Source organism: Micromonospora sp. C28ISP2-4, from assembly GCF_030519385.1.
Classification (GTDB): Bacteria; Actinomycetota; Actinomycetes; order Mycobacteriales; family Micromonosporaceae; genus Micromonospora; species Micromonospora tulbaghiae.
Genome location: NZ_JAUMKG010000008.1, coordinates 1 through 113875 on the forward strand (window position 1 = coordinate 1; position 113875 = coordinate 113875).

The 113875-nt window shown below is 72.0% G+C and carries 102 protein-coding genes, 3 tRNA genes, 1 other RNA gene and 1 pseudogene (1 of these 107 cut by a window edge); 48 read left to right on the forward strand and 59 right to left on the reverse strand.

The features are described from left to right. Positions 1-150 precede the first annotated feature (150 nt). Positions 151-777: an NADPH-dependent F420 reductase gene (locus Q3W68_RS25985; protein WP_302907948.1), complete on the forward strand. Its 627-nt coding sequence runs from the start codon at positions 151-153 to the stop codon at positions 775-777. Between the two features lie 58 nt (positions 778-835). Here Q3W68_RS25985 and Q3W68_RS25990 read toward each other — a convergent pair whose 3' ends face one another. Then, complete coding sequence (locus tag Q3W68_RS25990) at positions 836-2650, reverse strand: VanW family protein (protein ID WP_302908068.1); 1815 nt, start codon at positions 2648-2650, stop codon at positions 836-838. Positions 2651-2836: 186 nt separating this feature from the next. Between Q3W68_RS25990 and nudC the strand changes: the two are divergent. After that, positions 2837-3748, forward strand: a pseudogene (nudC, locus tag Q3W68_RS25995) (NAD(+) diphosphatase); the annotation flags it as partial. On the opposite strand, the gene Q3W68_RS26000 reads toward nudC, so the two are convergent. Continuing rightward, positions 3651-4940, reverse strand: coding sequence for a lipopolysaccharide biosynthesis protein (locus Q3W68_RS26000; RefSeq protein WP_302907949.1), 1290 nt, complete (start codon positions 4938-4940; stop codon positions 3651-3653). The pseudogene nudC and the gene Q3W68_RS26000 overlap by 98 nt on opposite strands. Further along, positions 4937-9580 (reverse strand): alpha-(1->3)-arabinofuranosyltransferase family protein, encoded by a 4644-nt coding sequence (locus Q3W68_RS26005; protein WP_302907950.1) that lies wholly within the window; start codon positions 9578-9580, stop codon positions 4937-4939. Before Q3W68_RS26005 ends, Q3W68_RS26000 begins: the two co-directional genes overlap by 4 nt. A gap of 162 nt (positions 9581-9742) precedes the next feature. On the opposite strand from Q3W68_RS26005, the gene Q3W68_RS26010 reads away from it, so the two are divergent. Genes Q3W68_RS26010 through Q3W68_RS26020 form a run of 3 tightly spaced genes read left to right on the forward strand, consistent with a single transcriptional unit; the run spans position 9743 to position 13565 of the window. Beyond that, the gene (locus tag Q3W68_RS26010; protein WP_302907951.1) at positions 9743-11626 is read left to right on the forward strand and encodes a hypothetical protein; all 1884 of its coding nucleotides are present in this window, start codon (positions 9743-9745) and stop codon (positions 11624-11626) included. Continuing rightward, positions 11626-13335 carry a hypothetical protein gene (locus Q3W68_RS26015; protein WP_302907952.1) on the forward strand — a complete coding sequence of 570 codons (1710 nt, stop codon included), beginning with the start codon at positions 11626-11628 and terminating at the stop codon, positions 13333-13335. Before Q3W68_RS26010 ends, Q3W68_RS26015 begins: the two co-directional genes overlap by 1 nt. Positions 13336-13370: 35 nt before the next feature. Beyond that, positions 13371-13565 carry a hypothetical protein gene (locus Q3W68_RS26020; RefSeq protein ID WP_302907953.1) on the forward strand — a complete coding sequence of 65 codons (195 nt, stop codon included), beginning with the start codon at positions 13371-13373 and terminating at the stop codon, positions 13563-13565. Here Q3W68_RS26020 and Q3W68_RS26025 read toward each other — a convergent pair. Further along, positions 13550-14728 (reverse strand): glycosyltransferase family 4 protein, encoded by a 1179-nt coding sequence (locus tag Q3W68_RS26025; RefSeq protein WP_302908069.1) that lies wholly within the window; start codon positions 14726-14728, stop codon positions 13550-13552. The two genes, Q3W68_RS26020 and Q3W68_RS26025, sit on opposite strands and share 16 nt — an antisense overlap. A 152-nt stretch (positions 14729-14880) precedes the next feature. Next, positions 14881-16110: an acyltransferase gene (locus tag Q3W68_RS26030; protein WP_302907954.1), complete on the reverse strand. Its 1230-nt coding sequence runs from the start codon at positions 16108-16110 to the stop codon at positions 14881-14883. 113 nt (positions 16111-16223) lie between these two features. On the opposite strand from Q3W68_RS26030, the gene Q3W68_RS26035 reads away from it, so the two are divergent. The 3 genes from Q3W68_RS26035 to Q3W68_RS26045 all read left to right on the forward strand — a co-directional run bounded on the left by Q3W68_RS26035 (position 16224) and on the right by Q3W68_RS26045 (position 20078). Continuing rightward, entirely contained in the window at positions 16224-17381 is a 1158-nt protein-coding gene (locus tag Q3W68_RS26035; protein WP_302907955.1) for a DUF3068 domain-containing protein, read from the forward strand. Positions 17382-17775: 394 nt separating this feature from the next. Beyond that, positions 17776-18399, forward strand: a complete 624-nt coding sequence (locus Q3W68_RS26040) for a DUF6230 family protein (protein ID WP_302907956.1) — start codon at positions 17776-17778, stop codon at positions 18397-18399. 77 nt (positions 18400-18476) lie between these two features. Beyond that, the gene (locus tag Q3W68_RS26045) at positions 18477-20078 is read left to right on the forward strand and encodes a DUF6114 domain-containing protein (RefSeq protein WP_302907957.1); all 1602 of its coding nucleotides are present in this window, start codon (positions 18477-18479) and stop codon (positions 20076-20078) included. A gap of 45 nt (positions 20079-20123) precedes the next feature. Here the strand turns inward: Q3W68_RS26045 and Q3W68_RS26050 are convergent, their stop codons facing one another. Next, on the reverse strand, positions 20124-21794 hold the full coding sequence (locus Q3W68_RS26050; protein ID WP_302907958.1) for a DUF885 domain-containing protein: 1671 nt from the start codon (positions 21792-21794) through the stop codon (positions 20124-20126). Positions 21795-21867: 73 nt separating this feature from the next. Between Q3W68_RS26050 and Q3W68_RS26055 the strand changes: the two genes are divergently transcribed. Continuing rightward, the gene (locus Q3W68_RS26055; RefSeq protein ID WP_302907959.1) at positions 21868-22842 is read left to right on the forward strand and encodes a DMT family transporter; all 975 of its coding nucleotides are present in this window, start codon (positions 21868-21870) and stop codon (positions 22840-22842) included. Positions 22843-22846: 4 nt separating this feature from the next. Here the strand turns inward: Q3W68_RS26055 and Q3W68_RS26060 are convergent, their stop codons facing one another. Together Q3W68_RS26060 and Q3W68_RS26065 are read right to left on the reverse strand one after the other, a co-directional pair. Continuing rightward, on the reverse strand, positions 22847-23917 hold the full coding sequence (locus Q3W68_RS26060) for a PHP domain-containing protein (protein ID WP_302907960.1): 1071 nt from the start codon (positions 23915-23917) through the stop codon (positions 22847-22849). Between the two features lie 56 nt (positions 23918-23973). Beyond that, positions 23974-24714: a M23 family metallopeptidase gene (locus Q3W68_RS26065; RefSeq protein WP_302907961.1), complete on the reverse strand. Its 741-nt coding sequence runs from the start codon at positions 24712-24714 to the stop codon at positions 23974-23976. Positions 24715-24888: 174 nt separating this feature from the next. Here Q3W68_RS26065 and Q3W68_RS26070 point away from each other — a divergent pair, with 174 nt between their 5' ends. The 4 genes from Q3W68_RS26070 (at position 24889) to Q3W68_RS26085 (ending at position 26694) form a co-directional block, all read left to right on the forward strand. Continuing rightward, positions 24889-25185 (forward strand): hypothetical protein, encoded by a 297-nt coding sequence (locus Q3W68_RS26070; RefSeq protein WP_120572665.1) that lies wholly within the window; start codon positions 24889-24891, stop codon positions 25183-25185. A 72-nt stretch (positions 25186-25257) separates the two neighbouring features. Further along, positions 25258-25428 (forward strand): hypothetical protein, encoded by a 171-nt coding sequence (locus tag Q3W68_RS26075; RefSeq protein ID WP_302907962.1) that lies wholly within the window; start codon positions 25258-25260, stop codon positions 25426-25428. 122 nt (positions 25429-25550) lie between these two features. Further along, entirely contained in the window at positions 25551-26072 is a 522-nt protein-coding gene (locus Q3W68_RS26080) for a tRNA adenosine deaminase-associated protein (protein ID WP_302907963.1), read from the forward strand. Between the two features lie 148 nt (positions 26073-26220). Then, positions 26221-26694: a nucleoside deaminase gene (locus Q3W68_RS26085; protein WP_368045771.1), complete on the forward strand. Its 474-nt coding sequence runs from the start codon at positions 26221-26223 to the stop codon at positions 26692-26694. A 29-nt stretch (positions 26695-26723) separates the two neighbouring features. Here Q3W68_RS26085 and Q3W68_RS26090 read toward each other — a convergent pair whose 3' ends face one another. The 3 genes from Q3W68_RS26090 to deoD all read right to left on the reverse strand — a co-directional run bounded on the left by Q3W68_RS26090 (position 26724) and on the right by deoD (position 28645). After that, positions 26724-27191, reverse strand: coding sequence for a thioesterase family protein (locus Q3W68_RS26090; RefSeq protein ID WP_302907965.1), 468 nt, complete (start codon positions 27189-27191; stop codon positions 26724-26726). Beyond that, the gene (locus tag Q3W68_RS26095) at positions 27188-27826 is read right to left on the reverse strand and encodes a TetR/AcrR family transcriptional regulator (protein WP_302907966.1); all 639 of its coding nucleotides are present in this window, start codon (positions 27824-27826) and stop codon (positions 27188-27190) included. Before Q3W68_RS26095 ends, Q3W68_RS26090 begins: the two co-directional genes overlap by 4 nt. 111 nt (positions 27827-27937) lie before the next feature. After that, entirely contained in the window at positions 27938-28645 is a 708-nt protein-coding gene (deoD, locus tag Q3W68_RS26100) for a purine-nucleoside phosphorylase (RefSeq protein WP_047891806.1), read from the reverse strand. A 75-nt stretch (positions 28646-28720) separates the two neighbouring features. Here deoD and Q3W68_RS26105 point away from each other — a divergent pair. Continuing rightward, positions 28721-28807: transfer RNA gene (locus Q3W68_RS26105), tRNA-Ser, on the forward strand. 86 nt (positions 28808-28893) lie between these two features. Here the strand turns inward: Q3W68_RS26105 and Q3W68_RS26110 are convergent. The 14 genes from Q3W68_RS26110 to Q3W68_RS26175 form a co-directional block, all read right to left on the reverse strand. Next, positions 28894-30123 carry a tyrosine-type recombinase/integrase gene (locus Q3W68_RS26110; protein ID WP_302907967.1) on the reverse strand — a complete coding sequence of 410 codons (1230 nt, stop codon included), beginning with the start codon at positions 30121-30123 and terminating at the stop codon, positions 28894-28896. Positions 30124-30139: 16 nt separating this feature from the next. Beyond that, a complete protein-coding gene (locus tag Q3W68_RS26115; protein ID WP_302907968.1) occupies positions 30140-30349 on the reverse strand; it encodes a helix-turn-helix domain-containing protein in 210 nt (69 codons plus the stop codon). A 480-nt stretch (positions 30350-30829) separates the two neighbouring features. Continuing rightward, on the reverse strand, positions 30830-32398 hold the full coding sequence (locus Q3W68_RS26120) for a hypothetical protein (RefSeq protein WP_302907969.1): 1569 nt from the start codon (positions 32396-32398) through the stop codon (positions 30830-30832). A gap of 4 nt (positions 32399-32402) precedes the next feature. Then, positions 32403-33143, reverse strand: coding sequence for a DNA cytosine methyltransferase (locus Q3W68_RS26125; protein WP_302907970.1), 741 nt, complete (start codon positions 33141-33143; stop codon positions 32403-32405). Next, positions 33140-34132: a bifunctional DNA primase/polymerase gene (locus Q3W68_RS26130; protein ID WP_302907971.1), complete on the reverse strand. Its 993-nt coding sequence runs from the start codon at positions 34130-34132 to the stop codon at positions 33140-33142. The genes Q3W68_RS26125 and Q3W68_RS26130 overlap by 4 nt, the downstream gene beginning before the upstream one ends. A 38-nt stretch (positions 34133-34170) precedes the next feature. After that, positions 34171-34473, reverse strand: coding sequence for a hypothetical protein (locus Q3W68_RS26135; RefSeq protein ID WP_302907972.1), 303 nt, complete (start codon positions 34471-34473; stop codon positions 34171-34173). Beyond that, positions 34470-34766 (reverse strand): hypothetical protein, encoded by a 297-nt coding sequence (locus tag Q3W68_RS26140; RefSeq protein WP_302907973.1) that lies wholly within the window; start codon positions 34764-34766, stop codon positions 34470-34472. The genes Q3W68_RS26135 and Q3W68_RS26140 overlap by 4 nt, the downstream gene beginning before the upstream one ends. Further along, the gene (locus tag Q3W68_RS26145; protein ID WP_302907974.1) at positions 34763-35005 is read right to left on the reverse strand and encodes a hypothetical protein; all 243 of its coding nucleotides are present in this window, start codon (positions 35003-35005) and stop codon (positions 34763-34765) included. The genes Q3W68_RS26140 and Q3W68_RS26145 overlap by 4 nt, the downstream gene beginning before the upstream one ends. Positions 35006-35106: 101 nt before the next feature. Beyond that, on the reverse strand, positions 35107-37353 hold the full coding sequence (locus Q3W68_RS26150; RefSeq protein ID WP_302907975.1) for a cell division protein FtsK: 2247 nt from the start codon (positions 37351-37353) through the stop codon (positions 35107-35109). Next, positions 37346-37531, reverse strand: a complete 186-nt coding sequence (locus tag Q3W68_RS26155) for a hypothetical protein (RefSeq protein WP_302907976.1) — start codon at positions 37529-37531, stop codon at positions 37346-37348. The genes Q3W68_RS26150 and Q3W68_RS26155 overlap by 8 nt, the downstream gene beginning before the upstream one ends. Further along, the gene (locus tag Q3W68_RS26160; protein ID WP_302907977.1) at positions 37528-37857 is read right to left on the reverse strand and encodes a hypothetical protein; all 330 of its coding nucleotides are present in this window, start codon (positions 37855-37857) and stop codon (positions 37528-37530) included. Before Q3W68_RS26160 ends, Q3W68_RS26155 begins: the two co-directional genes overlap by 4 nt. A 91-nt stretch (positions 37858-37948) precedes the next feature. After that, complete coding sequence (locus tag Q3W68_RS26165) at positions 37949-38740, reverse strand: ABC transporter permease (protein WP_302907978.1); 792 nt, start codon at positions 38738-38740, stop codon at positions 37949-37951. Further along, positions 38737-39111, reverse strand: a complete 375-nt coding sequence (locus tag Q3W68_RS26170; protein WP_302907979.1) for an RRQRL motif-containing zinc-binding protein — start codon at positions 39109-39111, stop codon at positions 38737-38739. Before Q3W68_RS26170 ends, Q3W68_RS26165 begins: the two co-directional genes overlap by 4 nt. Then, the gene (locus Q3W68_RS26175; RefSeq protein ID WP_302907980.1) at positions 39111-39356 is read right to left on the reverse strand and encodes a DUF6284 family protein; all 246 of its coding nucleotides are present in this window, start codon (positions 39354-39356) and stop codon (positions 39111-39113) included. Before Q3W68_RS26175 ends, Q3W68_RS26170 begins: the two co-directional genes overlap by 1 nt. Before the next feature lie 399 nt (positions 39357-39755). On the opposite strand from Q3W68_RS26175, the gene Q3W68_RS26180 reads away from it, so the two are divergent. The 3 genes from Q3W68_RS26180 to Q3W68_RS26190 all read left to right on the forward strand — a co-directional run bounded on the left by Q3W68_RS26180 (position 39756) and on the right by Q3W68_RS26190 (position 42720). Then, the gene (locus Q3W68_RS26180; RefSeq protein WP_302907981.1) at positions 39756-40622 is read left to right on the forward strand and encodes a GntR family transcriptional regulator; all 867 of its coding nucleotides are present in this window, start codon (positions 39756-39758) and stop codon (positions 40620-40622) included. Beyond that, the gene (locus tag Q3W68_RS26185) at positions 40619-41320 is read left to right on the forward strand and encodes an HAD family hydrolase (protein WP_302907982.1); all 702 of its coding nucleotides are present in this window, start codon (positions 40619-40621) and stop codon (positions 41318-41320) included. Before Q3W68_RS26180 ends, Q3W68_RS26185 begins: the two co-directional genes overlap by 4 nt. 146 nt (positions 41321-41466) lie before the next feature. Further along, the gene (locus Q3W68_RS26190; RefSeq protein ID WP_302907983.1) at positions 41467-42720 is read left to right on the forward strand and encodes a DNA cytosine methyltransferase; all 1254 of its coding nucleotides are present in this window, start codon (positions 41467-41469) and stop codon (positions 42718-42720) included. Here Q3W68_RS26190 and Q3W68_RS28370 read toward each other — a convergent pair. Beyond that, on the reverse strand, positions 42631-43221 hold the full coding sequence (locus Q3W68_RS28370; RefSeq protein ID WP_368045770.1) for a hypothetical protein: 591 nt from the start codon (positions 43219-43221) through the stop codon (positions 42631-42633). The two genes, Q3W68_RS26190 and Q3W68_RS28370, sit on opposite strands and share 90 nt — an antisense overlap. 584 nt (positions 43222-43805) lie before the next feature. On the opposite strand from Q3W68_RS28370, the gene Q3W68_RS26200 reads away from it, so the two are divergent. Continuing rightward, complete coding sequence (locus Q3W68_RS26200; RefSeq protein WP_302907985.1) at positions 43806-45509, forward strand: AIPR family protein; 1704 nt, start codon at positions 43806-43808, stop codon at positions 45507-45509. 62 nt (positions 45510-45571) lie between these two features. On the opposite strand, the gene Q3W68_RS26205 is transcribed toward Q3W68_RS26200, so the two are convergent. Then, the gene (locus Q3W68_RS26205) at positions 45572-46594 is read right to left on the reverse strand and encodes a DUF3883 domain-containing protein (protein ID WP_302907986.1); all 1023 of its coding nucleotides are present in this window, start codon (positions 46592-46594) and stop codon (positions 45572-45574) included. Positions 46595-46708: 114 nt separating this feature from the next. Between Q3W68_RS26205 and Q3W68_RS26210 the strand changes: the two genes are divergently transcribed. Then, positions 46709-47191, forward strand: a complete 483-nt coding sequence (locus Q3W68_RS26210; protein ID WP_302907987.1) for a hypothetical protein — start codon at positions 46709-46711, stop codon at positions 47189-47191. A 471-nt stretch (positions 47192-47662) separates the two neighbouring features. Then, positions 47663-48589: a hypothetical protein gene (locus tag Q3W68_RS26215; protein ID WP_302907988.1), complete on the forward strand. Its 927-nt coding sequence runs from the start codon at positions 47663-47665 to the stop codon at positions 48587-48589. Positions 48590-48636: 47 nt separating this feature from the next. Here Q3W68_RS26215 and Q3W68_RS26220 read toward each other — a convergent pair whose 3' ends face one another. Further along, positions 48637-49158, reverse strand: a complete 522-nt coding sequence (locus tag Q3W68_RS26220; protein WP_302907989.1) for a hypothetical protein — start codon at positions 49156-49158, stop codon at positions 48637-48639. After that, positions 49155-49769 carry a hypothetical protein gene (locus Q3W68_RS26225; RefSeq protein WP_302907990.1) on the reverse strand — a complete coding sequence of 205 codons (615 nt, stop codon included), beginning with the start codon at positions 49767-49769 and terminating at the stop codon, positions 49155-49157. The genes Q3W68_RS26220 and Q3W68_RS26225 overlap by 4 nt, the downstream gene beginning before the upstream one ends. 318 nt (positions 49770-50087) lie before the next feature. Between Q3W68_RS26225 and Q3W68_RS26230 the strand changes: the two genes are divergently transcribed. After that, entirely contained in the window at positions 50088-51308 is a 1221-nt protein-coding gene (locus Q3W68_RS26230) for an RNA polymerase sigma factor (RefSeq protein ID WP_302907991.1), read from the forward strand. A 63-nt stretch (positions 51309-51371) separates the two neighbouring features. Here the strand turns inward: Q3W68_RS26230 and Q3W68_RS26235 are convergent. Further along, positions 51372-51456, reverse strand: a tRNA-Ser gene (locus Q3W68_RS26235). Positions 51457-51537: 81 nt separating this feature from the next. Here Q3W68_RS26235 and ffs point away from each other — a divergent pair. The 9 genes from ffs to Q3W68_RS26280 all read left to right on the forward strand — a co-directional run bounded on the left by ffs (position 51538) and on the right by Q3W68_RS26280 (position 61938). Next, positions 51538-51627, forward strand: an RNA gene (gene ffs, locus Q3W68_RS26240) — signal recognition particle sRNA small type. A gap of 107 nt (positions 51628-51734) precedes the next feature. Continuing rightward, positions 51735-54659: a DNA polymerase III subunit gamma and tau gene (locus Q3W68_RS26245; RefSeq protein ID WP_302907992.1), complete on the forward strand. Its 2925-nt coding sequence runs from the start codon at positions 51735-51737 to the stop codon at positions 54657-54659. A gap of 108 nt (positions 54660-54767) precedes the next feature. Continuing rightward, complete coding sequence (locus tag Q3W68_RS26250; protein WP_064446817.1) at positions 54768-55076, forward strand: YbaB/EbfC family nucleoid-associated protein; 309 nt, start codon at positions 54768-54770, stop codon at positions 55074-55076. Positions 55077-55084: 8 nt separating this feature from the next. Further along, on the forward strand, positions 55085-55678 hold the full coding sequence (gene recR, locus Q3W68_RS26255; RefSeq protein WP_013289050.1) for a recombination mediator RecR: 594 nt from the start codon (positions 55085-55087) through the stop codon (positions 55676-55678). Between the two features lie 323 nt (positions 55679-56001). Beyond that, positions 56002-57663 carry an ABC transporter substrate-binding protein gene (locus Q3W68_RS26260; RefSeq protein ID WP_302907993.1) on the forward strand — a complete coding sequence of 554 codons (1662 nt, stop codon included), beginning with the start codon at positions 56002-56004 and terminating at the stop codon, positions 57661-57663. A gap of 78 nt (positions 57664-57741) precedes the next feature. Then, a complete protein-coding gene (locus Q3W68_RS26265; RefSeq protein WP_302907994.1) occupies positions 57742-58746 on the forward strand; it encodes an ABC transporter permease in 1005 nt (334 codons plus the stop codon). Further along, positions 58743-59711, forward strand: a complete 969-nt coding sequence (locus Q3W68_RS26270; protein ID WP_135242407.1) for an ABC transporter permease — start codon at positions 58743-58745, stop codon at positions 59709-59711. The genes Q3W68_RS26265 and Q3W68_RS26270 overlap by 4 nt, the downstream gene beginning before the upstream one ends. Before the next feature lie 11 nt (positions 59712-59722). Further along, the gene (locus Q3W68_RS26275; protein ID WP_302907995.1) at positions 59723-60838 is read left to right on the forward strand and encodes an ABC transporter ATP-binding protein; all 1116 of its coding nucleotides are present in this window, start codon (positions 59723-59725) and stop codon (positions 60836-60838) included. Next, positions 60835-61938, forward strand: a complete 1104-nt coding sequence (locus tag Q3W68_RS26280; RefSeq protein ID WP_302907996.1) for an ABC transporter ATP-binding protein — start codon at positions 60835-60837, stop codon at positions 61936-61938. Before Q3W68_RS26275 ends, Q3W68_RS26280 begins: the two co-directional genes overlap by 4 nt. 54 nt (positions 61939-61992) lie before the next feature. Here the strand turns inward: Q3W68_RS26280 and Q3W68_RS26285 are convergent, their stop codons facing one another. Then, entirely contained in the window at positions 61993-62445 is a 453-nt protein-coding gene (locus Q3W68_RS26285) for a hypothetical protein (RefSeq protein ID WP_302907997.1), read from the reverse strand. After that, a complete protein-coding gene (locus Q3W68_RS26290; protein WP_302907998.1) occupies positions 62427-63086 on the reverse strand; it encodes an HNH endonuclease family protein in 660 nt (219 codons plus the stop codon). The genes Q3W68_RS26285 and Q3W68_RS26290 overlap by 19 nt, the downstream gene beginning before the upstream one ends. Positions 63087-63194: 108 nt before the next feature. Between Q3W68_RS26290 and Q3W68_RS26295 the strand changes: the two genes are divergently transcribed. Continuing rightward, a complete protein-coding gene (locus tag Q3W68_RS26295) occupies positions 63195-64634 on the forward strand; it encodes an MFS transporter (protein WP_302907999.1) in 1440 nt (479 codons plus the stop codon). Between the two features lie 112 nt (positions 64635-64746). Here the strand turns inward: Q3W68_RS26295 and leuA are convergent, their stop codons facing one another. Both leuA and Q3W68_RS26305 read right to left on the reverse strand, forming a co-directional pair. Continuing rightward, positions 64747-66492 carry a 2-isopropylmalate synthase gene (gene leuA / locus Q3W68_RS26300; protein ID WP_302908000.1) on the reverse strand — a complete coding sequence of 582 codons (1746 nt, stop codon included), beginning with the start codon at positions 66490-66492 and terminating at the stop codon, positions 64747-64749. A 238-nt stretch (positions 66493-66730) separates the two neighbouring features. Continuing rightward, on the reverse strand, positions 66731-68005 hold the full coding sequence (locus Q3W68_RS26305; RefSeq protein ID WP_302908001.1) for an MFS transporter: 1275 nt from the start codon (positions 68003-68005) through the stop codon (positions 66731-66733). A 73-nt stretch (positions 68006-68078) separates the two neighbouring features. On the opposite strand from Q3W68_RS26305, the gene Q3W68_RS26310 reads away from it, so the two are divergent. Beyond that, positions 68079-69065, forward strand: a complete 987-nt coding sequence (locus tag Q3W68_RS26310) for a MarR family transcriptional regulator (protein WP_302908002.1) — start codon at positions 68079-68081, stop codon at positions 69063-69065. Between the two features lie 24 nt (positions 69066-69089). On the opposite strand, the gene Q3W68_RS26315 is transcribed toward Q3W68_RS26310, so the two are convergent. Next, entirely contained in the window at positions 69090-69851 is a 762-nt protein-coding gene (locus Q3W68_RS26315) for a hypothetical protein (protein ID WP_302908003.1), read from the reverse strand. A gap of 238 nt (positions 69852-70089) precedes the next feature. Between Q3W68_RS26315 and Q3W68_RS26320 the strand changes: the two genes are divergently transcribed. Continuing rightward, entirely contained in the window at positions 70090-71355 is a 1266-nt protein-coding gene (locus tag Q3W68_RS26320) for an aspartate kinase (RefSeq protein ID WP_302908004.1), read from the forward strand. 6 nt (positions 71356-71361) lie between these two features. Then, positions 71362-72423, forward strand: a complete 1062-nt coding sequence (locus Q3W68_RS26325) for an aspartate-semialdehyde dehydrogenase (RefSeq protein WP_302908005.1) — start codon at positions 71362-71364, stop codon at positions 72421-72423. 134 nt (positions 72424-72557) lie between these two features. Here the strand turns inward: Q3W68_RS26325 and Q3W68_RS26330 are convergent, their stop codons facing one another. Then, positions 72558-74015 carry a diguanylate cyclase gene (locus Q3W68_RS26330; RefSeq protein WP_302908006.1) on the reverse strand — a complete coding sequence of 486 codons (1458 nt, stop codon included), beginning with the start codon at positions 74013-74015 and terminating at the stop codon, positions 72558-72560. Between the two features lie 178 nt (positions 74016-74193). Between Q3W68_RS26330 and Q3W68_RS26335 the strand changes: the two genes are divergently transcribed. The 3 genes from Q3W68_RS26335 (at position 74194) to Q3W68_RS26345 (ending at position 77822) form a co-directional block, all read left to right on the forward strand. Further along, positions 74194-74973, forward strand: coding sequence for a phosphodiesterase (locus Q3W68_RS26335; RefSeq protein WP_302908007.1), 780 nt, complete (start codon positions 74194-74196; stop codon positions 74971-74973). 12 nt (positions 74974-74985) lie between these two features. Beyond that, positions 74986-75678 carry a histone deacetylase gene (locus Q3W68_RS26340; protein ID WP_302908008.1) on the forward strand — a complete coding sequence of 231 codons (693 nt, stop codon included), beginning with the start codon at positions 74986-74988 and terminating at the stop codon, positions 75676-75678. A gap of 401 nt (positions 75679-76079) precedes the next feature. After that, entirely contained in the window at positions 76080-77822 is a 1743-nt protein-coding gene (locus tag Q3W68_RS26345) for a bifunctional UDP-sugar hydrolase/5'-nucleotidase (protein WP_302908009.1), read from the forward strand. Positions 77823-77911: 89 nt separating this feature from the next. Here Q3W68_RS26345 and Q3W68_RS26350 read toward each other — a convergent pair whose 3' ends face one another. Beyond that, the gene (locus Q3W68_RS26350; protein WP_302908010.1) at positions 77912-79201 is read right to left on the reverse strand and encodes an MFS transporter; all 1290 of its coding nucleotides are present in this window, start codon (positions 79199-79201) and stop codon (positions 77912-77914) included. A gap of 109 nt (positions 79202-79310) precedes the next feature. Between Q3W68_RS26350 and Q3W68_RS26355 the strand changes: the two genes are divergently transcribed. Then, positions 79311-79784: a hypothetical protein gene (locus tag Q3W68_RS26355; protein ID WP_302908011.1), complete on the forward strand. Its 474-nt coding sequence runs from the start codon at positions 79311-79313 to the stop codon at positions 79782-79784. A gap of 87 nt (positions 79785-79871) precedes the next feature. Here Q3W68_RS26355 and Q3W68_RS26360 read toward each other — a convergent pair whose 3' ends face one another. The 4 genes from Q3W68_RS26360 to Q3W68_RS26375 all read right to left on the reverse strand — a co-directional run bounded on the left by Q3W68_RS26360 (position 79872) and on the right by Q3W68_RS26375 (position 82914). After that, positions 79872-80975: a calcium:proton antiporter gene (locus Q3W68_RS26360; protein WP_302908012.1), complete on the reverse strand. Its 1104-nt coding sequence runs from the start codon at positions 80973-80975 to the stop codon at positions 79872-79874. Between the two features lie 76 nt (positions 80976-81051). Next, positions 81052-81726, reverse strand: a complete 675-nt coding sequence (locus tag Q3W68_RS26365) for an HAD family hydrolase (protein WP_302908013.1) — start codon at positions 81724-81726, stop codon at positions 81052-81054. Positions 81727-81806: 80 nt separating this feature from the next. Further along, positions 81807-81883: transfer RNA gene (locus Q3W68_RS26370), tRNA-Pro, on the reverse strand. A 137-nt stretch (positions 81884-82020) separates the two neighbouring features. Further along, positions 82021-82914, reverse strand: coding sequence for a metallophosphoesterase (locus Q3W68_RS26375; RefSeq protein WP_302908014.1), 894 nt, complete (start codon positions 82912-82914; stop codon positions 82021-82023). Between the two features lie 25 nt (positions 82915-82939). Between Q3W68_RS26375 and Q3W68_RS26380 the strand changes: the two genes are divergently transcribed. Beyond that, positions 82940-83395: a GatB/YqeY domain-containing protein gene (locus tag Q3W68_RS26380; protein ID WP_091330623.1), complete on the forward strand. Its 456-nt coding sequence runs from the start codon at positions 82940-82942 to the stop codon at positions 83393-83395. 70 nt (positions 83396-83465) lie between these two features. On the opposite strand, the gene Q3W68_RS26385 is transcribed toward Q3W68_RS26380, so the two are convergent. Continuing rightward, entirely contained in the window at positions 83466-85913 is a 2448-nt protein-coding gene (locus Q3W68_RS26385; RefSeq protein ID WP_302908015.1) for a transglycosylase domain-containing protein, read from the reverse strand. A gap of 403 nt (positions 85914-86316) precedes the next feature. Between Q3W68_RS26385 and Q3W68_RS26390 the strand changes: the two genes are divergently transcribed. Beyond that, entirely contained in the window at positions 86317-86637 is a 321-nt protein-coding gene (locus Q3W68_RS26390) for a WhiB family transcriptional regulator (protein ID WP_282311758.1), read from the forward strand. A gap of 9 nt (positions 86638-86646) precedes the next feature. Here Q3W68_RS26390 and Q3W68_RS26395 read toward each other — a convergent pair whose 3' ends face one another. From Q3W68_RS26395 to Q3W68_RS26405, 3 genes are read right to left on the reverse strand one after another with little or no spacing between them, the layout of a single operon-like run. After that, positions 86647-87795: an ArsA-related P-loop ATPase gene (locus Q3W68_RS26395; protein ID WP_302908016.1), complete on the reverse strand. Its 1149-nt coding sequence runs from the start codon at positions 87793-87795 to the stop codon at positions 86647-86649. 54 nt (positions 87796-87849) lie between these two features. Next, complete coding sequence (locus Q3W68_RS26400; protein WP_302908017.1) at positions 87850-88824, reverse strand: ArsA-related P-loop ATPase; 975 nt, start codon at positions 88822-88824, stop codon at positions 87850-87852. A 26-nt stretch (positions 88825-88850) separates the two neighbouring features. Further along, positions 88851-89441, reverse strand: coding sequence for a hypothetical protein (locus Q3W68_RS26405; protein WP_302908018.1), 591 nt, complete (start codon positions 89439-89441; stop codon positions 88851-88853). A 336-nt stretch (positions 89442-89777) separates the two neighbouring features. Here Q3W68_RS26405 and Q3W68_RS26410 point away from each other — a divergent pair, with 336 nt between their 5' ends. The 7 genes from Q3W68_RS26410 to Q3W68_RS26440 all read left to right on the forward strand — a co-directional run bounded on the left by Q3W68_RS26410 (position 89778) and on the right by Q3W68_RS26440 (position 97504). Beyond that, positions 89778-90218, forward strand: coding sequence for a hypothetical protein (locus Q3W68_RS26410; RefSeq protein WP_302908019.1), 441 nt, complete (start codon positions 89778-89780; stop codon positions 90216-90218). Positions 90219-90280: 62 nt separating this feature from the next. Beyond that, the gene (locus Q3W68_RS26415; RefSeq protein WP_013289021.1) at positions 90281-90436 is read left to right on the forward strand and encodes a DUF4177 domain-containing protein; all 156 of its coding nucleotides are present in this window, start codon (positions 90281-90283) and stop codon (positions 90434-90436) included. A 5-nt stretch (positions 90437-90441) separates the two neighbouring features. Further along, a complete protein-coding gene (locus Q3W68_RS26420; protein WP_302908020.1) occupies positions 90442-90903 on the forward strand; it encodes a RidA family protein in 462 nt (153 codons plus the stop codon). A gap of 141 nt (positions 90904-91044) precedes the next feature. After that, a complete protein-coding gene (locus Q3W68_RS26425; protein ID WP_302908070.1) occupies positions 91045-91827 on the forward strand; it encodes an MBL fold metallo-hydrolase in 783 nt (260 codons plus the stop codon). Further along, positions 91824-95405 (forward strand): adenylate/guanylate cyclase domain-containing protein, encoded by a 3582-nt coding sequence (locus tag Q3W68_RS26430; protein WP_302908021.1) that lies wholly within the window; start codon positions 91824-91826, stop codon positions 95403-95405. Before Q3W68_RS26425 ends, Q3W68_RS26430 begins: the two co-directional genes overlap by 4 nt. A 134-nt stretch (positions 95406-95539) precedes the next feature. Further along, positions 95540-95998: a hypothetical protein gene (locus Q3W68_RS26435; protein WP_302908022.1), complete on the forward strand. Its 459-nt coding sequence runs from the start codon at positions 95540-95542 to the stop codon at positions 95996-95998. A gap of 30 nt (positions 95999-96028) precedes the next feature. After that, complete coding sequence (locus Q3W68_RS26440; protein ID WP_302908023.1) at positions 96029-97504, forward strand: serine/threonine-protein kinase; 1476 nt, start codon at positions 96029-96031, stop codon at positions 97502-97504. Here the strand turns inward: Q3W68_RS26440 and Q3W68_RS26445 are convergent. From Q3W68_RS26445 to Q3W68_RS26480, 8 genes are all read right to left on the reverse strand, one after another. Beyond that, positions 97491-97955 (reverse strand): hypothetical protein, encoded by a 465-nt coding sequence (locus Q3W68_RS26445; protein WP_302908024.1) that lies wholly within the window; start codon positions 97953-97955, stop codon positions 97491-97493. The genes Q3W68_RS26440 and Q3W68_RS26445 overlap by 14 nt on opposite strands. A gap of 492 nt (positions 97956-98447) precedes the next feature. Beyond that, positions 98448-99611 (reverse strand): acyl-CoA dehydrogenase family protein, encoded by a 1164-nt coding sequence (locus Q3W68_RS26450; RefSeq protein WP_302908025.1) that lies wholly within the window; start codon positions 99609-99611, stop codon positions 98448-98450. Then, entirely contained in the window at positions 99608-101623 is a 2016-nt protein-coding gene (locus Q3W68_RS26455) for a biotin carboxylase N-terminal domain-containing protein (protein WP_302908026.1), read from the reverse strand. The genes Q3W68_RS26450 and Q3W68_RS26455 overlap by 4 nt, the downstream gene beginning before the upstream one ends. 14 nt (positions 101624-101637) lie before the next feature. Beyond that, on the reverse strand, positions 101638-103245 hold the full coding sequence (locus Q3W68_RS26460) for an acyl-CoA carboxylase subunit beta (protein ID WP_302908028.1): 1608 nt from the start codon (positions 103243-103245) through the stop codon (positions 101638-101640). Next, positions 103242-104381, reverse strand: coding sequence for an acyl-CoA dehydrogenase family protein (locus Q3W68_RS26465; protein ID WP_302908029.1), 1140 nt, complete (start codon positions 104379-104381; stop codon positions 103242-103244). The genes Q3W68_RS26460 and Q3W68_RS26465 overlap by 4 nt, the downstream gene beginning before the upstream one ends. Next, positions 104378-106054, reverse strand: a complete 1677-nt coding sequence (locus Q3W68_RS26470) for an acyclic terpene utilization AtuA family protein (protein WP_302908071.1) — start codon at positions 106052-106054, stop codon at positions 104378-104380. Before Q3W68_RS26470 ends, Q3W68_RS26465 begins: the two co-directional genes overlap by 4 nt. Before the next feature lie 53 nt (positions 106055-106107). Beyond that, positions 106108-106902, reverse strand: coding sequence for a TIGR03084 family metal-binding protein (locus Q3W68_RS26475; protein WP_302908030.1), 795 nt, complete (start codon positions 106900-106902; stop codon positions 106108-106110). Positions 106903-106933: 31 nt separating this feature from the next. After that, positions 106934-107545, reverse strand: a complete 612-nt coding sequence (locus tag Q3W68_RS26480) for a TetR/AcrR family transcriptional regulator (RefSeq protein ID WP_302908031.1) — start codon at positions 107543-107545, stop codon at positions 106934-106936. Between the two features lie 138 nt (positions 107546-107683). On the opposite strand from Q3W68_RS26480, the gene Q3W68_RS26485 reads away from it, so the two are divergent. Next, positions 107684-109723, forward strand: a complete 2040-nt coding sequence (locus tag Q3W68_RS26485) for an aminotransferase class I/II-fold pyridoxal phosphate-dependent enzyme (RefSeq protein WP_302908032.1) — start codon at positions 107684-107686, stop codon at positions 109721-109723. A 14-nt stretch (positions 109724-109737) separates the two neighbouring features. Here Q3W68_RS26485 and Q3W68_RS26490 read toward each other — a convergent pair whose 3' ends face one another. From Q3W68_RS26490 to Q3W68_RS26515, 6 genes are all read right to left on the reverse strand, one after another. Further along, positions 109738-110505 (reverse strand): bifunctional 2-polyprenyl-6-hydroxyphenol methylase/3-demethylubiquinol 3-O-methyltransferase UbiG, encoded by a 768-nt coding sequence (locus Q3W68_RS26490; RefSeq protein ID WP_302908033.1) that lies wholly within the window; start codon positions 110503-110505, stop codon positions 109738-109740. 4 nt (positions 110506-110509) lie between these two features. Then, positions 110510-111583, reverse strand: a complete 1074-nt coding sequence (locus Q3W68_RS26495) for a radical SAM protein (protein WP_302908034.1) — start codon at positions 111581-111583, stop codon at positions 110510-110512. Beyond that, the gene (locus Q3W68_RS26500) at positions 111580-112368 is read right to left on the reverse strand and encodes a bifunctional 2-polyprenyl-6-hydroxyphenol methylase/3-demethylubiquinol 3-O-methyltransferase UbiG (protein WP_302908035.1); all 789 of its coding nucleotides are present in this window, start codon (positions 112366-112368) and stop codon (positions 111580-111582) included. Before Q3W68_RS26500 ends, Q3W68_RS26495 begins: the two co-directional genes overlap by 4 nt. Further along, on the reverse strand, positions 112365-112859 hold the full coding sequence (locus Q3W68_RS26505) for a hypothetical protein (protein ID WP_302908036.1): 495 nt from the start codon (positions 112857-112859) through the stop codon (positions 112365-112367). Before Q3W68_RS26505 ends, Q3W68_RS26500 begins: the two co-directional genes overlap by 4 nt. 2 nt (positions 112860-112861) lie before the next feature. Next, entirely contained in the window at positions 112862-113326 is a 465-nt protein-coding gene (locus Q3W68_RS26510) for a hypothetical protein (protein WP_302908037.1), read from the reverse strand. A gap of 76 nt (positions 113327-113402) precedes the next feature. Continuing rightward, positions 113403-113875 carry the 3' portion of a metallophosphoesterase gene (locus tag Q3W68_RS26515; protein ID WP_302908038.1) on the reverse strand. The gene runs 271 nt beyond the window's last position, so only the last 473 of its 744 coding nucleotides appear in the window; the start codon falls outside the window, past its right edge; it ends in the stop codon at positions 113403-113405.

Genomic DNA, 113875 nt, shown 5'->3' on the forward strand with positions numbered 1-113875 from the left:
CGGAAAACACCACGACGGGCGGCTGCGGTCTCGTACCGTCGAGCCGGGACCGTCGACGCACGCTCGCCCGCCGGCTCGGCGGCGGGAAACGTGACGTGTCGTACGCCGGAACCGTGATCGGGTCCGACCACACGGGGTACAGGAGTGGGCATGGAGATCGGAATCATCGGGTCGGGGCACATCGGGGGCACCCTCACCCGTCGTCTGCGTTCACTCGGTCACGACGTCGCGGTGGCCAACTCCCGCGGGCCGGAGAGCCTGACCGACCTCGCCGCCGAAACCGGCGCCCGGGCCGTGTCGGTGGAGGACGCCGTCCAGGGCGCCGAACTTGTGGTCATCGCGATCCCGCTGAAGGCGGTGCCGCAGCTCCCGGCGGCGCTCTTCGACGGCAAGCTGGTGGTCGACGCCAACAACTACTACCCCCAGCGGGACGGCGACATCCCCGAGCTGACGGACCGCAGCCTCAGCTCCAGCCGCTGGACCGCTGACCACCTCAAGGGCGCGCGGGTGGTGAAGGTCTTCAACAACATCCAGGCCGCGCACCTGATGGACGAGGGCAAGCCGGCGGGCACCTCCGGCCGGATCGCGCTGCCGGTGGCCGCTGACGACGCGGACGCCAAGCGGACCGTCATGGGCCTGGTGGACGAGCTGGGCTTCGACCCGGTCGACGCGGGCACCCTGGACGAGAGCTGGCGGCAGCAGCCGGACACGCCCGTCTACGGCACCGACCGGGACGCCGACGGCGTACGCGAAGGGCTGGCCGCGGCGCGGCCGTGAGGAAGCATGAGAAAGGCCCCGCCGGATGGGTCCGGCGGGGCCTTTTCGCGTTCGTGGATCAGTCGTCGCCCGGCTTCGGGGCGCAGATGAAGCGCGGCTCGGCGTCGTAGCGCCAGCTGAACTTCTCCCGCTTGAACACCCTGCCGTCCTTCTTGATGACCCGGTACGCGTCCTGGGCGAAACCGACGCTGCCGGCGGCGGCGATGCAGTTCGGCCCCGGCGTCAGGTAGACGGTCTTCGGCTGGGTGATGTTGCGGCGCGGGCCGTACTCGGTCTTCACACTGTCGTAGATCTTGGTGCTCCAGATCGAGACGGTGATCGAGCTGGACGTGTACGACGTGTCGATCAGTACGCCGTAGGGCGTGTTGTTACGGAACTTGAAGTCGAGCTGCGGCCAGTAGATGGTCGACTCGATCACCGCCGGGTAGCGGCTGAAGTAGAACGAGTGCGGCTTGTGCTCGACGTCCTCCAGCCCGGCGTAGTAGGTGGCGTTGAACAGCGTGGTGGTGAACTGGGAGACGCCCCCGCCGACACCCGGCACCAGCTTGCCGCCGACGATCGTCGGGGCGTCCTTGTATCCCTGGTCGTAGCCGCGCTCGCCGGTGTGCCCGTTGAGCGAGAACGTCTCGCCGGGCTTCACCAGAGCGCCGTCCACGTCCTTCGCCGCACGGACGATGTTCTGGCTGCGCGGCGACGACAGGCCACCGGTGAAGTGGGTGGTGAACGTCGACACCCGCTCCTTGACACCGAGCTTCGTCAGCTCCGCCTCGGTCAGCTCGGGTGCGGCCGGCTTCAGCTCGGCGGTCACCGTACGGCCCTCGGTCTTCGGCAGCACCGCGAGCAGGGCCGGGCCGAGCGCGGCGGCGTCTACCTGGCGCCCGGCCTTGCTGGGCACCACCTTCGGCTTGCCGCCGCTGATGGTCAGCCCGGCGTCCCGCGGCTCGACCTCGAGCTTCGTCAGCCGGTCCCCGAGCGCGGCACGCAGCCGCTTGACGTCGACCTTCGGGGTGAGCGTGCCCGCGTCGTCGACGGTGAAGCGCAGTGACCGGGCGATGGCGGCGGGCGGGATGGTGACCGAACCGCCGTCGGTGGTGAGCGTGACCGGTGCGGCCACCGCGGGCCGGGCCAGCTCGGCGACGAGGCGGTCCACCTCCTCGCGGGTGGTGGCCGGCCACTTCTCGACGAGCGGCACGGTGACCGGCTCGGCGGCGAGCCAGCCGGCCTTCACCACGGCGGCGGCGCCGTCGGTGTCGATCGTCAGCGCCGGCTTCGGGTAGACCGGCTTCGGTGTGGTATCGGTCCAGACGATCGCCGGCATGGTCATCTCACGGCCCTGCGCGCCCATCACCTTGCGCAGGGCCGCGCCCAGCTTGGCCTGGTCGACGGTGACCACCGGCTCGACCGTCCGGGAGCCGACGAGCCGGCTCACGGCGTGCGCGTCGGCCTCGGCCGCAGCCGCCACGGTCGCCTCGATGTCGATGGCCAGCCCCACGTCGGCCGGGTTCAGCTCGGCCTTCTTCTCGCCGACTGTGACCGCGAGCGGGGCGTTCAACGTGTCCGCCCGGCGTTCCAGCTCGGCGCGGAGCGCCTGAGCCGCCTCCGCGCGACTCCGCCCGCCCAACTCGGTGCCGAGCACCGTGGTGCCGCGGGGCACGTCACCGGCGTACGCGTAGGCCCCCAGGCCGACGCCGCCGGCGAGCACGGCCGCGACGATCCCGCCGGCCAGGAGCAGCCGGGCCCGTCGCGAGCGTGTCGGCCCGGCGCCGCCTCCCGGTGGTGCGGCGACCGGCTCCATCTCGACGCCGGGCCAGCTCACCGCCGCCACCTTGATGGTGGGGCGGTCGTCGGCAGCCGGCATCTTCTCGCCGTACATCGTCACTGCAACCTCGATCGGAAGTACACGCGGGGACCGCTTCCCCCGCGGGAGACACCTACGGTAACCAACGCTCGGGCCCGCCGGGAGTGTCCGGCCCGGCGGTCGTGTCGGCTGACCGCCGGTGTCGCACCGATCACCCCTTTCGGGGCGGTGCCGCGGTGTGGATCGTGGCACGGTGAGCTGGTGCGGACAGAGGATCGGGTGCCGGCGTACGGGGGCGGATGGCTGGACCGGGCCGCGGCGCGGCGCGCCGACGCGGACTGGCTGGCCGAGCGGCTGACCGATCCGGCGAGCGTGGTGCTGCCGCTGTGGCGGGACCGCTGCCTCGTCGACGGGGACGGGCCGGTCCGGCTCACCGGGGAGCGTGCGGCGGCAGTCCGGGCCGTCGCGGGCGAGACGGTCTTCCTCGGGCTGGACGGGGACGCCGCGGTGTTCGCCGTCGACCTGTCCGCGCTCGGCGAGCGGGCCGCCGTGGAGGCGGTCGCCGCCACGAAGCCCGTCGACCTGCGGGCGCTGGCCGGTCGGCTCGACCCGGCCGGGGCGGCCGTGCAGGCGTACGCCCGGGGGTTGCTGTTGTGGCACCGGCAGCAGCGATACTGCGGCGCGTGTGGCGCGGCGGCGGTGGCCGGTGGCGGCGGACACGTCCGGACCTGCGCCGACGCGGAGTGCGGGCGGCTGCTGTTCCCCCGGATCGAGCCGGCCGTCATCATGCTCGTCGAGGCGCCCGGCCCGCCGGGGCGCTGCCTGCTGGCCCGGCACGCGGGCGCGGCCGAGGGGGCCTGGTCGACGCTCGCCGGCTTCGTCGAGGTCGGCGAGAGCCTGGAGGACGCGGTCCGCCGGGAGCTGGCGGAGGAGGCGGGGGTGACTGTCACCGACGTGACCTACCAGGGGTCGCAGGCGTGGCCGTTTCCCGCCGGCCTGATGGTGGGCTTCCGGGCCGTCGCCACCTCCGAGCAGGTCCGCGTCGACGGGGTGGAGCTGCTGGAGGCGCGCTGGTTCACCCGGGCGGAGCTGCGGGCGCGGATCGCGTCCGGCCGTTCGCTGGGCCGGGTGGACTCGATCGATCACCTGTTGCTGGGTGACTGGCTGTCCGCCGACGCGCCGGCACGGCCATCAGCAGTGTCGTGACCACGGCCGTGGCGAGGGCCGCGACGACGAGACCGCCGACGGTACGCGGGCGCACGATCGCGGCGACTGTCACCAGCGCGGCGGTGCCCAGCCACAGGGGTGCCGCCGCCCACCTGACGCCCCCGGCGAGACGGTCGTTGAGCAGCACGAACGTCACCGCGTAGAGCGCGCCGACGGCGGCGAACAGCGGGGCGTACCGGCCGAGCGCCGTGTAGTCGGGTCCGCCGACGAGCCGGAACGCCAGCCCGCCGGCGACCGCCGACGCGCCCACCAGGACCAGGCCGCAGGCACCCGTCACCGCGAGCGCGATCGTGCGGCTGCGGCGGTCCCCCTTTGCCAGGCGCGGCAGGGCCAGGACGGCGGCGACCTGCGGCGCCCAGAGCGCGCCCTTCGTCAGGACCGTCCCCACCGAGTACGCCCCGGAGCCCGAGGGCGGCAGCAGTTGCCGGGCCAGCAGCAGGTCGGCGTAGGAGACGACGAGCATCGCCAGCGTCGCCCCGCATCCGGCGGTCACCTGGGCGACGGTCAGGCGCGGGGCGGCCGAGGGACGCCGGGGCGTGCCGGTCAGCCAGGCCAGCGCCGGTGGCGCCAGCGCGGCGGTGAGCGCCCCGATCGCGAGCGCGCCGGTCAGACCCGCGCCGAGCAGCAGCCCCACGATCACCCCGCCGTAGCGGGCGGCGGCCAGCAGCGCCATCGCGGTGGCGAGCCGCAGGAAGCGCTGGCCGCCCTGCAACTCGCCGAGCGAGCGTGACGAGAGCACCACCGACGCGGTGGTGACCGCCAGCAGCGCGGGTACCACAGCGGGCAGGTCCAGCGCGGCGACGAGCACCGGCATCGCCACCAGCAGCGTCCCCGCGCAGAGGGCGGCGGTCAGCACCGTGAGCCGCCGGGTGTCGGACGGGCCGTGCCGGGCGTGGTGCACGGCGACTGCCAGTTGCAGGCCGAGCCCCGGCACACCGGCGATGGCCACCAGGCCGAGGGCGGTGGCGAGCGCACCGAGGTCGTCCGCGTCGAGCTTCCGGGCGGCGAGCACCGGTACCAGGTAGGCCAGGCCGTTTACGAGGACACCGGCGAGCGTGACGGCGACGCCCGCCGCGCCCAGCCCGGTTCTCCGGCCGTCCGCCGCCTCCGGCTCGGGGCCTGGCCGGCCCTCGCTCACGTGATCTCCGAGACGCGGGACGCCGGGCCGCCGTCCGTGCCCGGCGCGGCGTCCGGTCCCGGCCGCCCGTCCGTGCCCGGCTCGGTCCGGCCCTCCACGTCCACGTCCCGGTCCGGATCCGGCTCGGCGTCGCCGTCCGGCCCTCGGTCCGCGTCGTGGTCAGTGGCCGGCTCGGCGTCGCGGTCCCGCCCTGGCGCGGCGTCGTGGGCCAGGCCCGGCTCGGCGTCGTGCGTCGCGCCCGGCTCGGCGTCGCGCCCCTGGCCGATGCCCGCACCCGCGCCTGGACCGGCGAGGGCGACGGGAGCGGCGACGGCCCCGGCGAGGGCCGGGACGGGCGTCGGCTGCCCGGCCGGCTCGGACGCCCGGGGGGCCGGCACGGCCGGGGCCGCCGCCGAGGCCGGCCGGATCCGGCGTACGGGCCGTCGGCGGGCGGTAGTGGGCAGCCAGAGTGCGCCCAGGGCGGCGACCGTCAGGAGTTGCGGCAGCGCGTCGGTGTGCTGGTCGGCCGATTCCAGATAGACCCATCCGGCCAGCGCCATGAGCGCGCCGGGAAGCCACGTCTCGGCGGCCCGGGCGATCCTCCTGACCCGCCGGGGGTCACTGGTCCAGGGCAGGCGGCGCGGCCCGGGCACGGCGAGCATGAAGCCCGCCGCTACCAGCAGGGCGCCGAGCAGACCGCTGTGGAGCACGAGCGCCGCGGCGCCGACTGCGAGCAGCGGCAGGGAGCGGGTGAGCCGTCGCCGGGCCGCCGGTACGACGGCGACCGCGCGACCCCCGGCCAGCCGGCGGTCCGGCAGCACCGCGAGCATCACCACCACCGCGAGCAGGACGCCGCCGAGCAGCAGACCCATCCGGTACGGGGTGTCCGGCGCAAAGCGCAGCACCACCTCCCCGGAGACACCGGCGGGAAGGATCCAGCCCTGCTGCCAGCCGTCCACCACGAGCGGGGTGAGCGTCTTCCCGCCGATGGTCGCCTGCCAGCCGGTGTTTGTGTTCTCCCGGACCGCGAGCACCCGGTCGACGGGGTGCTCGGACACCCGTACCCGCCGCTCGGTGGCCGACCAGGAACCCACCTCGATGTCGCCGGCGGTGGCCGCCGGGGCGGGCGTGGCGGTACGCGGCGCCAGCGCGACCCGGGTGGCGGTGGCGAGCGTGCTCGCCGTGGTGACGAGGCGGTGCTCGCCGCCGCCCAGGTCGAGCTGCCGGGGCGTGTTCCGGCCGCAGGCGGTGACCGGCATCTCGCGCATCTCCAGCAGGTCGCGCACCGTGCCGGTGAGCGTGGTGGTGATCCGGGAGGAACCGATCTGGAGCGTCGGGCCCGATCCGCAGGCCAGCTTCAGCGGGGTCTCCGGGCGGGGCGCGACTGTGGTCCCGAGGGGCAGCACCGTCACCTCGCCGACCGCGACGGGCAGCGGCTCGGGCAGTCGCAGGCCGTACGGGTCGGTGCTGGTCGCGGACGGCTTGTCGAGGAACTGGATGGTGATCGAGTCGGTTCGCATCGGCGGGTCGAGCGTGAGCACACCGTCGTTGGTGAGCAGGTTGCTGCGGAACCCGTCGTTGCCGACCACCCGGACGCTGCCGATCCGGGTGGCGGCGGTCCCCTCCTCGACGGTGAAGCGGATCCGGCTGATGACCTGCGGTTCGAGCCAGGTGAGGCGCAGGATCGGCGCCTCGTCGGTCAGCGCCGGTGACCAGCTCGTGGCCGGGTTGCCGTCGAGTACCGCTCCGGGCCGGCCGGCCGGGTCGGGCACCGCCGTCGAGGACGCGGTGACCTGCGGCGCGAGGCGCAACGGCTGGGCGTCGGCGACCAGCTTGTCCAGGGCGGCGTTCAGCTCCGGGCCGGGGGTCGGCCGGGCCCACAGCTTCGCGTCGTACGTCCCGGCCACGGGCAGCGTGAAGGTGCGGTCGATGGTGGAGGCGTCCTCGGAGCCGCGGATCGCGTCGGTGGAGCAGCGCGGGCGGCCGTCCACTGTGAAACAGGCGGGCGTGGACGGCGCCGCCGACACGACGACCCCGGCCGGCTGGTCGGTGGCGGGGGCGGCGGGCAGCTGGAGGGTCCGGCCGGTCTCGACGCCGGGAATCTTGATCTCGGTGATGCCGACCGACTTGTCGCCGAACGGGCGCAGGTCGAACGCGGCGTCGACGGAGACCTCGACCTTGCGGGTGGCGTGGACGCCGGGCAGCTCGAAGACCATGTGGTCACCGAACTGCTCGACGGTGCGGCTCTCGTACCCGGCGGTCACGGTGACAGTGGTGGGCAGGGCGTCGGCCTTCAGGTCGAACCACACCTCCACCCGGGTGACCCGGGTCGGGTTCGCCAGGTTCACCTCGATCCACTGCCTGTCGCTGCGTGAGTGCGGCGCCGAGCGCCAGGACGTGGCGGTGTTCCCGTCCATCGCCGCGTACGGCTGGTATTCCGGCCGGGCGCCGCCGGTGGCGTCGATCTGGGAGCGGGCGGTCGAGGCGCGGATCGCGCTGATGCCCTCGAAGCGGGCGACGGTCGACCACTCCGGTCCCCAGTCGGGCAGGTAGTCGTGCGCGGGCGCGGACACCGCGAAGGTGTCGTCGGCGGTGAGCGTCTGGGAGGAGTTGTCGCGCAGCCGGCCGAACGAGACGTCCCGGCGGCGCAGCCCGTCGGTCATCACGACCCGGCCGGTGCTCTCGCCGGCCTTCGCGTCGCCGGCCAGGATCGTGGGCGCGGCACTCAGCTGGCCCGAGGCGGCCAGGTCGAGCAGCGACTCGGGACCGCCGACGACAGTGGTCACGTCGTCGCGGTCGTACGCGACCACCGGCTGGACGGGCCGGTCCACCCGGTACACCTCAAGTGCCCGCCCGGGCACGTCGAGGCCCTGGTCGCGGAACTCGTCAGGGGAGTCGGAGCCGCCGCGTACCGGGCCGAAGGACACGACGCGGGTCAGGCCGGGTGAGCGTTCCAGCGCCTGCCGCACGACTGCCGGGCGGGCCGTGTCCGAGCGACCGTGGTCGAGGTCGGCGCGGAACAGGACGTGGCTGATCCCCGATCGGGCGAGCAGGTCGGCCAGGCCGGCTGACCCGGCGCCGGTGGCGAGCGTCGACTCGATCGCGTCCAGCAGCCGGATCGTGGTGGGCGGGGTGAACGGGATGGCGTTGCGGACGGCCCACCGGCTGTCCAGCAGCGGCTGGGCGATCTCGTCGGTGGTGCTGCCCCAGTCGTACGCCGGGAAGCGCGCTGCGGGGACGACGAGCACGCGCCCGCGGCCGGTGTTCGCGTCCAGCCAGTCGGTGGCCTCGTGCCAGTAGCCCGGCACGTCCTTGACCGCCCCCGGCGTGGCGAGGCCACCGGCGAGCGCCGGTGAGGCGACGCCCGCCACCGCGACCATCGCGGCACCGGCGGTGAGCCAGGCCCGGGCCGTGGCGCGGCCTCGGCGCTGCTCGGGCGCGGTCCGGGCGGCGCGTACGGCGAGGCTGACCAGGTGCGCCAGGCCGAGTGCCAGCGGCAGGCGGAGCAGGACGTCGAACTTGTGCACGTTGCGCAGCGGGGCGCCGATGCCGTCGAGGAACTGCTGCTGCGGCCCGGCGAGGATGTTCGGCAGGTCGCCGGTGTGCCCGAGCCCGACCAGCGCGACGCCGAGCAGCAGACCGGTGATGAGGAACCGGCGGTGCGGCATCCCGCGCCGGGACAGGCCGAGCACGCCGAGCGCGGCCACCGCCAGGGTGGCCACGACGAGCAGCGTGTCGTTGGCCAGCCGCGCGCCGGCCGGGATGGTCGCGCCGAACGGGGAGGCCAGATACGCGACCCAGTAGGAGGCGCCGCGCAGCGTCGTCACCGCGTCGGTGACGCTGGTGGTGTTGCGGGCGGTCTCGATGTAGTCCAGGAAGGGCGGGCTGTACCGCCCGAGGACCAGCAGCGGGATCAGCCACCACGCGGTGGCCAGGGCGACAGCGCCGCACCAGGCCGCGAGGGCGGTGACGCGGCGGCGCAGCGGCCGGAGCGTGGCGAGCCAGAGCAGGGCGAGCGGCACCACGGCGGCCACGGCGGTGGCGTTGACGCCGCCCGCGCAGGCGACGGCGACCGCCGACCCGGCGACCGCGCGCCGCAGCCGGGCACCCCGTGCGAGTCCCACGAGCGGGATGAGCACCCACGGCGCGACGGCGCTGGGCCAGGACTCCACCGACGACCAGCCGAGCTGGGTCAGGATGCGCGGGGACAGCGCGAACGCGACGCCGGCGATCATCCGGCCGGCGGGGCTGCCGATGCCGAGCCGGCCCGCCAGCCGCACCACACCGAGGTACGCGACGCAGAACAGCAGCGCCCACCACAACCGCTGGACGATCCACGGCGCGATGCCCAGTTCCGTCCCGAGCAGGAAGAACGGGCCCATCGGCCAGAGATATCCGTACGCCTGGTTCTGGAGCTGGCCGAACGTGCCGGTGGGATCCCAGAGGTGCAGCGAGCGCAGCAGCCACCCGGCCGGATTGACGTTGAGGTCGACCTTGGTGTCCGGGACGACCTGCCCGGGGGCCTGCTGGAAGGCGAGAGCGGTGAGCGCGAGACAGATCGTCAGGTGCCGGAACCGTCGCGCCGTCTGCCGGGCACGGCCGGTCTCCCGGGCGGGGATGTCCGTCCCCGCCGGCGACGTTGTCGTCCCGTCCGCACGCATTTTCGGCTCCTGTCTCGCCGGCCGTACGCGCACCTGCAACATGACGCGTGTCGCGCGACGTTATCCGGACCGGACGCGCGGCGGCGACCTGGGGGCGCTGCGGGGCGTTATCAGGAGAACGGCCGTCCCCACGGCGTGTAAGCGTGTGGCAGGCTGCCGACCATGTCAATGCCACAAGCAGCGGCCGAGACGCATCCGGCAGCCGTCGGCGCGGAGGACGACGGACCCGGACCCATCGGTCGCTGGATCGCCGCCGACCGCGTCCGCGCGGTCGCGATCGCCCTGATCATCGTGTCCGTCGCGTCGCGTGCCGGGCTGGCCGCCCGTGGCTGGTTCTCGCAGGACGAGTTCGTCATCGCCGCGCAGGTGCTCGACACCCGGCTGGACCCGGACTACCTGCTGGGCACGTTCAACAACCACCTGATGCCGGCCGGGCTGGCGGTCGCCTGGCTGATGGTCCGGGCGGCCGGTTTCGCCGGCTGGCCGTGGATCCTGCTGCTGGCGGCCGGGCAGGCGGCGGTGGGGATCGCCCTCTACCGGCTGCTCCGTGACCTGCTGCGGCCCGGCTGGGGGCTGCTGGTCCCGCTGAGCGTGTTCCTGTTCAGCCCGCTGACGCTCGAGGTGTCGTCGCTGTGGCTGGTCGGCCTGCTGGTGCTGCCGCCGCAACTCGCCCTGGTCCTCGCCGTGGCGGCCCAGATCCGGTACGTGCGCACCGGCCGGAAGAGGCACCTCGCCCTGGTCGCGTTCTGGCTGGTGTTCGGCCTGCTCTTCGACACCAAGGCGCTGCTGATCGTGCCGCTGCTGTTCCTGCTGACCGCGTTCCTGTTCACGAAGGGCCGCGCGTGGCGCAGCCTGGTGACCACAGTCGTGCGGTTCTGGCCGGCGTGGCTGATGCTCACCGTGCTGTCCGGGGCATACCTGGCGTACTACGTGACCCGTCCGGCCCGGGTGCTGGACGAGGCCACGTCGGCCGGGCAGGTCTTCACCTTCCTGGGCGACCTGATCGGCGACACGGTGGTGCCGGGCCTGCTCGGCGGGCCGTGGCGCTGGACGTACGCCGGTGACGGGCCGCCGCTGTCCGACCCGTACGACATCGCGAAGTGGCTGTCCTGGGCGGTGCTCGCGGCGCTGATCGTGGTCACGGTGCGACGGCGGCCGTCGGCCGGGCGGGCCTGGCTGCTGCTCGCCTGCTACCTCGGCATGGTCGCGGTGCTGTTCGCGGCGACCCGGCTCGGCGGACCGCTCGGCCCGCTGGTCGGTGTCGTCCCCCGGTACGTCGCGGACGTGGTGCTGGTGGCCGCGATCTGCGTCGGGGTGGCGCTGCTCGGGATGAAGGACAGCGACGAGGACGACGTCTCCGCGTGGCCGCTGCCGACAGTGCTGCGGGAGCCGGGCGCCTTCGCCGTCGGTCTCGTCTCGATGGTCGTGCTGCTGGCCACCATCGGCGTGGGCACGCTGTGGAGCACCGCGCGGTTCGGGGACAACTGGAGCACCAAGCACGGGCGGGACTACCTGGCCACGACGCAGGCCGAACTGGCCGCCGCGCCGCCCGGCACCGTCTTCTTCGACACGACCGTCCCGGACCGGGTCGTGGCCGGGTACTTCTGGCCGGACAACCTCCAGTCCCACTTCTTCCGTCCGGCGGAGCGCCGGCCGACGTTCGTGACGATGAGCGAGAAGCCGTCGACGTTCGACGGGAACGGCCGGATCCGTCCGGTCGTGGTCGAGGGGCGCAAGGTCGCGCCCGGCACCGTGGAAGGCTGCGGGCACCTGGCCGAGGGTGGCCGGACCGTCCGCATCCCGATGGACGGCTATCTGGTGGAGTGGCCGTACGTGGTGCACTTCGGCTACGTCAGCTCCGGTGATTCGACGGCGGTGTTCAAGCTCGGCGACGCCACCCGTGAACTCACGCTCAAGAGCGGGCTGAACGACGTGTTCTTCATGCTGGAGGGCGCCGGGTCCGCCGTCGAGCTGACGGTGAACACGCCGGGCGTCCGGTTGTGCACCAACCTGGTCACCATCGGCCGGGCGGTGCCGAAGCCGTAATGACCGGACGTCCCACCGCCACCGGCGGCCCCGCGGCCCGCCCGTGGCGGGAGACGCTGCCGCTGTATCTCGTGGCGGTCGTCGTCACCGCGTTGATCCTGGCTCCGCTCGCGGCGCCGGGCTACGCGCTGCGGTACGACATGGTGTTCGTCCCCCGGCAGCCGCTGAGCTGGGATCTGGTGGCCCCGGCGCAGAGCCTGCCCCGGGCGGTGCCGATGGACGCACTGGTCTCGCTGGTGACCCAGCTCGTGCCGGGCTGGGTGGTGCAGCGGGTGGCGCTGGCCGGGGCGGTCCTGTTCGCCGCCGTGGGCGCGGGACGGCTGGTGCCGACGCAGCGGCGTGCGGTGCGGCTGATCGCCGCGGTGGCGTACGCGTGGACGCCGTACCTGGCCGAGCGGCTGCTGATCGGGCAGTGGGGGCTGCTGCTGGCATACGCCGCGCTGCCCTGGCTGGTGCGGGCGGCGCTGGACCTGCGGGCGGGCCGCGACGGTGCGCTCGCCCGGGTGGTGCTGCTCGCCGCGCCCGCCGCGGTCACGCCGACCGGCGGCCTGATCGCGCTGGCGACGGTGCTGGTGCTGGCGGCGGACCGGGCCCGGCTGCGGCTGTCCGCGGTCGCGGTGGGCGGTGTCGCGTTGCTCAACGCCCCGTGGATCGTGGCGGCCCTGGTCACCGGCGCGGGCGGCACGTCCGACCCGGCCGGCGTGACGGCGTTCGCGGCGCGCGCCGAGAACTGGGCCGGTCCGCTGGTGGCGCTCGCGGGCACCGGCGGCATCTGGAACATGCAGGCCACCCCGTCCAGCCGGTCCGCCACGCTGGCCCCGCTCGCGACACTGGTCCTCGTGGTCCTGGCCGCTGTCGGCGCCGGCCTGCTGCGGCGCCGGCTGCCGGCGGGCGCGGCGGTACGGCTGGGCGTGCTGGCCGGCGGCGCGTACCTGCTGGCCGCCCTCGCCGTGCTGCCCGGCGGCAACGCGGCGCTGAGCTGGGCGGTGGCGCACGTGCCGGGAGCCGGACTGCTCCGCGACGGGCAGAAGTTCCTCGCGCCGTACGCCCTCGTGCTGGTGGTGTGCGCGGCGCTCGGCGCCGAGCGGCTGGTGGCCCGGATCGACCGCGAGGTCGGCGGGATCGTGCTGGCCGGGCTGCTGCTCCTGCCGGTGGCCGCGATGCCGGACCTGGCGTTCGGCGGGGCCGGCCGGATCAGTCCGGTGCGGTATCCGGCGGACTGGCGGGCGGTCGCCGAGCGCCTGCCCGGCGATCCCGGTGAGATCCTCGCGCTGCCGCTGACCACCTACCGGGCCTACCCGTGGAATCCGGGCCGGGTGGTGCTCGACCCGGCACCCCGCTATCTGCCGGGAACCGTGCTCACCGACGACACGCTCGTGGTCGACGACATCGCGGTGGCCGGGGAGAACCCGCGGCTGCGCGAGGTGCGCCGGGTGCTCGCCGAGGGGCGGCCGGTCTCGGCCACCGGCGTGCGCTGGGTGGTGGTGCAGCACGGTACGCCGAGCACAGTGGACCCGGCCGTCCTGGCCGGTCTCGACCTCCGGTACGAGGGGGAGTCGCTGAGCCTCTACCGGAACCCGGCCGCCTCGGGTTCGCCGCAGCGGGCCGGAGCGAGCCGCTGGTTGGTCGTGCTCGCGTGCGGAACTGCCGTTCTGGCGGTCATGGCTGCCGCCTTTTCGACCCTACGCCGGCGAGCTACTGCGTGGTAACGTCCGCTCGCACGTCTCACCATCGGAGGAATGGCATGCGTAGAGCTTTGACCCTTGTCGTGTCCGGCCTGGTGGCGGCGTTGCTGGGGATCCTGGCCCTCGGCGGGATCTCGGCCGCCGCGACCGCCACGGCCGAGGAGGCCGCGGCCGAGGCTCGCAGCGCCTCGGAGGCGGCCAAGCGGGCCGGCAAGCCGGACCCGTACGCCCCCGAGGTCTACGGCAACAGGTAGGACGGATCGCCCCGCCGCTGGACCGGGCGGGGCGAGTCCGCAGTCTCCAGCAGGGTCGCGAAGCGCTCCCCCGCCACCGGCCAGGTGAAGTTCGCGGCGTGCCGCCGGGCCTGAGCGCCCATCTCCTGACGCATCTCGTCGTCGTGCAGCAGCGCGCGCACCTTCGCCAGGTAGTCGTCGATGTCGTCGGCCAGCAGGCCGGTACGACCGTCGACCACTGCCTCCGCGACGCCGCCCGCCTCCCGGAACGCCACCGTCGGCGTACCCGCCGCGCCGGCCTCCACGATCGTCAGCCCCCAGCCCTCCTTGAGCGACGGCGTCAGGGCGACCCAGGCCGAGGCGAGCAGCGCGGCCTTCTCCTCCTCGGTCACGAAGCCCCGGAAGTCCACCCGGTCGGCGATGTCCAGCTCGTCGGCGACCTCGCGCAGGTGCGACTCCCACCAGCCCTGCCCGGCGACCACCAGCCGGAGCTGGGGCAGCTCGTCGGCAAGCGCCGCGACCGCGCGCAGCGCCACCTCCACCCGCTTGTGCGGCACCAGGCGGTTCAGCGTCACGAGCAGCGGGAACGGAGCGCGCTCGACGTCGGTGCGGGGCAGCTCCGGCGTGCCGTTGTAGACCACCGAGACCTGCTCCGGTGGTACGCCGAGGGTGGCGAGTTCACGCCGGGTCGCCTCGGACACGGTGACGTACCGGCACCGCCGGTAGACGCGTACCGCCAGCGACGACTCGACCCACCAGCCGAACCGGGCGGCCCACTGCGGCAGGACCACCGGCCACTGCTCGCGGTGCACGTGGTGGATCAGTTTGACCACCGGGCGCCGGGCCCAGAGCGGGGAGAGGAACGGCAGGCCGTTGCAGACGTCGACGAGGATGTCCGGCCGGCCGCCCCGGCGCGCGGCCAGCGGGCCGAGGCCGAACGCCCCGGCCAGGTAGCAGAGCGCGGCCCAGAGGTAGACGGTGTGCCGGCCGCCGCGCCGGACGAACCGGATGCCCTCGTCGTTGACCTCGTCGGCGGGGGCCTCACGGTGCGCGGCGCAGAACAGGGTGGCGCGGAATCCGCGCGCCACCAGCTCGGCGGCGATCCGTTCCACGTACACCTCGGAACCGCCGCCCTCGGGGTTGCGAGTGTCTCGCCAGTTGAGGAACAGCACGTGTCCGGGCATGCCGAAGCGACGCTCCACGCGAACCCTACTCTCAAGTAATTTAGCGGTGCGCGTCACATTAAGGGGCTTGGCCCGCGCCCGGCAATGCCCCGACCGGCGGCGTCGGTCCGCCGGTCGTCGCCAGGTGACTGAAGGTGAGCGTTACGTGACAGCTAGGCGGGCGCCGCGACGTCCGGCGTGGTGGCGGGGACGGCGGATGTCCCGGACGCCGGGCCGCGCCCGGTCGGCCGGCGGCGGCTCTGCGTGCCGAGGGTCTGCAGGGGACGCTCGACGCCGTAGTAGCTGACCGCCGCGTACGCCAGGCCGAAGACCATGGTCAGGGCGAAGATGTCGAGGAACCTGCCGGTGAACAGCGGCCGGTCGTCGATCAGGTAGATCAGCTCGATGACCAGTGGGTGCCAGAGGAACAGGCCGTACGACACGTGCCCCATCCACCGCGCCCACCCGCTGCTGAAGACCTCCTTCGCCCGGGTCCGCCCGCCGAACGCCACCGGGATCGTGATCAGGACGGCGATCAGGAGGTAGAGCGCCAGCTTGGTGCCGAACTCGGTGGCGGTCGGGCTGGTCAGGTCGCGTGGGCCGGCGATCGGCGTCGTCGCGATCGCCATCACCGCGACCGCTGCCGCCCAGCAGGCGAGCGGCGCCGAGGCGAGGTCGTCGAGCACGCGGAAGGCGGCCGGTGCGGTCCCGGTACGCAGGGCCACGTGCGCCGCGGCGAGCGCCATGCCGCCGCCGAACCAGGCGCCGTACGAGGGGAACCACATCGTGTGCAGCGCGCCGTCGAGCCAGCCGGCACCCATCATGGCGATCCACGCGAGGGTCAGCAGCGCCCCGCAGGAGGCGAGCAGCACGGTGCGGACGGGACGCCACGTCCGGCCCACGGCGAGCACGGCGAGCAGCGGCAGGAGCAGGTAGAAGACGACCTCGGTGGCGAGACTCCAGGTCTGGCTGAGCCCGTGCCCGAGCTGGCCGGCCTCGTAGATCTGGGTGAGCGTGAGGTGGCGCAGCCAGTCGTCTGCCGACACCGGGTGGTTGCCCGGCAGGACGACGAAACAGACCACCACCGCCAGCCAGTACGCGGGCAGGATCCGCAGCGCCCGGCGCCAGAAGTACCGCTCGGTGCGTGGCCGCGGCCGTCCGGTCGCGGCGCTGAGCGCCCACGGCCGGAACAGCAGGAAGCCGGACAGCACGAAGAAGATCGCCACGCCCACGTCCAGGCGCGCCAACCAGCCGCCCCACGTGGTGTTCATGGTGACGGCGGTCTGGAAGCCGACGTGGTGACCGACGACCGCCACCGCGCCGATCGCTCGCAGCGCGTCGAGGGCGGGAAGACGGCCCGTTACCGATGGCTCCGGGATTGTTGGCGTGGTGGCTGTGGACATCTGGACATCCAGGGGGTCGCTTTTGAAGGTGACTGGGGAGTAACCTCCCGCCAATGCTAAGGATCGGGTGCCCCGGACGACAGACCGTAGGGCGGCAGGTTACAGGAGGATGAGTGAAGCTTCGCGTGGGCGCCGCGCTCTTCGGGCTAGGTGTCTTGTTGCTGGTCTTCGCGGCCGGGCTGCCGTTCTACGTGGCCCCCGCCGTGACCAAGCTGCCCTATGACCTGGAACCAACGACGTCCGTCGCGGAGGCGAAGGGCGCGAAGTTCCTACAGATCAAGTCCGAAGCCGGTGGCGTGAGCATCGACGTGCCGCAGGCCGATCTCGTCTCCAGCATCGAGGTCATCCCGCAGCCGGAGGACACCAAGGACCGCGTGCCCAAGGAGCTGAAGGGCGACGCGGTCATCTGGAACGTCTTCCAGACGGTCAAGCGCAGCGACAACCAGGATGTGATCAGCCAGTACAGCACCGAGCTGGCGCTGTACCGGATCTCCGGCGCGGCTGCGCCGTGGGACGAGCAGTGGCTCAACGAGTCCGGCGCGGAGCAGACCCCGGTCGGCAACGTGCGCTACTCCGGCCAGATCTACAAGTTCCCGTTCGGCACCGGCAAGCGTGACTACCAGGTGTTCGACCGCGACCTGAAGAAGACGGCCCCGGCGCGGTTCACCGGCACCGAGAAGATCAAGGGCGTCGAGACGTACCGCTTCGAGCAGCGGATCGAGAACGAGCCGCTGAACACGCCTGAGGACAGCGTCAAGACGCTGCTGGGCAAGTTCGCGCCCGGCGCGACCAGCGGCCAGATCGTCTACAGCAACACCCGTACGCTCTGGGTCGACCCGGTGACCGGCGCCTACATCAAGGTGCGCGAGCAGCAGTACAAGGAGCTGCGTCCGGACACCGGCGCCCCGACCGTGCTGCTGGACGCGGACTTCAACTACAACGACGACACGATCAGCCGCAGCGTCGAGACGGTGAAGGACAACCGTTTCAAGATCGGCCTGATCAGTGTCTGGGGCCCGATCATCGCCGGTGTGCTCGGCCTGATCGCCCTGATCGCGGGCGTGTGGCTGGTGACCCGGCCCAAGGGTGACGGCAACGCCCGGCACCGGGCGGACGCGCCGACCTCCGACCCGACGTCCACCCGCGTCGACCAGGAGCCGGTGGGCGGCCCGCTCGACGACGAGATCCCGCCGGCGTCGACGAACTGGCGGTCCGACGATCCGTCGGTGCCGGCCCAGCGTTCGGGCGCCGGTGAGGTGGAGCGCCGCTGACCGGTACGCCGGAAGCACGACGGAGGGGTGGACCGCGCTGCGGTCCACCCCTCCGTCGTGGAGATCTCCCATGCGGGCGAACGTACTTTACATTCGTTACTCGATTGTAACGGCGAGATATCCGGTAACTTTCCGTCGCGCTCATCGCCATCGATGCCCGGTTTGGGCGGACATTTCGTCCTCATCTCCCTGCGTGGCCTGCGGTTTCGTAACGCCTGGTCACCTCGCCGTGTCGCCCCGGTGTTACCGCCGGGTAATCAGGGGGTTGTGAGCTACACCGCATCGGGTGCACGATCAGGCTCGATCGTTACCCGTCGGTAACAGAGGACGGGCCCGGCGCGGGCCGCCGGTTCGGAATCGGCCGCCGCGCACATTCGTTCGAGGAGGAACCCCCGTGCAGAATCGGCTCGACAACCAGGGTCGTACCCGGTGGCGGCGGTTCGCCGCCATGATCGTGCCCACCACGGCCGCCGCCGGTGCCATCCTGTTCGGCATGTCGACCGGCGCCATCGCCTCCGACATCACCGTGTCCGGGCAGACGTTCAAGATCGGCGCCAAGCGCCTGGAGGGCGAGGGCTTCAAGCAGTACGGCGGCATCGTCCGCGAGAAGGGCGAGGACGGCAAGGCCGGCACCACGCGCCCGGTCGCGATGGCCGAGATCAGCAGCGCCGAGCTGTACAAGCTCTGCCAGTCCGTCCGCGCCGACCTGCCCGGCCTGCCGGTGGTGCTCACCATCAACGCCGGTGAGGGCAAGGACCCCGCCCGGGCCAAGGACCTCGTCATCGCGATGGACTCGCTCGAGGGCAACGCCACCTTCACAAACATCCAGATCGGCCGCGACGCCAGCGACCTCAACCCGACGGCGCAGCGGGGCTCGTTCGGCCAGAACTCCGACCGGGTGACCATCCGTGAGCTGAAGCAGGTGTCCCGCTACACCACTTCCTCGACGTTCAACCTGGTCGGGCTCCGGCTCAAGGTCAACGTGGGCGACGACGCCAAGGGCAAGGAGTGCTTCTGAGCTGAGCACGGCCCGCGGTGGCCGACCACCGCGGGCCCGCCCCACCGTCCCCGTCCCCGCTCCGCCAGGAGGAGTACGTGACAACCCTCGAACCGTCCCACGCCCGGCTCGGCACCGCGGCCCGGGCATGGCGGACCTTCCGCCGCTGGCAGCGGACCCGGCCGTTCTGGGGCGGCCTGTTCATCATCCTGGCCGGGGTGGAGATGCTCGCCTCCACCCGGTTGACCCTCAACGGTCTGAGCTTCAGCAGCGGTGCCACCGGCCTGCTCGCCCTGCTGATCCCGGGCATCCTGGTGACCTGCGGGGTGCTGCTCTGGCTCAGTCCGCCGCAGCGGCTGTTCTACTCGATCGTCGCGGCGATCACCGCCGTCTACTCCCTGATCGGGCTCAACCTCGGCGGCTTCTTCCTCGGCCTGCTGCTCGGCATCGTGGGTAGTGCGCTCGCGTTCGCCTGGGTGCCGACCCCGCCGGCCGGTCCCGCCGGTGCCGAAGCGGCCGAGGTCGAGGGCGACACCGACGAGCCCGGCACCACTGTGGACGACCAGCTCGAGACCGCCGTGGACGAGCGGCCCGCGGACGAGCGGCTTGGGGACGAGCGGCTTGGGGACGAGCGGCCTGTGGACGACCGGCCCACCGTCGAGGTGCCGGTCGGCGTCCGGCCGGCCGTCGAGCAGCCGACTGCCGAGCAGCCGACTGCCGAGCGGCCGACTGCCGAGCGGCCGGGCGGGGAGCGGCCGGTCCCTCGGCAGTCGGTGAACGGGCACGCGGCCGGATCCGACGGCGGCCCGCCGGAGCGGGCGGGCCGTTCGGCGGACCCGCGCACCTTCGGCGTCGTCCTCGTGGTGCTCGGCCTCGCCACCGCCGGCCTGGCCGTAGCGCCGCGGGCGGTGCAGGCCGCCCCGAGCAAGCCCGCCGCCAGCGCCTGCCCGTCGAAGCCCGCCACGCCGTCGTCCGGCGCGAGCGCACCCTCCGCCACGCCCACCCCGACGCCGAGCGCGAGCCCGACGCGGGAGGGCAACATCATCACCGACTTCTTCGACGGGATCGGCGACCTGTTCAAGGGCGGCAGCGACAAGAGCGCGACGCCCTCGCCCACACCGACCGCGAGCGGGTCGGCGACCCCGACGAGCAAGCCGGCGACCCGTCCCGGCCCGACCGACTGCCCGTCGCCGGGCAAGCCGGGCAAGGAGGAACCGGCGAAGCCCGGCAAGGTGGAACCGGGCAAGCCGCTGCCGCGTATCGCCGCCGACCCGAGCCTGCCGAAGGTGGGCCAGCAGCCGTCGAAGCTCACCGGCTCCAAGGTGGCCATGACCGGGCTGCGGTTCGAGGGGATCACCGACCTGCAGACCGAGCAGGGCGCGCTCAAGGTGCTGAAGTTCAGCATGAAGGAGGCGGTGACCGACGACTTCCTGCTGGTCGCCGACGGTCCACGCGGTCGCACCCAGCGGTACGTGACCCCTCAGCTCGTCGTCCGCGACGACGTCGCGTTCTACTGCACCCGGTTCGTCGGCAAGCTCGCCGGCATCAAGCTGACGCTGACCCCGGACCTGCCGTTCCCGGACGGGCTGCCGGTCACGCTGCCCTTCAAGGTGACGTTCACCGACCCGGTCATCGACCTGGCGTACGTCACCAGCAACACATTGACCGGCGAGCCGCTGCGGCTGACGCTCGGCGCCTGACGCGACGGGTGCCGGCGGGACTCACCGCCGGCACCCGGCACCCGCTCAGATCCGGGCCAGCGCCTTGCGCAGCGGGTCCAGCCCCAGCGAACCCAGGTCGAGCGCCTGGCGGTGGAACTCCTTGAGGTCGAAGTCGGCGCCCTTGCGGGCCTTCGCGTCCTCTCGGGCCTGCAACCAGATCCGCTCGCCCACCTTGTACGACGGCGCCTGCCCGGGCCAGCCCAGGTAGCGGTTCAGCTCGAAGCGCAGGTTCTCGTCCGGCACCCGGCAGTGCGCCCGCATGAACTCCCAGCCCAGCTCCGGCGTCCACCGCTCGCCCGGGTGGAAGCCGAACGGGTTGTCCTTCGGGACCTCCAGCTCCAGGTGCATGCCGATGTCCACGATGACCCGGGCAGCGCGCAGCGCCTGCCCGTCGAGCATGCCGAGCCGGTCACCCGGGTCGGCGAGGTAGCCCAGCTCGTCCATCAGCCGCTCGGAGTAGAGCGCCCAGCCCTCGCCGTGCCCGGAGACCCAGCACAGCAGCCGCTGCCAGCGGTTGAGCAGGTCGGCCCGGACGGCGGTCTGGGCGACCTGGAGGTGGTGACCCGGCACGCCCTCGTGGTAGACGGTGGTCACCTCGCGCCAGGTGGAGAAGTCGGTGATGCCCTGCGGCACCGCCCACCACATCCGTCCCGGCCGGGAGAAGTCCTCGCTCGGGCCGGTGTAGTAGATCGCGCCGTCGCTCGTCGGCGCGAGGCAGCACTCGATCCGGCGTACCTGCTCGGGGATGTCGAAGTGGGTGCCGTTCAGCTCGGTGACCGCCCTGTCGGCGAGCGCCTGCATCCAGTCCCGGAACGCCTCCTTGCCGCGTACCGTCCGCGCCGGGTCGGCGTCGAGCGCGCGTACCGCGTCGTCGACCGACGCGCCACGCCCGGCGATCCGCGCGGCGACCGACCGCATCTCGGCCTCCAGCCGGGCCAGCTCGGCGAAACCCCAGGCGTACGTCTCGTCCAGGTCGACCTTCGCGCCGAGGAAGTACTGCGAGGCCAGCTCGTAGCGCTCCCGCCCGGCGGCCTGCTTCTCCCGCCCCACCGGCGCCAGTTCGGTACGCAGGAACTGCCCGAACTCGGCGGTGGCGGCGGTCGCGGCGGCGGCGCCCTTGCGCAGCTCCGCGCCGAGCGTGCCGTCGGCGTCGATCCGCTCGACCAGCCCGTGGAAGAAGTTGTCGCCCTCCGGGTCGACCCAGACGTCGCACTGCTTGGCGACCTCGACGAGCTGCACCCGCGAGCTGACCCGTCCCGCGGCGGCGGCCTCGCGCAGCGTGCGCTTGTAGCCGTCCAGCGCGGACGCGAAGCGGTTGAGCCGGGCGGCCACGTTCGCCCGGGCCTCCTCGCCGTCGGTCGGCATGAGGTCGAAGACCATCCGGATCTCGTGCAACCCGCTGGAGATCACGTTGACCTCGCTGCCGGTCTCGCCCGCGTCGTGGCGGGCCAGCTCCAGGCCGAGGCGCTCCTGCATGGCCTCCTTGGCGGTCCGCTCCGCCTCGGTCTCCGGCTCGGTCACGTCGAGTTCGCCGAGCGTGCGGCGGGCCAGCTCGGCGCGGGCCGCGTAACCCTCGGGCGACAGGTCGTCGAGCTGGTCGTCGTAGCCGGCGATGCCGACGTAGGTGGCGCCGGTCGGGCTCAGCGGGGCCCACTCGGCCACGTACCGGTTGGCGAGGTCATCGATTCGTCCCACCAGGCGACCCTACGTGACGCCGCATCCGGAATACCGCGCGACTTCGTCGTACCTCTGCGGCAGAGTGTCAGGGGTGAACGTCGAGATCACTCCTGACCGCGCCCCGGTACGGAGCTGGCTGCCCGGGTTCGTCGCGCTCGCCGCCATCTGGGGCTCCAGCTTCCTGTTCATCAAGGTCGGCGTGACCGAGCTGCACCCCGTGCACCTCACGCTCTACCGGGTGGCCACCGGCGCGCTGACGCTGCTCGTGGTGCTCGCAGTGCTGCGCGACCGGCTGCCCCGCGACCCCCGGGTGTGGGCGCACATGCTCGTGGTGGCCGCGTTCGGCGTCGCGGTGCCGTTCACGCTGTTCGGCTACGGCGAGCAGCGGGTCGAGTCGATGCTCGCCGGCATCTGGAACGCCACCACGCCGCTGATCGTGCTGCCGCTGGCGGTACTGGTGTTCCGCACCGAGCGGCTGACCGCGCGGCGTGCCGTCGGGCTGGGGCTGGGCTTCGCCGGCGTGCTCGTGGTGCTCGGCGTCTGGGAGGGCGTGGGCGGCGCCCACTTCGTCGGCCAGCTCATGTGCTTCGGCGCGGCTGCCTGCTACGGGCTGGCCATCCCGTACCAGAAGAAGTTCGTGGCGGGCAGCGCGTACTCCGGCCTGTCGCTGTCGGCGGCCCAGCTGCTGGTGGCGACCGCGCAGCTCGCGCTCGTCGCGCCGTTCGTCGGTACGCCGCCGTCGCCGATCGGCCTCTCCCCGCGCGTGGCGGCGAGCGTGCTGGCGCTCGGCGCGCTCGGCACCGGGCTCGCCTTCGTGATCAACATGCGCAACATCCGGCTGGCCGGGGCGAGCACGGCGTCCACAGTGACGTACCTGATCCCGGTGTTCGCGGTGCTCGTCGGCGCGGTGGTGCTCGGCGAGCGGATGAACTGGCACCAGCCGGTCGGCGCGTTCGTGGTGCTCGTCGGCGTGGCGGTCGCCCAGGGCCTGTTCGGGCGGCGCCGTGCACGGTCGGAGGCGGTGGCGCCCGCCGTCCGCGCCGCCGAGCCGGCCACCAGGGGCTGACTCCTCAGCCGCGGCCGGCCGTCCATTTCACCAGGCGGTCGGCCGTCCAGGTGTTCACCACCCGCTTCGCCGGTACGCCGCACAGCGCGGCCCGCTCGCAGCCGAATCGCTGCCAGTCGAGCTGGCCCGGCGCGTGCGCGTCGGTGTCGATCGCGAACCGGCACCCGGCCTCCAGCGCGACGCGGATCAGCCGCTTCGGCGGGTCCTGCCGCTCCGGCCGGGAGTTGATCTCGACGGCCACGTCGTGCTCGGCGCACGCCGCGAAGACGGCGTCCGCGTCGAACTCGCTCTCCTTGCGGGTACGCGCCCGGTGCCCCCGGTCGCCCGGCCCGGTCACCCCGGCGGGCCGGGAGGAGACCATCCGCCCGGTGCAGTGGCCGAGGATGTCCAGGTTCGGGTTCGCGATCGCGGTCAGCATCCGGCGCGTCATCTTCGCCCGGTCGTCGTTGAGGCCGCTGTGCACCGAGCCGACCACCACGTCCAGGCGGGCCAGCAGGTCCTCGTCCTGGTCGAGCGAGCCGTCGGCGAGGATGTCCACCTCGATGCCGGTCAGGATGCGGAAGCCCTTCGGCAGCGCCTCGTTGACGGCGGCGACGTGGTCGAGCTGCCTGCGCAGCCGCTCCGCGGTCAGGCCCCGGGCCACGGTGAGCCGCGGCGAGTGGTCGGTGAGCACCAGGTACTCGTGGCCCAGTTCGACCGCCGCCAGCGCCATCTCCTCGATCGGCGAGCCGCCGTCGGACCAGTCCGAGTGGGTGTGGCAGTCGCCGCGCAGCGCGTCCCGCAGCTTCGCCGCCGCCTCGTCCAGGTCCGTGCCCTCGGTCGCCAGCAGCCGGCGCAGGTAGACCGGTTCCTCGCCGGCCAGCGACTCCGCCACGCAGCGGGCGGTCACGTCACCGACACCGGACAGCTCGGTCAGCTTGCCGGTGCGTGCCCGCTCGGCAACCTCGGCGGCGGGCAGCGCGCCGAGCGTCTTCGCCGCCGACCGGAACGCCCGGACCCGGTACGTGGCCTCGTTCGCCCGTTCCAGCAGGAACGCGATCCGGCGCAGGTCGGCGATGGGATCCCGGGCACTCATGCCCTGGAACCTACGCGCATCCGCCGTCCGCCGCGTGTCCCCGCAGCGCGAGTCGGTCAGCCGCCGCGGGTGGACCGGCCGGGCGCGGCCGGGCAGCCGTGCTTGCGCTGCCATGCGGTGACCTCGGCGACCGGCGAGCGGTTGCCGCCCTTGCGCCACGAGTTCAGGTACGGCGCCGGCCAGACCACACCCCGGCGGATCCACCAGTCGTCGGCGCCCGTGCACTTCGGGGACAGGCCGAAGTGCAGGTGGCAGACGTTGTTGGCGTTGCCGGTACGGCCCACCTTGCCGAGCTGCTGCCCGGCGCGCACCCGTACCCCGGCGTCGACACCGGCGGTGATCGCGCTCAGGTGCGAGCCGTAGTAGCGCACCCCGTCGTCGCCGAGCAGCGAGACGGAGAGTCCGCCGTTGTGCGGGCCCAGCGGCCCGCGCTTGTCGAACCGGTCGACGCGGCTGACCTCCAGCACCACGCCGTCGGTGACCGCCACCACCGGTTCCCCGCAGTCGGCGAACACGTCGGTGCCCGGGTAGCCGCCGTGCGTCGGGTGGTAGGCGACGTTCCCGGCCCGTACCGGGAAGACCCGCTTCACGTCGGTGCGCGCCGGCGAGGGCGCGGCGGACGAGGGCGCGACCGGCGAGGTCGGGTCGGCGGGCTGCGCGGCGGTCGCGATCGGGCTCGGTTCCTGCCACCTGTCGGCGCGCCCGGTCGGGGCGCCGCACCCGGCGGCGAGCGCCGCGACGAGCAGCAGGACCGGGTACGCCGGCAGCGTGCGGCGTCCGATCGATGGCGAGCGCATCCGGTCATCCTGACAGACCACTACCGTAGGGACGAATGCCGAACGCGGGACGGATGGTCCGGGAAGGAGGCGGCGGTGACGCACGGGTGGCACGGCGGATCCGAGGGGACCGGCCCGGGGGCGTTCCCGGGGCCGCCGCGTACGCCCTCGGGGCTGTTCCCGTCGAGCACGTCGATGCGGCCCAGCTACCGCGAGCCGTACCCGGTCACCGGCGCCGGCGTCGCGGTCGGCGCGCTGGTCGCGTTCGCCTGGCTGCTGTTGTTCGGGCTCCTCGGCGGCGGCGTCGCCGGTTACGCCTGGTGGACGCTGCTGGCCGGCGGCCTGGCCTGGCTGGCCGCCGCGGTGCTGGTCCGCCACGGCGACCGGGGGGTGGCGACGGGCGTGGCGATCGTCACCGCGGGTGGCTGGAGCATCGCTGCCGCGATCGTCGCGACGCGGTGGGCACAGACGGGGGACTGGCCGCTCTGGTGACCTTGGGTGCCGGTTCCGCTGCGTAGCGAAGGCCACCTTGACGTACGCCTGAGGACGGTCCACGCTCGCGGTATGGCCTGGACCACACCGCCGCGGCTCGACCCCGAACGGAGCCGCCGTCGCCTGCAACTCCTCGCCGAGTTGGCCGGTGCCCGTGCGGTACAGCAGCGCCAGCGGCCGCAGCGGGCCCGCACCGAGCGGCTGCGCGAGCTCATCGCCACCCGTCGGCGCGTCGTCGGCTGACGGCTTTCTCTCAAGGAACGGCCGGCCCATACGGGGCGTTGACCGCTCGCCTGCCGACCCGACCGGTTAACGTGCATCGCGTGACGTGTCGGCGTGCTGCCGAGGCCAATTTTGGGGGGACCGTGTCGTACTTCGCTGCTGCGGTGGCGCGCGTCGACGGCGGCTGGACCGCCGGTGAGGTGAGCCTGCGTGGCGTCACCGACATCGAGGAGGTGGCCGACCGGCTGCGTGACGTCGAGCCGGACGCCGACCTCTCGCTGCTGTTCGTCGAGGCGGACGACACGTACCTGGTCGTCCTGCGCCTGGACGAGGGGGAGGACCTGCGGGTCTTCGGTTCGGACTCGGCGTACGCGGAGGAGTCCCGGCTGGGCGCGCTGCTCGTCGGTGACCTGAAGACCTCGGTGACCGGTCTGGAGGAGGTCGACGAGCCGCGCGCCTCCGGCGACGACGACACCGAGCAGCCCGCCGTGGACCCGGAGGCAGACCCGGTCGGCGACGCCGACCTCCTCGCCGACCTGGGCATCCCGGCGCAGAAGCTGCTGGCGCTCTGCGCGCACGAGGGCTCCATGCCGGCCGACGTGACAGCCGAGATCTGCCAGGTGCTCGGCTGCGTGGACGACGTCGAGGAGTTGCGTGAGGTCTGAGCCCGGGGAGTCCCTGACCCCCGGCGCCGCCGAACCGGCCGACGCGACCGATCCGGCGCTGGAGACCGTACGCCCGGGGCAGCCCACCCCCGGCCGGGCCGCGCGCGTCGGTCCGGGCGCCGACGAGGCGCTCGCCGAGCCGGGTGCGGTGGGCCGCCGGCAGCGGCACGAGCTGTGGATGCGCCGGGCCCTGGAGGTCGCGGTGACCGGGCCGGACGGCCCGGCCGCCGACCGGGACGCCGACGACGTGCCGGTCGGTGCGGTGCTCTACGGCCCGGACGGCGCCGAACTGGCGATCGGACGCAACGAGCGGGAGCTGACCGGCGACCCGACCGCGCACGCCGAGGTGCTGGCGTTGCGCCGGGCCGCGCAGCGGCTGGGCCGGTGGCGGCTCGACGACTGCACGCTGGTGGTGACGCTGGAACCGTGCACCATGTGCGCCGGTGCGATCGCGCTGGCCCGCGTCTCGACGGTGGTGTTCGGCGCGTGGGAACCGAAGACCGGCGCGGTCGGGTCGCTCTGGGACGTGCTGCGCGACCGCCGCGTCACGCACCGCCCCGAGGTGTACGGCGGCGTGCTGGAACGCGAGAGCGCGGCGGTGCTGCGCGCCTTCTTCCGCTGAGGGGTTCCTCGGCTCAGGCGCGCTTGGGCTCAGGCGGTCGTCGGGGCGGGGCGGAGCAGCGTCGCGGCGATCGCGCGGCCGACCTCGGTCCACGCGGTCGGGCGCAGGGTGGCCGGGTCCAGCCGGACGATCGACCGGCTGCCGGTGGCGTACACGGTCGCGCCGTCGGTCGAGCGGAACTCGAAGGCGTAGCGGGCGCTGCTGGTGCCGAAGTGCTCCAGCCAGAAGTGCACAGCCACCGTGCCGACGCCGACGACCGGCGCCTGATAGGTGATGGTGAACTCGCGGACCGCGTGGAACACGTCGGGTGCGGCGTGCACGTCGCCGCGGAAGGCGACGCCGCGCTCGGCCCAGTAGGGCGTCAGGGCGCGTTCCAGCAGCACCGCGTAGCGGGCGTTGTGCAGGATGCCCATCGCGTCCAGGTCGTCGAAGTGCACCGGCACGTGCTCGACGTGCCCGAACTCGGCGACCGGCCGGTCGGTGGTGGCGTGGCTCATGACTGGCCTTCCGGTAGCAGGGTCGGATCCGGGCAGAGCGCCCGCAGCCGGGTCAGCAGGCCCTGGCGGGCATGCCGGTAGGTGGCGTCCGGGTCGAGCAGCCGGGACCGCATCACCGCGCTGATCCCCAGCGCGTCGATCTCGTACGCGAGCAGCGCCACGTCCAGGTCGGCGGGGAGTTCGCCGAGGTCCACCGCCTCCTGGACGAGGCGTTCCAGCAGCGCGGTCCAGCGGGCGAACGCCTCGGCGAGCCGGTCCCGGACCGGGCCGGGACGGGCGTTGTACTCGAACTCGGTGTTGGCGAAGAAGCAGCCGCCGGGCAGCACGCGGGCGGCGTAGAAGTCGATCCGGGCCTCGTGCAGCGCGCGCAGCCGGCGTACGCCCCGTGGGGCGTGCAGGGCGGGGGCGACGATCCGCTCCTGCCACTGCGCGACCGCCCGGTCGACGGTGGCGAGTTGCAGCGCCTCCTTGGAGCGCCAGTGCGCGAAGAGGCCGGACTTGCTCACCCCCAGCCGGTCGGCGAGCTGGGCCAGGGAGAGACCGTGCAGCCCGACCTCGGTGGCCAGCGCCACGGCGGTGTCCAGCACCGCGGTGCGGGTGCGGTCGCCGCGGGCGACGCGGCCGTCGGAGGTCATGCGATCAGCGTAAGGGAAACAAGCACGACCGGTCGTATTTATTTTTGTGACCCGGGTAACGCGGAACCGCCCCGCCACCTTGCGGCGACGGGGCGGTCCAGGATCGATCGGTCAGGCGATGATGGTGTCCAGCGCGATCTCGACCATCTGGCCGAACGTCTGCTCGCGCTCCTGCGACGTGGTCTTCTCGCCGGTCTTGATGTGGTCGCTGACGGTCAGGATCGTCAGCGCGCGGGCCTTGAAACGCGCCGCGATCGTGTAGAGCGCCGCCGACTCCATCTCCACCGCCAGCACGCCGTAGTCGGCGAGCCTGTCGTACAGGTCCGGCCGGTCCGTGTAGAAGGCGTCCGCCGCCAGGATCGGCCCCACCCGCATGCTGATGCCGCGCCGCTCGGCCACCTCGACCGAGGTACGCAGCAGCCCGAAGTCGGCCACCGGGGCGTAGTCGATCAGCCCGTCGAAGCGCATCCGGTTCATGTTCGAGTCGGTGGACGACCCGATCGCCGCCACCACGTCCCGCAGCTGCAGATCCTCGGTCAGCGCCCCGCAGGAGCCGACCCGGATCAGCGACTTCACGCCGTACTCGTTTACCAGCTCGTGGGCGTAGATCGAGGCGGACGGCATGCCCATGCCGGAGCCCTGGACGGACACGTCGACACCGTTCCACTTCCCGGTGAAGCCCAGCATGCCGCGCACCGTCGTGTAGCAGCGGGCCCCCTCCAGGTAGGTCTCCGCGATCCACTTGGCCCGCAGCGGGTCGCCCGGCATCAGGACCCGCTCGGCGATCTCTCCCGGCTCAGCGCCGATGTGCGTACTCATGGCAAAGATCCTGCCAGGCCGGGCCGAGGGATACCGGTTCGGCGTCCAAGCCGGCGGTCCTGTACCCTCGTCGGCGGTGGCGTGTCCGAGTGGCCTAAGGAGCACGCCTCGAAAGCGTGTGAGGGTTTACGCCCTCCGCGGGTTCAAATCCCGCCGCCACCGCTCGTGACAAGCGAGAACGCCCGGTCGATCCGTAAGGATCGGCCGGGCGTTCCGCTTGTGGTCTCAGTTTCGGTCTCAGTTGCTGCTCAAGAGGTCGATTTTGGGCTCTCTGTCGGGGTGTCCCACAGCAGCCCTCCAACGCGCTGGGCGATGTCGCGACGCACCTGAGCGGTGAGGTGTTGGTACCGGGCCGCCATCGCCGAGTTTGACCAGCCCATGATGCCCATCACCGCCCGCTCGGCCACGCCGAGGATCAGCAGCACCGTGGCGGCGGTGTGCCGGGCGTCGTGCAGCCGGCCGTCCCGCAGCCCGGCGAGCTTGAGCAGTCGCTTCCATTCGTCGTAGTCGGTGCGCGGGTTGACCGGGCCGCCGGTCGGCGTGGCGAACAGCCAGTCACCGTCCTCCCATAGCTGGGCGGCAGTGACACGCTCCTGGTCTTGCTCGTCGCGGTGCTTCCGTAGCAGCGCCACCAGCTCGTCAGGGAGCCCGATGGTGCGTCGGCCGGCCCGAGACTTGGTCTCGGCGGTTTCGGCCCGTATCGGGCGACGGTCGGGGCAGTGCCCGCCATGCTTCCGTCCGCACGGCGAGCGGCACCCGTGCTCCCACCTCGGCCGCTGGCGGCCGCGCCGAACGGTCAGCGTCCCGGCATCGAGGTCCACATCTGACCACCGCAGGCCGAGCGCTTCCCCTTGACGTAGACCGAGGGCGAGCGCGACCGCCCACCGCGCATTGTTGCGCCGGCCGCGGGTGGCGGCCATGAGCCGCTGCACCTCGGTGACCGTGTACGGCTCGATCTCGCTTTCTGGCAGGCGAGGTGCCTTGGCGAGGGTGGCAGGGTTCTTGGCGAGGTGTCCTCGGCGTACGGCCTCGTTGAGCGCGGTGCGGATTGTGCGGTGTGCTTGGTGGGCGGTAGCCGGAGCCCTACCGGCCTCCTGCATTCGGCGGTAGAAGCGCTCCAGGTGCTCGGGCTCCAGGCGCTCGATTCGGTGGGCGCCGAGACCGGGGATGAGGTGCCGGTAGACGGCCACGCGGTAGCCAGCGAGGGTGTTCTCTCGCACGGCCGGGGCAGCGATGTTTTCGACCCAGTGAGTGAGCCAGGTCTTCACCGTCCAGCGCTGGCCCGCCTTGCGGACCGTGCCACTGTCCCGCTCTCGCTCAAGAAGCCGCACCTTCCTGATGACGGCAGCTTCGGTCTTCCCGCGGACGTGCCGGCGGTCAGGCGATCCGTCGTCCTTCACCCCGACGGTGACCCGGCCATGCCATGAACCGTCGGCGCCGAGGTAGACGCTCGATGCCCCGTTGGGTTTGCGCCCCATTGGCTGGATCCTTTCGTCAGGCGGCGTGGTCGAGGTGGGTTGGTTCGGCGAGCAGGCTCTGCACGTACTCGTCGAGGCAGAAGGTGGGGACGCGGCGGAGGCGGCCGATGGTGACGGTGCGGATCTGGCCGGTCTTGATGAGGGCGTACATGGTGGTGCGGCCGATGCCGAGTCGTTGGGCGGCTTCTTCGATGGTCAGGACGACGCGGGTTTCTGGCGTGGGCACGGTTTCTCCCCGTGGTTCCGGTGGGTTGAGAGCGCTCGTGGTGGGCGTTCTCGTCGGGCGAGGGTCAGTTGCTGGATGCGGCGAGCGCATCGACGGTGACCGTTGGAGCGGCCTGCCGTGAGGGCCGTGGGGCCAAGATTTCGGATGGGCCGGGGTGATGGCATGGGCCGGTTCGGCTAAGGGGTTCTCAGCGGGTCGGTCCACGCGGGTTGGTCGCGGTGGTCGGCGGTCGTTGTGGGAGGGGCTGAACCATCTCCGCATCTCCGCATCTCCGCAAACATGGGCGTGAGCTGGGCGAATGCTTGCGGAGATGCGGAGGTCCGTCGACCGGTCATCTCCGCAATCGGGGTTCACCTCCGCAGCAGGTTGCGGAGATACGGAGATCGATGGTTCCTGATGCTCTGATCTCCGCAGGGTGTTTCCGCTGGTGGTGGCGGGTTGGTGCGGCGTTGCGGAGATGCGGAGATGGTTCAGCGGTTTTCAACCGTCGTGGTGTTCGACCCAGAAGACGGCGCGGTCGCCTCGGTCGTTGCGGCCGGCGCGGATGACGTGGTTGCCGCGCCAGCGTCCGGCCTGTCCGGTGAGCATGCGGCCGAGTTGCAGCGGGTTGGGTAGGCGGCCGTTGTGGGTGGTGATGAACTGCCCGTCCCATGGGTCGTGGACGTCGCTGCCGAGCTGCACGGGCTCGGCGTCGCGCCGGAGGTCGGCGGCGGTGACTGCTCGGCCGCCGTGGCGGTCGTGCCAGGTGGTGAGGAACGCGCGCCAGCGCGTTTCGTCTTCGTCGATCTCTCGGATGTCGGCGGCGTTGGTGAGGAATCCGTCGATGCCGTGGTGGTGCAGGAAGCCGCCGAGGGCTTGCGCCCACGGGGTGAACTGCCGCATCGACAGGCCGGACACCTTCGGTGCTCCTTGGCGGGTCCAGTCGAGGACGAGGACCAGGAGGTGCCACAGGACGGTGAGTTGGTTGGTCGGGTCGGTGATCCACTGGTCGAGGTGCGGGATACCGAACCCGGTTTGGTCGCGTAGTTCGGGGCGGGGCATGTCCGGGTCGAGGTGCACGCGGACGGTGCGAGAGGCCATGTCTCCGCCGACTTGCAGGTTGTTGCCGGTGGCCATCCACAGTCGGTCGTTGACGGTGGCGATGTTCCGCGATGCGCCGAGTTGCCGGTCGGACCAGACGCCGCTGGTGACGAGTTGGGCGAGCACGGCGGAGTCGATGACGCTGCCCTCGGCGAGGTTGTCCCAGATGACCACGCCGACCTGCTCGGCCAGCACGGCGGTGATGGACTTGCGCAGCTCTTCATCCGAGTACGCCCAGGTCATTACGCGTTGCCCGTAGAGCATCCCGGGGCCGGCGGTCAGAATCGTTTTGCCAGATGACGGCATGGTCGCGTCGATCAGCGCGAACGGCGTCAGCGAGCGGGTGAAGTGCCGCAGGATCGGCGTGGCCAGCAGCGCCACGTAGTTCGCCCGATCTGCCGCCGACGCCCACGGGAAGTCGCGCAGGAACCGGCCGAGCAGGAACGTGCGGGCCTCGGCCACCTGCTCCGCGGTGGGCTCGTCCGGCACAGGCGGCAGGGCGACTTTGGAGGCCAGATAGAGGCCGGTCGCGGGGTCGTAGCCGGTTTGCTGCAACAGGGTGCCGTCGCGGCGCAGGACGGGTGCGCCGATGATGCCGCGCAGCGGCGCCACACCTTGCCACGTCTTCCCGGCCAGCACCGAGGCGAGGGTGTCGCGGGGTGGGGTGACTTCCTCTTCGAACATCTCCGGGTTGCCGGTGTCGCTCTTGCGGGTCTTGAGCCGGTAGACGTAGGCGTGCTCGGCGAGCAGCCCCGCCAGCCCGGCCGGCGTGACCACGCTGGCCGACACCGGCAGCGGCGAATCCTCGTCGGCGGCGGTGGCGAGGCCGCCGGAGACGGCTTCCATGTGCACCAGCGATCCGGCGGACACGTAGGTGTCGGGAAGGAGTCCGTCGGTGAGGGCGGCTTTGAGGGTGCGGATGGTTTCCGGGCCGGTGCCGATCTGCAGGCGGGTGCTGGTGTGGGTCATCCGGTCACCTGCCTTCGTGGTGGTCGAGGATGATGCGGCCGATGTGTTCGGCGACGGCGGGGACGACGGCGTTGCCGAGGGCGGTAAGGCGGTCCACCCGGTCGGGAAGCCCATAAGCCACTCGATCCACTCCGGGTTCGGCCGCCCACCGATCAGGTCCGGAATGTTCACGCCGGTCTTCTTGGTCGCGCGGCGTCGGGCCAGCCCAGCCGGGCTCAAGGCACCTCGGCGGGCGTCGGCTGCTTTGGGTGTGGGCCAGGACGAACAGGCGGGCTCGTGGGTGTGGGGCGCCCATCTCGCAAGCTCGGACAACGCCGGCGCGGGCGGTGTAGCCGAGGTCCGCCAGGTCGGCCAGAACTCGGGAGAGTCCTCGGGTGCGGTGGCCGAGGACGTTCTCCCCGATGACGTAGCGGGGTCGCAGTGCGTGGACGACGTCGGCCATCGCGGGCCACAACCACCGTGGGTCCTCCTCGCCTCGCCGGTGTCCAGCGAGGGATTCGCCCTGGCAGGGGTAGCCGCCGGCGACGACATCGACGCAGGGGCGGGGGCGGGAGTTCCACCAGGCGGCGGCAGTGCGTACGTCGTCATGGCAGGGCACCTCCGGCCAGTGCTTGCGTAGGACGGCTCGACAGAACGGGTTGATCTCGACGTGCCCGACGATCCGCATCCCCGCCCGCTGTAACCCCAGCGACAGCCCACCGATACCAGCGAACAGCTCCACCACGTTCAACACGGCACCGCTCATGCCACCCTCCCCACGCCGGTCAGGTAACGGGGCTGCCGTGCGCCCACCCGCAGCCCGGAGGCGATCGTGCGAGCCACTTCGCCGGGCCGCAGCCCGATGGACAGGGCGACCGGTTCCAGGACGGCGGTCACGGCGTCGTCGGTGAGCGCGCCCCCGGCGGCGAGCTGGCCGAGCGCCACGGCGGAGGTGAACAGGGCGTGGTTGCGCTGCCCGTCCGGGGCGGCGGCCAAGTGAGCGACCTGGCGGCGGATCGCGACCGCCACGTACCGGCCGTGCCGGTCGGCCAGCAGGCTCACCGCGGCTGCCCGCCGGGCCGGTCGCGCGGCAGGGGCGAGCAGCCCGGCCAGCCACGCGGGCAGCGGCGCGGGGTCGACGTCCAAGGAGACCGCGTAGGGACGGCCGGCGACCGTTGAGCCGGCGGCGACGACGTAGCCGCCGTGGGCGCGGGTGTCGACCTTCCATCCGAGGCCGCCCCGGTCGCCGGTGGTGTTGCGCAGGGCAGGGCCGGTGGTTGGGTGGTGGTAGTAGAGGTGGGTGCCGCCGCTGCCGGTGCCCACGGTGTAGGTGGCGTCGATGCCGGTGCGGGGGCCGGCGTCCGGGCCGAAGCCGTCGAACGAGTCGATGGGAGTGCCGTGGCGGGCGGCGAGGGTGGCGAACACGTCCCACCCGTCGCACGCCCCTGCCCACTGCGCCGGTGGGCTGTCGTCGGGGTGCTTGGGCACGTCCAGGTCGACCACCACCAGCCCGGACGGGCCGCACGCGATGCCGACGCCGTAAGGGCGGGTCGACCACGCGCGGCGGATGCGGTCCGAGTCGGTGGTGGCGCGCTGCTCCCATCCGACGTGCCCCGCTCGGCAGCGCGGGTCGCGGCCGGCGCAGTCGTCGGCGGTGTGGTCAGGAAAAGCGGGTCGCTTGTCGTCGGGACGCAGCGGGAAGACGTGCCAGCCGCGCGCGGCGTGGGCGAGCGCGGCGGCGAGCAGGTCAGACATAGGGAACTCCTGTCCAGGGTCGGGCCGAGGGCCGGCTCTCAGGCGGGGCGGCGGTGGGCGCGGGCGGCGTCGAGATCGATCAGCGCGCCGCGCGAGGTGTCCGGGGCGCGGGTCGGCTGCTTGGCGGCGGGGACGGTGAGGCGCAGGTAGAGCCGGTGACGGCCGGCATCGGCACCGGTCAGCGGCCGGCGGGTGCCGTGCTGAACTACCCGGGCGACGGCGGACAGGGCGGCGGTGGCGCCGTCCAGCTCGGCCGGCGTGCCGGTGAGCCACACTTCGAGGCCGCCGGTGAGGTGCGGGTCGCGGGGTGATGCGCCGTCGCGGCGCGGTGCGGACGTCACGCTGCTCGCCTCGGTCGGGGTCGGGCGGCGATGGCGGCGCGGGTGACGGCTTGGCGCAGGTCGCCGAGCAACCCGACCAACTGACGGCGGGCGGGCAGCTCGGCGGCGGCCAGGGCGACGCGCACGCGCACCTCGGCGTGCTCCCGTCCGGTGGCGGTGCGGACCCGCACGAGGACGGCGCGCCCGTGGCCGGGCAGGTCGATCACGATCTCTTCAGAGCGGTGCTCGCCGAGGCCACAGCGGTGACCTCCGGCGCACCAGTCGGTGTGTGGGTCGGGGTTGCGGCGGTTCATCGCGTGCCGGCTCGATACTCGTCGCGGACGCGCTCGATGACGCGGCGGCCGACGCGCACCCGCTTGCCGGTGCCGGCGCAGCGGTGGCACTCGCGCTTGAGCCGAAGGATGAGGCCGCGTCGTTCTCCGGCGCCGTTGCAGCGGCGGCAGGGACCGAACGGCACGGCGTAGCACTTGATCAGGTAGAACGCTGCGTAACCGACGATGGTCAGGCTAGCTAGCGCGGCGATGGTCAGCATCAAACGCCTCCACGGGCCGGTTTGAGGGTGCGCGGGCCGACGCCGCTAGGTGCTAGGGCGCTGGCCAGGGTTTTGATGGGCCGCTAGCGGCGAATCTCGGCCTACTTGCGGCCGGCCGAACCGTTGTCGCGGTCACGCTTGGTGAGCGCGTCGGCGACGTGGGCGCGGGTGATGCCCTTGCGGTTGCCGGTCTCGGCGGTGTCGGGGTCGGTGCCCCACACCTGGCCGGTCTTCACCCCGTGCGGCTTGAGCGCCTCGCGGAGCTGATCGGCGGTGAACCCGACGTACACGTCGGGCCGCAACGCGGCGAGGCGCTTGACGATGGTCGTGGACCACAGCTTCGGGTCTTCATCGCCCATGACCGCCAGCACGTCCTCAAGGATCGTGTCCCGCCGTACGGCGTCGGTGGTGACGGTGTGTCCGGCGGCGTGGCCGGTGATGTTGCCGGCCCGCTCCCGCAGCGCCCGCGCCCGGGTGACGACGGCCTTGGCGGTCGGGCTGTCGATCTCGAACGTGCGGGTGATGGTCGGGTCGTCGCCCTCACCGGCGAGGTAGCCGATGCCCTTGTCCCGCTTGGCGAACATCGTCGCCCGGATGCCGCTTTTGAACATCGACTGGCCGAGCACCATGTCGTTCTCGCGGTAGCCCATGACCTTGAGGCAGAACCGCAGCACCGCGTTGGCGCTGATCCCGGTGGGCAGGCTCTTGTCGTCGGGTCGCTGGGTGGCCGGGATCAGCGTGATCCCGGTCGCCGGGCCGCGCTTGATCAGGTCGGTGCAGATCTCTTCGAACTCGTCGCCGTACTTCGGGTGCTCGAACCACACCTGGCACTCGTCGATGCCGATCACGACGGGGTGTAGGCCGAGGGACTTTTTGCTGGCGAGGTCGTCGGTGACCTTGTTCTCGGGGCACAGGTCTGGCGGCAGCTCGCGGATGACCTTCGTGCGGCGCCGCATCTCGGTGCGGATCTCCCGCATGGCGGCGATGCCGTACTCGATGTCTTCCTCGTCGTCACCGGCGCGGTAGCGGTGCGCGACCGGCTCCAACGGACTGAGGTCGCCGGTGCCCTTGAGGTCGAACGCGAGGATCCACGCACGCGGGTCCAGGCAGGCCCCGAGCAGGGCCAGGCGCAGCGCGAACGTCTTCCCCATACGCGGGATCGACCCGATGATCATTGAGGCGAACATCAGGGTGAGGGTGACGACCCGGCCGCGCGGGTCGGTGCCGAACGGGAAAGGCTTGAACAGGTTGACCGTGCCGGACTTGAGCAGCGGCCAGGGGTTCTGCTTGGCGCGCGACAGGTCCTTGTCGGCGACGAACAGGGTCAGCATGCCGGGGTGCACCTCGGCGTTGACCTCCGGCCACACGCACCCGAGCGGGCGGGTGAGCGCGGCGGCCAACTCTTCGCGCTTGTCGACCACCGTGGAGGCGGTCACCCCGCGCGGCAGCTCCACCTCCGCCCGCCACCCGGTGCCGTTCTCCCGGGTGATCGGGGCGGTGAACCAACGCTTGCCGTTGTCGCCCCGGCGGATCGCGTCGTTGATGCCCTTGATGTTCAACGCGGCCAGGGCGTGGAACACCTCGGCCGAGGTCAGCGGTGCGGCGGCGGTGCGGACCACGGCCGTGTCGAGCAGCGGCTTGTCGGCCGGTGCGCCGACGAACCCGAACACCGCCACCGCCACGGCCAGGGCGGCGAGCTGCACCGCGCCCGGCGCGGCCAGCAGCACCCCGGCGAGGGCGAACAGCGCCAGCACGGCGGGGATCGCGGTCAAGCCACGCCAGCGCACCCGCCGGTCACGCTGCCGTGACAAGCCCTGATAGGTGCGGGCCTCCTCCGGCTTGTCGATCGCGGCGCGGACCACCGACTGCCGGACCGGCTCGCCTTCCAGGTCGAACAGCCACCGCCCGTAGCCCCGCACCGCCCGGCCGACCCCAACCGGGGCACGCCAGGCCAGTTTCACGGTGTACTTCGGGGCGCGCAGGCCGTGGTAGGCGAGGGCGTGCAGCCCGAAGCCACCGGCCCATGCCACGTTCCCGGTGAAGTCCGACCGGGAGCGCAGCCACTCGGGCAGGATCGGTACCCGCTCGGCGTCGCGGAACCCGGCCAGGGAGAACCGCGGCCGGCGCTGCGCCTCCACGCTGTCGACCAGCGTCGGCCCGCCGCCCGGCAGGTCGTCGTCCGGGTCGCCGTCGTCGTCGGGGGTGGTGGTCGCCTGCCGGCGGGTCCGGGCGGCGTCCAGGTCGACCACCTCGGCGTCCGGTCCGTCCGGGCCGTTGGGGTCGGTCAGGTCGTTCTCTGCGGCCTGCCAGTCGAAACGGTCGTCATCGTGGGGGTGGGGACTAGCCACGGCGGGCCTCCTTGCGGGTCGCGGGGGTGCGGGAGGTGGGGCGGTGCTCGTTGTCGTTCCAGGTCCGGCCGCTGCCCCTGGCGGTGCCGGTGAAGCCGCCGCGTGAGGTGCGGAAGCCCTTGAACACGTCCTCACTCGGCGAGGACTTCGCGGCGGCGGACCGCTTCGGGGCGCTCACCGCGTCGCCTTCCCGAGGCGGAACACGACGACCGGGGCGCACAGCCGGCCGTGCGCGTCGATCTGCCACGGCGTGGTGCGGATCAGCCGACGCTCGGCGAGGGCGGCGGTCGCGGCGGTGAACTCCCGCTCGTCGGGCCGGTCGTAGGGCTGCACGCGGGTCGGCAACTCGACCCATTCGGTGCCCTGGTTGTAGTCGATGAGCAGGGTGTAGCCGCCGCTCGCGGCGGGGGCGATCGTGGCCCGCAGCGGGGTGCCGAGCCAGAAGGGGCGGTGGGTCCGTAGACGGGCTACCGCTGTCCGCAGCGCCCGCAGAGGTAACAACATCAGTGCTCTCTCCTGAGGGTGTGATGACTGGATGGGGGGACCGGCGGCACGGCATCGGTTTCCAGACCAGGGGCCGTGCCGCCGGGCAGGGTTAGTCGTGCGTGCGGACGAGGTGTGCGAGGGCGGCGCCCATGCCGAGCACCGCGACCGGGAGGCAGGCGACGGCGGTGGTGATCCACCAGGGGGCCGAGGTGACCCCGGCGGCGACGAGCAGGTGGTAGGCGACCTGCCCAAGCGCGCCGACGGCGAGGGAACCGAGGGCGGACCACTTCGCGAAACGCAGCGCCGGGGCAGGCACCCGGCCGGAGAGCCAGACGTAGAGCGCGTACGCGCCGTAGGTCTCGACCCCGATCGGCAGGGTGATCGCGGAGTTGATGGAGAAGGTGTCCCAGATCCCGGGGAGCGGGTGCACGATGCCGAACCCGGTGAGTCCGCCGAGGCCAACCCAGCCAGACCAGATCGCGACGAACGCTGGCAGGGCCAGCAGCACCACCGGCCAGGCCACCGCCCGGCGGGCCGGGGCGGTCGGGGTGGGCGTGTCCGGGTGACTGACCGCGCTGGCCTCGGTCGGCGGCTCGGTGGTCGTGATCTCCGGCGTGGGGGTCGGGTCCGGCGCGGCCGGCGGGACCGGCTCGGGTGCGGCCGGCGTGAGGGCCGGGTCCGTGGTGTCCGGCTCGGCGGTGTCGGCCGGCGGGGTGGCGGGCTCGGCCTTGAGCAGGGCGAGCAGTTCACCGGCCTTGGGTGCACCAATGCGGAACTCCCGCATGAGCCGGTTACGCGACGGGAACGCCTCACCCTCGGGCAGGTCCAGCGCGCGGGCGGCGGGCAACAGGGCCTCGATGGGCTGCGGGTAACGGGCGCCGTTGATCGTGGGGGCGGTCATGCTGCGTCCTCCAACGGGTAGGCGCACGCGAGGCATTCGCCCAGCGAGCGCGGGATGTAGTGGTCGCGGACCTGCTGGCAGGTGGGGCAGGTGCGGCGGGCGGTCAGGGCGGCCCGGACGGCGCGGAGTTGGGCGGGGGTGGCGGTGCGCTTCGGTGCGGCGAGGTCGATCCGGTAGAGGTAGGCGGTGCGGGTGCCGCCGACGCCGCGCCAGAGCACCTGAGCGGCGACCGGCTGACCGCCGGGCCGTAGGCCGGCGGCGCGGAGTTGGCGGCGGGTGGCGTAGCCGGGCGGGGCACCTCGCCACCAGTAGGTGGGGATGCCGTACCGCGCCCCGTCCGGGTCCCAGTAGGCGGCGCGGATGCGGGACATCAGGCCGCGCGGCGCGGGCCAGTGCGGGTGTTCAGGTCGGCGGCGGCGCGGGTGACCCGGGCCTCGGCCCGGCGCAGCCGCCGCCAGTCCAGAGCGGTCGGACCGCCGTGGTCCTCGGCGTAGAGCAGGCTGATTTCAGCGTCGAGCACGTCCAGCTCGGCGGCGATCAGCGGCCATTCGGCCTCGATGGCCGCCAGGTCTTCGGCGGCCGGCTCGGCGGTGACGGGGATGAGGTGCTGTCTCACGGGAGACCTCCGGTGACTCGATGCAGAGCGATGAACGGAGAAGCGACCAATGGCGGTCGCGCACTTGGTGCGATGGGAGGCAGAAGCCGAAGCCGCGCGCCGAGATTCGGCCGCTCGCCCCGCTCGCCCGGGATCTACCGGGGTCGGCCACCGTGTGGCTCAAGGCGGGGTTGCCGCGGACGGATCCACGCGGCGCTTCTGCTGTGAAGTTCTGAATGAACGACCACACGACCGGCCCGTGGGCGTGCAAGCGCATGCGCTGCCTTCCCCGGCTTCCGCTCGGCTTGTCGGTCCTGGCTAGCCAGGTCCAACACCACGAACGTAGGGCGGCTTGGCTAGTCAGGTCAAGAGGGCGCGGCGAGCTTTCCTAACTTGGCTAGTCAGCGCTACCGTGAGCGGGTGAGCGAGAAACTCGACTTCCTCGGTCAGCTAGATCCCGACGACCCCAAGCAGGCTTCGCAGCAGATCGCCAACAAGCTGCGGGCCGCGATCCTCACGCGCCGGCTCGCCCCGGGCGACAAACTGCCCTCACAGCCCGAGCTAGCCGCCCGCTATGGCGTAGCACGGGAGACGGTCAAGCGAGCCTTGGAGCTGCTTCGGGCAGAGCGGCTGATCGTGACCCGGCAGGGCAGTGGCGCGTTCGTCCGAGCACAGACACAGCGAGCCGTTGAGCTGCGCCCGCACATCGAAGCGGCGTTCGACCGGCCCCACGTCACGATCGACTTCGCTGGTTTCTCGGGCGAGACGTTGCGCGACGCGCTCGCGGAAGCGCTCGACAAGGTGCGTGTGGGCCGGCTTGCGCCGGAGACGATCGCGGTGCGCGTTCTGATCTCCGACATGACCGTACCGATGGCGCTGCCGTCGCGGTCCGAGACACAGGCCGACGACCCGGCGGTACGCGAGCGTGCCGAGCGCATCACCCGGCGGGCGGCTGACGGCATCATCGATCAGGTTGCCGAGCTGAGCGACCTCGGCCTCATCAGGTCGGCCACGGCTGAGGTGCGAATGCACCGGGCGTCTCCCCTGTTCAAGCTCTACATTCTGAACGGCGAGGAGGTCTTCTACGGCTTCTATCCGGTCGTTGAGCGGACCGTCTCGATCAAGGGTGAGCCCATGGCGATCTACGACCTGATGGGCAAGGACGTGCCGCTGTTCCACTACGCGGTGACCGACGATGACGCCTCGCACGGCACGCAGTTCGTGGAGGCGTCCCGCCAGTGGTTCGACTCGGTGTGGTCGACCATCGCCTACCGGTACGACGGATGACCGCCGACCTCGGCCGCCTGCTCAGCGAGGTTGGCGCTGTGCTGCTCGACTTCGACGGTCCAGTGTGCAGCATCTTCGCCGGCTACCCGGCGCCGCAGATTGCCGCCGAACTGGTCGACCTGCTGCGGCGACGCGGCGTCAACGTGCCGGCGGACCTCGCCAGCGAATCGGACCCACTTGAGGTGCTGCGCAGGACCGGCGCGGCCGGCAACCACGGCCACACGCGGGCGGTAGAGGATGCGCTTAGTGCGGCAGAACGTCAGGCCGCGGCAAAGGCTGAGCCGACGCCGTTCGGCCGAGAGGTCATCGTGGCAGCGCGGCAGGCGGGGCTGCCCGTGGCGGTAGTCAGCAATAACTCGGCCGAGGCGGTGACTGCCTATTTAGTGGCCCACCGAGTTGCTGGCTACGTGTGCCCGGTGATCGGCAGGGCGTACGCCGAGCCGGCGAGAATGAAGCCGAATCCGGAACCGATCCTGAAAGCTGTTCGCGCCCTCGGTCAGTCGCCGGAACGCTGTGTCTTAATCGGTGATTCCGAGTCGGACATCGAGGGCGCACAGGCGGCGGGGATCAGGGTAATTGGATACGCGAATCGGGGGTACAAGATCGGGTTATTTCGAACCGCCGGGGCGGACGCGGTGATCACCAGCATGAGCACACTTGCAGAAGCCTTGATGAAAAAGAGCGGTGATCCAACCTAGTGACATCTCATAGCGTCATTAGGAAGTCACCTTAAGCGATAGCCTCCCAGGTTGCTGTGTAACTAGTGCCATGGGACCGTCGGTTACATTGCGTCACCGCGACGTGGCGCGAACCCAGAGCTTGCCACGTCTGGCATCATAGAGCGGTGCTGACAGCAGTAGACCTCTTCTCCGGCGCCGGCGGCATCAGTCTTGGCTTGACACGGGCTGGCTACAAGGTCTTGCTGGCATCTGACGTTCATCCTGAGTACAGCACCACCCATGCGTCGAACATGCCAAGCACATTATTCGAGGTGGGAGACATCCGGGACTGGCCCGACAATTGGCTCCTGGACCGCACTGGATTGCTCTCGGGCGAGTTGGACCTTCTCGTTGGTGGACCTCCTTGTCAGGGGTTTTCCATCATCGGTAGTCGCGTGAACCATGACCCACGGAATGACCTATTCAGGGAGATGTTCCGGCTCGCCCGAGCAGCTCGCCCGAAGGCACTCGTAATTGAGAACGTGCCCGGGCTGACTACGCTCGCCAAGGGCGCCTACCTGTCGCACATCTTAGAAGGCTATGCGGAACTCGGCTACGACGTCGACTACGCCGAGCTTCTCGCCGCCCAGTACGGAACGCCACAGATGCGCCGACGGATGGTATTCGTTGGCTTTCGGAAGGATCTAGGCTTGCAGGCCGGGCTCGGCTTCCCAGCGCCGCGCAGAGGCAGAAGAGGAATCGGGGAGCTGCCGGCGAACCTTACCGTGCCTCCTGCCGATGAGGCCGACTTTGTGAACACCCGCGAGGCCCTTGGTGACCTGCCACCTGTAGCTGCCGGAGAATGCGTCAGCACCTATGTAGGACCACCATCCACCGAGTACCAGCGCCAGATGCGGGCAGGGCTCCGTTCGGAGCTGTTCAACCACTATGCAGCTGGCCTCTCGCCAGTCAACCTAGCCCGCCTGCGGGCGCTTGCACCTGGCCAGGACTGGCGGGACCTCCCGAAAGAACTGCTGCCGCCATCCATGCAGCGTGCACTTCGGAAGGATCACACTAGGCGGTACCGCAGGATGACCTGGGAAGGAATCCCTAGGTCGGTCATTACCCGATTCCGCGACCCCAAGACCGGCGAATACACGCACCCCTCCCAGGATCGCACCCTCACCATCCGGGAAGCAGCCCGGCTGCAGGGTTTCCCCGACTCGTTCATTTTCTCGGGAACGAGGACTAGTCAGTATGAGCAAGTAGGAAACGCTGTCCCTGTTCAGCTTGCTCAGGCTATCGGCGAGGAGGTGGCCGCGGCACTGGCACAGACGGCCACGTTTGTTCTACCCAAGTCCGCCAAGCGGTATTTGCGGATACCCGATACTGCCGCCCAGTGCCTTCCTTTTGACCTTCTCGATCAGGTCTCCTCGTAGGAAAGTTGCAGCGACTCCACTAGAGGTCAGTGCTTCCTGGTAGTCGGCTAGCGTCGTTCTAACCACCTCAACCAGACTGAGTGGCAAGCGGCCATCTGGTCCAGCTGGTTGCAGGTAATCAAAGCCGACGAAAGTAATGTCCCAGGCTTCGCCATTGCCGATTGGCGGGAATTTTACTCGGCTGCGAAGCTGCTCCAGGATGACGTTTTGAGTCACAACATAGAGGGGAACCCCGACCTCTCGTAGGTATTCTCCCTTCAGGGCCACCTGCGTACCGAGCCTCTTGTGGACGTTGCTCATATTGATGCCGTAGGCCACCTTGTCATCGCGCCCCCTGGCCTCAGCTTCGTCGGTGAAGTATTTGCGCCACATCTCGGGTCTGCCATCCTCAAAGGCGCGCCAAGCTGGACCGACGCCGCCACCCCTGAGATCGATAGCTTGCGACTCGATGGCAATAAGGTCGACGCCACCGTCTGCGGTCGTCGAGTTGGCGAAGGCCACGTAATCCAAGCTCAGCCTAGGCTCGGACGTGGCCGCCACCTCAGCTACCAAGGTCGCCCCCGTAGTGCCGAAATGGTCACGCACCGCCCACATAATCGGCTCGCCGTCTAATCTGTGATCGCAGACCGCGTAGGTTCGTGCCGTCCCTAGGTCCCACTTCGCCGCATAAGTGACTGAGCAATAACCATACTTATACTGCGCATACTTCTCGCATTGGACGCCAATGAAAGGGCACCACTTGCGAGTCCGAGCGAGTTCGGCTGCGGGGAAGGTGCTGTCGTACGGGTAACCGAATGCTTCGACGATAGGGAAGGTCTGGGCTCGCGGAGGACGTCTCTGGCCGGGAGGCATCGGGACACCCTAGGTCAGCGGTCGCTGCTCCGACGCCCCCCTGGACGATCCACTCCTATCCGACATTAAAGCCAAATGGTCCCCACCGCGGTCATGCCTTGGCTCTAGAGAGGCGCGGTGAGTGACAAATTGCGGTCTCCGCCATCACGTGTCTGCTGTCATACTCTTGGCTGCTGGCGGATTCGAGTGGGGAGCACATGGCTAGAGCGGCGAGCAATGCCCAGACGCTTCTGATGAGGATTTTCGACTCCTGGCGCGAGGAGTATCTTCCAGAGAGTGACGCAGGAACGGCGTTCGAGATTTTTGCGTCAGAGTTGACACTCCGACCCTACGGCCTTGGGCTGGATGAAATTACGTCCGGCGTCGTCGGTGGGGGCCAAGATGGGGCGGTCGACTCCGTCTACGTCTTCTTCGACGACACGCTTTTGGACGAGGATTCCGAGGTTTTGCAGCCCAAGAGCAGAGCAAGCGCGTTTGCCCAAGAACGTTCACTGGAGCTGTGGGTAGTCCAAGCAAAGCGCACGCCAGCTTTCTCCGAGGGTGCACTCGACAAGCTGGAAAACACTCTTCGCCGCGTGCTGGATCTTCGGGCTTCGCTTAAAGAACTAGAGGTGCTTTACAACCCGTCGCTCCTGACACGCTTCGGCTTTTTCAGGGATGCATGGGAGAAGCTGCTAGTTCGCCGGCCGCGACTTAGTGTCAACGTTGTCTACGCAACCCCTGGCGACGCACGGGACGTGACCCCGCAGGTGGAAGGCAAGATTCTTGCCCTGCGCCAGGTGGTGGCGACGCAGGTGCCCGATGCTCGCGTGAGCGTACAACTGCTGGGGGATGCTGAACTACTGGCCCGGTATAACGAACGGCCGTCTTATACCCTGGAGATGCGGTACCAGGAAGCTGCAACGAGCGGAAACTCGCACGTTGCACTAGTGGCTTTGAGCGACTACTTCAATCTCATCGTCGATGAGAACGGGCGGCTCAGGCGCCACCTCTTTGAATACAATGTCCGGGACTATGAGGGGAATGTTTCGGTTAACCAAGATATCCGCAAGTCGCTCAACAACGTTGAGGGACCGGAGTTCTGGTGGCTGAACAACGGTGTGACGATCCTTTGCAGCGAGGCTACTAGCGCAGGTAAGAAGTTCTCGTTGTCAGATATCCAGATTGTCAACGGACTTCAGACTAGCCACGAGATTTTCGGGGCACTTCGTGATGATCCTAGCGCCGTCGGCGCAGGCCGCATGCTTCTGGTGAGAATCATCGTAACGGGTGATGCGGAGGTGCGAGACCAAGTCATTCGTGCAACGAATCGCCAGACGAGCGTTAAAGACTCATCGCTTCGTGCCACGGACGAAGTTCAGCGCAACATTGAGAACTATCTCCTCACGAGAGGGTGGTATTACGATCGCCGTAAAAATTTCTACAAGAACGAAGGGAAAGAGTCCTCGCGCATCGTAAGCATTCCAATGCTGGGTGCGGCGATGACTGCTATGGGCCTTTTTCGTCCCGATATGGCACGGGGTAAGCCTTCGTCGCTCCTCAAGGCGGACGAAGACTACAAGAAGGTTTTCAATACAGCGATCGATCTTCCCATTTATTACTGGGTTGCAAAAATGCAGCGCCGAGTGGATGCCTTCATCGTATCGGAACAGGCTGGCGCATCGATACAGCAGAAGAGCAATCTTAAATTTCACCTCTCGATGTTGGTCGCCGAGCGGCTGCATGGCGGACCGGTCCGCAGTCCGCAGCAGCTCCGTCGCATCGCCAGCGAGGAATTGGATTTGCCTGACGAGGAACTCCAAGCATTGTTCGAAAAGCTGAAGGCATGGGCCAGTCAGTACATGTTGAACGAGCAGGCGATCCTGGAGAGGGCAGCGAAAACCCAGCGCTTCACCGAGTATCTCCTGGAGCGTGCTCGCGGAGAGCGGAGTCCGTGAAGTCGTCTCAGTTGTCGTCTCGGTCGCCGACGTTCATGGTGACGCTAGGGCTGGCGGGCTCGTCACAGGCGGTCCGTCAGCCGTTCAGGTGGTGAGGTGGTGTGGCCGGGCAGTTCGTCGGCGTGGGCGGGCGGGCGGTACCAGTACCGAGAGGGTGTCAAGTGCTCCTGCGCGGGGGTCCATGCGGTCCAGCGGCGTGCTCTTCCTCCGCTGGTCTCGATGGTGCCGTCAGGGAGCCGGCGCCACCGGATTTGGTCGACGATGACGAGATGGGTGTCGGCGCCGTGCGCGTGGTCAACCTCGTTGCTGGTCAGGTCGACCTTGTCCGCCAGTCCTGACGAGCCCTTGACCTCGATGTGCAGCTCCTCGTTTCCGCGCGTTGCCCGGACGTCGTAGCTCTCCCGGTCACCTACATTCTCGACGTCGTATCTCTCGACGACTTGGTAGTGGTCCATGACGGTCTGCACGGCGTGCAGTTCGATCGCCCTTTTGAGTTCCGGGTCGGTCATGTACCCGGATCTTCCGGACCGGCCGCCTCCGGCAGGGCTTTCAACTTCACCGCCGAGAGCTGGCTGACGTGGCGGAGGCGGGGAACGGTCGGGCTCGGCGGTCGCTTTGGACGATGGGCTGCTTGAGAGATCGGCCGCTAGGCGGCCGGCGTCAGAAACGCCGTAGCCGGGAACGGTCAGACGCAGCCGTATCCGCTTGGTGCTGTTGCCGGGGAGACGGGCGTCTGGTGCCTGCCCGATCGTGGTCTGCGCGTTGGTCAGGCGCCGTCGCAAGGAGGGGACGTCGGCAATGTCGGCCAGGCGGACGGGGCCGTGGGTCAGGCTACGACTCGCCTCCGAAAGTAGCTGTGTCCGGCGGGAGTCGACCAACGCTGCTTCGATGACACCGCGGCGAGCCTTGAGCCGCTGCAGGAGGAGTTCAAGCGCTGGCCGGTAATCGGTGTTGCGGGGGGCTCTGCCCGCGGCCCGGCCGCTCATGCTCTCAAGGATGACGGCGAGGAGATTTCCGTCGGGCTCCACGGAGTACTCGGCGTCGAGCACTTGGCCGCTGTCATCAGTCATGCGCACGTCGGTCACTCTGGCAGAAACATGTGACGACGTGTCGGCCCGAGAGTCTGGGCTCTGCCATTGCATGTGCGAAGAGAGTACTATCTACATAGATACTGTTCGTGCGGACGGCGAGGGGATCGCATGAGAGTCACTGTCGATACAGACACTGACAGCTTCGAGCAGGCCGTAGCGACGGTCTACGCCGCCTACGGCAAGGAGTTCGAGTGGAAGGGGGGCGAGGCAACGACGGCGCCCACCCAGAAGGTGCCCCACGGGAGCGGCTCCTCGATCCTGCCCGGCGGATGGACTGAGAAGAAGCTGCGCAAGTGGGCTTCCTATCTGCAGGAAGACGCTCAGCATGTCGTCCGGTATGTCGCTGCCCACGGGCCGGAGGTCAGCTACGACGACGTCCAGGACTTCTTGGGCAAGCTAAGGGGCTTGACTGGTCCAGTAGATGGAAAGGTGCTGGGAGGTGCCATGAGTAGCGGCGGACACGCCCTGAAGTACATCCCGGGCGTGAACTCCCAGCCGATCGACCGCGATCATGCGCGGCGGCTTTACGTGATCGATACGCGGTTCGCGACGGTGCTCGCTGACGAACTCGGCGTGCCTGAGGAGGTATGAGCGACGTCGGAGCGGCTCGGCAGTTGCGGGGATGGGCGGTCTCAACTGCGGTCTCAGTCGCTGCCGTACGTGGTCGTTCACGAACGTCGGGCGGTCGGCCTAACTGCTGGTCAGGTGCGCCGTTGAACCAGTCCGGACGCGTGGTCGCAGACCTCGAAAGCGTGTGAGGGTTTACGCCCTCCGCGGGTTCAAATCCCGCCGCCACCGCTCGTGAACAGCGAGAACGCCCGGTCGATCCGTGAGGATCGGCCGGGCGTTCCGCATCTGGCCGTGTGGTGGAGCTGAGTACTCGACCCCGGCCCGGCCTACGTATCCGGGCTCGTGTATCTCCGGTGATCTGCGGGTTAGTGTCAGCGTCCGCGCAAGGGAGGAATCGCTGTGGTTTTCACGCCTGCACAATCGTCGGCACCCGCCGGACCGGTCACGTCCCGTTCCGATTATTCCTTTCGGCCGTACCTGATCTGGGAGGCGGTGCTGCTGGCGCTGACCGTCGTCGCCGCGGTGGTGTGGTACTCCCAAGACGGGTCGCGGCTGTCGCCGCTGGTGTTCAACATCGCCTCCACCGGCCTGTTGGCGACCGCTTTCGCGCTGTCGCTGCGCACGGCCACGCCCAACCTCGCGGTCGTCGGCGTCGCGGCCCTCGCCGGCCTGACGTACGCGGAGGTGCTCGACGGCGGCGCCCCGGTCTTCGTCGCGGCGGTCGCCGCGATCGCCGCCGCGGCGTTCGTCGGTCTCGGGATGGGCCTGGTCGCCGGGCTGCTGCGGGCGCCCGGGTGGGCGGTGTCGCTGGGCGGGCTGGCGCTGACGCAGGGCATACTGCTCGCCGCCATCGGCAGCGGCGGTCCGCAGCGGCTCGCGAGGGAAGGTTGGATCCGATCCGACGGCGCCGCGGCCGGGTGGCTGGTGCTGTTTCTCCTGCTGTCGATCGGCGGCGCGGTGGTGTGGTCGATCCCGGCGGTGCGGCGGGCGCTGAGCGGCAACCGGGTCGTCGCCGGGGAGCCGCCGTCGTCCCTCGGCGCACGGCTGCTGGGCGCGGTCGTCGGCCTGGGCGGTTCCAGCCTGATCGCGGGCGCGGGCGGAGTCCTGCTGATCGGCGGGATCGGCGCCACGACCCTGTCGGCCGACATCGGCCAGCTGGCGTTCGTGGCCGGCGCCGTCCTGCTCGGCGGCGTGAGCGTGGCCGGCGGGCGGGGCGGCTTCGCGGGCACCGTGCTGGGAGTCGCCCTGCTGAGCCTGGTGCAGATGACCATCCTCCTCGCGGACGGCCCCCGGTGGCTGTCGACGGTCGTCTTCGCGCTGGCGGTCCTCGTCGGCCTGGGCGTCAGCCGGGTGCTGGAGGCCCTGCAACCGGCACTGCCCGCGAGCGTGCCGGGTGCCGAGCCGTCGCGGAAGTACTGACCGCCGTCAGCTCGGCCGGGCGTTCGACAGATGGGTCGAGCCGGATGTCAGCAGGGGCCGTAGCCCTCGTCGAAGAGACGGCGGGCCCAGTCCGCGTACCCGGCGATGATCTCCCGGACGGTGACCCCGTCGTGCAGGAAGAGGTACGCGCGGTCGCCGTCGCGGGCGAGCAGCCCGGCGAAGCGGTGACTGCCCGGCGGCGCCGGCAGGTCGACGGCGCCCGGGTACGCGACGCGGACCTCGCCGACCGGCGTGCCGGCGCTGATGCCCTCGGGTGTGCTCATCGGGTCGTCGAGCCAGAGCAGGACGAGCCGGTCGTCGACGAAGATCGGGCTGACCGAGCCGTGCCCGACCAGCGCGGGCCCGCATGCCTCCTCGTCGGCGCGCAGCAGGCCGCGCCGGGTCAGGTCCGCCTCGGTGTCGCCGAACTCCGCGTTGCGCAGGCCCTCCAGACTGACCACCTGAGCGGCGCCGACCGGACGGGTGGGCCACTGTGGATGAACGCCGCTGCCGGCTGCGGACGCGGCAGCAAGCAGTGCGGCAATAAAGCCGAATTGTCGTAGTTTCATGCAATCCCCCAGTCACCAACGGGACCGGGGCGATGAGGTTGCTGTTGTTGGTCGGATTGGCGTAGTTCCCACTCTTCGGCCAGCTCGTCCCAGTAGTCGGCGGACAGTCCGCGCCGGCCGTGCGCCAGCCAGCCGTCCGTGTCGCGTTCCAGGTGCAGGCCCAGCTCGGCGAACGGGTCGATCCACGCGCCCGGCTCCGCGCCCAGCCGGGCAAGTGCGGTGTTGATCGGCCACTCGGTACGCGGCCGGTCCAGCGCGGCGTCGTACCGCGGGCCCCAGCTCACCTCGCCGCCGAGCCAGACCACAGCCGACTGGTGGCCCAGGCCGCCCGCGAACTCCGCTTCCAGGTACGCCACCGGGCCGCTCCTCGACCACCGGGCCAGCACCTCCGCCAGCGGCGGCGACAGCACCAGCCGGAACGGGCGCTCGGCGCGCGGCTCGTCGGTGGCGTAGTCCGGCAGGCCGCCGGTCAGTTCCTGCACCAGCTGCGGGGTGACAGGCAGTAGCGCGAAGTCCTGGCGGAGCGCGGCGAGCACCGCGTGGTCCAGGTCGGCGGTCTGCTCGCGCAGCAGCTCGACGTCGGCGACCACGGCGCTGAGCTGGTAACTCATCCGGTCCTCTCGGCGTCCACAGGCTGTGGATGGAACATGTGTACGACGGATTGTCGGGCCTGTCGGCGCGCTGGCGAGTGACGCGACAGAAGCCCAACGTACGGGCGCGGCAGCGCCCGCGCATCATCGCGCCCGATACTCGCTCTGCACGGTTGTCGGATCGGGGTGGCAGCGTTCGTAGCCGGGGTGACGGCAGCCCACGACCGGGAAGGAGGAATCGATGGCGCACTACCTGATCTCCGTACTCGACGACACCACCGGCTCGGCCACCGAGGCGGAGATGGCCGCGATCGGGGAGCTGCGGCCGTTCCTGGGCGCGTGACTGACGTCGCCGAGACGCTCACCCGGGTCCACCGCGAGGAGTGGGCCCGGGTCGTCGCCACGCTCGCCCGGCGCATCGGCGATCTCGACGTCGCGGAGGAGATGACGGCCGAGGCGTTCGCCGCAGCCGTCGAACGGTGGTCGGCCGACGGCGTACCCCCGAATCCCGGCGCGTGGCTCACCACCACCGCGTACCGACGTGCCGTCGACCGGATCCGGCGCGAGAGCCGGCGGGACGACAAGCACCGGCAGGCGCTGCTGCTGGCCGACGCCCCGGAACCGCTCGGTGTCATCGACGACGACCGGCTCCGCCTGATCTTCACCTGCTGCCACCCGGCGCTGGCCGTGGAGGCGCGGGTGGCGTTGACGCTGCGCCTGGTCGGCGGACTCACCGTGCCGGAGATCGCGCGTGCGTACCTGGTTCAGGAGGTCGCCATGAGCAGGCGGATCACCCGGGCCAAGACGAAGATCAAGGCAGCCGGGATCCCGTACCGGGTGCCGTCCCGCGAGGACCTCCCGTCCCGCGTCAGCGGCGTGCTCGCCGTCCTCTACCTGATCTTCAACGAGGGCTACCTCGCCTCCGACCCAAGCCAGGAGGCGGTCCGCGCCGACCTGACCGCCGAGGCGATCCGGCTCACCCGGCTGGTCCGTACGCTGCTGCCCGACCACGACGAGGCCACCGGGCTCCTGGCGCTGATGCTGCTCACCGAGGCCCGCCGGCCCGCCCGGGTCTCCGCGACAGGCGAACTCGTCGTCCTCGCCGAGCAGGACCGCAGTGCCTGGGACCGAGGGCTGATCGCCGAGGGGCACGCCCTGGTCCGCGCGTGCATCGCCGCCGGGCGGCCGCCGGGCCGCTACCAGATCCTCGCCGCGATAAACGCCGTCCACACCGACGCCCGCGACGCGCGGGACACCGACTGGGCGCAGATCGCCGCGCTCTACGACCATTTGGTACGCGTCGACCCGTCGCCGATCGTGCGGCTCAACCGGGCCGTGGCGGTCGCCGAGCTGGACGGGCCGCAGGTCGCGCTCGCCGAGGTGGACGGGTTGCCGCTGGAGGGTTACCACGCGTACCACGCGACGCGCGCCGAGCTGTTGCGCCGGATGGGGCGAGGTGGGGAGGCGCGGGCGGCGTACGAGCGGGCGATCGAGCTGGCTGGGAACAGCGCGGAGACGGCGTACCTGACGCGGCGACGGGACCAGTTGGGCGGCCGGTGAGGGGCGCCGCAGAGAACGACTCAGGGCCGGTCCCGTGCGGGAGCCGGCCCTGTCGTCTGCGAGCGGAGGATACGAGATTCGAACTCGTGAGGGTGTGAACCCAACACGCTTTCCAAGCGTGCGCCCTAGGCCTCTAGGCGAATCCTCCGCGAGCCAGGATACAGGTCTCCTGACGGCGGGCCACCCCACCCTCCCGGAAGATCCACAACCCTTCGGGTAGGCTTGGCGTCACCTCCCGTGCGGCGGTACCTCGTGAACCTCCCCAGGGCCGGAAGGCAGCAAGGATAAGCGAGCTCTGCCGGGTGCACGGGAGGCCTTTCTGTCTCCCGGGCCGGGTAACGTCGCTGCGGGTCGGGTCACGGGGTGGTGGGTGGTCACCCGGGGCCGACCGGCGCAGAATGGCTCGGTCGAGAGGAGGCGGGACGGGTGGCACTGGCCCTTTACCGCAAGTACCGGCCGCGGACGTTCGCCGAGATGATCGGCCAGGAGCAGGTCACCGAGCCGCTGTCGCAGGCGCTGCGCAGCGGGCGGCTCAACCACGCCTACCTCTTCTCCGGTCCGCGGGGCTGCGGCAAGACCTCCAGCGCCCGGATCCTGGCCCGCTCCCTCAACTGCGAGCAGGGCCCCACCCCCGAGCCGTGCGGGCAGTGTGACTCGTGCCGCGGGCTGGCTCCCGACGGCGGCGGCTCGATCGACGTCATCGAGATCGACGCGGCCAGCCACGGTGGTGTCGACGACGCCCGTGAGCTGCGCGAGAAGGCGTTCTTCGCCCCGGCCCGCAGCCGCTTCAAGATCTACATCATCGACGAGGCGCACATGGTCTCGTCGGCCGGCTTCAACGCCCTGCTCAAGCTGGTCGAGGAGCCCCCGGAGTACGTCAAGTTCATCTTCGCCACCACCGAACCGGAGAAGGTCCTCGGCACGATCAAGTCGCGGACCCACCACTACCCGTTCCGGCTGTTCCCGCCGAAGGTGGTGCGCCCCTACCTCGAACAGCTCTGCGAGGCAGAAGGCGTCAAGGTCGAGCCGGCGGTCTTCCCGCTGGTGGTGCGCGCCGGCGGGGGCAGCATGCGCGACAGCCTCTCCGTGCTCGACCAGCTCATCGCGGGCGCCGGCCCGGAGGGCGTCGACTACGCCCGCGCCGCCGCGCTGCTCGGGGTCACCGACGCCGCGCTGATCGACGAGATGTGCGACGCGCTCGCCGCCGGTGACGGCGCCGCCGCGTACGCCACCGTCGACCGGGTCGCCGAGGCCGGGCACGACTCGCGCCGCTTCGCCTCCGACCTGCTGGAACGCCTCCGCGACCTGATCGTCCTGCAGCAGGTGCCCGATGCCGCCGCCAGGGGTCTCATCGACGGCCCGGCCGACCAGATCGAGCGGATGGCCGCCCAGGCGCAGCGCCTCGGCCCGGCCACGCTGTCGCGGTGCGCCGACATCGTGCACAACGGCCTGGTCGAGATGCGCGGCACCACGGCGCCCCGGCTGCTGCTGGAGCTGATCTGCGCGCGCATGCTCCTGCCCGGCGCGGACGACTCCTCCGGCGGCCTGCTCCAGCGCCTGGAGCGGATGGAACGCCGGCTGACGCTCGGGGGCGCCGAGCTGCCGCCGGCCGCCGCCGACTCCGCCCATCCCACCCAGAACCAGGGGGTACGCCCGGCGGCTCCCGCCCCGGGCGCGGCTGCCGCCGCGGTCCACCCGGATTCCGCCGGCACGCCGGCGGCTGCCGGTGCCCCGACCGGTGCCGCCGCCGCACGTGCCGCTGCCGCCGCTGCTGCGGGTGCCCGGAGCGCCGCACCCGGTTCCCGTCCGACCGGCACCGCCACCGGTGCCCGTCCGGCCCCGAACGGTGCGGTTACCGGCTCCCGTCCCGGCCCGGCTGGTGCGGCTGCCGACTCCGGCCCGGCCGTTGCCGACTCCGGCCCGCTTCCGGCCCCGGCGGCGACCGAAGCGACAGCCGTTGCCGGGTTCCACCCCGACACCGAGGCCGGGTTCCCTGCGCCGGCCGCCGCCGAGCGGTCCGTCGCCGGCTCGACGACTTCCGGTCCGGGTGCCGCCCGACGCCCGGTACCGCCGTCCGCGGTGATGCCCGACCCGGCCACGCCCGAGCCGCCCCGCCCCGGCGCGGGCAACCCCGGTGCGCTCGACGCGGTAGCGGTGCGCCGGGTCTGGCCCGAGGTGGTCGGCAAGGTCAACCGGAGCAACAAGCGGATCGCCGCGCTGATGCGGGACGCGGTGGTACGCGACCTGGACGGCGACACGCTGGTGCTGACCGTGAAGTCGACGGTGCTGGCGAAGATGATGGCCGACCACGCCGCTGTGCTGACCGACGCGCTCTACGAGGAGCTGGGCGGTCGCTGGCAGATCCGCTGCGAGGTGGCCGGCGAGCGCGGCGCGTCCTCGCTCGGTGGCCCGTCCCGCCCGTCCGGAGCGAGCCGTGCCCAGGCCGACGCCGCCCCGGCCCGCAGCGCGCCCGACAGCGCTCCGGCCCGCCCGGCGACCGCCCCGCCCGGTCCGGCGTCCGACGCCGCGTCCAGTCGCCCGGATTCCGGGGGGGTAGGTACTGCTCACGGCCGCCCGGACGCCGACGCGGGGCGTGTCCGCCCGAACGCGGGCGCGGCTGACGCGGGGTATGGACAGGACACCTCCGGCGCGGCCCGTACCGCACACGCGCGCCCCGATTCCGTCGGCGCGGCCGCCTCCCACCCGGCAGCAGCCGACGCGGGACCGGGCCGCCCGGGTTCGGCCCACTCCGGTCCGGGCCGTCCGGATTCCGCCGCCGTCGACCAGGCCGGCGAGGAGGACTGGCCGGAGCCGGCCCGACCCGGTGGCGCTGCGGCCGGCACGGCCTCGGCCACCGGCGCCGCCTCGGCGAGCACCGGCGACGCGGAGGACTGGCCGGCGGCGGCCCGTCCGGGCGGGGGCACGGCGACCGCCACCGCCCCTGTCGTCGTACCCAAGCCTGCTGGACCTGCGGCGGCGCCGGCGCCTGCCGGTGGGGCGAGGCCGGCGGGGGCGAAGAACAGCGCGATCGCGGCGGCGCGTGCGGCCGCGGCGGCTGCCGCTGCGGGCGGTGGTCCCGGCAAGGGGCCGCGCGCGGCGCAGCCGGCGCGGAAGACGGCCGATGCCGAGTGGGCGGGCGAGCCGCCCTACGACCCGGACTTCGACGGCCCGGTGCGGGGCGGGGGTGCGTCGGCGGCGGCGTCCGCCTACGAGGGTTTCGATCCGGGCGACGAGCCCCTGGACGACGTGATCGACGAGCGGACCGCCCGGCAGTCGAGCGAGGAGCAGGCGGTGCAGCTGCTGCGCGAGACGTTCGGGGCGGAGAAGATCGACGAGGTGGACGCGCGCTGAGCGCGCGCCGACCGCGATTCAGCGGTGCCGTGGCCCGACTAGGCTGGGCGCGGCCGAGCAGACGAGTGGAAGAAGGAGCGGTCCGTGCGCCCAGGTGGACAGCCGAACATGCAGCAGATGCTGAAGCAGGCGCAGAAGATGCAGCAGCAGATCGCCAAGGCCCAGGCCGAGCTGGCCGAGGCGGAGCTGACCGGCACCGCCGGCGGTGGCCTGGTCACCGCTACCGTCGCCGGTACCGGTGAGCTGAAGGCGATCAAGATCGACCCGAAGGCGGTCGACCCGGAGGACGTCGAGACGCTTGAGGACCTGGTGGTCGCGGCCGTGCACAACGCCGCCGAGGCGGCCCGCGAGCTGACCGAGAAGAAGATGGGCCCGCTCGCGGGCGGCATGGGCGGCCTCGGCCTGCCCGGGTTCTGAGCCGGCAGATGTACGAGGGTGCCATCCAGGATCTGATCGACGAGCTGGGCCGGTTGCCGGGCGTGGGCCCGAAGAGTGCCCAGCGGATCGCGTTCCACGTGCTGTCGGCGGATCCGGCCGACGTCAACCGGCTGGCCGGTGCGCTGCGCAAGGTCAAGGACCTGGTCCGGTTCTGCACGACCTGCTACAACGTGGCCGAGTCGGAGCAGTGCCGGATCTGCCGCGACCCACGGCGTACCGACGAGGTGCTCTGTGTGGTCGAGGAGCCGAAGGACGTGGTGGCGATCGAGCGGACCGGCGAGTTCCGCGGGCGCTACCACGTGCTCGGTGGCGCGATCAATCCGCTGGAGGGCATCGGCCCGGACAACCTGCGGATCCGTGAGCTGATGACCCGCCTCGGCGGTGGTGAGGTCCGCGAGCTGATCCTCGCCACCGACCCGAACACCGAGGGCGAGGCGACCGCCACCTATCTGGCGCTGATGGTCAAGCCGATGGGGATCGCGGTGACCCGGCTCGCGAGTGGACTGCCGGTCGGCGGCGACCTCGAGTACGCCGACGAGATCACGCTGGGCCGAGCCTTCGAGGGCCGTCGGGCCGTCTGAGTCCCAGTCGTACCGCCTCCGGCGGGCGCCCTGCCGGGTGCCCGCCGGACGTGTCTCCGGGCCGGACCCGGACGCCCGTCGATCTAACAGGAACGTGCGTCCGGGACCGGATCGACGTAATAAATTCGCCCTTCAAACCGACGAAAGTTCGGCAACGTAAGGGATTCCCCTTCGATTCGTATGCCTCGTTGCGGAACAGACACGATTCGATACCAACCCACCCCCCGCCCGTTTCCGCGCCGTCCAACCGAAGGCTAAGGTCTGCCCACATCGGTGACCCTGTCACCACGTTGTCCGTACCCCCAAGGACGAGGTGAAGCACCATGCGTGCATCCAGGCCGAAGGTCGCAATCGCGGCCGTCGCGGTCGCGGCCCTCGCGGTTGCAGGCTGCGCCGAGAGCGACCGTGAGAGTGGCTCCGGAGATAGCAAGAAGGACACCCTCGTCTTCGGCGTCGCCGGAGACCCGAAGGTGCTCGACCCCAGCTTCGCCAGCGACGGTGAGTCGCTGCGCGTGGCGCGCCAGGTCTTCGAGACCCTGGTCCGTCCGGAGGAGGGCGGCACCAAGGTGACGCCGGGCCTCGCCGAGTCCTGGACGCCGGATGCGGCGGGCACGACCTGGACGTTCAAGCTCCGTTCGGGTGTCAAGTTCCACGACGGCACCGACTTCAACGCCGAGGCGGTCTGCGCCAACTTCGACCGCTGGTACAACGCCAAGGGCCTCATGCAGAGCCCGGACGTGACGGCGTACTGGCAGGACGTCATGGGCGGGTTCGCCAAGAACGAGAACCCGGACCTGCCGCCGAGCCTCTTCAAGTCCTGCACCGCCAAGGACGCCACCACTGTGGACCTGGCGTTCACCCGGGTCTCCAGCAAGATCCCGGCCGCGCTCATGCTGCCGTCGTTCTCGATGCAGAGCCCCAAGGCGATGGAGCAGTACGACGCCAGCAACGTGACCGGCACCGCCGAGGACATCAAGTACCCCGCGTACGCGATGGAGCACCCGACCGGCACCGGCCCGTTCAAGTTCAAGGCGTGGGACGTCGCGAACAAGACGCTCACCATCGAGCGCAACGACGACTACTACGGCGACAAGGCCAAGCTGAAGACCATCATCTTCAAGACGATCTCGGACGAGAACGCCCGCAAGCAGGCGCTCCGCTCGGGTGACATCCAGGGCTACGACCTGGTCGGCCCGGCCGACGTCGAGCCGCTGAAGAAGGAGGGCTTCAACGTCCTCACCCGGCCCGCCTTCAACGTCCTCTACCTGGCGATCAACCAGAAGGGGAACCCGAAGCTGGCCGACCTGAAGGTTCGGCAGGCCATCGCGCACGCGCTGAACCGGCAGGCCCTGGTCGACTCGAAGCTGCCCCCGGGCGCCAAGGTCGCGATGAACTTCATGCCGGACACCGTCGAGGGCTGGAACGGCGACGTCACCAAGTACGACTACGACCCCGCCAAGGCCAAGGCCCTGCTGGCCGAGGCCGGCGCGTCGAACCTGACGCTGAAGTTCCACTACCCGACCGAGGTCACCCGGCCGTACATGCCGAACCCGAAGGACATCTTCGAGCTGCTCTCGGCGGACCTCAAGGCGGTCGGCATCAACGTCCAGGCCATCCCGCTGAAGTGGAGCCCGGACTACCTCAACGCCACCACCTCCGGCGCCAAGCACGACCTGCACTTCCTCGGCTGGACCGGTGACTACGGCGACGCGTACAACTTCATCGGTACCTTCTTCGACCGCCCGAAGGACGAGTGGGGCTTCAACAACGCCCAGCTCTTCGCGCAGTTCAAGGACGCCGACACCACCGCCGACCCGGCGGCCCGGGTGGAGAAGTACAAGGCCCTCAACAAGTCGATCATGGACTTCCTGCCGGGTGTGCCGATCTCGCACTCCCCGCCGGCGATCGTGTTCGGCAAGGACGTGACCGGGATCAAGGCGAGCCCGCTCACCGACGAGCGGTACGCGACCGCAGAGTTCAAGTGATCTGAAGGCACCGTACGCGGGCGGGCGCTGTGACCACAGCGCCCGCCCGCACCCCTCCGCACCCCTACCGAGGCGCCCGTGTTCCGGTTCATCATCAGACGCCTGCTACAGCTGATACCCACGCTGTTCGGGCTCTCCGTCCTGCTGTTCATCTGGCTCCACCGACTCCCCGGCGGGCCCGAGACCGCGATCCTCGGTGAGCGGGGCACGCCCGAGACGCGCGCCGCCATCCGGCGCAACCTCGGCCTCGACGAGCCGATCCTGGTCCAGTACGCCCGCTTCCTGCGGCGGATGATCCGGCTCGACCTGGGCACCTCGACCGGTACGAAGCGGGCCGTCACCACTGAGTTCGTGGAACGGTTCCCCGGCACCGTCGAACTGACCGTCATGGCCATGATCCTGGCGGTCGGCATCGGCATCCCGCTCGGCTACCTGGCCGCCCGCCGCCGGGGCCGGTTCCTCGACCACGCCTCGGTCGGCGGATCGCTCATCGGCATCTGCATCCCGGTCTTCTTCCTGGCGTACGTGCTCAAGGCGATCTTCGCGGAGAACCTGGGCTGGTTCCCCTCCAGCGGCCGGCAGGACCCGACCATCGGAGCGACCCGGGTCACCAACTTCTTCGTCATCGACGGGCTCATGACCCGCGAGTGGGACGCCGCCGCCGACGCGCTCTGGCACCTCGTGCTGCCGGGCATCGCGCTCGCCAGCATCCCGCTCGCGATCATCGTCCGGATCACCCGGGCCAGCGTGCTGGAGGTGCTGAACGAGGACTTCGTCCGCACCGCCGAGGCCAAGGGCCTGACCGAGCGGACCGTCCGCCGCCGGCACGTGCTGCGCAACGCCATGCTGCCGGTGGCCACCTCGATCGGTCTGCAGACCGGTCTCCTGCTCTCCGGCGCGGTGCTCACCGAGACCGTGTTCGCGTTCAGCGGCATCGGCGCGTTCGTCGCCGAGTCGATCAGTCAGCGCGACTACCCGGTGCTGATGGGCTTCATCATGATCATTGCGGTGGTGTACGTGCTGGTGAATCTCCTGGTCGACCTCTCCTACAGCGTGATCGACCCGAGGGTGAGGGTGCGATGACCATCACCACTGGCAAGAAGCGCGAGAAGATCGACCGGCTCGCCGAACTGGCCGCCCGCGACGACGAGCAGGGGGTGAGCCTCTGGAAGGAGGCGTTCCGCCGGCTGCGGCGCAACCCGGCGGCCGTCATCGGCGTGGTCATCCTGGCGATCTTCGTCCTGGTCGCCGTCATCGGGCCGTTCCTCGTCCCGTACAGCCCGACGGACTCCATCGGCATCCGCGAAGGGCTGGTCAAGTCCGGCCAGGGCATCATCCCGGGCGCCTCCGCCGACCACTGGCTCGGCTTCGACCACCAGGGCCGGGACGAGTTCAGCCGGCTCATCGTCGGGGCCCGGCAGACGCTGCTCGTCGGCGTGGTCTCCACCCTGATCGGCCTCGCGGTCGGTGCGCTGATCGGCGGCGTCGCCGGTGCCGCGGCCGGTCTCGGCGGGCGCTGGGGCCGCTGGATCGACACCACCCTGATGCGCTTCATCGACATGCTGCTGGCCATGCCGAGCCTGCTGCTCGCGGTGAGCATCGCGGCGCTGCTCGGCGCCAGCCTCACCACCGTGATGATCGCCGTCGGTGTGGTGTCGGTGCCGATCTTCGCCCGGCTGCTGCGCGGCTCGATGATCGCGCAGGCCAACAGCGACTACGTGCTGGCCGCGACGTCGCTCGGCGTGAAGCGGTCCAAGATCGCCCTCACCCACGTGGTGCCGAACTCGATCGCCCCGGTCATCGTGCAGGCCACGCTGACGCTCGCGACCGCGATCATCGAGGCGGCCGCGCTGTCCTTCCTCGGCCTCGGCAACCCCGACTCGGCCATCCCGGAGTGGGGCGTCATGCTCGCCGACGCGCAGCCGTACCTGGGCATCCGGCCCGGCCTGGCGATCTATCCGGCGCTCGGCATCATCATCACCGCGCTGGGGTTCACGCTGCTCGGTGAGGCGATGCGCGAGGCTCTCGATCCGAAGCTGCGGAAGTAGGTCAGTCAGTCATGGCACTGCTCGAAGTGGACGACCTCTCCGTCACGTTCGCCCGGCGTGGGCAGCGCACCGTGCACGCGGTGGACGGGGTGTCCTTCTCGGTCGACGCCGGCGAGGTGGTCGGCCTGGTCGGCGAGTCCGGCTGCGGCAAGAGCGTCACGTCGCTGGCCATCATGGGCCTGCTGCCCAAGCAGCCGGGCCTGCGGGTCGGCGGCAAGGCGGTCTTCGACGGCACCGACCTGCTCCAGCTCGACGACAGGTCCCGCCGCGACATCCGCGGCCGGGACGTCGCGATGATCTTCCAGGATCCGCTGTCCTCGCTGAACCCGGTCATCCCGATCGGGCTCCAGGTGACCGAGGTGCTCGCCCGGCACCGGGGCATGAAGGGCGAGGCGGCCACCAAGGAGGCAGCGGAACTGCTGGACCGGGTGGGCATCCCGGACCCGCGGCGGCGGCTCAAGGAGTACCCGCACCAGCTCTCCGGCGGCATGCGGCAGCGGGCCCTGATCGCCATGGCGGTCGCCTGCCAGCCCCGGCTGCTGATCGCCGACGAGCCGACCACCGCGCTCGACGTCACCATCCAGGCCCAGATCCTGGAACTGCTGAAGGACCTGGTCCGGGACTCCGGCACCGCACTGGTGATGATCACGCACGACCTCGGCGTGGTGGCCGGCATGTGCGACACGGTCAACGTGCTCTACGCCGGCCGGGTGGTGGAGACGGCCAACCGCCGTCCGCTGTTCCGCCAGCCCCGGCATCCGTACACCGAGGGTCTGCTCGCTTCGGTGCCGCGCCTCGACGCCGGCCGCGGCGAACGGCTGAACCCCATCCCCGGCTCGGTGCGCGACGTGCTGCCCTGGCCGGACGGGTGTGCGTTCGCCCCGCGCTGCGCGCGCCGCGTCGACGAGTGCGTGGGCGAACCGCCGGAGCTGGTGCTGACCCACGACGCGCGCAGCTACCGCTGCGTCAACCCGGTGCCGGTCCCCGGCCTGACCCCGGAGGCGGACGCCCGCGCGACCGCGCCGACGACCACCGAACCGGGTGCGGTGCCGGCCCAGGCCGAACCGGCCGACCCGCCCGCCGTGCCCGGCTTCGGAACGGCTCCGCGCGAGGAGGAGACCCCATGAGCGACAACGACATCCTCGTCGAGGTCCGCGACCTGAAGGTGCACTTCCCGATCCGCCGCGGCGTGATCTTCGACCGGACCGTCGGGCACGTCAAGGCGGTCGACGGGGTCGACCTGAGCATCCCGCGCGGCAAGACGTACGGGCTGGTGGGCGAGTCGGGTTGCGGCAAGTCCACGCTCGGCCGGGCGCTGCTGCAGCTCACCCCGCCGACCGGCGGCGAGGTGACGTTCGACGGCGTCGAGCTGACCACGCTGCCCGCCGGCAAGCTGCGTTCGATGCGCCGCCGGATGCAGATGATCTTCCAGGACCCGATGTCCAGCCTGGACCCCCGGCAGAACGTCGAGTCGATCCTGACCGAGGGCCTCCAGACCCACGGCATCGGCGCCAACCGGGACGACCGGCGGCGGATCATCGGCGAGACGCTCGACGCCGTGGGCCTGCCGAAGTGGGCGCTGTCCCGCTACCCGCACGAGTTCTCCGGCGGCCAGCGCCAGCGCATCGGCATCGCCCGCGCCCTGGTCCTCGGCCCGGAGCTGATCGTCGCCGACGAACCCGTCTCCGCGCTGGACGTGTCGATCCAGGCGCAGGTGGTGAACCTGCTCGACGAACTCCAGGACAGCCTCGGCCTGACCTACCTGGTCATCGCGCACGACCTGGCCGTGGTGCGGCACATCTCCGACATCGTCGGCGTGATGTACCTGGGCGCGCTGGTGGAGGAGGCGCCGAGCGAGCGCCTCTACACCGAGCCGCTGCACCCGTACACCCGGGCGCTGATGTCGGCGGTGCCGGTGCCGGACCCGGACGTGGAGGACCGGCGCGAACGCATCCTGCTCGCCGGTGACCTGCCGTCGCCCGCCAACCCGCCGTCGGGCTGCCGGTTCCACACCCGCTGCCCGTGGGCGCAGCCGACCCGCTGCGCCGACGAGCGGCCCGAACTGCGCCAGATCGGCGCCAGCCGGGTCGCCTGCCACTGGGCCGAGCAGATCGCCGCCGGTGAGCTGCGCCCGCACGAGGTCACCGCGAAGATCACCCGGCCGGAGGGCGAGGGCGAGGAGCCGGGCGTGGTCTCCGCGCCCAGCGAGCCCGGATCGTACGTCTGACACGGCAAAGCGCGTCCCCACCCGGCCCGGGTGGGGACGCGCTTTGGTCGTCGGTCAGCCCTCGGGGCGGTTGAGCAGGCCCACCGCGATCGTGTGCACGGCGTCCAGCGCGGCCGGGTCGGCCAGCGGCGCGGAACCGCCGGTCACCGCGTACCACTCGTCGGCGTCCTTGTACTGCACCCGCAGCGTCACCCGGCCGTCGGCGTGCTCGGTGCGCAGCGTCAACTCGCCGGTCACCACACCCACCTCGTCCGTCATGACCCCGCCCGGACCGGCGGTGATGTCAGCGGTGCGGTCCGCCGGTCCGCCCGGGGCGCCCCCGGCCGGCGCACCCGGCACCGCGTCGGCGGTCATGCCCGCCCCTGCTACGTCGGCGGGCTCCGGCTGCCGCCCGTCCGCCGTCATCCCGGCCGAGGCCGGACCGGCCGGTGCGGACTCCGGGGCCGGTGCGCCGCCTGCCTCCGGCGCCGGTGTGGCGTCCGGCCCGGTCACGGTTTGCTCGCCCATGTGCAGCCCTCCAGCATGTCGGTGAGAGCGGCCTTCTCGGCACTTGTCACAGTCAGCCGCCAGTAGTGCTTGACCGTCACCCAGTCCGCCGCGTACTGACACCAGGACGACCGGTTCGGCGGCTTCCACTGGGACGGATCCTGGTCACCCTTTGCCCGGTTGGAGCGCGCCGAAACCGCGATGAGCTGCGGCCGGGTCAGGTCGTTGGCGAAGTCGCCGCGCTTCGAGTCGTCCCACTCGTCCGCGCCCGAACGCCACGCGGCGGCCAGCGGCACGATGTGGTCGATGTCCACGCCCGACGGATCGTTGAGCACCACGCCGTCGTAGACGCTCTCCCACCGGCCACCGACCACGTTGCAGCCGGACAGCTTGATGCCCTCGCCGTCGCGTTGCAGCACACTGTCGCGTACGTCGCAGTTCTTGCCGGTGCCGCGCCAGTGCGGGAAGCGGGAGCGGCTGTAGCCCTTCATCGAGCCGGCCGTTGCCACTGTGAGCTCACCGAGCTGCTTGTTGACGTTCCCGGAGGCGCTCGGCGGCGCCTCCGGCTCGGTGACCGACACGTCGCAGCCGGCCACGCCGAGGGCGAGCACCGCGCTCAGCGCGGCCGCCAGCCCGGCTCGGGCTCCTGATCTCGTACGCACAGACGACACCTCTCCAGCTTGCGTGCTCCGGGCGAGTCCGCACAGTACCCGGCGGCGGTTTCCGCGATTCGTGGCGTCGACGGTGGGTGGCGGGCAGAGTGGTGAGACGTGACCGCACCCGCTCCCGCGCTGCGTACCGGCTCCGCCGCCGGACGCGGCACGCTGCTCGCCGCGATCCTCGCCTCCGGCATGGTGTTCCTGGACAGCACAGTCGTCAACGTCGCGCTGCCGCGCCTCGGCGCCGAACTCGACGCCACAGTCGCCGGTCTGCAGTGGACCGTGAACGGTTACCTGCTCATGCTCGCCGCGTTCGTGCTGCTCGGCGGCGCGCTCGGCGACCGGTTCGGGCGGCGGCGCGTCTTCCTGCTCGGCGTGGTCTGGTTCGCGGTGGCGTCGGTGCTCTGCGGGCTGGCCCAGGACACCGGCTGGCTCGTCGCCGCCCGGTTCCTCCAGGGCGCCGGCGGGGCGCTGCTCACCCCCGGCTCACTGTCGGTGCTCCAGGCCAGCTTCCACCCGGACGACCGGGGCCGGGCCATCGGCACCTGGTCCGGGCTGTCCGGGGTGTCCACAGCGCTGGGCCCGCTGCTCGGCGGCTGGCTCATCGACACGCTCTCCTGGCGGTGGATCTTCTTCGTCAACCTGCCGCTGGCCGTCGGCGTGGTGCTCGCCGCGCTGCGCTGGGTGCCGGAGAGCCGCGACGAGGAGGTGTCGCGTACCGGAGGCGGGCGGCGCCGGTTCGACGTGGCCGGGGCGCTGCTCGGCGCGCTCGCGCTCGGCGGGATCACGTACGCGTTGATCGACGCACCGGCGCCGGGCGCTTCCCCGGCGGTGCTGGTCGCGGCGGTGCTCGGGGTGGCCGCCGTGGTGGTGTTCGTGCTCGTCGAGCGGCGGCGCGGCGACACCGCGATGCTGCCCACCGGGCTGTTCTCCAGCCGGCTGTTCTCCGTGCTGAACGTCTTCACAGTGGTGGTGTACGCGGCGCTCGGCGGGTTCACCTTCTTCCTCGCCGTCTACCTGCAGAACGTGGTCGGCTGGTCGGCGTTGCTCACCGGCCTGGCCACCGTGCCGATGACGGTGCTGCTGCTGGTCGGCTCGCCGCGCGCCGGAGCGCTGTCGGCCCGCATCGGCCCCCGGCTGCCGCTCACCGTCGGCCCGGTGGTCGCCGCGGTGGGTCTGCTGCTGCTGCGCCGCGTCGGGCCTGGTGCGTCGTACTGGGTGGACGTGCTGCCGGGTGTGGCGCTGTTCGGCGCCGGGCTCACACTCGTGGTGGCGCCGCTGACGACGTCTGTGCTCGGCGCGGTCTCCGACCGCTTCGCCGGGGTGGCGAGCGGCTTCAACAACGCCGCCTCCCGGGCCGGCGGCCTGCTCGCGGTGGCCGCGCTGCCGCTGCTGGTCGGGCTGTCGGGCACCGGGTACGAGCAGAAGGGCGCGCTGGCAGACGCGTACCGGGGGGCGCTGGCGTGGTGCGCCGGGCTGCTGCTGGCCGGCGCCGTGCTCGCCGCCGTGCTCATCCACCGCCCCCGGGGGGAAGGAAGGGCCCCTTCTTAACGCCTCCGGTAGAGGAAGGGCCCCTTGTTAACACTCGGGCCATTCGGGCGCGGGCGTTAAGAAGGGCCCCCTCCTATGCAGAATGCGTTAAGAAGGGGCCCTTCCTTACACCTCAGGCGCGGGTGCGGTTCACCGCGCTCGTGACCGCCTTGATCGAGGCGGTGACGATGTTCGCGTCCACCCCGACGCCCCACACCGTACGGCCGTCCACCTCGCACTCCACGTACGCGGCGGCCTGCGCGTCCCCGCCGGAGGACAGCGCGTGCTCGTGGTAGTCGAGCACCCGTACCGCCACGCCCAGGGACTGCAGCGCGTTGACGTACGCGTCGATCGGGCCGTTGCCGACGGCGGTGAGTGCGCGGGTCTCGCCGCCGAAGCCGACGCGGGCGTCGATCTCGACCTTGCCGTCGACGGTGCCGATCGTGTACTCGGCCAGCTTCACGGTCGGGTCGACCTGGTGGTCGACCAGGTAGTTGCGGGCGAAGATCTCCCACATCGCGCCCGGCTCGACCTCGCCGCCGTCGTGGTCGGTGACCTGCTGCACCACGCCGGAGAACTCGATCTGGAGGCGGCGCGGCAGGTCGAGCTGGTGCTCGGTCTTCATGATGTACGCGACGCCGCCCTTGCCGGACTGCGAGTTGACCCGGATGACCGCCTCGTAGGTGCGGCCCAGGTCCTTCGGGTCGATCGGCAGGTAGGGCACGGCCCAGGTGAAGTCGTCAACCGGCACCCCGGCCGCCGCCGCGTCGGCGTTCAGCGCGGCGAAGCCCTTGTTGATCGCGTCCTGGTGCGAGCCGGAGAACGCGGTGTAGACGAGGTCGCCCGCGTACGGGTGGCGCTCGTGCACCGGCAGCTGGTTGCAGTACTCGACGGCGCGCTTGATCTCGTCGATGTTCGAGAAGTCGATCATCGGGTCGATGCCCTGGGAGAACATGTTCAGGCCCAGCGTCACCAGGTCGACGTTGCCCGTGCGCTCACCGTTGCCGAACAGGCAGCCCTCGATCCGGTCGGCGCCGGCCAGCAGGCCCAGCTCGGCGGCGGCCACGCCGGTGCCCCGGTCGTTGTGCGGGTGCAGGCTCAGCACCAGGCTGTCCCGCCGGGGCAGACGCCGGTGCATCCACTCGATCGAGTCGGCGTAGACGTTCGGCATCGCCATCTCGACGGTGGCCGGCAGGTTGATGATCAGCTTCCGGTCCGGCGTCGGGTCGATCACGTCGATGACCGCGGAGCAGACCTCCAGCGCGTACTCCAGCTCGGTGCCCGTGTACGACTCCGGCGAGTACTCGTAGTGGATGTCCGTGTCCGGGGTGTGGATCTCCGCGTACTTCTGGCACAGCCGCGCGCCCTGCGTGGCGATGTCGGTGATGCCGTCGCGGTCCAGGCCGAAGACCACCCGGCGCTGCAGCGTCGAGGTGGAGTTGTAGAAGTGCACGATGGCCCGGCGCGCGCCGCGCAGCGACTCGAAGGTCCGCTCGATCAGGTGCTCCCGGCACTGGGTCAGCACCTGGATGGTGACGTCTTCGGGGATCAGGTCCTGCTCGATCAGCTGCCGTACGAAGTCGTAGTCGGTCTGGCTCGCCGACGGGAAGCCGACCTCGATCTCCTTGTAGCCCATCTGCACCAGGAGCTGGAACATCCGGCGCTTGCGCTCGGGCGACATCGGGTCGATCAGCGCCTGGTTGCCGTCGCGGAGGTCGACTGCGCACCAGCGGGGCGCGGCCTCGACGCGGCGGGTCGGCCAGGCGCGGTCCGGCAGGTCGACGCCGAACTCACTGTCGTACGGGACGTAGCGGTGGACCGGCATCCGGCTGGGGCGCTGGCGGGCGAACGGATCGGTGTCGGTGACAGGTTGAGCCATCTCGGAGTGCTCCCTGGAACATGTGGCGTCAGCAGATCGGAAAGGTGTCGGCGGGATGCCGGGCGACGGTGCGCGGCGGTGCCGAGAAGAAGATCGGATGTGCTGGACGGCGCGTAGCGACTCCGCGACGAGGTGCCGGCCGGTCAGGCCTCGTCGCGGCAGCCAAGGAGAAGGTACGCGCGCCACATGACAGGGTCACCCTACGTGGTGGGACGGGCCGTGGGAAGGTTGGTCCGGACTATGGGACCAGAGTCACGGATTCGGTGGACGTCGGCACGCCCTGTAGCCGAGGTGTCCGCTCCGCCCGGGCCACCGCCGGCACGATCACCAGCCCGACCAGGACGAACAGCGCCGCTGCCGGGTACCAGCCCCAGCCGCCGGTGCTCACGCCGAGCGCGGTCAGCCCGGCCGGAGCGATCAGGAACTGCACCTGCGAACCGAGCCCGAACGCGCCGACGTAGGCGCCGCGCTGTGCGGCGGGTGGCAGCGTGGCGGTGAGTCCCCAGGCGCCCGCCGACTCGATCAGCTCCGCCAGGATGAGCAGCGTCGCGGCGGCCACCAGCACCACCACGGTGAGCAGTCCCCGGGTCGCGCCGGACACCGGCAGGGCCACGCAGAACAGGGCGATCAGCACCGCGCCCCGGCGGGAGGCCCGGGCCGCGCCCGTCGCGGTGTCCGCGCCCCGGCTGGCCCGTACCTGGAACAGCACGATCAGGACGGTGTTGAGCAGGACCAGCCCGGCGATGATCGCCTTCGGTGCGTCGGTACGGGTCAGAATCCACAGCGGCATCACCGTCAGGTAGAGCGTCTGATGCGCGGTGAGCATCCCGGAGAGCAGCGCGACGGCCATGAACGGCCGGTCCCGCAGCACCGCCAGCCGACTCATCGGCTCGGCCGGGCGGGTCACCTCCGGCAGCCGGGGCAGCCGGCGGACGAAGACGGCGGTCACCAGGAAGACGGTGGCGATGAACCAGACCATCCCGCGGTACGCCCAGATCGTGTCGACGGCCAGCACCAGGCCGCTGATCAGCGCGCCGAGCCCGAAGCCGACGTTCAGCGAGGAGCGCTGGTAGGCCAGCGCGGTGACCCGGTCCTCGGGGCGCAGCACGTTGATCGAGTAGACCTGGCGGGCGGTGCTGGCGGCGGCGCCCACCACTGCCAGCGTGATCACCACGGCGAGGAAGCCGGCGAAGCCGCCGACGAACGGGTAGGTCGCGAACAGCGCCGCATCGAGCAGCAGGCCGACGATCCATACCCGCTGAGGGCCGTACCGGTCGGTGAGCGCGCCCAACGGAACGGTGCCGAGCAGGGACGCCCCGGCGGCGAGCGAGAGGCCGAGCCCCACCTGGGCCGGGCTGAGCCCGAGCGCCCGGGTGAAGAAGACGGCGCTGCCGGCCTGGAACAGCCCGGTACCGACGGCGTAGACCATGGCCTGCACGGCCAGGGCGCGGGTCAGCCCGGCCGGCGGTACGACGTGACGGACGGAGGTGCGGATGCTTTCTCTGGCCCCCATGACCGGTGAGCAAACAGTGCCCCCCGCACTCCGGTCGAACCTTTTAGGCTGGGCCGAATCCCGGGGGTGTGCGATGTCCGAGTTGCGGTTCACGCTGGCCGACGTCGCCGGAGTGCGGTTCGGTGTGTCGCCGGCCAACGAGACGGTCATGAGCATGTGGGCGCTTGCCGACCCGGCCCGCTATCCGGTGCATCTGCAGTGGGTCGACCGGGCCCGGACGACGCTGCGCCGCCCGGAGGTGGCCGCGCGGGTCGGCCCGCTCGTGGAGCTGACCCGGCCGCGCCGCTGGTTGCCCGATTTCCTCACCCCGGCGGCCCGCCCGGGAGTGGAGATGGACGGCCAGCTCGACCAGATCGCTGCGACTCCGCCCGGTGTGGTGGTCCAGGACCTGCTGGCGACCACCCCGAGCCGGCCGCTGGGCCCCTTCGGGCAGGCGTTGCTGGCCGACCCGGCCGGGCTGCTGCCGCAGCTCGTCGAGGCGGTTCGGGTCTGGTACGACGAGGCGATCGCCCCCGACTGGCCACGGATGCGGGCACTCCTCGACGCCGACGTCGCGTACCGGGCGGCCCAGCTCGCCGAGGGCGGTGCGGGGCAGCTGTTCGAACGGCTCCATCCCAGCCTGCGGTGGCTCGGTGACCGGGTGGTCAGCGACGACCCGTTCGAGCGGGACTTCGACCTGCGGGGGCGAGGGCTGGCGCTGAACCCGAGCGTCTTCACCGACCGGCGGGTGCTGTGGAACCTGCTGGAGGACTCGCTACCCGCCGGGGCGTACCCGGTGCGGGCGGTCGGGACGCTCTGGGAGCGCACGCCGGCGCCCGAGGGTGATCCCCTGGTCCGGGTGGTGGGGGCCGGCCGGGCCGCGCTGCTGCACCTGCTGGACACGCCGGTGACCACCACCGACCTGGCCCGGCTCACCGGCATGTCGGCGGGAAACGTCTCGCAGCACCTCTCCGCGCTGCACGCCGCCGGGCTTGTCGTCCGGTCCCGGTCCGGGCGGCACGTGCTCTACCGCAACACCGAGGTCGGCGCGGCCCTGCTGCACGCGGCCCGCGGTTCCTGAGGGCTCGGGTCGTACGCCCAGGCGCTACGGCGCTCCCGGGCTCGGGGCGTCCCGGCTCACCGGTTCGCCCTCGGTCACCGCGCCCGCGAGTTCGACCGTTCCCGGCGCCGCACCGGGCTCACCGGTCAGCGTCAGGGTGCCGAATCCGGCCCGTACCGCAGCCGGCGTGCCGTCCTCCCGGAAGCAGTAGATGCCCACGTCCAGCGGCGCGTTCAGCGACGCCGAGGTGCTGTCGACCGTGTAGCACGGGCCGCCGGCGCCGGGCAGCGGCTCGGCGGGGGAGACCGCGAGCGGCGCGCGCCGGTCGGTCAGCACCTCCAGCCAGTCGGTGAACGGGTGCTGCACCCGGGGGTCGAGCCGGCGCGGCACCGCGTCGTCGGCGTCGCCGAGGCGGACGCAGGTCGCCGCCTGGGCCCAGCCGGCCGAGGGCAGCGCGCACTGGAACAGCCCGTCGGAGGTGCCGGCGAGCGAGACGTCCACCGTGCCGGCGTGCCCCCAGCCGGGCACGTCGACCCGCCAGCTGCCGTCGTTGGCGCTGGTGAAGGACACCGTGCGGGGGGTGCCCTCGGTGGGCGTGAACGCGTACGTGGCGGTCAGGTGCCGGTCCTGTGCCGCGGCGGCCAGCCCGGCCAGTTCCTCGCGGGCGGCGTCGACCTGCACCGGGACCGGGTCGGCGGTGCCGGTGGGCGCCGCCTCGGGACGGCCGCCGTCGCAGGCGGCCAGCAGTACCGGCAGGGTGAGTGCGACCACGCCGGTCAGGCGGGCCGCACGTCGATGAGCGTGCACCGGCTCATTCTGCGTCGTGGACACGGTCCCGGTCATCCCACCGTACGGCTGTACCGCTTGGCGTGTCGCGTCCTCCCGGGCTGGTGAGCCGCCCCACGCCGGGGCCGGATGGTGGGATCACCCGGCCCGGCGTCGCGGGCCGCCCGATAGGCTGAGGCGGTCTGACACGCGCCGCCGGACCGAGAGACCCGGCGGCGTCGGCACGCTCAGGGTCGTCGCTGGGAGGGAGTGCACCGTCGTGGCACTCGTGGTGCAGAAGTACGGCGGGTCCTCCGTCGCCAACGCCGAGCGGATCAAGCGGGTGGCCGAGCGCATCGTGGCCGCGCGCAAGGCCGGCGACGACGTGGTGGTGGTGGTGTCCGCCATGGGCGACACCACCGACGAGCTGCTCGACCTGGCCAACCAGGTCAGCCCGCTGCCGCCGGGCCGCGAGCTGGACATGCTGCTCACCGCCGGGGAGCGGATCTCCATGGCGCTGCTCGCCATGGCCATCCACAACCTGGGGTACGAGGCCCGCTCGTTCACCGGTTCCCAGGCCGGCGTGATCACCACTTCGGTGCACGGCCGGGCCCGGATCATCGACGTGACCCCGGGGCGGCTCAAGGGCGCGCTGGACGAGGGCGCGGTGGTCATCGTGGCCGGCTTCCAGGGCGTCTCGCAGGACACCAAGGACGTGACCACGCTCGGGCGGGGCGGCTCGGACACCACAGCCGTGGCGCTCGCCGCCGCGCTGGAGGCGGACGTCTGCGAGATCTACACCGACGTGGACGGCATCTTCACCGCCGATCCGCGCATCGTGCCGAACGCGCGGCACATCGAGCAGATCACCTACGAGGAGATGCTGGAGCTGGCCGCCTGCGGCGCGAAGGTGCTGCACCTGCGCAGTGTCGAGTACGCGCGGCGCGCGGGCTTGCCGATCCACGTCCGTTCGTCATACTCGACCAACACCGGCACGATGGTCACCGGATCGATGGAGGACCTTCCTGTGGAACAGGCACTGATCACCGGGGTCGCCCACGACCGCAGCGAAGCGAAGATCACGATCGTCGGCGTGCCCGACGAGCCGGGCGCCGCCGCGTCGATCTTCGACACCGTGGCCGGCGCGGAGATCAACATCGACATGATCGTGCAGAACGTGTCCACCGAGGGCACCGGCCGCACGGACATCTCGTTCACGCTGCCCAAGGCCGACGGCCCGACCGCGATGACCGCGCTCAGCAAGATCCAGGAGTCGGTCAAGTTCAAGGGCCTGCTGTACGACGACCACGTCGGCAAGGTCTCGCTGATCGGCGCGGGCATGCGCTCGCACCCGGGCGTGGCCGCCGGCTTCTTCGCCGCCCTCGGCGCGGCCGGCGTGAACATCGAGATGATCTCCACGTCGGAGATCCGGGTCTCCGTCGTCTGCCGCGACACCGACCTCGACAAGGCGGTCCGGGCCATCCACGACGCCTTCGAGCTGGGTGGTGACACCGAAGCCGTCGTCTACGCCGGCACCGGGCGGTAACGCGCCATGGCGTCGCTACCCACCCTCGCCGTGGTCGGGGCGACAGGTGCCGTCGGTACGGTGATGTGCCAGATCCTCTCCTCCCGGCGCAACGTGTGGGGCGAGATCCGGCTGATCGCCTCCGAGCGTTCGGCCGGTCGGCGCGTGCAGTGCCGGGGCGAGGAGCTGACCGTCCAGGCGCTCACCGCCGACGCGCTCGACGGCGTCGACGTGGCGATGTTCGACGTGCCGGACGACGTCTCGGCCGAGTGGGCGCCGGTCGCCGCCGCGCGCGGCGCGGTGGTGGTGGACAACTCGGGTGCCTTCCGGATGGACCGCGACGTACCGCTCGTGGTCCCCGAGATCAACCCCGAGCAGATACGCAACCGGCCCAAGGGCATCATCGCCAACGCCAACTGCACCACGCTGGCGATGATCGTGGCGGTCGCGCCGCTGCACCGCGAGTACGGGCTGCGCGAGCTGGTGCTCGCGTCGTACCAGGCGGTCTCCGGGGCGGGCCAGGCCGGCGTGGACGCGCTGCACCTCCAGCTCGGCAAGATCGCCGGCGATCGGGTGCTCGGTTCCCGCGCCGGTGACGTGCGGCAGGCCGTCGGCGACGAGCTGGGTCCGTTCCCGGCGCCGCTGGCGCTCAACGTCGTACCGTGGGCGGGCTCGCTCGCCGACGGCGGCTGGTCCTCCGAGGAGATGAAGCTGCGCAACGAGTCGCGCAAGATCCTCGGGCTGCCCGACCTCAAGGTGTCCGCCACCTGCGTACGGGTGCCGGTAGTGACCGGTCACTCGGTCGCCGTGCACGCGGTCTTCGCCACCGAGGTGGACGCCGAGGGCGCCCGCGAGGTGCTGCGCAACGCCCCGGGCGTGATCCTGGTCGACGACCCGGCAGCGGGGGAGTTCCCGATGCCGATCGACGCGGTCGGCACCGACCCGTCCTGGGTGGGCCGGATCCGTCGCGCGGTGGACGACCCTCGCGCCCTGGACCTGTTCGTGACCGGCGACAACCTCCGCAAGGGCGCCGCCCTCAACACGGCCCAGATAGCCGAACTCCTGGCCAAGGACCTGACCCGCCCGTAACCCCTCGCCCTCCCTCGCCCCCGCCCTCCTCCTGGCGTCGATCTTGCACTTTCGGCCCTGACGGCGGGGCATTTGCAACTTTTGCCGGGGCGGAAAGTGCAAGATCGCCGGAGCGGGGAGCGGGGAGCGGGGGGTTAGGCGGCGGCGAGGTGGACGCCGTCTCGGCCGTGGCGCTTCACCGCGTACAGGGCCTGGTCGGCTCGGTGCAGGGTGCGTTCGGGTGGCTCGCCGGGTCTCGGCAGGGCGACGCCGACGCTGATCGTCCGGCCGGTACGGCGGGCCGCCTCGGTGAGCCGCTCGGCGATCCGGACCGCCTCCTCCGGGCGGCTCACCTCGATCACCGCCACGAACTCGTCGCCACCGGTCCGGTACAGCTCGTCGCCCTGACGCAACGCGCCCTCCAGAGCCCGGGCGAGGCCCACCAGCAGCCGGTCGCCGGCCTGGTGGCCGTACGTGTCGTTGACGTCCTTGAACCCGTCCACGTCGATCGCGAGCAGCGCGGTACGCCCCGGCGTGGCGGTGGCGATCCGCTGCCCGAACGGGCCGGTGTGCCGCAGCCCGGTGAGCGGGTCCGAGCTGGCCTGCTCGCGGAGCCGGGCGAGCGTACGCAGCCGGTCCAGGCAGGTCCACGCCTGCCCGGCGAGCAGCTCGATCAGGTTGACAGTGGTCGGGTCGGGACGCAGGCGCTGTTCGTCGGCGACGAGCAGCACGCCACCGGACGCCGGTGTGCCGACCGGCACCGCCACCAGCGTGCGCGCGCCGGCCCGGGTCAGCGGCAGGTACTCGTCGGTGGGCGGGTGGCCCGCCTCGCCCAGTGTGTACGCCGAACCGTACCGGTGGGCCCTGTCGATCATGCGGTCGAGCGCGGCCGGTCCGGCCTCGTCCAGTTCGGCCCGGATGCGCGCCTCCAGGTCGCCGGGGGTGCCGGTGGGCGCGCCGAGGCGCGGGCCGCGCCGGCCGGTGAGCACCAGCACGGCGGCGGAGAGCGCTGACACGTCCCGGGCCGCGGCGAGCGCGGCGGTCATCAGGTCCCAGTCGGTCGGCGCGGCGGTGAACGCGGCGGCGTGCCGGAGCAGCTTCTCGCTGCGGCTCTCGGCCGGTGGCCCGCCCAGCGCGGCGATCCGCCCGCCGAGGCGGTCGGCCACCAGTTCGGCGGTCTCCCGCCACGCCGCGAGCACGACCGGTTCGCTCCACTGCAGGTCGAGCACGCCGATCGGACGCCCGTCCGGGTCGCGTACCGGCACACAGAGTTCGGCGGTGACGTCCGGGCGGACCTCGAGGTAGTCGGGGTCGGCGCTGACGTCGGGCACGGCGGCGGTCACGCCGGAGGTGTAGACCCGCCGCACCACCGAGGGTTCGGGCCGGTGACGGCCCGGCGGGGCGCCGTCGGCGGTCGCCGGCACGTGCGAGAACACCTGCCAGGCGCCGGTCGCGGCGACGCAGCGCAGACGGTCGTGGACGCGAAGCAGGACGGTGGCGGTCGCCGGGGTGTGGCGGGCGAGCGCGGCGACGGTCCACTGGCACGCCTCCGGGACGGTGGACGCCGTGGGGAGGCGCACCGTGACGTCGCGGAGGACTCGCTCGTGATCCACGTCGTTCCTGCTCGGAGGGGGTCGGGTCGCGATCAAGGGTACTCAGCGCAACCGCCGCCGACCTTCGTACACATGTGCTATCCACAGGCTGTGGACGCAGCCTGTGGGTGGAATCGGGCCTGCGCGGGGAGGGCGCGCGGCGATAGCGTGAGGGCCCGGGCACCCGAGGAGGCGGCCGATGCTCATCGCCCAGCTCAGCGATCCGCACGTGACCACCGGCCCGCTCGCGGCCGACCCGGCGTCCGGGTTGCACCGGGCGCTCGGCACGGTGCTCGCGCTGCGTCCCCGTCCCGACTGCGTGGTGATCACCGGCGACCTCACCGCCAACGGCCGCCCGGACGAATACCTCGCCCTGCGCGAGATCGTCGGCGCGTTCCCGCTGCCGGTGCACCTGGTGACCGGCAACCACGACGACCGCGAGTCGCTGCTCGACACGTTCGGCGGCACCCCCTACCTGGCCGGTGGCTTCTCGGCGCACTACCACGTCGACCTGCCGGACGCGACGCTGGTGGTGCTCGACTCGCTCACCCCGGGCAGCCCAGGCGGACGGCTCGGCGACGAGCAGCTCGCCTGGCTCGACGGGGTGCTCGCCGGGCGTACCGACGCGCCCGCCGTCGTGTGCCTGCACCATCCGCCGGTCGCGGTGGGCGTACCGGGCATGGACGCGATGGGTCTCGCCGACGCCGAGGCGCTCGCCGCCGTGGTCGGCCGGCACCCCCATGTCGTACGCGTCGCCGCGGGACACCTGCACCGCCAGGTGACGAGCGCGTTCGCCGGTACGGTGCTGACGACCGCGCCGAGCACCTGGATGCAGGTGAGCCTGACCATGACCGACGACGAGGAGCCGGGCTTTCTCGCCGAGCCGAGCGCCTTCCTGCTGCATCTGATCGCCGACGGCGGCTGCGTGACGCACACCGTGCAGGTCAGCCACGCCGCCGGGCGCACCTGCTGGTTCTGAGCCGCGCCGTCGATGCTCTGGTACGTCGCGTACGGCTCGAATCTGCACGCCGCGCGGCTCGACTGGTATCTGCGTGGCGGGTGTCCACCGGGTGGGCTGCGCACGTACCCCGGCTGCCGGGACCGCCGGCCACCGCGCCGGACGGTTCCGGTGCTGATCCCCGGCGGCGTCTACTTCGCCGGCGAGTCGCGGGCCTGGACCGGCGGCATGGCGTTCTACGACCCGCTGCTGCCCGGGCGGGCGGCGGCGCGCGGCTACCTGGTAACCGTCGAGCAGTTCGCCGACATCGCCGCGCAGGAGATGTACCGGCCGCCCGGCGCCGACCTGGCCGGGATCCGCGAGGCCGTCGAGGCCGGGCGGGCGACGCTCGGGCCGGGCCGCTACGAGACGCTGCTGCGCGTCGGCGTCCACGACGGCCTGCCGATGCTCACGTTCACCGCGCCGCACCGGGCGGTGGAGGTGCGGTGGAACCGGCCCGCTCCGGTCTATCTCGGGATGCTGGCGCGCGGGCTGCGCGAGGCGCACGGCTGGGACGCCGCGCGCACCGTCGGCTACCTGGGCGGCCGGCCGGGGGTCGCCGGGCGGTGGACCCGGCCCGCGTTGCGCAGGCTCGTCGGCACCGCCCACAGCGGACCCTTGACCGGCCCTCCGGAGCGTCAGTCGAGTTCGGACAGTTTGCTCGAAATGCCGGGCCGTCGGGCATGAACGACCGTTCGGTCCGCGATGGGTGTCCGGCAGGAGGTGATTCCGCCAAGGACGGTTGCCAGCGCAAGGAATTCCGCGTGACATGAGCGTCGGCGCCGGCTCCCTGTCCCTGGGAGCCGGCGCCTTCGACGACGGACGGCGTCGACAGCGTGCGCCGCGCGGAATTTCACCTGACCGTCATGTCCGACTCGTCCGGCAGACCGGTACGGGCCGCCCGAGGCAACGACGATTCCTGATGCCGCCCCGTTCGACCTGGGGGCCGGTGGATGAGAAGCTACCCCGGCGGGGCGGCGTTCCCCCGAGTACCGTCCTCCGCGATCGACACCTGTCACGGCACGGATCAGGGTCGCCGGGCGAACCATCGCCCGGACGCCACATACCGGCACCTCACGAGGAGTTCCATGTCCGTCACCGGGATGCGACGCCGGGCCGCCGTCGGCCTGGCCGCACTCGCCGCGACCGCGTTCACTGCGGTCGCCGTCACCCCCGACCAGGCCGAGGCCCGTCCGAAGCCGGTCGACGTCCAGTTGCTCGCGATCAACGACTTCCACGGCAACCTCGAGCCGCCGACCGGTTCCAGCGGCAGCATCGACGGCCAGCTGGCCGGTGGCGCGGAATACCTGGCCAGCCACCTCAAGTCGATGCGCGCCGCCGCCAAGCAGCAGGGCAAGGGCACTGTCACGGTCGCCGCCGGTGACCTGATCGGCGCCTCGCCGCTGCTCTCCGCCGCGTTCCACGACGAGCCCACCATCGAGGAGATGAACCTCGCCGGACTGGAGTTCGCGAGCGTCGGCAACCACGAGTTCGACGAGGGCGCGGCCGAGCTGCTGCGCATGCAGCGCGGCGGCTGCCACCCGGTGGACGGCTGCGCCGACGGCACCCCGTTCGGTGGCGCCAAGTTCACGTACCTCTCGGCGAACGCCTTCAAGACCTCCACCGGCCTGCCGCTGATGCAGCCGTTCGGCATCAAGATCGTCAAGGGTGTCCCGATCGGCTTCATCGGGATGACCCTTGAGGGCACCCCGAACATCGTCAGCCAGCAGGGCGTCGCCGGCCTGCGGTTCACCGACGAGGCCGACACCGCCAACAAGTACGCCAGGATCCTGCGCCTGCTCGGGGTCAAGAGCATCGTCGTGCTGCTGCACGAGGGCGGCGCGCAGAACGGCGGCGGCATCAACGACTGCACCGGGTTCAGCGGCCCGATCGTCGACATCGCCAACCGGATGGACCCCTCCATCGACGTGATCGTCAGCGGGCACACCCACGCCGCGTACAACTGCAACATCAACGGCAAGCTGGTCACCAGCGCCAGCTCGTTCGGCCGCCTGGTCACCCAGATCGACCTGAAGATCGACCCGCACACCCGCGACGTGGTGAGCGCGTCCGCGAACAACGTGGTGGTCACCCGGGACGTCACGCCGGACCGGCCGTCGACCGACCTGATCAACCGGTACAAGACCGCGCTCGGCCCGGTGGCCGACCGGGTGGTCGGCGAGACCACCGCCGTCCTCACCAAGACCCAGGAGAAGCTGTTCCAGACCGGGGTCGACGACAAGGGCGAACCGGTCTACCAGCCCGGTGAGTCGCCGCTGGGCAACCTGATCGCCGACGCGCAGCTCGCCGCCACCGACACCGAGCAGAACGCGGTCGCCGCGTTCATGAACCCCGGTGGCGTCCGCGCCGACCTCGACGCCGGCCCGGTCACCTACGCCGAGGCGTTCACCGTGCAGCCGTTCACCAACAACCTGGTGACGCTGGACCTGACCGGCGCGCAGCTCTACTGCATGCTGGAGCAGCAGTTCACAGTGGGGCGCGTGCTCTACGCGTCCTCGACCGTCAACTACGTCGTGGACGTCAACGGCACCACCGCGCCGGCCGGCACGCCGTGCGCCGGCACCCGGGTGGTCCGGGGCAGCCTCACGATCAACGGCACCCCGGTGACCGACACCGCCACCTACCGGGTCACAGTGAACAACTTCCTCGCCGGTGGCGGCGACGGCTTCAGCGTCCTGACCGGCGGCACCAACGCGGTGACCGGCCAGATCGACCTGGACGCATTCACCGCGTACCTGACCGAGAAGTCGCCGGTCTCCCCGCCGGCGCTGGACCGGATCCGCACGACCACGGAGGTCGCCGCCGGCTGACGGCCGACCGCACCGCCGACGGGCCCCGGAGCGACGCTCCGGGGCCCGTTCGCGTCAGGCGGCACGCCTCTTCGCAGGCCGCCGGCTTGTCAGGTCGCCCGCGCGGGCTCGGGCTCCGGCGCCGCGGTGACCGTCGAGCGGCCGTCCTGCGCGGCGGTGAGCAGCGGACGCAGCGACAGCGCGAGCACCGAGGCGGCCAGACAGCCGCCCACCACCACGGCCACCCAGACCCGGCCGTTCGCCGCGCCGATCAGCGGGCCGGCGGTGACCGGGCCGACCACACCGCTGATCCCGAAGATCATCGAGCTCATCGCGTTGTACCGGCCGCGCAGCTCGTCGGTGGCGAGCGCGTTGGTCAGGGCGGGCATGACCGGCGACAGCATCGTCTCGCCGAACCCGAAGATCGCCGAGCAGGCCACCACGCCGAGCGCCGCGAGCACCGCGTTGCCGCTGCCCACCACGCCCGCCGCGCCGAGCACCAGCCACGCGCCGGCGAAGACCCCGCCCACGGTGGCGAGCGCATGGGTACGGCTGCGCCCCTCCAGGCGGCGGATCACCAGCAGCTGCGAGAGCACGATCATCACGGTGTTCGCGGCGAGCGCCCACGCCACCACCCGGGGCGTCACCTCGACCACCCGGACCGAGTACGCCGCGAAGCCCACCTCGATCTGCGCGTACCCGCACGTGGTGAGCACCAGGCCGAAGATGACCAGGCGGCGGAACGGCCGGTCCCGCAGCACCGTGAGGTAGCCGCCGGTCCTCCGGTCGTCAGTCTTCGCGCCCGTGGCCACGGCCGGCCGGCGCCCGACGTGCGGCAGGCTCAGCAGGATCAGCGCGGGCGTCAGGTAGCTCACCGCGTCCAGCAGGTAGATCACCTCGAAGGTGATCGGACGGGCCACGTCGACCACCGCGCCGGAGATCAGGCCGCCGGTGCCGATACCGAGATTGAGCAGCGCGAAGTTGAGCCCGAACACGCGCTGCCGCTCGCCGTCGTCGGTCAGCGAGGCGAGGATCGTGTTCTGCCCGGCCCAGATCGCCGAGCTGCCGACGGCGATGAGCGTCATCACACCGAACGCCGAGGCCGTCGAGTCGACCAGCGCCAGCGAGCCGGTGCCGATCGCCTCGATCACCAGGCAGGGCAACACCACCCGGCGCGCGCCGAACCGGTCGATGAACGTGCCGGCCAGCGGCGAGAGAGCCAGCGTGACCGCGCCGAACCAGCCGATCACGAGCCCGGCCCGGGTGTCGGTCAGACCGCGTACGTCGGTGAGGTAGATGAACAGGAACGGCAGGGTGAGGCCACGCCCGACAGCGGAGAACAGTGTGCCCAGGAGGATCCGGCGGGCTTCGGGACGGGCGGGCAGGGCGCGGCGCAGCATGCTGGGATTCTGTTCGGCGGGTACGACTACCGCGACCCGTTTACCCCTTACACACGCGGGCCACGGGCCGGAAGGTGAGCGATCACACGTGCTCTGCCATGCTGACCCGGTGACGACGACCTGGCGGCACCTGCCCGCACCGGCCCGCGAGATCGCCGAGACGGCCACTGACGCCGTGACCGCCGCCCGCGCCCGTGACGCCGAGGCGTACGCCCCGGCCGTCGAGCGGCTGGCCGCCGCCGACCGGGCCGGCCTGGTGCTCGGCGGCGTGGTCCGGCTGCTGCTGGAGGAGGGGCACCCGGACGGGCTGGACGGCGACGACGTACGGCAGGTGCTGGAACAGTGCGTCCGGTCGGCGGCGCCGTGGTGGCCCGAAGTCGACCCGCACGTGCTGCTGGTGCTGCTGGCCGGCGCGCTCGGCGTCTACGACCCCGGCGACGACGAGAACCCGCCCGACCCGGCGGCGATCGCCCGGCACGCGCCGCTGCTGGTGGCCGACCTGCTGGCGGTCACCGGACGCCCGTTCGCCGAGTACCTGACCGCCGCGTTCGCCGAGGTGGCGCGGACGGAGCTGCACGACTGACGGTCTGTACCGGCCGGCGGTCGGCGCGGCCGCTCACGGGCCGGCGGCGGGCGTGCCCGCTTACGGGCCGGCGGCGGGCGTGCCCGCTTACGGGCTGGCGGCCAGGAAGACGAACGCGGCGAGCAGCACCAGGTGTACCCCGCCCTGGAGCACTGTCGCCCGGCCCGGCACGACGGTGAGCACAGCGGTCACCGCGGTCAGCGCCAGCAGCGTCATCTGGGTGCCGCCCAGGCCCAGCAACAGCGGCCCGTCCAGCCAGATCGAGGCGATCGCGATGGCGGGGATGGTCAGGCCGATGCTGGCCATCGCCGAGCCGAGCGCGAGATTGAGGCTGATCTGCACCCGGTCCCGCCGTGCCGCGCGGGCGGCGGCGAGCGTCTCCGGCAGTAGCACCAGCAGCGCGATGACCACGCCGACGAACGCCTGCGGCAGGTTCGCGGCGCTGACCGCCGTCTCGATCGCCGGGGAGATCGTCTTCGCGTCGCCCACCACCGCCACGAGCGCCACCACGAGCAGCGCCAGGCTGGCCAGCGCGGTACGCGTCGACGGCGGCTCGGCGTGCCCGTCACCGGTCTTGTCCTCGGCGAGGATGCTGCCCTCCTGCGTGACCGGGAGGAAGTAGTCGCGGTGCCGGCCGGTCTGCACCATGACGAACAGCAGGTAGAGCGCCAGCGAGGCGACCGCTGCGAAGGCGAGCTGGGCGGGGGAGAACTCCGGCCCCGGCCGGCTCGTGGTGAACGTCGGCACCACCATGCTGAGCGTGGCGAGCGTGGCCACCGTGGCCAGCGCCCCGCCGGTGCCCTCCGGATTGAACACCGCCACCTGCCGGCGCAGCGCGCCGAGCAGCAGCGACAGGCCGAGGATGCCGTTGCAGGTGATCATGACGGCGGCGAAGACGGTGTCCCGCGCCAGCGCCTGCGTCTTCTCCCCACCGCTGATCATCAGCGTGACGATCAGACCGACTTCGATCACGGTGACCGCCACCGCCAGCACGAGTGAGCCGTACGGCTCACCGACCTTGTGGGCCACCACCTCGGCGTGGTGCACAGCGGCCAGCACTGCCGCCGCGAGCAGGGCGGCCACCACGAAGATGAGCGGGCCGGGCAGCTCCCGTCCCCAGGTCATCACGAGCACGAGCACGGCGACCAGGGGCGCGACGGTGGTCCAATCGGTCAGGCGGGATCGGATCATCGGCGGCATGCGCATACTTTGCCAGGGGGCAGGGTGAATCCCGCGTGGCGGGGTGGCTGCGGGCAGTCATGTCGATCTATTCGATCGAGGCCCGTTGCTCCACGTGGGCGAGCACGTCACGGAGGTGCCCGATCACGGTTCCGGTCCAGCCCGGATCGGTGTCCTGGTGCTCGGTCGTCCGCAGCACCGTCATGCCGACCGCCGCCGCGCCGGCCAGCTCGCCGTCCGCCCCGTCGCCCACGTACACGCAGTCGGCCGGCGCGACGCCCAGCCGCTGCGCGGCGATGCGGTAGATGGCCGGATCCGGCTTGGCCAGCCCGACCTCGCAGGAGAAGACAGCGACGTCGAAACGCCGGGCGAGCGGGCCGTCCGCCCAAGCCTCGGCCGTCTCGGAGGTGGCGTTGCTGATCAGGGCGAGCCGGTGCCCACGCTCGCGCAGCGCGTCGAGCACGTCCAGGGTTCCGGTCGAGACGCGGCCCAGCACCCGGTGGGCGAGGGCCAGCCGGTGCGCGGCGGCCCGGGCCACCTGCTCATCGGTCGGCGAGCCGCCGAGGCGCCCGGCGAGGATGCGGACGGTCTCCGCCGCGTTCCACCGGACCAGGCGGTCCCGCCAGGTGGCGTGGTACGCGGCGACGAGCGCCGCCGGATCCACCCCGACCATGAGCGCCACCTCGCCGACCACACGGTCCCGCTCGTCGTCGGCGCCGTGGACCAGGGTGTGGAAGAGGTCGAAGACGACCGGCCGTGGCATGGCGGGATCCTACTGCGACAGTGATCGCGACCGGGAAACGCAGAGGGCACATCCGATGATCGGATGTGCCCTCTTACCTCTGGTCGGGGTGGCCGGATTCGAACCGACGACCTCTTCGTCCCGAACGAAGCGCGCTACCAAGCTGCGCCACACCCCGAGGCGTGCCGACAAATAGTAGCCCACCCGTCCCCACGGTCAAACTCGGTACCCCCCGCCCCGCGTACCCGGCAGATCTTGGTACGGATTGCCCCCCGAGGGGCGGCCGCGTACCAAGATCTGCCGGGGAAGCCGGGGTCAGCGGGGGATCAGGGTCAGGATGCTGGCCTCTGGGGGGCAGGCGAAGCGGATCGGGGCGGTCGGGTGGGTGCCGAGGCCGGCGGAGACGTGCAGCCAGGAGTCCGAGCCGGGCCAGCGGTGCAGCCCGCGCGCCATCGAGCGGGGCAGCCCGCAGTTGGTCACCAGCGCGCCGTACCCGGGCACGCAGACCTGGCCGCCGTGGGTGTGCCCGGCGAGCAGCAGACCGAAGCCGTCGGCGGCCATCCGGTCCAGCACCGCGGGCTCGGGGGAGTGGGACAGCGCGATCGACAGCGCCGCGTCGCCACTGACCGGGCCGGCCACGGCGTCGTAGTCGTCCCGTTCGATGTGCGGGTCGTCCACGCCGGCCAGCTCGATCTCCCGCCCGCCGGCCTTGAGCATGGTGCGGGCGTTGTTCAGGTCGGTCCAGCCGGCGCCGGTGAGGATGTCGCGCAGCTCCTCGTACGGCAGCGGCACGCCCTCGGTGTACTCCCGGTCGGGCAGGAAGTAGGTGAAGGGGTTCTTCAGGACCGGACCGGTGTAGTCGTTGGAACCGAAGACGAACGCGCCGGGCAGGTCGAGCAGCGGTTGCAGGGCGCGCAGCACGCCCGGCACCGACTCCGGGTGCGCCATGTTGTCGCCGGTGACCACGACCAGGTCGGGGTCGAGCGCGGCCAGCGAGGCCACCCAGTCCTGCTTGCGTCGCTGGCCGGGCATCATGTGCAGGTCGGAGAGGTGCAGCACCCGCAGCGGTTCGGCGTCGGTCGGGAGCACCGGCACGTCGTACCGGCGGAGCGTGAACATGTTGCGCTCGACGAGCGACGCGTACGCCAGGGTGGCCGCGCCGGCGGCGACGGTTCCGGCCGCGAGCCGGAATAGTGTGCGCTTTCGCATGGCGTTCAGGGTAGTTTCACCGTCCATGAGCACGCTGAAGGACCGTCTCACCGCCGACATGCGCGCCGCTCTCAAGGCGCGCGACGAGCTGACCACCTCCACGCTGCGGATGGCCCTGGCCGCCGTGGGCAACGCCGAGGTCGCCGGCCGGGAAAAGCGCGAGCTCAGCGACGACGAGGTGCTCGCCGTGCTGACGAAGGAGGCGAAGAAGCGCCGCGAGGCGGCGGTGGCGTTCGCCGACGCGGGGCGCGCCGAGCAGGCCGGCAAGGAGACCGCCGAGGGCGAGGTGCTGGAGCGCTACCTGCCCAAGCAGCTCTCCGACGAGGAGCTGGCCGAGCTTGTCTCGGGGGCGCTCGCCGCGGGCGGCTTCACCGGCAAGGCGCAGATGGGCCCGGCCATGAAGGCGGCCCAGGCCGCGGTGGCGGGCCGGGCCGAGGGCGGTCGGGTGGCCGCCGAGGTACGCCGCCAGCTCGGTCTCTGACCCGGCGCTCAAGTAGCGCGGAAACGACGACGGCCACCTCCCGCGGGAGGTGGCCGTCGCATGTCGGCTGTCAGTTCGGCGGTCGTCCCGGTCGGCCGCCGTTACCCGGTCCGCCGGGGCCACCCGGCCGGTCCGGTGTCGCGGTGCCGCCCTGCGCCGGGGTGCCGCCCTGGCCGGAGCTGACCTCGATCATCACCACGCCGCCCTTGATGGTGCGCCCGTCGGGGCTGGTGCCGGCCGCGGTGCCGGCCGGGCACTCCGACGGCACCTTGTTGCTGGAGACCACCGGCTCGAAGCCGGCGCCCTTCAGCCGGGACTTCGCGGTCTCGATCGACTCGCACTTCACGCCCGGGATGGAGCGCTGGTCGCCGAGGACGATCTTGCCGCTGGGCGGAGTGAAGTTCTTCCGCTCCTTACCCTTCATGGCGTCACGCAGCGTCTGGTAGACCGCCGGGTTGATGCCCTGGGGCGTCTCGTCGTGGCCCATCTTCTGGTTGGTCTGCGGCCAGTCCGGGTCGGCCATGATGCCGGCCACCGCGTACTGCTTGGTCATCGCGACCAGCGCCGAGGTGCGGTCGGAGTCGGTGGTGCCGGACTTGCCGGCCACCGGCGCGTCGACGATGTTGCGGACGTTGCCTGCGGTGGCGGGGCCGCACTTGCTGGTGGAGGAGCGGTCACCGACCGGGCAGCGGGCGGCGTCCACGGCGGCGCGGGCCACCTCGGTGCTGACCCGCTGCTCGCAGCGGGGGTTGGCGACGTCCAGCTTCTCGCCGTCCGGGCCGCGGATCTCCTGCACCGGGATCGGCTCGCAGTACTTGCCGTCGGCGGCGAGCGTGGCGTAAGCGTTCGCCAGCTCCAGCGGCGTGGTCTGGGAGACGCCGAGGCTGAACGCGCCCCACTGGTGCGGGTTGGCGGCGAGCTGCGCGTCGCTCGACGAGCGGAACGTGATGCCCAGCTTCTGTGCGGCCTTCACCACGTTCTCCGCGCCGACCCGCTGCTGGAGGTCGATGAAGAACGTGTTCACCGAGTAGCCGAAGCCGCTCCACATGTTGTGCATGCCGGCCATCGCGGGGTTGGCGTTCTTCGGGCAGTACTTGCTGGTGCCCGGGCAGGCGGCGGGCGAGTTGAACTCGACCGGGTAGTCGGACTCAAAGACCGGCTTCGCGTTGATGGGGTAGCTGAGCGGGTAGCCCTTCTCCAGCGCGGCCACCAGCGTGAAGATCTTGAAGGTCGAGCCGGCCTGGTAGCCGGCGATGCCGGGACCACCGGTGACCAGCGGGTTCACCGTGTTGGGGTAGTTGCCCCGGATCTTCTTCTTGGCCTTCTTCGGGTCGCTGGAGATCTTGTTCTGCGGGTCGGCCGGGTCGTCGAGCTTGAAGTTACGGTTCACCGCCACGGCGCGGACCCGGCCGGTGCCCGGTTCGACAGCGGCCACCATCCGGGCCGCCTTGCTGCTCTCGCCGAGCTTGTTGCGGACGGCCTTGTCGGCGCCCTTCTGCGCCTGGACGTCCAGCGTGGAGATGATGGTGTAGCCGCCGCTCTTGAGCCGCCGCTCCCGGTCGTACGAGGTGGCGCCGAACGTCTCCTGCTGGAGCCACCAGCGGTAGAGGTAGTCGCAGAAGAAGCCCCACGAGCGGGTGGTGGTCTGGGTGCAGCCGTTCGGGGTGCGCTTGCCCTTGACCTGGAGCTTGATCTTCTTGGCGGCGTCCGCCTCCTGCTGGGTGATCGCGCCGATCTGCACCATGTTCTGGATGACGTAGTCGCGCCGGCCGACCGCCTCCGGGTAACCCGCCTTGGTGGTCGGGTCGAAAGCGGTGGGGGCCTTCACCATGCCGGCGAGCATCGCCGACTCCTGGATGTCGAGCTTGCTCGGCGGCTTGTTGAAGTAGACCTGGCTGGCCGCCCAGATGCCGTACGCGCCGTTGCCGAACGCGGCGATGTTCAGGTAGCGCCGGAGGATCTCGTCCTTGGAGAGTTCCTTGTCGACCTGGAGCGCCAGGCTCATCTCGCGCAGCTTGCGGCCGCTGGTGTCCTCGGTCGCGGCGACCACGTCGGCCGGGTGGGTGGCCGAGTAGGAGATGGCCAGCCGGACGTACTGCATGGTGAGCGTCGACGCGCCCTGCCGGGAGGAGCCGGCGGCCTGATTGTTGACGAAGGCCCGCGCCACACCGTTGATGTCCACGCCGTTGTGCTTGTAGAAGTCGTGGTCCTCGGCCGCGATGATGGCCTTCTGCATGTACGGCGAGATGTCCTTGAGCTGGACGTCCTTGCGGTTCTCGTCGTACATCGTGGCCAGCACGGTCTTGCCGTCGGCCGCGAGCAGCTTGGTGATCTGGGGTGCCCGGGCGACTGTCAGCTCCTTGGGCAGCGCCTCGAACGTCTCCGCTCCGGCCTTGGCGGCCAGTCCGGACATCGCTGCGACGGGGAAGGCCGCCGCGGCGACCACCACTCCGGCCAAGAGGCCGCAGATCAGCAGCGATGCGGCGTTGGTCAGCACGTTGTGGTCACGTTTCCGCATCCAGGTCACCTCGACAGGGTACGCGAGTAGGAATCGGCGGGCGCGCGGGGAAGTTTCCCCATTTCCTGCATGCGCCGGCCTCGTTGTGCTAAACGCACGAGCCCTGGTCCGGGGTTGCGTGAGATCCGGCGGAAGTCTCTCCGAACTCCGGGAGTGGCGCAGCGTTTTCACGTACTCGGGCGGGGTAGTCGCGGGGCGAAAGCCCGGGAAGCCGGGAGTGTCCGGAATGATGGATTTCGCCGACAACGTTGCGTAATCGGGCGACTACACAGCATGATGGTGGCGGCGACCGCAGCCATGAGTCGTTCGTGCCGCCCTGGGGAGGCTGGCGCGAACGACAGGGGGGAAGTACGAGGGCTGCTCGCGCGAAGTCGGTAGGTACTGCAAGGGGGGACGTGTACAGATGGGCATGATCACTGACTGGCCGTCACTGGCGGCGTGTCAGAACGGAGACCCGGACGCGTTGTTCGTACAGGGCGCCGAACAGAACGTGGCGAAGAGGATCTGCCGGAGCTGCCCAGTTCGGTACGAGTGCCTGGCCGACGCGCTCGACAACCGGATCGAGTTCGGCGTGTGGGGTGGCATGACCGAGCGCGAGCGCCGGGCGTTGCTGCGCCGTCACCCGCAGGTCACCAGCTGGCGCAAGATGTTCGAGGCGGCCATGAAGAAGAACGCCAAGGAGAAGGCCGGCAAGGACAAGATCCTGGTCACCACGGCCACCTGACCGGACCGGTCAGCTCCGGCTGATCGCCTCGCCGATCGTCCGCAGCCCGTCGACGTCGTGCACGTCGGCGGGCTGCGCCGTCACCGACACCGCCGGCACCGCCGGGAACGCCTCGGTGAACCGGGCCGCCACCTGCTCCTCGCGTACCGCCTGCTGGGCCAGCGCGGCGTGCGCGCGCAACACCTCGACGGTGCCCTCGTGCCCACCCACGCCGGCCAGCCGCTCCGCAGCCGCCAGGCTCTCCGCGGCGGACAGGTCCGACGCCGGCCGGTGCACCCGGTTGAGCACCAGCCCGGCCAGCGGCATCCGCTCCTCCCGCAGGCGGCCGGCGAAGTAGGCGGCCTCCCGGACCGCGTCCGGCTCCGGCGCCGCGACCAGCAGGAACGCCGTCTCCCGAGCCTGGAGGATCCGGTACGTCTGCTCGGCGCGCTGCCGGAACCCGCCGAACATCGAGTCGAGGGCGGCCACGAAGCCGGACAGGTCGGTGAGCAACTGGGCGCCGATCACCTTCTGCACCACCTTGGAGAACATCCCGAAGCTCGCCGTGACCAGGCTGAACATGCTCCGCCCGCCGCTGCGCGCCGGGGCCAGCAGCAGCCGCAGCATCCGGCCGTCGAGGAACCGGGACAGCCGGGCCGGCGCGTCCAGGAAGTCGAGCGCGGAGCGCGACGGCGGCGTGTCCACCACGATCAGGTCCCACTCGCCCCGGGCGTGCAACTGGCCCAGCTTCTCCATCGCCATGTACTCCTGCGTGCCGGCGAAGGTGGAACTCATGGCCTGGTAGAAGGGGTTGGCGAAGATCTCCGCCGCCTTCGCCGGGTCGGTGTGCTGGAGCACCACGTCGTCGAAGGTGCGCTTCATGTCGAGCATCATGGCGTGCAGTTCGCCGCCGCTGGCCTCGACGTCGATGCCCTTTACCTGCCGGGGTGTGTTGTCCAGCTCGGTCAGGCCGAGCGACTGGGCCAGCCGGCGCGCCGGGTCGATGGTGAGCACCACCGTGCGCCGGCCGTGCCGCTCGGCCGCCCGCAACGCCAGCGCCGCCGCAGTGGTCGTCTTGCCCACGCCGCCCGCCCCGCAGCAGACCACGATCCGTACGCCGTCGTCGGCGAGGATCTGGTCGACGTCAAGCGGAGGCGCCGCGTCTTCGGAAGGCACCAATCGAGCGTATCGGTCCCGAGGGGCACTCTGCTCCGTGCCGGCCGCAGGTGTGAGTCAATCCGCCCGGACGAGGGCCTCGGCGAGCGTCTCCAGCCCGGCCCGGTCGACCCCCTCGGGCAGCAGCGGCAACTCGACCAGGGGCAGGCCGAGATCCACCAGGTCACCCCGGAGGGAGTCCTCCAGCTCACGGCGTACCTGCTGGTCACGGGCCTCCTCGGCGAGCCCGGCCACGGTCGGGCCGTCGGTCGGCAGGCCGGCGGCGGCCAGCCCGCGCTTCAGCTCGGCCGCGGTGACCGCCCGCCCGGCCGGCACCGGCGGGCGGACGCCGTTGACGATCACGCGGCCGACCGGGAAACCGAGCTGCGTCAGCTCCGCCACCGCGTCGAGCGTCTCCTGGACCGGCATCTCCTCCAGCAGCGTGACCACGTGCACGGCGGTCATCGGCGACCGGAGCAGCGCGGAGACGCCCTCGCTCTGCGTCTTGATCGGGCCGACCTTCGCCAGCCGGGCGGTTTCCGCCGTCACGTTCAGGAAGCGGCCGATCCGCCCGGTCGGCGGCGCGTCCAGCACCACCGCGTCGTACGTCCGGCGCGACCCGCTCGTGCGGGTGGTCGCCTCCTTGACCTTGCCGGTGAGCAGCACGTCGCGCAGGCCCGGCGCGATCGTGGTGGCGAAGTCGATCGCGCCGAGCTTGCGCAGGGCCCGGCCGGCGGCGCCGAGCTTGTAGAACATGTCCAGGTATTCGAGGAGCGCCTCCTCGGCGTCGACCGCCAGCGCCCGCACCTCACCGCCGCCGGGCGCGTCGGCGAGGTGCCGCTCCTCGTACGGCAGCGGATCGGTGCCGAAGAGCTGGGCGATGCCCTGCCGGCCCTCCACCTCGACCAGCAGGGTGCGCCGGCCCCCGGCGGCCAGGCCGAGGGCCAGCGCGGCGGCCACGCTCGTCTTTCCCGTGCCGCCCTTGCCGGTCACCACGTGCAGGCGGGCCGGCCATCTGCCGGCGGACTCGGCCGGCTGCTCACTCGCTGCCACCCGTCGAGCCTAACCAGCCCGCGGCGTCAGCCGACCTCGCAGACCCACCAACCCGTCTTCCGCACCACTGTGAAACGCAGCGCCTGCTCGGCGACCTTCTCGTCGGCGGTGGTCATGGTCACCCGGGCGGAGACTGTGGCCCGGTCCCCGGTCTGGTTGTCGACGGTCGGGGTGGGCCAGCGGAACCGGGGGTTTTGGTACTGCGCGACGTACTTCTGCACCTCGGCGACCTTGGTGGCGATCTTCTCGTCGTCGCGGGCCGCGGAGCAGACGAATGTCGCCGCCTTCTCGGCGTCGCGCTCCTGGTAGACGGCCTTGAGGAAGCCGTCCACCGCGACCTGCGGCTCCTTCGCGCCCTGGCCGTCCTCGCTGTCGCGCAGCGCGAGGAACGCGGCTGTGCCCCCGCCGCCGCAGAGCAGGACCGCGGCGGCCAGCACCAGCGAGACGATCAGCACGGCCGGTCGCTTGCGCGGCTGCGGATACGGCTGTGTGCCGGACGGATACGCCGGCGGGCCGGCTGTGGGTGCGGATCCCGGCGGCGCGCCGCCGATGGGCGGCGGTTGCGGATTCGGGTCGCCGGGCGTGCCGGTGTCGCCACCGGCGGGCGGTTGGGTCATCTGTCTCCCCCGGGTTGCGGCTCCCGTCGCCGCCCCAGGCGACGGGCACGGGTCGAGGTGTGCGGGCGCGCGTCGGCGCGCGTCCAGTCCGGAAGGGTATCGGTCGGCGGGGCGCTTGCCAGCCCCGCGTACGCGCCCCCGCCGCGCAGAGTCGCCACCGCGTTTCCGACCAGCCTTGTGTCGCAAATGTGACTGGACGTGACGAGGTGTGCGCGTCCCGTTGCCGGGACTTGTCGCAGGATCTACGTTCGTCCCCGACGCGGAGAGCCGGGCCGGGGACGGCTCCGAGCCGGATGGCGGTGTTGGTTGAACAGGTACGACGCCCGGAGGCGACGGATGCGCGACGCGGAGAACAGTCCCCGAGCCCAGTTCCCCGGTGACCGGGCCGGACGGCCGGGTGAGGCCGAAGGGCCGGCCGCGCCGTTCAACGAACGGTCCTACGCCCCTCCGGTCGAGGGGATCCGGACGCTTCCCCGTTCCGGCGGGAAGGGGCGGGACGAGGACGAGCCCGGCTACGTCATCCACCTCCAGGTCCGGGTGCCCGACCTGGCGGCGGCCACCGCGCTCGCCGGCACCGTGGCCACCTCGCTGGGCTTCCTGGTGGAGCTGGACGCGGGCGAGACCACCGTCTCCACCGCCGACGACCAGAACAACAGGCACCGGGTCTTCTGCGACCTGCTGCTGCCCGACCGCAGCCGGTGCCCGCAGCGCTTCGAGCACGAGGGCCCGTGCGGCGAGCCGCCGCCGGCGCCGGAGCCGCGTCCCGCGTCCTGGTGACCGCGGCGGACCGTAGGCTGTGCCTGACCGAAGTCCAAGTCAGGCAAGGGAGCCCTCCTCCGATGCAGAAGTGGGAATACGCCACGGTGCCGCTGCTGGTCCACGCGACCAAGCAGATCCTCGACAACTGGGGCGAGGACGGCTGGGAACTGGTCTCCGTGGTCCCCGGCCCGAACCCGGAGCAGCTCGTCGCGTACCTGAAGCGTCCGAAGGGCTGACCTCCATGAGCAACGGACCTCACGCGAAGCTCGCCGAGCTCGGCCTCGAACTGCCCGAGGTGGTGCCGCCGGTGGCCAGCTACGTGCCGGCCGTCCAGTCCGGGCAGCACGTCTACGTGTCCGGCCAGCTGCCGATGGCCGAGGGCAAGCTGCTCGCCACCGGGAAGGTCGGCAACGGCGTCTCGGCCGAGCAGGCGAAGGACCTGGCGGAGCGGTGCGCGCTCAACGCGCTCGCCGCGATCGACGCGCTGGTCGGGCTGGAGAACGTGGTCAAGGTCGTGAAGCTGACCGGCTTCGTGGCCAGCGCACCCGGCTTCACCGGCCAGCCCGGCGTGATCAACGGTGCCTCCGACCTGTTCGGCGCCGTGTTCGGCGAGGCCGGCCGCCACGCCCGCAGCGCCGTAGGCGTGGCGGAGCTTCCCCTGGACGCCCCGGTAGAGGTAGAGGTCGTCGTCGAGGTCGCGTGACCCTCAGCCCGCCACTGAAGCCCGCGATCTTGCAGTTGTCGCCCCGGCAGAAGCCCCAGACGGGGACAAACCCCGGGCCGGAACTGCAAGATCGCGGGGAGCGGCGGGCGGAGTCGTACGATCGCAGCCATGGGTGGGCGTATGGCCGGTGCGGCGGGGGCGCTTGCGGACGGGCTGCCGGGGTGGGTGACGTTGCTGCGTGCGCCGAACCCGGGGCCGATGACGCTCGACGGGACGAACACGTGGGTGCTGCGGGCCGGGCCGGACGCGCCCGCCGTCGTGGTCGACCCGGGGCCCGCCGACGAGGGACACCTGGCCGCGATCGCGGCGCGGGGGCCGGTCGGGTTGGTGCTGATCACGCACGGGCACGCCGACCACACCGAGGGCGCGCCCCGGCTGCGTGAGCTGCTCGACGGCGTACCGGTGCTCGCCGCCGACCCGGCGCACACGGCCGGAGGTGAGCCGCTCACCGCCGACACCACCTTCGACCTGGGGCTGGACCTGCGACTGCTGCCCACCCCCGGGCACACCGCCGACTCGATCTGCCTCCTGGCCGAGCACGACGGCGAGCGCGTCGTGCTGACCGGTGACACCATCCTCGGCCGGGGCACCACAGTGGTCGCCCACCCGGACGGGCACCTCGGCGACTACCTGTCCAGCCTGGAGCTGCTCTCCGCGTACCGGGGGATCCCGGCGCTGCCGGGCCACGGCCCGGCGCTGGCCGACTGCGGTGTGGCGGCCGACTTCTACCTGGCCCACCGGCGGGCCCGGCTGGACCAGGTGCGCGCCGCCGTCGCCGCGGGCGCCACCACAGCCGCCGAGGTGGTCGCAGTGGTCTACGCCGACGTCGACAGGTCGCTGTGGTGGGCCGCCGAGTGGTCGGTCCGGGCCCAGCTCGAACACCTCGGGGTGGAGCAGCCGTGACCTGCCCGGTGTGCGGAACCGTCGCCGTGCCCGGGGCGCGGTTCTGCCACAACTGCGGAGCGGCGCTGCCGGCCGCCGCCACGCTGCCCGCCGCCGAGCGCCGCGTGGTGACCGTGCTCTTCGGCGACCTGTCCGACTTCACCTCCTGGTCGGAGGACCTGGACCCGGAACGGGTCGGCGCGGTCACCGACCGGGTGCTCGCCGCCCTCGCGGGCGCGGTCAAGACGTTCGGCGGGCACGTCGACAAGCTCACCGGCGACGGGATCATGGCCGTCTTCGGCGCGCCGGTCGCGCACGAGGACGACGCCGAGCGGGCGGTCCGCGCGGCGCTGTCCATGCAGCGCGCGGTGCGGCGGGTGCTCGACGACGAGCGCGGCGGCGGCGCGCCGCTGGGCCTGCGCGTCGGCCTCAACACCGGAGACGTGATCGCCGGCATCCAGGCGGCGATCGAGTACACCGTCATCGGCGACACCGTGAACACCGCCGCCCGGCTGGCCGACGCCGCCGCTGTCGGCGCGGTCTACGCCGGCGCGCGCACCTCCGCCGCGACCCGGCACGTCGCCTCCTGGCGTGCGCTGCGCCCGCTGCGGCTCAAGGGCAAGCGGGAACCGGTCGAGGCGTACGAGCTGCTGGGCCTGCTCGACGCGCCCGGCACCCGGTCCGGCCTCGGCGACGAGGCGCCGTTCGTGGGCCGGGAGACCGAGATCGGCCGGGTGGCCGGACGGCTCGCCGAGGTGATCGACAGGGGTGAGCCCCGGGTGCTGCTGATGACCGCCGAGGCGGGGATCGGCAAGTCCCGGTTCGCGGCCGAGGTGGAACGCCTCGCCGCCGGCTACGACGTCGGCGCCGGGCGGTACGCCGCGCACACCGGCGCCCGGGTGCTCTCGGTGCGGTGCGCCGCGTTCGGCGAGCGTCGCCGGCTGGCGCCGCTGGCCGACCTGGTCCGGGCCGCCGTCGGCCTGCCCGGCGACGCGGCCACCGCCGTCACCCGGCCGGCCGTCGAGGAGCGGCTGCGCCGCCTCGGCCAGCGCCTGTCCCGGCTCCCCGGCGACCCGCCGCCGATCGCCGTGGACCAGCTCCTGGCCCTGCTCGGGTACGCCGAACTCCCGCCCGCCACGGAGAACGGCGAGTGGAACGCGGCCGGACCGCCGCCGGACGACGAGGCGGTGCCGACGGCCGTCGCGGACCTGCTCAGCGCGCTCGCCGTGGAGGCGCCGCTGATGATCGTGGTGGACGACCTGCACGACGCCACCGCCGAGACGCTCAAGGCGCTGGCGCTGACCCTCAACCGGCTCAGCGGGCCGGTGCTGGTGCTGCTGCTCGGCCGCCCCGAGCTGGTACGGACCGCCGGCGCGCTGACCCGCGTCGCGGACGCCGAGGTGCACGCGCTGCCACCGCTGCGCGGTGCGGACGCGTCCCGGCTGCTCACCAGCTACCTGTCCGGTGGCCGCATGCCCCAGGCCGACGCGGACCGGCTGCTCGCCACCGCGCAGGGCAACCCGTTCTACCTGGCCGAGCTGGTCACGCTGCTGATGGAGCGCGGTGCGCTCACGGCCGGCCCGGGCCGGGGCGCGGACGTCGGATGGCGGCTCGCCCCCGGCTCACTCGGTAGCCGGCTGCTCTCCCGGGACCTGGCCGCGGTGCTGGCGGCGCGTATCGACGCGCTGCCGCCCAACGCCCGCTCGGCGCTGCGCGACGCCGCTGTGGTGGGCGACAACGTACCGGCGGGCGCGCTGGAGGCGCTTCGGGAGCAGCGGGTCGGACAGGACGGTCGGCCCGCCGCGGTGGCCGCCGTCGAGCTGGACCGGGCCGTGGAGGAGCTGCTGCAACGGCGCATGCTGCACCGCACCCGCAGCGGGTTCGCCTTCGCCACCCCGCTGATGCGGGAGGCCGTGTACGCCGGGGTGAGCAAGGCCGAGCTGGCCGAGCGGCACGCGGCGCTGGCCCGCTGGGCCGCGCCGGAGAGCGTCGACGAGACCGGCGGCGCACCGGGGGGCGCGTTCACCGAAGCCGCCCGGGACGACTTCGTCGCCGAGCACGTGGAGCGGGCCACGGCGCTCGCCGACGCGGTCAAGCTGCGCCCGGACGCGCAGGCCCGGGCGGTCGGCCCGCTGGGCGTGGCCGCGCTGGGCCGGGCCGCGCGCCGGTCGCTGCGGTCGGGCGAGCCGGCGCTCGCGGTCGAGTACGCCGAGCGCGCGGCCGAGCTGGCCCGCGACGGGGTGCCACCGGCCGACCGGGTGGTGCACGCCCGGGCGCTGCTCCAGATCGGCCGCCCGGCCGACGCGCTCGCGTTCGCCGAGAAGATCGCCGCGAACACCGGCGACCCGGCCACCCGTACCGCCGCGCTGCTGCTCGCCGGGCAGGCCCAGCAGACCCTCGGTGACGCCGAGCGGGCCGAGTGCAACTGGCAGGAGGCGTTGCAGGTGGCCACCGACGCCGACCTGCCCACGCTGCGGGCCTCGGCGATGCGCCGGCTCGGCATGGCCGACTTCATCGCCGGCCGGCTCGGGCAGGCGAGCAGCCGGCTGGCCGCGTCCTACCAGGTCAGCCTCGCCGCGCGGGATCCCCGCGGGCAGGCCTGGTCGTTGCAGAACCTGGCCTGGGTGACCACCACCCGGGGGGACTTCGCCGGCACCGACGCGGTGCTCGGCCGGGCCGCCCGGCTCTTCGCCGAGCTGAAGGACCCGTACGGACGGGCCTGGTTGCGCGGCACCACCGCCTTCGCCCGGCTGCTGGCCGGCCGGCTGCGGGAGGCGTGCCGGATGGCGCGGGTGTTCCTGCCGTTCGGCGAGCGGGTCGGCGAGGCGTGGGCGGTGGGGACGCTGCGCGCGGTCGAGGCGTACGCCACCGCCGAACTGGGCGACCTGGCCGAGGCGGACCGGGCGGCGCGGCGCGCGTACCGGGACTTCGCCGAGGTGGGCGACGACTGGGGGCAGGGCTTCGCGCTGGTGGTGCGCGGGGTGGTGGCGCGCGGGCTGGGCGAGCCGGAACACGCGGCCGACCTGTTCACCGAGGCGCTCGAGTACGCCGACCGGACCACCCACCCGCTGCTCACCGGCATGGCCGGCACGCTGCGCGGCTTCGTGGCGCTGGACATGGGCGACCACGAGACCGCCGAGCGGGAGGCGCGGTCGGTGCTGACCCGGGTGGAGCCGCACAACCCGCAGGCGCCGGCCCAGGTCGCGCCCCGGGTGCTGCTCGCCATGGCCCGCCTCGCGGCGGGTGATCCGGGCACCGCTGTGGGGCTGCTCGCGCCGGTGGCCACCGGCGCGGCGAACGCGCCCTCGCTGCTGTTCTCGCGGCGGCAGACGATGGCCCGGTACGCCGCGGCGCTGCTCGCCCACGGCCAGCGCGAGCAGGCGCTCGACTGGGCGCAGCGGTCGATCACCGCTCCGGCCGAGGACGTGCGCAGCCAGGTGGTGGCGCTGCTGGTGCTGGCCGAGGCGCTCGACGCCTGCGGTCGCCGGGCCGAGGCGCTGACGAACGCGGAGGAGGCGGTACGCCTCGCGTACGCCACCGAGCAGCGCAGTGAGCGGATCGTCGCGGACGCGTTGCGGGTCCGCCTCTCCGGCGGCTGACCGTCCTTGTTCTGACGGTTCCGGGGATGTGTTAGTCGGTGGGGCCGGTTAGCGTGGGGCGGCGACAGCCGTGGATCGACTGTCGCCTCCCGGTGCGCGCCTGCGTCACCGGCAGACCACGCTGGGGAGGAACGATGAGGCTGCCGCGCTCGGGCGCCGGCTGGACGATCGCGGTCTTCGGGCTCCTCGCGCTGCTGCTCGGCGCGCTCGGTCTGATCTGGCCGGAGACTCAGCTGCGCCTGCTCGGCTTCGAGGTGCCGGCCGAGCGCGCCCCGGGCGACTACACCGGCACGTTCCTCACCGCGTCCTCGATGGCCTCGTTCAACATGGGGGTCTACTACCTGCTCGCCGTCGCCACCGAGTGGCGGCCGTTCTACCGGTTCACGGTCTGGTTCCGCCTGGTCACCTTCACCGTGTTCACCATCGCGGTGCTCTCCGACGTCGCGCCGGACCGCTTCTTCGCGGTCGCCGCGTGGGAGGGGCTGGGTGCTGTCGCGACGGCGGTCGGCCTGTGGTGGGACGCCCGCCGGGCGCCCGCCGCCACTGTCGACTCCGTCCCGGGTCCGGTGCCGGCCACCGACGCGGCGCGCTGACGGGTCCGGATCGTTGGGTATTTTCGAGTCGTGACCGAGACCCCGCCCGGCGCCGTGCGGCTGCCCATCGTGCCCGGTCTGACCGATCTGCAGGTGTTCGCCCGGGGCGGCTACGCCACCATCTACCGGGCCACTCAGATCTCGGTGGGACGCGAGGTGGCGGTCAAGATTGAGAACCGGACGCTGGACAGCGAGCGCGACCAGGCCCGCTTCCTGCGCGAGGCCCGTGCCGCCGGGCGGATGTCGTCGCACCCGCACGTGGTGGACCTGTTCGACGTCGGGGTCACCGTCGACCAGCACCCCTACCTCATCATGGAGCTGTGCGACGGCTCGTACGCCGAACGCATGCGCACCTCGCCGCTGGGCCCGGAGGAGACGCGCGACCTCGGCGTGAAGATCGCCGACGCGCTGGCCCACTCGCACGCGGCGGGCGTGCTGCACCGCGACGTCAAGCCGGCGAACATCCTGCACTCCGAGTTCAACTCGGCCGTCCTGGCCGACTTCGGCCTGGCGGTGCTCGCCGAGTTCCGTGACTCCTCGGTGATGCTGGAGGCGCTCACCCCGGCGTACGCGCCGCCGGAGACGTTCAACCACAGCCCGCCCACGCCCGCCGTCGACGTCTACTCGCTGTGCGCCACGCTCTACGCGGTGATGTACGGCCGTCCGCCGCGCTGGCACTCCGAACGCAACCCGAGCCTGGTCACCGTGCTGGAGATGTTCCAGCAGCCGATCCCGGGCCTGCCCGGCGTGCCCGGCGAGCTGATCGACGTACTCCGGTTGGGCATGTCGAACGACCCGGGTGAGCGGCCCTCCGCGGTCGAGCTGCGTGGCCTGCTCGCCTCGCTGCCGCTGGACGGCGCGCCGGCGACGGGCGGCCTGTACGACGGCGCCGGCGGCGACCGGTTCCACCGCACCGGCGGGCCGAATCCGCGACCGCCTGCGGACGACGACCACCCGACGGTGGCCTCGCGTGCCCGGCGCTGGCCCAAGCGCTGGTTCCTCGGCGGCGCCGGAGTGCTGGCGCTCGCCGCCTCGGCCGGGGGCGGCTGGGTGGCCGCCGGGCACGCGCCGCCCGTCGCGCCGACGCCTGCGCCCAGCGGCGTGGCCGGTGCCGCGCCCGTGCCCGGCTGCGCGTCCGCCGACGTGCGGCTGCCGGCGGGGGCGCGCTGCGCGACGGAGCTGGAGTGCTTCGGTCCGGTACGGCTGCGCCGCGACCGGGCCGAGGCGAGCCGGGTGCCGTGCGACGGCCAGCACACCTGGGAGACCTACGCCGCCGGTGACCTGCCGGCCGGTCTCGCCGGGGCCCGGCACGAGACGGTGGCGGCCGATCCGGCCGTCGGGCGGGTGTGCAACGCCGACACGTTCCGGCTGGTCAGCGGCGGCAAGTCGGCGAGCGGATGGAACCTGGAGGTGCTGCCGCCGGAGGCCGAGGCGGACCGCACCTACCGCTGTCTCGCCGGCCGGGGCGTCAACGCGCTCGCCGGCCCCACGCTCACCGGTCGCTGAGCCCGTTCACGGTCCGGCCCTGCCGCACCGACCGCGGGTCGAGCGTCTCCAGCGTGTCGGCGTCCACGGCGGTCGGCGTCCGCATGCCGCGTACCAGCCGGGGGTCCAGCGTCTCCAGCGTGTCCGCGTCGATCGGCTGACCCGCCGGGGTGCGCAGGTTCCGCACCGCGCGCGGATCGATGGCCTCCAGCGTGTCGGCGTCCACTCCGTACCCCTGGTGGGGGACCGGCCAGCTCTCGGCCTGCGGAGCGGGACCGCCGGTGCCGCCGGGCTGGCGCGCGGCGGTGATCGCCACTCCCGTGATCATGGCGAGGAGGACGCAGACCAGGGCCAGCACGACCGACAGGATGCCGGGCGGACGCCACACGGCGAGGGTCACCACCGCCGCCACCGTCGCCATGGACGCGACGACGGCCTTCGCCCGCGCATCGGGCTTCGGGAACGATCTCACCCGACAAGCATGGCCCAGCGCGCCCACCTGTCAACCGGCGGGATGAGACGGCTTCCCGTCACCGACGCTCCACTTCGGAGTCGCTGGTAGCGACGATCGAGAAAAAATCGTTACATCATCTGGTTGTTTGCCGTATCGATCCGGGTTTGAGGGCCGCTAACGTGGGCGTCGATCCCTTCGCCGGACCGGCTGTCGCGCCCGCCGCGGCGGCTCCGCAACCACCCGTGCGACGCGGCGCGCGGCGGTCGGCACGCTGACCATCCGCTGACTGGCCCCCGGGGTACGGCGGGTGATCGGGCACCCGCCGTACCCCGGGCCCACCCGCGCTCGACGAGGCGAGCGTCGGCCGTCCGAGGCCCGCCAGTCCCCCTCCCCAGGTGCCGGGGTGGGACAGGTGGGCGCGAGCGCCCCGGTGGAACGCCATGGGTGTCAAACACGGCCGGAGACACCCATGGCGTTCCACTCAGCGGCGGAGCGAGCCGCACGGGCGGGTCAGTAGGACTTGTCCTGGGAAAGGACGTGCTGGGCGACGAAGTTGAGGATCATCTCCCGGCTGACCGGTGCGATCCGGCCCGCGCGTACCGCGCCGAGCAGCGTCGCCACGCCGTACTCGGTGGTCATGCCGGCCCCGCCGAGCGCCTGGACGGCGGTGTCGACGGCGAGCGCGGCGGCCTCGCCCGCCGCGTACTTGGCCATGTTGCCGGAGATGCCGGCTTCCAGGTCGCGGCCCGCGTCGTAGAGCGTCGCCGCCTTGTGGATCATCAGCCGGGCCAGCTCGACCTGCACCGCCGCGTGCGCCAGCGGGTGCGCCACACCCTGGTGGGAGCCGATCGAGCGCCCACCCCACACCTTGCGGGTGGCGGTGTAGTCGCTTGCCTTCTCGATCGCGTACCGGCCGGTGCCGGCGCCCATCGCGGCCACCGTGATGCGTTCCGGGTTCAGCCCGGCGAACAGCGCGGGCAGCCCGGCGTCGAGCGACTCGCCGACTAGCGCGTCGGCGGGCAGCCGGACGTCGTCGAGGAAGAGCAGGAACTGGTTCTCCGGCGACAGGATCTCCATGTCCAGCTTGGACTTCTCCAGGCCCGGCGCGTCGGTCGGCACGATGAACAGCGCCGGCTTGAGCTTTCCGGTGGAGGAATCCTCGGTGCGGGCGACCACGAGCACGTGCCCGGCCTCGTCCACGCCGGAGATGTAGATCTTCCGGCCGCTGATCAGCCAGTCGTCGCCGTCGCGGCGGGCCACAGTGGCGAGGCGGTGGAAGTTCGAGCCGGCGTCCGGCTCGGTGATCGCGAAGACGATCTTCTGGGAGCCGTCGGCCAGGCCGGGGAGGTGCTTCTTGCGCTGCTCCTCCGTACCGTGCTTGTTGATGATCGTGGCGGCGATGGCGGGGGAGACCACCAGGAGCAGCAGCGGGCAGCCCGTCGCGGCCAGTTCCTCGCACACCAGCGCCAGCTCGGTGATGCCGCCGCCCCCGCCGCCGTACTCGGTGGGGATGTTCACGCCCAGGTAGCCCAGCCGGCCGGCCTCGTGCCACAGCTCGGTGGTGTGTTCCCCCGATTTCGCCTTGGACACGAAGTAGGAGTGGCCGTACTTGCGGCCCAACGCCCGGACGGCGTCGCGGAGCTGGTCCTGCTCGGGGGTCAGGTCGAAGTTCACTGCGGGTCCTCCTCGGGGTCCACCACGGCAAGTACGGCACCCGTCTCGACCTGGCCGCCGGCCGGCACCGGCAGCTCCGTCACCACGCCGTCGGCGGGGGCGAGCACGGGATGTTCGAGCTTCATCGCTTCCAGCGTCAGCAGCAGGTCACCGGCGGCGACCCGCTGGCCGACCTCCACGTGCACCCGGGTCACCGCGCCGGGCAGCGGCGCGAGCAGCGACCCGGCCGCCAGCTCCGCGGTGGGCAGGGGCAGGCGGGGCAGCTCGGTGAGGCTCGCCGCCCCGTCCGGGCCGTCCACGAAGACCGACGACCCCACCCGGTGTACGCGGAAGGCCCGCCGCACCCCGTCGACGTCGAGCACCACCCGCTCCGGGCCGGCCGTGACCAGGTCGACCACCGGCAGCTCGCTGTTAACAGGGGACCCTTCCTCTACCGGATCCGTTAAGAGGGGGCCCTTCCTTCCCCACTCGGCGAGGGCGCCGGTGCGGTCGAGCCGGTAGTGGACCTCGATCTCCTCGTCACCCGGGCCGGTGAAGCGGGTGACCTGCGGGAAGGACGGCACGTTGCGCCAGCCCGACGGCAACCCGGCCAGCACCGGTGCGGCGGCCCGGCGCGCGGCGGCCCCGGCCAGCGCGGCGGCCAGCGCCACCACCGGAAGCTGCTCCGCCGGCAGCAGCGGCTCGAACACCTCCGGGTGCCGGTCCAGGAAGCCGGTGTCCACGTCCACGGATGCGAACTCCGGGCTGCGCAGCACGCGGACCAGCAGGTCCCGGTTGGTGCCCACGCCGTGCAGTTCGGCGCGGGCGAGCGCGCCGGCCAGGGCCCGGGCCGCCTCGGTACGGGTGGGTGCCCAGGCCACCAGCTTCGCCAGCATCGAGTCGTAGTGCACGCTCACCGCCGAGCCGTCCACCACACCCGAGTCCAAGCGCAGGCCACGGGCCGGGCCGAACTCGGCTGCGACCCCGGGGATCGCGAACCGGTGCAGCGTGCCGGTGGCCGGGCGGAAGCCCTGGGCCGGGTCCTCGGCGCACAGCCGTACCTCGATGGCGTGGCCGTCGGCGGGCGGCGTGGTGGTGACCGGCAGCGGCTCGCCCTCGGCGACGAGCAGTTGCAGCCGGACCAGGTCCAGCCCGGTGGTCAGCTCGGTGACCGGGTGCTCCACCTGGAGGCGGGTGTTCATCTCCAGGAAGTGCACCTGCCCGTCCGGCGCGAGCAGGAACTCCACGGTGCCCGCGCCGACGTAGTCGACGGCACGCCCGGCCGCCACCGCCGCCTCGTGCAGCGCCGCGCGCACGTCGTCGGGCAGCACACCCGGCGCCTCCTCGACGATCTTCTGGTGGCGGCGCTGGATGGAGCAGTCGCGCACTCCGAGCGCCACGACGGTGCCGTGGGAGTCGCCGAAGATCTGCACCTCGACGTGGCGGCCGCGTTCCACGTACCGCTCGATGAAGACGGTGCCGTCGCCGAACGCGGCAGCCGCCTCGCGGCGCGCGCCCGCGACGGCCTCGGCCAGCCCGGCCGCGTCGCGGACGATCCGCATGCCCCGGCCGCCGCCACCGGCCGCGGCCTTGACCAGCACCGGGAAGGCGGTGACCTCGGCCGGATCGGTCCAGGTGGGCAGCATCGGCACGCCCGCGTCGGCGAGCAGCGCCTTGGCGGCCATCTTGTCGCCCATCGCCGCGATCGCCTTGGCCGACGGCCCGACCCAGGTCAGGCCCGCGTCGGTCACCGCCGCCGCGAACTCCGCGTTCTCCGCCAGGAACCCGTAACCGGGGTGGACGGCGTCGGCGCCGGAGCGGCGGGCCGCGTCCAGGATGGCGTCGATGCGCAGGTACGTCTCGGCCGGCGTGTTACCGGGCAGCCGTACGGCCTGGTCGGCGTCGGCCACGAACGGCGCGTCGGCGTCCGCGTCGGAGTGCACGGCGACTGTGGCCACGCCGAGGGCGCGGCAGGTGGCGAAGACCCGGCGGGCGATCTCCCCCCGGTTGGCGACCAGAAGCTTGGTGATCATTGTGAGTACGCCCCCTACATCCGGAAGACGCCGAAACCGTCGGCGCCCTTCACCGGTCCGTTGTGGATCGCCGACAGGCACAACCCGAGGACGGTGCGGGTGTCCCGGGGGTCGATCACCCCGTCGTCGTAGAGCCGCCCGGACAGGAACAGCGCGCCGGACTGCGACTCGATCTGCTGCTCGACCATCATCCGCATGGCGGCGTCGGTGTCCTCGTCGTACTCGCGTCCCCGGGCGGCGGCGGCCTGCCGCGCCACGATGGACAGCACACCGGCGAGCTGCGCCGGACCCATCACCGCCGACTTCGCGTTCGGCCAGGTGAACAGGAACCGTGGCTCGTACGCCCGACCGCACATGCCGTAGTTGCCCGCGCCGTAGGAGGCGCCCAGGTTGACCGTCAGGTGCGGCACCTTCGAGTTCGACACCGCGTTGATCATCATGGCGCCGTGCTTGATGATGCCGCGCTGCTCGTACTCGGTGCCGACCATGTAGCCGGTGGTGTTCTGGAGGAAGACCAGCGGCGTGTCCGCCGCGTTGGCGAGCTGGATGAACTGCGCCGCCTTCTGCGCCTCCTCGCTGAACAGCACGCCCCGGGCGTTCGCCAGCACGCCGACCGGGTAGCCGTGCAGCTCACCCCAGCCGGTGACCAGCGCGGTGCCGTAGCCGGGCTTGAACTCGTCGAACGCGCTGTCGTCGAGCACCCGGGCCAGCACGTCGCGCGGGTCGAACGGCACCTTCAGGTCGGCGCTGGCGATGCCGAGCAGCTCCTCCGGGTCGTACCGGGGTGGCAGCGGGTGCGGGTTGCGCGGCGGCGGGCCGTGCTTGCGCCAGTTGAGCCGGCGGACGCACTGCCGGGCCAGCCGGATGCCGTCGCGCTCGTCCTCGGCGAGGAAGTCGGCCAGGCCGGACGTGGTGGCGTGCATCGCCGCGCCGCCCAGCGACTCGTCGTCGGTGACCTCGCCGGTGGCCATCTTGACCAGCGGCGGCCCGGCCAGGTAGACCTGCGACCGGTCGCGGATCATGATGGTGAAGTCCGACATGCCCGGCACGTACGCGCCACCGGCTGTGGCGTTGCCGAAGACCACGCTCACGGTCGGGATCCGCTGCGCGGAGAGCCGGGTCAGGTCGCGGAACACCCGGCCGCCGGGAATGAAGATCTCCGCCTGGGTGGGCAGGTCCGCGCCGGCCGACTCGACCAGGTTGATCATCGGCAGCCGGTTGGCCGCCGCGATCTCACCCGCCCGGCGGGTCTTCGCCAGCGACCACGGATTGATCGCGCCGCCGCGTACCGTCGGGTCGTTCGCCACGATCAGGCACTCCACGCCCTCGACCACGCCGATGCCGGTCACGGTGCTGGCGCCGACCGGGAAGTCCGTGCCGTACGCGGCCACCGACGACAGTTCCAGGAACGGGCTGTCCGGGTCGAGCAGCAGCTCGATGCGTTCCCGGGGGAGCAGCTTGCCGCGACCGTGGTGGCGGGTCACGTACTTCTCGCCACCACCGCCCCGGGCCTGGTCGAGCGCCTCCTCCAGCTCGGCCAGGCGCTCCAGCAGCGCCTCCCGGTTGGCGGTGAAGGCGGGCGTGGACGGGTCGATAGTGCTCTGCAGGACTGTCGTGCTCACAGGCCCATGCCCTTCGCGATGATCTCGTTCATGATCTCGGTGGTGCCGCCGCCGATGCCGAGCAGACGGGCGTCGCGGTAGTGCCGCTCCACCTCGGCGTCGCGCATGTAGCCGAAGCCGCCGTGCAGTTGCAGCGCGGCGTCGACGACGAAGTCGCACGCGGACACCGCCACGTTCTTCGCGATCGCCACCTCGGTCACCACCGGCTGCCCGGCGGCCACCCGCTCGGCGACCTCGTGCACGTACGCCCGCGCCGCGTCGGTGCGGCTGTGCATCTCGGCCAGCTTGTGCCGGACGACCTGGCGCCCGACGAGCGGCCGGCCGAACGTCTGCCGGTCCCGGCACCACTGCACCGCCAGGTCCACGCAGCGCTGCGCGGTCGCGTACGCCTGGGTGGCGAGCGACAGCCGCTCGTTTGCGAACTGCTGCATGATGGCGAGGAATCCGGTGTCCTCCGGGCCGACCCGGTTCGCCACCGGCACCCGGACGTCGACGAAGGACAGCTCGGCGGTGTCCGAGCAGTGCCAGCCCAGCTTCTCCAGCCGCCGGCCCACCGTGAACCCGGGCGAGCCCTTGTCGATGACGAGCAGGCTGACCGAGCCCGAGCCGGGGAAGTCGGTGCAGACTGCGGTGGTGACGAAGTCGGCGCGGACCCCGCTGGTGATGTACGTCTTGGACCCGTTGACGACGTAGTGGTCGCCGTCGCGGACCGCGCAGGTGCGGATGCCCGCCACGTCCGAGCCGCCGTCCGGTTCGGTGATCGCCAGCGCGCCGATCATCGTCCCGGCGAGCGCGGGCCGGACGTACCTGTCGATCAGCCCTTCGTCCTGGGTCTCGACCATGTGCGGCAGCGCGATCCCATGCGTGAACAGCGCGGCGACCAGTCCGGACGACCCGCCCGAGCGGATGATCTCCTCGGTGACCACCATCGAGTCGAGCAGGTCTCCGCCGCTGCCGCCGACCGACTCCGGGAAGCCGATGCCGAGCAGGCCGATCTTCGCGGCCGTCTCGTGCAGCGACCGGGGCACCTCGCCCGCCCGTTCCCAGTCGGACAGGTGCGGCAGCACCTCCCGGGTGACGAACGAGCGGGTCAGCTCGCGCAGTTGCCGGCGTTCCGGCGTGTCCACGATGGTCATGCCGGAACCTCCGTCGGAAGATCGACGACTCGCGAGCGCAGCAGCTCGCCGAGCGCCTTGGCCTGGGGATCGAACCGGGTGGAGGCGGCCACGCCCTGCCCGAGCAGCCCTCGGATCACGAAGTTGAGCGCGCGCAGGTTCGGCAGCTCGTACCGCTCGACTGTGAGCGCCGCCGTCTCGGGCAGCAGCTCGGCCAGCCGCTCCACCGTCAGCCAGTCGCGCAGCCAGGGCCAGGTCGCGTCGGTGCGGGCCCAGACGCCCAGGTTGGCGTCGCCGCCCTTGTCGCCGGACCGCGCCCCGACCAGCTCACCCAGCGGCCCACGCCGGGTGTCGTGCAAGGAAGGGCCCCCTGTTAACGCCTCGTGTTGTACAAGGGTCCCTTCCAAACCGCCCGTCACCGTCGGCGGCGCGATCGGCACCCGCTCGCCGGACGGGAGCACCGCCACGTGCTCGACCGCGTCCTGCGCGATCGTGTCCGACGTGAACACTCCGTACGGCGTGGCGTCACCGGGCAGCGTGGTGAGCGTGCAGCCCGGGTACGAGGCCAGCGCCAGCTCCACCGCCGCCGCCGAGAACGCCCGCCCGGCCCGCGACTTGTCGCCGTCGCGCAGGTGTACGTGCAGCAGCGCGCTCGCCGCCTCGGTGTCGCCGGTGTCCGGGTGGTCGGTACGGGCCAGCGTGAACTCCAGCCCCTCCGTGCCGACCGAATCCTCGATCTGGCCCCGGACCAGTGCCGCCTTGGCCGGGATGTCCAGCCCGCACAGCACGAACGTCATCGAGTTGCGGAAGCCGCCGAGGTTGTTGACACCCACCTTCAGCGTGTCCGGCGGCGGCGTGCCGCGCACCCCGGACACGCGTACCCGGTCCGGGCCCTCCTGCTCCAGCCGCACCGTGTCCAGCCGGGTCACCACGTCCGGCCCGAGGTAGTCCGGCCCGCCCACCTCGTACAGCAGCTGGGCGGTGACCGTCTCGACGGTGGCCGCACCGCCGGTGCCGGGGTGCTTGGTGAGCACCGACGAGCCGTCCGGGTGCAGCTCGGCGATGGGGAAGCCGGGGCGGTGCCCGCCGTCCGGCAGCTCGGTGAAGAAGCTGAAGTTGCCGCCCGTGACCTGTGCCCCGCACTCGATCAGGTGCCCGGCCACAGTCGCGCCGGCCAGCGCGTCGAGGTCGTCGCGGGTCCACCCGAAGCGGGCGATCGCCGGGCCGACCGCCAGCGAGGCGTCGGTGACCCGCCCGGTGACCACCACGTCCGCGCCCGCGTCCAGGCAGGCTGCGATCCCGAACGCGCCCAGGTAGGCGTTCGCGGTCAACGCGTCCGGCCGCTGGATCGCGTCGCCTTCGACGTACCCGACCCGGACCTGGAGGCCGAGCCGGTCGCCGAGCGACCGGATCGCGTCGGCCAGCCCCGCCGGGTTGAGGCCGCCCGCGTTGGTGACCAGCGTGACGCCGCGCTCCAGCGCGGTGCCGAGCACACCCTCCGCCTGGCGCAGGAACGTCTTGGCGTAACCGAGCGACGGGTCGCGCATCCGGTCCCGGCCGAGGATGAGCATGGTCAGCTCGGCCAGGTAGTCGCCGGTCAGCACGTCCAGCTCGCCGCCGTCGAGCATCTCCCGCCAGGCGGTGAAGCGGTCGCCGTAGAAGCCCGACGCGTTCCCGATCCGCAGCACGCTCATGCTGTGCTGATCGGGCATGCTCTCACGGCCCTCGCTTCGCTCGGTGCGTTCGTTCATGCCGGGCCTCCGCTCGCGGGCTCCTGCTTGCCGCCGGGCGGGCCGGCGAACGCCTGGGCCACGTCCAGCCACTCGTCGGCGACCGGTCCGGTGGCGGTCAGGGCCAGGTCCGCGCGGTGCCGTCGCTGCGTGACGAGCAGGCAGAAGTCGAGCGCGGGGCCGGTCACCCGGTCGGCCGCGTCGGCCGGCCCGAACTCCCACACGTCGCCGCCCGCGGGCGCGGTCAGCTCCACCCGCACCGGCGCCGTGGGCACCTCGCGGCCGTGGGCCGCGAAGCCGTGCCCGAGGGTACGGAAGCCGAGGTGCGCGATGTGCCGCAGGCGCTCGGTCGGGGTGCGGCTGACGCCGAGCGCGTCGGCCACGTCCTCGCCGTGCGCCCACGTCTCCATCAGCCGGGCCGTCACCATCGACGCCTGCGACATGCTGGTGCCGTACCAGGGGATCTTCTGCCCGGCCGGGACGGCGGTGAGCGCCCCGGCGAGCGCCGACCGGCCGGCACGCCAGCGGGCCAGCAGCGCGGCCGGGGGCGCGAGGAAGGCCTCGGCGCCGTCCTCGACCAGGCGCGACGGGTCCGGCGCGGCCATCACCGAGGCGAAGAACGCGGACTCGTCGGTGGCCGCCAGGTAGGCGACGTGGTCGGTCCAGGCGAGGTGCGCGACCTGGTGCGCGACGGTCCAGCCCGGGGCCGGTGTCGGCCGTTCCCATCCCTCCGGCGGCAGTTCCGCGACGAGCGCGTCGAGCTGTTCGGACTCGGCGGCCAGGTCCGCGAGCAGGGCTGTCAGGTCGACCATCATGCCTCCGGCGGGGGTGGGCGTCAGGGGATCAGTGCCGCTCGCTCTCGGGGGTGAGCAGCGCGGCGAGCTGGCGTTTCCAGGTGTGCAGCAGGGCGGCGCGGCGGGGCGAGTCGTCGCTGAGCAGGTTGGCCACACCGAGACCGCGGAGCAGGTCCAGGGTGGCCTGCACCGACTCGCGTACGCCCGGCTTGCGCTCGTCCACGCCGAGCAGCTCGACGGTGAGCCGGTGCATCTCGCGGCCGATCCGCGCCTCCAGCGGCACCAGCGCGGCCCGCAGTTCGGCGTCGGTGCGGGCGGCGACCCACAGCTCCAGCGCGGCCACGAACAGCGGGCCGGTGAAGGAGGTGGCGAGCAGGTCGACCACGCCGTCGAGCCGCTTGGGGCCCACCGGCAGGGCCGCCGCCTCGGCGCGCAGCTCGGCCGCCCGGCGCTCGGTCAGGTGCGTGACGGCGGCGGTCACCAGCGCGGCCTTGGTGGGGTAGTGGTGCAGCTGGGCGCCCCGGGAGACGCCGGCGTGGGCCGCCACCACGGTCGTCGTGGTGCCGGACCAGCCGTGCTCCACCAGGCACTCGACGGTCGCCTCAAGCAGCCGTGCCTGGGTGGCGCGGCTGCGCTCCTGCTGCGGGACTCGGCTCGACACGCAGACAGCGTGCCTCGCCCAAAACAAACAGTCAAGCCTGACTTTTTTGGGCCGTCGCCCGCCTGGATCCCGGACCGCTATCCGACACCTCCACGCGGCCGTTCCGCGATATCGTGCTGGATCACGGGGAGGCACAACATGAATGAATTTGTGCTCGTCGGAGGGGCAGGGTTCCTGGGCACGGCGACCGCCGGGGCGCTGCTGGCCGCCGGCGCGCGGGTCACCACCGTGGACCGCCATCCGCCCGCCGAGACGCACGCCGCCGCCGGCCACGACTGGATCAGGGCGGACCTGCTCACCGCCGACCCACCCGAGCTGCCGCCCGGCATCGTCGTGGTGCTGCTCGGTGCGAGCCACCCCCGGCCCCGCCACCCGTGGACACTGCCGCTGGACAACGCCGTCAGCACTGCCCGGCTGCTGCCCCGCCTGGCCGGACGCCAGGTGGTGCTCACCTCGTCCGTCGAGGTCTACGGTGCCGCGTCCGGTCCGCTCACCGAGGACACCACGCCCGACCTGCCGTGGTCCGCCGGAGAACTCGACAGCTGGTGCGCCCGCGTGCGCGACCTGGCCCGGGAACCCTGCCCGCCGTGGCGGGCCGCCCCACTGGCCCGGGCGATGGCCGACGCCGACCCCACCCGCCGGTGGACGTACGCGATGGCGAAGCTCGCGCAGGAACGACTCGTCGCGGACGCCATCCCACCCGATCGGCTCACAGTGCTCCGGCTCGCGAACGTCTTCGGCGCGGGGCAGCACCGGGTTGCCACCCGACTGGTCCGCCGGGCCCGCCAGGGACTGCCGCTGCCGGTCACCGCGGACACCGTACGCAGCTTCCTGCCAGCGGACACCCTCGCACGGATCCTCCTGCGCGGGATCGGCCCCGGCGTATGGAACGTGGGCGGGGAGCCGGTGCCACTGACCGACCTCGCGACCTGGATCCGGGACCTGTGCGGCTCGTCGGCGCCGCTGCTGACCATGCCGCGCCCGGCGTCGGAGAGCTCCGGCCTGGTGGTCACCGACAAGCTGACCGCCGCCGGCCACCGGGTCGAGCCGCTCCGCCCGGCCCTGGCGAAGCTGGTGGCCGAGGTCGACGACGGCCCGGCACCCCTGTTCCGGCCGCCGCTGCCGGTCGTCGTGCCGCCCCCGCCGTCCCACCCCGAGACGGTCGTCGCCCGCCAGCAGGAGGCGCTGCTCAGCGGGGAGGTCAAGCACGGCAACCGGTGGACGCGCGAGCTGACCGAACGCCTCGGCAAGGAGTTGCAACTCGACGACGACCATCGGGTGCTGCTCACCGCCTCGGGGACCGCCGCCCTGCGGATCATGGTGGCCGCCACCGTCGGGCCGGCCCGCCCCGGCGACGTGGCGGTGCTGCCGTCCTACACGTTCCCCGCGACCGCCGAGATCCTGGTCCAACTCGGATACACGCTGCGCTTCGTCGACGTGGACGTTGCGACCTGGACGATCGACCCCGTGGCCGTCGGCGCCGCGATCGAGCGGGGCGGCGTACGACTGGTGCTCTGCGTCGACACCTTCGGCAACCCGTGCGACTATCCGGCCCTGCGGGCGGTCTGCGACCCCGCCGGGGTGGCGCTGCTGGCCGACTCCGCCGCCGCCCTCGGCAGCCTGCACCAGGGGCGCCCGGTGGCGCAGCAGGCGTTGTCGCACTCCTACTCGATGAGCTTCGCCAAGGTCGTGTCGGCCGGTGGCGCCGGCGGCGCGCTGGTGCTGCCCGCCGACGCCGCCGAGGCGGTCCTCGCCGCACCGGCCGGCTGGACCCGCTCCGAGCTGATGAACGAGCTGCACGCCGTCGTCGCGGTCGACCAGCTCGCGGACCTGGACACGCTGGTCCGGTGCCGGACCGAAGTGGCGGAGGTCTACGCCGCCGCCGCGTCCGCTCTGCCGGTGCAGGTCCAGCAGGTCCGCCCCGGGGACCGGCACTGCTGGGTGCACTGGGTGGCCCGCTTCGCCCGGCGCGACCGCGTGGCGACGAGGCTGGCCGCCCTCGGCGTACAGACCAAGCCCTACTTCGCAGCCGTCCACGGTGGTCCGCTCGGCGGCGGTGAGCGCCTACCGGTGACCGAACGGCTGGACGCCGAGGCGCTGGCCCTGCCGATGTCCTCGGAAATCACAGTGGAACAGGCGGAACGGGTCGTCGCGGCGCTCCGCCAATGCCTGGACTGAACCGGGCCGGGCGGTCAACCCGGAACGCGGCCGGTCACCAGCAGTTGCTTGCCGGCGTCGGCGAGGACCGGGTCGTCGCCCAGGCGTCGCTCCAGCGCCAGCAGCGCGTCCCGGTCGGCGGCCAGCCGCCCGGCCAGCCCCGCCCGCCCCACCGCGGCGGCGCTGACCAGCAACCCGGCGCTGCGGATCTCGACCAGGCCGGCGGCGCGGAACGCGGCCTCCAACCGGGCTCGGTCCAGCAGGTGCAGGTCGGCGGCGTGCCCCTCGGCACGCCAGACACCCCGCCTACGGGTCAGCCGGTCCACCGCCTCGTCGTCCCGGCCCGCACCGACCAGCTCCAGGACCAGGCCCACCAGTGAGTCGACCAGCACGGCCAGCACGCCGCCCGGGCGCAACCACCCGGCCAGGTGCCGGACCGCCCGCTCGGGATCGGCCGTGTACTGCAGGGAACCCATCGCCAGCACCGCGCCGGCCGTAGCCGGCAGCGTCACCTCCGTCATCGAGCCCTCGACCAGGGTGAATCCGGAACCGGGCGGATGACGGCGCAGCTCGGCGACCATGCCCGGCGCCTGTTCGACACCGGTCACCGGATGGCCGAGGTCGAGCAGCCGCCGGGCCCACCGGCCCACGCCGCAACCGGCGTCCACCACCGGGGCGCCCGGCGGCAACAAGTCCCGCACCCGCTCCCATGCCAGGTCGTCGTAGGCACGCCGGTGCGGCACCGCGAAGTGCTCCTCGTAGCCGGACGCCAGCGCGTCGTACAGGGGCTGGCTCGGACGCATCGGCTCAGACAAGGCTGCGCCGCCCCCGCAGCCACTGCCGGTCGGCCAGGTAGGTGCCCGGTCGCCAGCGCAGGTTGAGGCTGTAGTTGCTGCCGCAGCCGACACACTCCTTGCGGAACAGCCGCGCGTGCTCGGCACGGTATTCCGGCGCGTCGACGATCTCGGCGATCGGGCGCTGCCGGACCGAGGCGGTCGGGTCGTGCGCCCAGCAGCCGCCGATCTCCCCCCGGGAGTGCACCATCAACTTGAGCTGCGACTCGGCGCAGGGCAGGTCGCGCTGGACGAGATCGTCGAAGTGCCCGCGCAGGTAACGCAGCTCCGAATAACGCGGCAACCACCGCCGGTCGGCCCGGGCCATCGTCTCCAGTTCGGCCAACGCCGCGTCGAGCCGGTCGCCGGCCACGTCGGTCTGGGTGGTGACCGCGTCGGTGCGGAACAGGAACGTCCGGTCGGTGACCAGGTTGAGATAGAGCGTCACGCCCAGCTCCTGGGCCAACGCCGCGATGCCGGGCAGACTGTCCACGTTGTCCCGCATGACGGTGAAGTTCATCCGTACCTTCAGACCCAGCCGGTCCCGGGCGGCGATCAGGTTCCGCAGGTGCCGGGTCGTCGTCTCGAAGGCACCGAGTCGCCCGCGAATCCGGTCGTGCACCAACGCCGTCGGGCCGTCGACGGAGACGTTGAAGCTGCGTACGCCGGCGGCGAGCACCTCGTCCAGAACGGGCGGGGTGAGGCGGATGCCGTTGGTGTTCAGATGCAGGTGTCGTACCCCCACCTCGCGGGCGTACGACATCAGGGTCAGCGCGTCCGGCCGGATCAGCGGCTCGCCGCCGGTGAAGTTCACCTTGTGGATGCGCAGCGCGACGAGTTGGCGCAGGACGTCGCGCCACTCGTCGGTGGAGAGTTCACCCTTGGTGTTCGTGGTCCAGCAGCCGCAGCTCGTGCAGCGCAGGTTGCAGTTGTCGGTGAGGAACAGCTCGGCGACCAGCGGCCGTACGTGCAGCCGGGGCGCGATGCGTTCCTTGACGGCGAGCCGGCCGAAGAACCAGGCGAGGCGGGCGGTGTCGACGACGGTCACGGCAGTCTCCGGGCGAGGACGAAGAGGTTGGCCGAGCGGAACAGCCGGCCGTCGAGGTGGATGCCGCGCTCCAGCAGGCGGCGCACCGGCCCGCCGGTGAGCAGGGCCGGGATCTGCAACCACCGCCAGAAGAGGTTGGCGCCGGTCACAGTGGTCGGGGTGAAGCCCGCCGTGCGCAGCAGCCGGAGCAGGTCCTCGGTGCGGTAGTTGGTGTGCCGGTCCCGGCCGACCGACATGTCGCCGCGCAGGTTGTCGGAGAGGTCGGCGAACCGGCTGTGCCACACCTGCGACCCGAACCGCCACGAGTAGATCAGGCGGTGCAGCCGGGGGAAGTCGAACTTGGCGTTGTCGGGATCGAGGAAGGTGAAGACGTGCCGCCGGGGGACGGTGAGCACCAGCAGCCCACCGGGGGCGAGCACCCGGTGCGTCTCGGCCAGCAGCGCGACCTCGTCGGGCACGTGTTCCAGCACGTCGAGCAGGCTCACCGAGTCGAAGTGACGGTCGGCGAACGGCAGCGGCTCGCCGACCCCGAGCCGGCTCAGCGGCAGATCCGGGTGGCGGGCCGCCAGCTCGGCGAGGTAACCCGGGTGAGGGTCGGCGCCCTCGCAGGTCACGGTGCCGTATTCGTGCAGCACGGCGAGGAAGTCTCCGGTGCCGCAGCCCAGGTCGAGGTGCCGGCCCGTGCGGCCGGACAGTGCGGCCCAGGCGAACGCGTACCGGCGTTGCGGGTGGGTGGCGAAGGGCTGCACACCCGTTCGGCGTGTCGCCTCGTCGGCCCGGCTCATCGGACCAGCCGGGCGCAGAGCGCGTCCAGAGTGGCGGCCAGGCGTTCGCCGTCGACCGGGCCGGGCAACGGGCGTTCCGCGAGCAACCGGTGTTGCCGCTGCGGGTGCGCGGCCACCACGGCCGGCAGCTCGGCGACGTCCCACACCGCGACCACCCGGCCCGAGCGTTCCTCCTCGCGCAGGTATTCGACCTGGTGGTCGTTGCCCATCTCGCCCCGTGCCGCCTCCCGGGCCACAGCGACCGGCACCCGACCGAGCCGCTGGACCAGCCGCACCGTGTTGCCGGCGTGGGTGATCACCACGTCGGCGGCGGCCAGCCGCCTCCGCAGGTCGTCCAGGGGCAGGAACGGGGCGTGCGGACACGGCGGGGTCACCGCCGACGTGCCGGTCTGGACGAACACCTCGTGCGCGGCACACAGCGGCGCGACACCCTCGATCAGGCGGTCGAACGGCCATGGGCCCATGCCGACGGTGACCAGGAGGCGGGCCATGGCTAGTAGAGCTCCCCGATGAGGACCGCGCGGGGCCGCGACGCCAGCAGGGCGGGTCGCTGCACCAGCACGGCGGCGGCGAGGCGGGAGCAGAGCCGGGCGGCGGCCCCGGCGGGCCCGGTCATGTTGAACGTCTCCAGCCACAGCGACGGCACCCGGAGCAGGCGGGCGGCGAGGAAGACGCCGACGGCCACGCCGGTGCCGGCCGAGACCACCACGTCGGGTCGCTCCCGGCGCAGCAGCCACAGGGCCCGCCAGGCCGCCGGCAGCACCCGCCACCGGGTGCGTGTCGACAGCTCGGGCTGCCAGTGCACCCGCTGCCCGGTCAGCGCCACCTCGGTGTCGGGGGCGCGGACCGCCACCCACACCGGGTCGTGCCGTTCCCACCACGGGCGGAGCGCGAGCAGGTCGAGCAGGACGCCGCCGCTGCTGGAGACGAGGAGGATCCGATACCGCCGGTCCGTCACTACTTCACGCTATCCCAGCGTCGCGGATCGCGATGCCCCGCTCCAGACTGGACGGTCGGTCCCCCGAGGGCTCGGATCAGCGGCCGTCTCGCGGTGCGAAGACGGTGAGGGCGTCGGCGTCGGAGTGGCGGGAGCGGACGTACTCGTCAGCCCAGGCGGCCGCGTCCGGAAACGCCGACTCGGCGGCGACCCGGGCGCACGCGGCGTCCACGTCGAAGCGCGTCCGGCGCAACTGCACGCCCGGGCCGAGCAGCGCCCACCAGGCGCCCGTGCCCCCGTACGGCATGCCGACGCTGCCCGGGTTGACCACCAGCCGGCGGTCGGCCAGGCGGGTGAACGGCATGTGCGTGTGCCCGCACACCACGGTGCCGACCTCGGCCGGCAGGCCGGCGAAGACCTCGGCCCAGCGGTCGAGCCGCGAGTCGACGAGCACGACCTCCTCGTCGTCGCGTGGGGTCGCGTGGCAGAACAGCACCTCGCCCAGCCCGGTGACCGGCAACGTGACCGACGGCGGCAGCGCGGCCAGCCGGGCCACCTGGTCGTCGCGGA

Excerpts from the sequence above, each read along its gene's own strand:
- Q3W68_RS25985 (WP_302907948.1), top strand. The coding sequence starts at position 151 with ATGGAGATCGGAATCATCGGGTCGGGGCACATCGGGGGCACCCTCACC.
- Q3W68_RS25990 (WP_302908068.1), bottom strand. The coding sequence starts at position 2,650 with ATGTACGGCGAGAAGATGCCGGCTGCCGACGACCGCCCCACCATCAAG.
- Q3W68_RS26005 (WP_302907950.1), bottom strand. The coding sequence starts at position 9,580 with ATGCGTGCGGACGGGACGACAACGTCGCCGGCGGGGACGGACATCCCC.
- Q3W68_RS26010 (WP_302907951.1), top strand. The coding sequence starts at position 9,743 with ATGTCAATGCCACAAGCAGCGGCCGAGACGCATCCGGCAGCCGTCGGC.
- Q3W68_RS26015 (WP_302907952.1), top strand. The coding sequence starts at position 11,626 with ATGACCGGACGTCCCACCGCCACCGGCGGCCCCGCGGCCCGCCCGTGG.
- Q3W68_RS26020 (WP_302907953.1), top strand. The coding sequence starts at position 13,371 with ATGCGTAGAGCTTTGACCCTTGTCGTGTCCGGCCTGGTGGCGGCGTTG.
- Q3W68_RS26025 (WP_302908069.1), bottom strand. The coding sequence starts at position 14,728 with ATGCCCGGACACGTGCTGTTCCTCAACTGGCGAGACACTCGCAACCCC.
- Q3W68_RS26030 (WP_302907954.1), bottom strand. The coding sequence starts at position 16,110 with ATGTCCACAGCCACCACGCCAACAATCCCGGAGCCATCGGTAACGGGC.
- Q3W68_RS26060 (WP_302907960.1), bottom strand. The coding sequence starts at position 23,917 with ATGAGTGCCCGGGATCCCATCGCCGACCTGCGCCGGATCGCGTTCCTG.
- Q3W68_RS26065 (WP_302907961.1), bottom strand. The coding sequence starts at position 24,714 with ATGCGCTCGCCATCGATCGGACGCCGCACGCTGCCGGCGTACCCGGTC.
- Q3W68_RS26070 (WP_120572665.1), top strand. The coding sequence starts at position 24,889 with ATGCGGCCCAGCTACCGCGAGCCGTACCCGGTCACCGGCGCCGGCGTC.
- Q3W68_RS26075 (WP_302907962.1), top strand. The coding sequence starts at position 25,258 with ATGGCCTGGACCACACCGCCGCGGCTCGACCCCGAACGGAGCCGCCGT.
- Q3W68_RS26090 (WP_302907965.1), bottom strand. The coding sequence starts at position 27,191 with ATGAGCCACGCCACCACCGACCGGCCGGTCGCCGAGTTCGGGCACGTC.
- Q3W68_RS26095 (WP_302907966.1), bottom strand. The coding sequence starts at position 27,826 with ATGACCTCCGACGGCCGCGTCGCCCGCGGCGACCGCACCCGCACCGCG.
- deoD (WP_047891806.1), bottom strand. The coding sequence starts at position 28,645 with ATGAGTACGCACATCGGCGCTGAGCCGGGAGAGATCGCCGAGCGGGTC.
- Q3W68_RS26110 (WP_302907967.1), bottom strand. The coding sequence starts at position 30,123 with ATGGGGCGCAAACCCAACGGGGCATCGAGCGTCTACCTCGGCGCCGAC.
- Q3W68_RS26120 (WP_302907969.1), bottom strand. The coding sequence starts at position 32,398 with ATGACCCACACCAGCACCCGCCTGCAGATCGGCACCGGCCCGGAAACC.
- Q3W68_RS26125 (WP_302907970.1), bottom strand. The coding sequence starts at position 33,143 with ATGAGCGGTGCCGTGTTGAACGTGGTGGAGCTGTTCGCTGGTATCGGT.
- Q3W68_RS26130 (WP_302907971.1), bottom strand. The coding sequence starts at position 34,132 with ATGTCTGACCTGCTCGCCGCCGCGCTCGCCCACGCCGCGCGCGGCTGG.
- Q3W68_RS26140 (WP_302907973.1), bottom strand. The coding sequence starts at position 34,766 with ATGAACCGCCGCAACCCCGACCCACACACCGACTGGTGCGCCGGAGGT.
- Q3W68_RS26145 (WP_302907974.1), bottom strand. The coding sequence starts at position 35,005 with ATGCTGACCATCGCCGCGCTAGCTAGCCTGACCATCGTCGGTTACGCA.
- Q3W68_RS26160 (WP_302907977.1), bottom strand. The coding sequence starts at position 37,857 with ATGTTGTTACCTCTGCGGGCGCTGCGGACAGCGGTAGCCCGTCTACGG.
- Q3W68_RS26165 (WP_302907978.1), bottom strand. The coding sequence starts at position 38,740 with ATGACCGCCCCCACGATCAACGGCGCCCGTTACCCGCAGCCCATCGAG.
- Q3W68_RS26170 (WP_302907979.1), bottom strand. The coding sequence starts at position 39,111 with ATGTCCCGCATCCGCGCCGCCTACTGGGACCCGGACGGGGCGCGGTAC.
- Q3W68_RS26185 (WP_302907982.1), top strand. The coding sequence starts at position 40,619 with ATGACCGCCGACCTCGGCCGCCTGCTCAGCGAGGTTGGCGCTGTGCTG.
- Q3W68_RS26200 (WP_302907985.1), top strand. The coding sequence starts at position 43,806 with ATGAGGATTTTCGACTCCTGGCGCGAGGAGTATCTTCCAGAGAGTGAC.
- Q3W68_RS26210 (WP_302907987.1), top strand. The coding sequence starts at position 46,709 with ATGAGAGTCACTGTCGATACAGACACTGACAGCTTCGAGCAGGCCGTA.
- Q3W68_RS26220 (WP_302907989.1), bottom strand. The coding sequence starts at position 49,158 with ATGAAACTACGACAATTCGGCTTTATTGCCGCACTGCTTGCTGCCGCG.
- Q3W68_RS26225 (WP_302907990.1), bottom strand. The coding sequence starts at position 49,769 with ATGAGTTACCAGCTCAGCGCCGTGGTCGCCGACGTCGAGCTGCTGCGC.
- Q3W68_RS26250 (WP_064446817.1), top strand. The coding sequence starts at position 54,768 with ATGCAGCAGATGCTGAAGCAGGCGCAGAAGATGCAGCAGCAGATCGCC.
- recR (WP_013289050.1), top strand. The coding sequence starts at position 55,085 with ATGTACGAGGGTGCCATCCAGGATCTGATCGACGAGCTGGGCCGGTTG.
- Q3W68_RS26260 (WP_302907993.1), top strand. The coding sequence starts at position 56,002 with ATGCGTGCATCCAGGCCGAAGGTCGCAATCGCGGCCGTCGCGGTCGCG.
- Q3W68_RS26270 (WP_135242407.1), top strand. The coding sequence starts at position 58,743 with ATGACCATCACCACTGGCAAGAAGCGCGAGAAGATCGACCGGCTCGCC.
- Q3W68_RS26275 (WP_302907995.1), top strand. The coding sequence starts at position 59,723 with ATGGCACTGCTCGAAGTGGACGACCTCTCCGTCACGTTCGCCCGGCGT.
- Q3W68_RS26280 (WP_302907996.1), top strand. The coding sequence starts at position 60,835 with ATGAGCGACAACGACATCCTCGTCGAGGTCCGCGACCTGAAGGTGCAC.
- Q3W68_RS26285 (WP_302907997.1), bottom strand. The coding sequence starts at position 62,445 with ATGGGCGAGCAAACCGTGACCGGGCCGGACGCCACACCGGCGCCGGAG.
- leuA (WP_302908000.1), bottom strand. The coding sequence starts at position 66,492 with ATGGCTCAACCTGTCACCGACACCGATCCGTTCGCCCGCCAGCGCCCC.
- Q3W68_RS26305 (WP_302908001.1), bottom strand. The coding sequence starts at position 68,005 with ATGGGGGCCAGAGAAAGCATCCGCACCTCCGTCCGTCACGTCGTACCG.
- Q3W68_RS26310 (WP_302908002.1), top strand. The coding sequence starts at position 68,079 with ATGTCCGAGTTGCGGTTCACGCTGGCCGACGTCGCCGGAGTGCGGTTC.
- Q3W68_RS26325 (WP_302908005.1), top strand. The coding sequence starts at position 71,362 with ATGGCGTCGCTACCCACCCTCGCCGTGGTCGGGGCGACAGGTGCCGTC.
- Q3W68_RS26335 (WP_302908007.1), top strand. The coding sequence starts at position 74,194 with ATGCTCATCGCCCAGCTCAGCGATCCGCACGTGACCACCGGCCCGCTC.
- Q3W68_RS26340 (WP_302908008.1), top strand. The coding sequence starts at position 74,986 with ATGCTCTGGTACGTCGCGTACGGCTCGAATCTGCACGCCGCGCGGCTC.
- Q3W68_RS26345 (WP_302908009.1), top strand. The coding sequence starts at position 76,080 with ATGTCCGTCACCGGGATGCGACGCCGGGCCGCCGTCGGCCTGGCCGCA.
- Q3W68_RS26350 (WP_302908010.1), bottom strand. The coding sequence starts at position 79,201 with ATGCTGCGCCGCGCCCTGCCCGCCCGTCCCGAAGCCCGCCGGATCCTC.
- Q3W68_RS26360 (WP_302908012.1), bottom strand. The coding sequence starts at position 80,975 with ATGATCCGATCCCGCCTGACCGATTGGACCACCGTCGCGCCCCTGGTC.
- Q3W68_RS26365 (WP_302908013.1), bottom strand. The coding sequence starts at position 81,726 with ATGCCACGGCCGGTCGTCTTCGACCTCTTCCACACCCTGGTCCACGGC.
- Q3W68_RS26375 (WP_302908014.1), bottom strand. The coding sequence starts at position 82,914 with ATGCGAAAGCGCACACTATTCCGGCTCGCGGCCGGAACCGTCGCCGCC.
- Q3W68_RS26380 (WP_091330623.1), top strand. The coding sequence starts at position 82,940 with ATGAGCACGCTGAAGGACCGTCTCACCGCCGACATGCGCGCCGCTCTC.
- Q3W68_RS26385 (WP_302908015.1), bottom strand. The coding sequence starts at position 85,913 with ATGCGGAAACGTGACCACAACGTGCTGACCAACGCCGCATCGCTGCTG.
- Q3W68_RS26390 (WP_282311758.1), top strand. The coding sequence starts at position 86,317 with ATGGGCATGATCACTGACTGGCCGTCACTGGCGGCGTGTCAGAACGGA.
- Q3W68_RS26405 (WP_302908018.1), bottom strand. The coding sequence starts at position 89,441 with ATGACCCAACCGCCCGCCGGTGGCGACACCGGCACGCCCGGCGACCCG.
- Q3W68_RS26410 (WP_302908019.1), top strand. The coding sequence starts at position 89,778 with ATGCGCGACGCGGAGAACAGTCCCCGAGCCCAGTTCCCCGGTGACCGG.
- Q3W68_RS26415 (WP_013289021.1), top strand. The coding sequence starts at position 90,281 with ATGCAGAAGTGGGAATACGCCACGGTGCCGCTGCTGGTCCACGCGACC.
- Q3W68_RS26420 (WP_302908020.1), top strand. The coding sequence starts at position 90,442 with ATGAGCAACGGACCTCACGCGAAGCTCGCCGAGCTCGGCCTCGAACTG.
- Q3W68_RS26425 (WP_302908070.1), top strand. The coding sequence starts at position 91,045 with ATGGCCGGTGCGGCGGGGGCGCTTGCGGACGGGCTGCCGGGGTGGGTG.
- Q3W68_RS26435 (WP_302908022.1), top strand. The coding sequence starts at position 95,540 with ATGAGGCTGCCGCGCTCGGGCGCCGGCTGGACGATCGCGGTCTTCGGG.
- Q3W68_RS26455 (WP_302908026.1), bottom strand. The coding sequence starts at position 101,623 with ATGATCACCAAGCTTCTGGTCGCCAACCGGGGGGAGATCGCCCGCCGG.
- Q3W68_RS26465 (WP_302908029.1), bottom strand. The coding sequence starts at position 104,381 with ATGACCATCGTGGACACGCCGGAACGCCGGCAACTGCGCGAGCTGACC.
- Q3W68_RS26470 (WP_302908071.1), bottom strand. The coding sequence starts at position 106,054 with ATGAGCGTGCTGCGGATCGGGAACGCGTCGGGCTTCTACGGCGACCGC.
- Q3W68_RS26475 (WP_302908030.1), bottom strand. The coding sequence starts at position 106,902 with ATGGTCGACCTGACAGCCCTGCTCGCGGACCTGGCCGCCGAGTCCGAA.
- Q3W68_RS26485 (WP_302908032.1), top strand. The coding sequence starts at position 107,684 with ATGAATGAATTTGTGCTCGTCGGAGGGGCAGGGTTCCTGGGCACGGCG.
- Q3W68_RS26490 (WP_302908033.1), bottom strand. The coding sequence starts at position 110,505 with ATGCGTCCGAGCCAGCCCCTGTACGACGCGCTGGCGTCCGGCTACGAG.
- Q3W68_RS26500 (WP_302908035.1), bottom strand. The coding sequence starts at position 112,368 with ATGAGCCGGGCCGACGAGGCGACACGCCGAACGGGTGTGCAGCCCTTC.
- Q3W68_RS26505 (WP_302908036.1), bottom strand. The coding sequence starts at position 112,859 with ATGGCCCGCCTCCTGGTCACCGTCGGCATGGGCCCATGGCCGTTCGAC.